The sequence below is a fragment of the Gordonia soli NBRC 108243 genome, from assembly GCF_000334455.1.
Taxonomy (GTDB): Bacteria; Actinomycetota; Actinomycetes; order Mycobacteriales; family Mycobacteriaceae; genus Gordonia; species Gordonia soli.
Map to the genome: position 1 here is coordinate 115,344 of NZ_BANX01000005.1, position 114,844 is coordinate 230,187.

Annotated in this window: 112 protein-coding genes; 60 read left to right on the forward strand and 52 right to left on the reverse strand. The window is 67.7% G+C overall.

Annotated features, from left to right (window positions below; genetic code table 11):
- The first annotated feature begins 9 nt into the window (after positions 1-9).
- The 13 genes from GS4_RS03475 to GS4_RS03535 all read left to right on the forward strand — a co-directional run bounded on the left by GS4_RS03475 (position 10) and on the right by GS4_RS03535 (position 17,622).
- Positions 10-963 (forward strand): LysR family transcriptional regulator, encoded by a 954-nt coding sequence (locus GS4_RS03475; protein ID WP_007617544.1) that lies wholly within the window; start codon positions 10-12, stop codon positions 961-963.
- A gap of 238 nt (positions 964-1,201) precedes the next feature.
- Positions 1,202-2,173 (forward strand): putative oxygenase MesX, encoded by a 972-nt coding sequence (locus tag GS4_RS03480; protein ID WP_007617545.1) that lies wholly within the window; start codon positions 1,202-1,204, stop codon positions 2,171-2,173.
- Between the two features lie 25 nt (positions 2,174-2,198).
- On the forward strand, positions 2,199-3,224 hold the full coding sequence (locus tag GS4_RS03485) for a methionine synthase (protein ID WP_007617547.1): 1,026 nt from the start codon (positions 2,199-2,201) through the stop codon (positions 3,222-3,224).
- Between the two features lie 362 nt (positions 3,225-3,586).
- Positions 3,587-4,162, forward strand: a complete 576-nt coding sequence (locus GS4_RS03490; protein WP_051989609.1) for a TetR/AcrR family transcriptional regulator — start codon at positions 3,587-3,589, stop codon at positions 4,160-4,162.
- A gap of 60 nt (positions 4,163-4,222) precedes the next feature.
- The gene (locus GS4_RS03495; protein ID WP_281169199.1) at positions 4,223-5,143 is read left to right on the forward strand and encodes an NAD(P)-dependent oxidoreductase; all 921 of its coding nucleotides are present in this window, start codon (positions 4,223-4,225) and stop codon (positions 5,141-5,143) included.
- Positions 5,144-5,147: 4 nt separating this feature from the next.
- Positions 5,148-5,897: a maleate cis-trans isomerase family protein gene (locus tag GS4_RS03500; protein WP_007617552.1), complete on the forward strand. Its 750-nt coding sequence runs from the start codon at positions 5,148-5,150 to the stop codon at positions 5,895-5,897.
- 30 nt (positions 5,898-5,927) lie between these two features.
- Positions 5,928-10,001 carry an AMP-binding protein gene (locus GS4_RS03505; protein ID WP_007617555.1) on the forward strand — a complete coding sequence of 1,358 codons (4,074 nt, stop codon included), beginning with the start codon at positions 5,928-5,930 and terminating at the stop codon, positions 9,999-10,001.
- A 37-nt stretch (positions 10,002-10,038) separates the two neighbouring features.
- Positions 10,039-11,274, forward strand: coding sequence for an MFS transporter (locus tag GS4_RS03510; protein ID WP_007617557.1), 1,236 nt, complete (start codon positions 10,039-10,041; stop codon positions 11,272-11,274).
- Complete coding sequence (locus tag GS4_RS03515) at positions 11,271-12,506, forward strand: acyl-CoA dehydrogenase family protein (RefSeq protein ID WP_007617559.1); 1,236 nt, start codon at positions 11,271-11,273, stop codon at positions 12,504-12,506. The genes GS4_RS03510 and GS4_RS03515 overlap by 4 nt, the downstream gene beginning before the upstream one ends.
- Positions 12,507-12,560: 54 nt before the next feature.
- Positions 12,561-13,955, forward strand: coding sequence for an MFS transporter (locus tag GS4_RS03520; protein WP_007617561.1), 1,395 nt, complete (start codon positions 12,561-12,563; stop codon positions 13,953-13,955).
- Complete coding sequence (locus tag GS4_RS03525; RefSeq protein ID WP_007617564.1) at positions 13,942-14,922, forward strand: amidohydrolase family protein; 981 nt, start codon at positions 13,942-13,944, stop codon at positions 14,920-14,922. The genes GS4_RS03520 and GS4_RS03525 overlap by 14 nt, the downstream gene beginning before the upstream one ends.
- Positions 14,919-16,127 carry an acyl-CoA dehydrogenase family protein gene (locus GS4_RS03530; RefSeq protein WP_007617577.1) on the forward strand — a complete coding sequence of 403 codons (1,209 nt, stop codon included), beginning with the start codon at positions 14,919-14,921 and terminating at the stop codon, positions 16,125-16,127. Before GS4_RS03525 ends, GS4_RS03530 begins: the two co-directional genes overlap by 4 nt.
- Before the next feature lie 199 nt (positions 16,128-16,326).
- On the forward strand, positions 16,327-17,622 hold the full coding sequence (locus GS4_RS03535) for an ATP-binding protein (RefSeq protein WP_007617579.1): 1,296 nt from the start codon (positions 16,327-16,329) through the stop codon (positions 17,620-17,622).
- Positions 17,623-17,643: 21 nt separating this feature from the next.
- On the opposite strand, the gene GS4_RS03540 is transcribed toward GS4_RS03535, so the two are convergent.
- Positions 17,644-18,015 carry a PLD nuclease N-terminal domain-containing protein gene (locus GS4_RS03540; protein ID WP_007617580.1) on the reverse strand — a complete coding sequence of 124 codons (372 nt, stop codon included), beginning with the start codon at positions 18,013-18,015 and terminating at the stop codon, positions 17,644-17,646.
- Between the two features lie 310 nt (positions 18,016-18,325).
- On the reverse strand, positions 18,326-18,949 hold the full coding sequence (locus tag GS4_RS03545; protein WP_007617581.1) for a TetR/AcrR family transcriptional regulator: 624 nt from the start codon (positions 18,947-18,949) through the stop codon (positions 18,326-18,328).
- Positions 18,950-19,047: 98 nt separating this feature from the next.
- Between GS4_RS03545 and GS4_RS24705 the strand changes: the two genes are divergently transcribed.
- The 3 genes from GS4_RS24705 (at position 19,048) to GS4_RS26085 (ending at position 21,550) form a co-directional block, all read left to right on the forward strand.
- Entirely contained in the window at positions 19,048-20,022 is a 975-nt protein-coding gene (locus tag GS4_RS24705) for an ABC transporter substrate-binding protein (protein WP_007617582.1), read from the forward strand.
- Positions 20,022-20,957, forward strand: a complete 936-nt coding sequence (locus GS4_RS03555) for a siderophore-interacting protein (protein ID WP_007617583.1) — start codon at positions 20,022-20,024, stop codon at positions 20,955-20,957. Before GS4_RS24705 ends, GS4_RS03555 begins: the two co-directional genes overlap by 1 nt.
- Positions 20,958-21,376: 419 nt before the next feature.
- Positions 21,377-21,550 (forward strand): LbetaH domain-containing protein, encoded by a 174-nt coding sequence (locus GS4_RS26085; RefSeq protein WP_245555551.1) that lies wholly within the window; start codon positions 21,377-21,379, stop codon positions 21,548-21,550.
- A 197-nt stretch (positions 21,551-21,747) separates the two neighbouring features.
- Here the strand turns inward: GS4_RS26085 and GS4_RS03565 are convergent, their stop codons facing one another.
- The 7 genes from GS4_RS03565 to GS4_RS03595 all read right to left on the reverse strand — a co-directional run bounded on the left by GS4_RS03565 (position 21,748) and on the right by GS4_RS03595 (position 27,910).
- A complete protein-coding gene (locus GS4_RS03565) occupies positions 21,748-22,494 on the reverse strand; it encodes an ABC transporter permease (RefSeq protein ID WP_007617586.1) in 747 nt (248 codons plus the stop codon).
- Positions 22,495-22,498: 4 nt separating this feature from the next.
- Entirely contained in the window at positions 22,499-23,242 is a 744-nt protein-coding gene (locus tag GS4_RS03570) for an ABC transporter permease (protein WP_007617588.1), read from the reverse strand.
- A complete protein-coding gene (locus GS4_RS03575; RefSeq protein ID WP_007617589.1) occupies positions 23,239-24,153 on the reverse strand; it encodes an ABC transporter ATP-binding protein in 915 nt (304 codons plus the stop codon). The genes GS4_RS03570 and GS4_RS03575 overlap by 4 nt, the downstream gene beginning before the upstream one ends.
- Before the next feature lie 115 nt (positions 24,154-24,268).
- Entirely contained in the window at positions 24,269-24,943 is a 675-nt protein-coding gene (locus tag GS4_RS03580; RefSeq protein WP_007617590.1) for a response regulator, read from the reverse strand.
- Complete coding sequence (locus GS4_RS03585; protein ID WP_007617591.1) at positions 24,940-26,262, reverse strand: sensor histidine kinase; 1,323 nt, start codon at positions 26,260-26,262, stop codon at positions 24,940-24,942. The genes GS4_RS03580 and GS4_RS03585 overlap by 4 nt, the downstream gene beginning before the upstream one ends.
- Positions 26,259-27,083, reverse strand: a complete 825-nt coding sequence (locus tag GS4_RS03590; protein WP_007617592.1) for an alpha/beta fold hydrolase — start codon at positions 27,081-27,083, stop codon at positions 26,259-26,261. The genes GS4_RS03585 and GS4_RS03590 overlap by 4 nt, the downstream gene beginning before the upstream one ends.
- A gap of 194 nt (positions 27,084-27,277) precedes the next feature.
- Complete coding sequence (locus GS4_RS03595) at positions 27,278-27,910, reverse strand: TetR/AcrR family transcriptional regulator (protein WP_007617595.1); 633 nt, start codon at positions 27,908-27,910, stop codon at positions 27,278-27,280.
- A gap of 61 nt (positions 27,911-27,971) precedes the next feature.
- Between GS4_RS03595 and GS4_RS03600 the strand changes: the two genes are divergently transcribed.
- A complete protein-coding gene (locus tag GS4_RS03600; protein ID WP_040509406.1) occupies positions 27,972-28,895 on the forward strand; it encodes an alpha/beta fold hydrolase in 924 nt (307 codons plus the stop codon).
- On the forward strand, positions 28,892-29,386 hold the full coding sequence (locus GS4_RS03605; RefSeq protein WP_007617599.1) for a hypothetical protein: 495 nt from the start codon (positions 28,892-28,894) through the stop codon (positions 29,384-29,386). The genes GS4_RS03600 and GS4_RS03605 overlap by 4 nt, the downstream gene beginning before the upstream one ends.
- A gap of 69 nt (positions 29,387-29,455) precedes the next feature.
- Here GS4_RS03605 and GS4_RS24710 read toward each other — a convergent pair whose 3' ends face one another.
- Positions 29,456-30,277 (reverse strand): TetR/AcrR family transcriptional regulator C-terminal domain-containing protein, encoded by an 822-nt coding sequence (locus GS4_RS24710; protein ID WP_169331471.1) that lies wholly within the window; start codon positions 30,275-30,277, stop codon positions 29,456-29,458.
- 97 nt (positions 30,278-30,374) lie between these two features.
- On the opposite strand from GS4_RS24710, the gene GS4_RS03615 reads away from it, so the two are divergent.
- Positions 30,375-31,244 (forward strand): hypothetical protein, encoded by an 870-nt coding sequence (locus GS4_RS03615; protein WP_169331472.1) that lies wholly within the window; start codon positions 30,375-30,377, stop codon positions 31,242-31,244.
- Between the two features lie 460 nt (positions 31,245-31,704).
- On the opposite strand, the gene GS4_RS03625 is transcribed toward GS4_RS03615, so the two are convergent.
- Positions 31,705-32,343: a helix-turn-helix domain-containing protein gene (locus tag GS4_RS03625; protein WP_040509409.1), complete on the reverse strand. Its 639-nt coding sequence runs from the start codon at positions 32,341-32,343 to the stop codon at positions 31,705-31,707.
- A gap of 113 nt (positions 32,344-32,456) precedes the next feature.
- Between GS4_RS03625 and GS4_RS03630 the strand changes: the two genes are divergently transcribed.
- The 3 genes from GS4_RS03630 to GS4_RS03640 are packed head-to-tail and all read left to right on the forward strand — an operon-like array spanning position 32,457 to position 37,029.
- A complete protein-coding gene (locus GS4_RS03630) occupies positions 32,457-34,259 on the forward strand; it encodes an ABC transporter ATP-binding protein (protein WP_007617603.1) in 1,803 nt (600 codons plus the stop codon).
- On the forward strand, positions 34,256-36,010 hold the full coding sequence (locus GS4_RS03635) for an ABC transporter ATP-binding protein (RefSeq protein WP_007617604.1): 1,755 nt from the start codon (positions 34,256-34,258) through the stop codon (positions 36,008-36,010). The genes GS4_RS03630 and GS4_RS03635 overlap by 4 nt, the downstream gene beginning before the upstream one ends.
- Positions 36,007-37,029: an ABC transporter substrate-binding protein gene (locus GS4_RS03640; RefSeq protein WP_007617605.1), complete on the forward strand. Its 1,023-nt coding sequence runs from the start codon at positions 36,007-36,009 to the stop codon at positions 37,027-37,029. The genes GS4_RS03635 and GS4_RS03640 overlap by 4 nt, the downstream gene beginning before the upstream one ends.
- Before the next feature lie 22 nt (positions 37,030-37,051).
- Here GS4_RS03640 and GS4_RS03645 read toward each other — a convergent pair whose 3' ends face one another.
- Entirely contained in the window at positions 37,052-37,891 is an 840-nt protein-coding gene (locus GS4_RS03645) for a LysR family transcriptional regulator (protein WP_157226482.1), read from the reverse strand.
- Between the two features lie 78 nt (positions 37,892-37,969).
- Here GS4_RS03645 and GS4_RS03650 point away from each other — a divergent pair, with 78 nt between their 5' ends.
- Complete coding sequence (locus GS4_RS03650) at positions 37,970-38,968, forward strand: DMT family transporter (protein WP_051989611.1); 999 nt, start codon at positions 37,970-37,972, stop codon at positions 38,966-38,968.
- Between the two features lie 30 nt (positions 38,969-38,998).
- Here GS4_RS03650 and GS4_RS03655 read toward each other — a convergent pair whose 3' ends face one another.
- The 6 genes from GS4_RS03655 to GS4_RS26375 form a co-directional block, all read right to left on the reverse strand.
- A complete protein-coding gene (locus GS4_RS03655; RefSeq protein WP_007617608.1) occupies positions 38,999-40,303 on the reverse strand; it encodes a S1C family serine protease in 1,305 nt (434 codons plus the stop codon).
- Positions 40,304-40,718: 415 nt separating this feature from the next.
- The gene (locus GS4_RS03660; RefSeq protein ID WP_007617609.1) at positions 40,719-41,540 is read right to left on the reverse strand and encodes an HNH endonuclease family protein; all 822 of its coding nucleotides are present in this window, start codon (positions 41,538-41,540) and stop codon (positions 40,719-40,721) included.
- A gap of 155 nt (positions 41,541-41,695) precedes the next feature.
- Positions 41,696-42,058: a hypothetical protein gene (locus GS4_RS03665; protein ID WP_007617610.1), complete on the reverse strand. Its 363-nt coding sequence runs from the start codon at positions 42,056-42,058 to the stop codon at positions 41,696-41,698.
- Between the two features lie 165 nt (positions 42,059-42,223).
- Complete coding sequence (locus GS4_RS03670; RefSeq protein WP_245555552.1) at positions 42,224-42,496, reverse strand: hypothetical protein; 273 nt, start codon at positions 42,494-42,496, stop codon at positions 42,224-42,226.
- A gap of 405 nt (positions 42,497-42,901) precedes the next feature.
- Entirely contained in the window at positions 42,902-44,155 is a 1,254-nt protein-coding gene (locus tag GS4_RS03675; RefSeq protein ID WP_040509413.1) for an esterase/lipase family protein, read from the reverse strand.
- Between the two features lie 24 nt (positions 44,156-44,179).
- A complete protein-coding gene (locus tag GS4_RS26375; RefSeq protein WP_369403296.1) occupies positions 44,180-45,088 on the reverse strand; it encodes a class I SAM-dependent methyltransferase in 909 nt (302 codons plus the stop codon).
- On the opposite strand from GS4_RS26375, the gene GS4_RS03685 reads away from it, so the two are divergent.
- Positions 44,978-45,406 carry a hypothetical protein gene (locus GS4_RS03685; protein ID WP_007617614.1) on the forward strand — a complete coding sequence of 143 codons (429 nt, stop codon included), beginning with the start codon at positions 44,978-44,980 and terminating at the stop codon, positions 45,404-45,406. The two genes, GS4_RS26375 and GS4_RS03685, sit on opposite strands and share 111 nt — an antisense overlap.
- A gap of 206 nt (positions 45,407-45,612) precedes the next feature.
- Entirely contained in the window at positions 45,613-46,575 is a 963-nt protein-coding gene (locus GS4_RS03690) for a TIGR03557 family F420-dependent LLM class oxidoreductase (RefSeq protein WP_040509528.1), read from the forward strand.
- 60 nt (positions 46,576-46,635) lie between these two features.
- Here GS4_RS03690 and GS4_RS03695 read toward each other — a convergent pair whose 3' ends face one another.
- From GS4_RS03695 to GS4_RS03715, 5 genes are all read right to left on the reverse strand, one after another.
- Complete coding sequence (locus tag GS4_RS03695; protein ID WP_007617620.1) at positions 46,636-47,001, reverse strand: ArsR/SmtB family transcription factor; 366 nt, start codon at positions 46,999-47,001, stop codon at positions 46,636-46,638.
- A gap of 5 nt (positions 47,002-47,006) precedes the next feature.
- Positions 47,007-48,236: an MFS transporter gene (locus tag GS4_RS03700; protein WP_007617622.1), complete on the reverse strand. Its 1,230-nt coding sequence runs from the start codon at positions 48,234-48,236 to the stop codon at positions 47,007-47,009.
- Between the two features lie 117 nt (positions 48,237-48,353).
- Complete coding sequence (locus tag GS4_RS03705; RefSeq protein WP_007617624.1) at positions 48,354-49,073, reverse strand: GNAT family N-acetyltransferase; 720 nt, start codon at positions 49,071-49,073, stop codon at positions 48,354-48,356.
- 138 nt (positions 49,074-49,211) lie between these two features.
- Positions 49,212-49,781, reverse strand: a complete 570-nt coding sequence (locus tag GS4_RS03710; protein WP_007617626.1) for a hypothetical protein — start codon at positions 49,779-49,781, stop codon at positions 49,212-49,214.
- Positions 49,782-50,306: 525 nt separating this feature from the next.
- Positions 50,307-52,076 carry an NAD(P)/FAD-dependent oxidoreductase gene (locus tag GS4_RS03715; protein ID WP_007617641.1) on the reverse strand — a complete coding sequence of 590 codons (1,770 nt, stop codon included), beginning with the start codon at positions 52,074-52,076 and terminating at the stop codon, positions 50,307-50,309.
- Between the two features lie 81 nt (positions 52,077-52,157).
- Between GS4_RS03715 and GS4_RS03720 the strand changes: the two genes are divergently transcribed.
- Complete coding sequence (locus tag GS4_RS03720) at positions 52,158-53,264, forward strand: NAD(P)/FAD-dependent oxidoreductase (protein WP_007617643.1); 1,107 nt, start codon at positions 52,158-52,160, stop codon at positions 53,262-53,264.
- Positions 53,265-53,426: 162 nt separating this feature from the next.
- Here the strand turns inward: GS4_RS03720 and GS4_RS03725 are convergent, their stop codons facing one another.
- A complete protein-coding gene (locus GS4_RS03725) occupies positions 53,427-54,788 on the reverse strand; it encodes an NAD(P)H-binding protein (RefSeq protein WP_007617645.1) in 1,362 nt (453 codons plus the stop codon).
- Between the two features lie 114 nt (positions 54,789-54,902).
- On the opposite strand from GS4_RS03725, the gene GS4_RS03730 reads away from it, so the two are divergent.
- Complete coding sequence (locus GS4_RS03730; RefSeq protein ID WP_040509418.1) at positions 54,903-55,106, forward strand: DUF2795 domain-containing protein; 204 nt, start codon at positions 54,903-54,905, stop codon at positions 55,104-55,106.
- Between the two features lie 34 nt (positions 55,107-55,140).
- Positions 55,141-55,434 carry a hypothetical protein gene (locus GS4_RS03735; RefSeq protein WP_040509533.1) on the forward strand — a complete coding sequence of 98 codons (294 nt, stop codon included), beginning with the start codon at positions 55,141-55,143 and terminating at the stop codon, positions 55,432-55,434.
- Positions 55,435-55,472: 38 nt separating this feature from the next.
- On the opposite strand, the gene GS4_RS03740 is transcribed toward GS4_RS03735, so the two are convergent.
- The 8 genes from GS4_RS03740 to GS4_RS03775 all read right to left on the reverse strand — a co-directional run bounded on the left by GS4_RS03740 (position 55,473) and on the right by GS4_RS03775 (position 62,647).
- Positions 55,473-56,549 (reverse strand): sulfate/molybdate ABC transporter ATP-binding protein, encoded by a 1,077-nt coding sequence (locus tag GS4_RS03740; RefSeq protein ID WP_007617648.1) that lies wholly within the window; start codon positions 56,547-56,549, stop codon positions 55,473-55,475.
- Entirely contained in the window at positions 56,546-57,358 is an 813-nt protein-coding gene (locus GS4_RS03745; protein ID WP_007617649.1) for an ABC transporter permease, read from the reverse strand. The genes GS4_RS03740 and GS4_RS03745 overlap by 4 nt, the downstream gene beginning before the upstream one ends.
- Entirely contained in the window at positions 57,355-58,143 is a 789-nt protein-coding gene (gene modA / locus GS4_RS03750) for a molybdate ABC transporter substrate-binding protein (RefSeq protein ID WP_007617650.1), read from the reverse strand. The genes GS4_RS03745 and modA overlap by 4 nt, the downstream gene beginning before the upstream one ends.
- Positions 58,140-58,541 (reverse strand): TOBE domain-containing protein, encoded by a 402-nt coding sequence (locus GS4_RS03755; protein WP_007617651.1) that lies wholly within the window; start codon positions 58,539-58,541, stop codon positions 58,140-58,142. The genes modA and GS4_RS03755 overlap by 4 nt, the downstream gene beginning before the upstream one ends.
- 250 nt (positions 58,542-58,791) lie before the next feature.
- Complete coding sequence (locus GS4_RS03760; protein ID WP_040509420.1) at positions 58,792-59,697, reverse strand: NAD(P)-dependent oxidoreductase; 906 nt, start codon at positions 59,695-59,697, stop codon at positions 58,792-58,794.
- 177 nt (positions 59,698-59,874) lie between these two features.
- Positions 59,875-60,891 carry an alcohol dehydrogenase catalytic domain-containing protein gene (locus GS4_RS03765; RefSeq protein WP_007617653.1) on the reverse strand — a complete coding sequence of 339 codons (1,017 nt, stop codon included), beginning with the start codon at positions 60,889-60,891 and terminating at the stop codon, positions 59,875-59,877.
- 62 nt (positions 60,892-60,953) lie between these two features.
- Positions 60,954-61,331, reverse strand: a complete 378-nt coding sequence (locus GS4_RS03770; protein ID WP_007617654.1) for a MerR family transcriptional regulator — start codon at positions 61,329-61,331, stop codon at positions 60,954-60,956.
- Between the two features lie 170 nt (positions 61,332-61,501).
- Positions 61,502-62,647, reverse strand: coding sequence for an acid phosphatase (locus tag GS4_RS03775; RefSeq protein ID WP_007617665.1), 1,146 nt, complete (start codon positions 62,645-62,647; stop codon positions 61,502-61,504).
- A 190-nt stretch (positions 62,648-62,837) separates the two neighbouring features.
- Here GS4_RS03775 and idi point away from each other — a divergent pair, with 190 nt between their 5' ends.
- The 3 genes from idi (at position 62,838) to crtI (ending at position 65,954) form a co-directional block, all read left to right on the forward strand.
- The gene (gene idi / locus GS4_RS03780) at positions 62,838-63,374 is read left to right on the forward strand and encodes an isopentenyl-diphosphate Delta-isomerase (RefSeq protein WP_007617667.1); all 537 of its coding nucleotides are present in this window, start codon (positions 62,838-62,840) and stop codon (positions 63,372-63,374) included.
- A gap of 100 nt (positions 63,375-63,474) precedes the next feature.
- Positions 63,475-64,389 (forward strand): phytoene/squalene synthase family protein, encoded by a 915-nt coding sequence (locus tag GS4_RS03785; RefSeq protein WP_007617668.1) that lies wholly within the window; start codon positions 63,475-63,477, stop codon positions 64,387-64,389.
- Complete coding sequence (gene crtI, locus GS4_RS03790; protein ID WP_007617670.1) at positions 64,386-65,954, forward strand: phytoene desaturase family protein; 1,569 nt, start codon at positions 64,386-64,388, stop codon at positions 65,952-65,954. Before GS4_RS03785 ends, crtI begins: the two co-directional genes overlap by 4 nt.
- A gap of 12 nt (positions 65,955-65,966) precedes the next feature.
- Here the strand turns inward: crtI and GS4_RS03795 are convergent, their stop codons facing one another.
- Complete coding sequence (locus GS4_RS03795) at positions 65,967-67,160, reverse strand: ROK family transcriptional regulator (RefSeq protein WP_174343991.1); 1,194 nt, start codon at positions 67,158-67,160, stop codon at positions 65,967-65,969.
- A gap of 43 nt (positions 67,161-67,203) precedes the next feature.
- Here GS4_RS03795 and GS4_RS03800 point away from each other — a divergent pair, with 43 nt between their 5' ends.
- Positions 67,204-68,388, forward strand: coding sequence for an MFS transporter (locus GS4_RS03800; protein ID WP_040509423.1), 1,185 nt, complete (start codon positions 67,204-67,206; stop codon positions 68,386-68,388).
- 85 nt (positions 68,389-68,473) lie between these two features.
- On the opposite strand, the gene GS4_RS03805 is transcribed toward GS4_RS03800, so the two are convergent.
- The 5 genes from GS4_RS03805 to GS4_RS03825 are packed head-to-tail and all read right to left on the reverse strand — an operon-like array spanning position 68,474 to position 73,822.
- Positions 68,474-69,961, reverse strand: a complete 1,488-nt coding sequence (locus GS4_RS03805) for a phytoene desaturase family protein (protein WP_007617676.1) — start codon at positions 69,959-69,961, stop codon at positions 68,474-68,476.
- Positions 69,958-71,091 carry a glycosyltransferase family 2 protein gene (locus GS4_RS03810; protein WP_007617678.1) on the reverse strand — a complete coding sequence of 378 codons (1,134 nt, stop codon included), beginning with the start codon at positions 71,089-71,091 and terminating at the stop codon, positions 69,958-69,960. The genes GS4_RS03805 and GS4_RS03810 overlap by 4 nt, the downstream gene beginning before the upstream one ends.
- Positions 71,078-71,965, reverse strand: a complete 888-nt coding sequence (locus GS4_RS03815) for a carotenoid biosynthesis protein (RefSeq protein WP_083862632.1) — start codon at positions 71,963-71,965, stop codon at positions 71,078-71,080. The genes GS4_RS03810 and GS4_RS03815 overlap by 14 nt, the downstream gene beginning before the upstream one ends.
- Positions 71,965-72,669, reverse strand: coding sequence for a hypothetical protein (locus GS4_RS03820; RefSeq protein ID WP_007617682.1), 705 nt, complete (start codon positions 72,667-72,669; stop codon positions 71,965-71,967). Before GS4_RS03820 ends, GS4_RS03815 begins: the two co-directional genes overlap by 1 nt.
- A 40-nt stretch (positions 72,670-72,709) precedes the next feature.
- Entirely contained in the window at positions 72,710-73,822 is a 1,113-nt protein-coding gene (locus GS4_RS03825; RefSeq protein WP_007617684.1) for a polyprenyl synthetase family protein, read from the reverse strand.
- A 182-nt stretch (positions 73,823-74,004) separates the two neighbouring features.
- Here GS4_RS03825 and GS4_RS26460 point away from each other — a divergent pair, with 182 nt between their 5' ends.
- The 11 genes from GS4_RS26460 (at position 74,005) to GS4_RS03880 (ending at position 86,158) form a co-directional block, all read left to right on the forward strand.
- The gene (locus tag GS4_RS26460) at positions 74,005-75,183 is read left to right on the forward strand and encodes an acetyltransferase (RefSeq protein WP_007617686.1); all 1,179 of its coding nucleotides are present in this window, start codon (positions 74,005-74,007) and stop codon (positions 75,181-75,183) included.
- Between the two features lie 164 nt (positions 75,184-75,347).
- The gene (locus GS4_RS03835) at positions 75,348-76,682 is read left to right on the forward strand and encodes an NAD(P)/FAD-dependent oxidoreductase (protein ID WP_007617688.1); all 1,335 of its coding nucleotides are present in this window, start codon (positions 75,348-75,350) and stop codon (positions 76,680-76,682) included.
- 253 nt (positions 76,683-76,935) lie between these two features.
- Positions 76,936-77,460 carry an MSMEG_0572/Sll0783 family nitrogen starvation response protein gene (locus tag GS4_RS03840; RefSeq protein ID WP_007617690.1) on the forward strand — a complete coding sequence of 175 codons (525 nt, stop codon included), beginning with the start codon at positions 76,936-76,938 and terminating at the stop codon, positions 77,458-77,460.
- A gap of 38 nt (positions 77,461-77,498) precedes the next feature.
- Positions 77,499-78,398, forward strand: a complete 900-nt coding sequence (locus tag GS4_RS03845) for a carbon-nitrogen hydrolase family protein (protein ID WP_007617692.1) — start codon at positions 77,499-77,501, stop codon at positions 78,396-78,398.
- The gene (locus tag GS4_RS03850; RefSeq protein WP_007617694.1) at positions 78,391-78,690 is read left to right on the forward strand and encodes an MSMEG_0570 family nitrogen starvation response protein; all 300 of its coding nucleotides are present in this window, start codon (positions 78,391-78,393) and stop codon (positions 78,688-78,690) included. Before GS4_RS03845 ends, GS4_RS03850 begins: the two co-directional genes overlap by 8 nt.
- A gap of 24 nt (positions 78,691-78,714) precedes the next feature.
- Positions 78,715-80,025: an MSMEG_0569 family flavin-dependent oxidoreductase gene (locus tag GS4_RS03855; RefSeq protein WP_007617696.1), complete on the forward strand. Its 1,311-nt coding sequence runs from the start codon at positions 78,715-78,717 to the stop codon at positions 80,023-80,025.
- 43 nt (positions 80,026-80,068) lie between these two features.
- Positions 80,069-81,589, forward strand: coding sequence for an AMP-binding protein (locus tag GS4_RS03860; RefSeq protein ID WP_007617698.1), 1,521 nt, complete (start codon positions 80,069-80,071; stop codon positions 81,587-81,589).
- Positions 81,590-81,601: 12 nt separating this feature from the next.
- A complete protein-coding gene (locus GS4_RS03865) occupies positions 81,602-82,657 on the forward strand; it encodes an MSMEG_0568 family radical SAM protein (RefSeq protein WP_007617700.1) in 1,056 nt (351 codons plus the stop codon).
- 6 nt (positions 82,658-82,663) lie between these two features.
- On the forward strand, positions 82,664-84,109 hold the full coding sequence (locus GS4_RS03870) for an MSMEG_0567/sll0787 family protein (protein ID WP_007617702.1): 1,446 nt from the start codon (positions 82,664-82,666) through the stop codon (positions 84,107-84,109).
- Between the two features lie 109 nt (positions 84,110-84,218).
- The gene (locus tag GS4_RS03875) at positions 84,219-85,061 is read left to right on the forward strand and encodes a carbon-nitrogen hydrolase family protein (protein ID WP_040509425.1); all 843 of its coding nucleotides are present in this window, start codon (positions 84,219-84,221) and stop codon (positions 85,059-85,061) included.
- Positions 85,058-86,158 carry an MSMEG_0565 family glycosyltransferase gene (locus GS4_RS03880; protein WP_007617706.1) on the forward strand — a complete coding sequence of 367 codons (1,101 nt, stop codon included), beginning with the start codon at positions 85,058-85,060 and terminating at the stop codon, positions 86,156-86,158. The genes GS4_RS03875 and GS4_RS03880 overlap by 4 nt, the downstream gene beginning before the upstream one ends.
- A gap of 145 nt (positions 86,159-86,303) precedes the next feature.
- On the opposite strand, the gene GS4_RS03885 is transcribed toward GS4_RS03880, so the two are convergent.
- A complete protein-coding gene (locus GS4_RS03885) occupies positions 86,304-87,146 on the reverse strand; it encodes an alpha/beta fold hydrolase (protein WP_007617708.1) in 843 nt (280 codons plus the stop codon).
- Positions 87,147-87,314: 168 nt separating this feature from the next.
- On the opposite strand from GS4_RS03885, the gene GS4_RS03890 reads away from it, so the two are divergent.
- Positions 87,315-87,884, forward strand: a complete 570-nt coding sequence (locus GS4_RS03890; protein ID WP_007617710.1) for a TetR/AcrR family transcriptional regulator — start codon at positions 87,315-87,317, stop codon at positions 87,882-87,884.
- Between the two features lie 188 nt (positions 87,885-88,072).
- Here the strand turns inward: GS4_RS03890 and GS4_RS03895 are convergent, their stop codons facing one another.
- From GS4_RS03895 to GS4_RS03905, 3 genes are all read right to left on the reverse strand, one after another.
- Complete coding sequence (locus GS4_RS03895) at positions 88,073-88,948, reverse strand: SDR family NAD(P)-dependent oxidoreductase (protein WP_007617711.1); 876 nt, start codon at positions 88,946-88,948, stop codon at positions 88,073-88,075.
- 69 nt (positions 88,949-89,017) lie between these two features.
- Entirely contained in the window at positions 89,018-90,253 is a 1,236-nt protein-coding gene (locus GS4_RS03900) for an alpha/beta hydrolase family protein (protein ID WP_007617712.1), read from the reverse strand.
- A 43-nt stretch (positions 90,254-90,296) separates the two neighbouring features.
- The gene (locus GS4_RS03905) at positions 90,297-90,911 is read right to left on the reverse strand and encodes a hypothetical protein (RefSeq protein WP_007617713.1); all 615 of its coding nucleotides are present in this window, start codon (positions 90,909-90,911) and stop codon (positions 90,297-90,299) included.
- Positions 90,912-91,195: 284 nt separating this feature from the next.
- Here GS4_RS03905 and GS4_RS03910 point away from each other — a divergent pair, with 284 nt between their 5' ends.
- Together GS4_RS03910 and GS4_RS03915 are read left to right on the forward strand one after the other, a co-directional pair.
- A complete protein-coding gene (locus tag GS4_RS03910; RefSeq protein ID WP_085947020.1) occupies positions 91,196-91,582 on the forward strand; it encodes a hypothetical protein in 387 nt (128 codons plus the stop codon).
- A gap of 77 nt (positions 91,583-91,659) precedes the next feature.
- Positions 91,660-92,490, forward strand: coding sequence for an oxygenase MpaB family protein (locus GS4_RS03915; RefSeq protein WP_007617715.1), 831 nt, complete (start codon positions 91,660-91,662; stop codon positions 92,488-92,490).
- A gap of 116 nt (positions 92,491-92,606) precedes the next feature.
- Here the strand turns inward: GS4_RS03915 and GS4_RS03920 are convergent, their stop codons facing one another.
- Positions 92,607-93,476, reverse strand: a complete 870-nt coding sequence (locus GS4_RS03920; protein ID WP_007617716.1) for a sigma-70 family RNA polymerase sigma factor — start codon at positions 93,474-93,476, stop codon at positions 92,607-92,609.
- Positions 93,477-93,581: 105 nt separating this feature from the next.
- On the opposite strand from GS4_RS03920, the gene GS4_RS03925 reads away from it, so the two are divergent.
- Complete coding sequence (locus GS4_RS03925) at positions 93,582-94,040, forward strand: carboxymuconolactone decarboxylase family protein (protein ID WP_007617718.1); 459 nt, start codon at positions 93,582-93,584, stop codon at positions 94,038-94,040.
- 97 nt (positions 94,041-94,137) lie between these two features.
- Here GS4_RS03925 and GS4_RS03930 read toward each other — a convergent pair whose 3' ends face one another.
- The 4 genes from GS4_RS03930 to GS4_RS03950 form a co-directional block, all read right to left on the reverse strand.
- A complete protein-coding gene (locus GS4_RS03930; protein WP_083862640.1) occupies positions 94,138-94,410 on the reverse strand; it encodes a hypothetical protein in 273 nt (90 codons plus the stop codon).
- Positions 94,411-95,102: 692 nt separating this feature from the next.
- Positions 95,103-97,427, reverse strand: coding sequence for a TPR repeat domain-containing protein (locus GS4_RS03940; RefSeq protein ID WP_007617723.1), 2,325 nt, complete (start codon positions 97,425-97,427; stop codon positions 95,103-95,105).
- Positions 97,424-97,744 carry a type VII secretion target gene (locus GS4_RS03945; protein ID WP_007617724.1) on the reverse strand — a complete coding sequence of 107 codons (321 nt, stop codon included), beginning with the start codon at positions 97,742-97,744 and terminating at the stop codon, positions 97,424-97,426. The genes GS4_RS03940 and GS4_RS03945 overlap by 4 nt, the downstream gene beginning before the upstream one ends.
- Before the next feature lie 230 nt (positions 97,745-97,974).
- Positions 97,975-98,760: a sulfite exporter TauE/SafE family protein gene (locus GS4_RS03950; RefSeq protein ID WP_007617725.1), complete on the reverse strand. Its 786-nt coding sequence runs from the start codon at positions 98,758-98,760 to the stop codon at positions 97,975-97,977.
- Positions 98,761-98,929: 169 nt separating this feature from the next.
- Here GS4_RS03950 and GS4_RS03955 point away from each other — a divergent pair, with 169 nt between their 5' ends.
- Both GS4_RS03955 and GS4_RS03960 read left to right on the forward strand, forming a co-directional pair.
- Complete coding sequence (locus GS4_RS03955) at positions 98,930-99,352, forward strand: CoA-binding protein (protein WP_007617726.1); 423 nt, start codon at positions 98,930-98,932, stop codon at positions 99,350-99,352.
- A 10-nt stretch (positions 99,353-99,362) separates the two neighbouring features.
- Positions 99,363-100,142: a hypothetical protein gene (locus tag GS4_RS03960; RefSeq protein WP_007617727.1), complete on the forward strand. Its 780-nt coding sequence runs from the start codon at positions 99,363-99,365 to the stop codon at positions 100,140-100,142.
- Here GS4_RS03960 and GS4_RS03965 read toward each other — a convergent pair.
- Together GS4_RS03965 and GS4_RS03970 are read right to left on the reverse strand one after the other, a co-directional pair.
- Positions 100,109-100,456: a hypothetical protein gene (locus GS4_RS03965; RefSeq protein ID WP_007617728.1), complete on the reverse strand. Its 348-nt coding sequence runs from the start codon at positions 100,454-100,456 to the stop codon at positions 100,109-100,111. The genes GS4_RS03960 and GS4_RS03965 overlap by 34 nt on opposite strands.
- Before the next feature lie 105 nt (positions 100,457-100,561).
- Positions 100,562-101,431: a LysR family transcriptional regulator gene (locus GS4_RS03970; RefSeq protein ID WP_007617730.1), complete on the reverse strand. Its 870-nt coding sequence runs from the start codon at positions 101,429-101,431 to the stop codon at positions 100,562-100,564.
- Between the two features lie 104 nt (positions 101,432-101,535).
- On the opposite strand from GS4_RS03970, the gene GS4_RS03975 reads away from it, so the two are divergent.
- The 4 genes from GS4_RS03975 to GS4_RS03990 all read left to right on the forward strand — a co-directional run bounded on the left by GS4_RS03975 (position 101,536) and on the right by GS4_RS03990 (position 105,930).
- On the forward strand, positions 101,536-101,919 hold the full coding sequence (locus tag GS4_RS03975) for a YybH family protein (protein WP_007617732.1): 384 nt from the start codon (positions 101,536-101,538) through the stop codon (positions 101,917-101,919).
- A 72-nt stretch (positions 101,920-101,991) separates the two neighbouring features.
- Complete coding sequence (locus GS4_RS03980; protein WP_007617734.1) at positions 101,992-103,005, forward strand: alpha/beta hydrolase; 1,014 nt, start codon at positions 101,992-101,994, stop codon at positions 103,003-103,005.
- 131 nt (positions 103,006-103,136) lie between these two features.
- The gene (locus GS4_RS03985; RefSeq protein ID WP_007617746.1) at positions 103,137-104,582 is read left to right on the forward strand and encodes a phosphotransferase family protein; all 1,446 of its coding nucleotides are present in this window, start codon (positions 103,137-103,139) and stop codon (positions 104,580-104,582) included.
- Positions 104,583-104,628: 46 nt separating this feature from the next.
- Positions 104,629-105,930, forward strand: a complete 1,302-nt coding sequence (locus tag GS4_RS03990) for an acyl-CoA dehydrogenase family protein (protein ID WP_007617748.1) — start codon at positions 104,629-104,631, stop codon at positions 105,928-105,930.
- Between the two features lie 14 nt (positions 105,931-105,944).
- Here GS4_RS03990 and GS4_RS03995 read toward each other — a convergent pair whose 3' ends face one another.
- Positions 105,945-106,811 carry a polysaccharide deacetylase family protein gene (locus GS4_RS03995; protein ID WP_007617749.1) on the reverse strand — a complete coding sequence of 289 codons (867 nt, stop codon included), beginning with the start codon at positions 106,809-106,811 and terminating at the stop codon, positions 105,945-105,947.
- A gap of 96 nt (positions 106,812-106,907) precedes the next feature.
- Here GS4_RS03995 and GS4_RS04000 point away from each other — a divergent pair, with 96 nt between their 5' ends.
- Positions 106,908-107,267: a MerR family transcriptional regulator gene (locus GS4_RS04000; RefSeq protein ID WP_007617750.1), complete on the forward strand. Its 360-nt coding sequence runs from the start codon at positions 106,908-106,910 to the stop codon at positions 107,265-107,267.
- Between the two features lie 27 nt (positions 107,268-107,294).
- Here the strand turns inward: GS4_RS04000 and GS4_RS04005 are convergent, their stop codons facing one another.
- Positions 107,295-108,149, reverse strand: a complete 855-nt coding sequence (locus GS4_RS04005) for a helix-turn-helix transcriptional regulator (protein ID WP_007617751.1) — start codon at positions 108,147-108,149, stop codon at positions 107,295-107,297.
- 151 nt (positions 108,150-108,300) lie between these two features.
- Here GS4_RS04005 and GS4_RS04010 point away from each other — a divergent pair, with 151 nt between their 5' ends.
- The 6 genes from GS4_RS04010 (at position 108,301) to GS4_RS04035 (ending at position 114,096) form a co-directional block, all read left to right on the forward strand.
- Positions 108,301-109,374: an aldo/keto reductase gene (locus tag GS4_RS04010; RefSeq protein WP_007617752.1), complete on the forward strand. Its 1,074-nt coding sequence runs from the start codon at positions 108,301-108,303 to the stop codon at positions 109,372-109,374.
- A gap of 65 nt (positions 109,375-109,439) precedes the next feature.
- A complete protein-coding gene (locus GS4_RS04015) occupies positions 109,440-110,462 on the forward strand; it encodes an isopenicillin N synthase family dioxygenase (RefSeq protein WP_007617753.1) in 1,023 nt (340 codons plus the stop codon).
- Between the two features lie 177 nt (positions 110,463-110,639).
- Positions 110,640-111,875, forward strand: coding sequence for an acyl-CoA dehydrogenase family protein (locus GS4_RS04020; RefSeq protein ID WP_007617754.1), 1,236 nt, complete (start codon positions 110,640-110,642; stop codon positions 111,873-111,875).
- A gap of 35 nt (positions 111,876-111,910) precedes the next feature.
- A complete protein-coding gene (locus tag GS4_RS04025; protein ID WP_007617755.1) occupies positions 111,911-112,969 on the forward strand; it encodes a hypothetical protein in 1,059 nt (352 codons plus the stop codon).
- Positions 112,970-113,065: 96 nt separating this feature from the next.
- The gene (locus tag GS4_RS04030) at positions 113,066-113,602 is read left to right on the forward strand and encodes a hypothetical protein (RefSeq protein ID WP_007617756.1); all 537 of its coding nucleotides are present in this window, start codon (positions 113,066-113,068) and stop codon (positions 113,600-113,602) included.
- A gap of 8 nt (positions 113,603-113,610) precedes the next feature.
- Entirely contained in the window at positions 113,611-114,096 is a 486-nt protein-coding gene (locus GS4_RS04035) for a hypothetical protein (protein ID WP_007617758.1), read from the forward strand.
- A gap of 64 nt (positions 114,097-114,160) precedes the next feature.
- Here the strand turns inward: GS4_RS04035 and GS4_RS04040 are convergent, their stop codons facing one another.
- Positions 114,161-114,691 carry a DUF1697 domain-containing protein gene (locus tag GS4_RS04040; RefSeq protein ID WP_007617760.1) on the reverse strand — a complete coding sequence of 177 codons (531 nt, stop codon included), beginning with the start codon at positions 114,689-114,691 and terminating at the stop codon, positions 114,161-114,163.
- Positions 114,692-114,844 lie beyond the last annotated feature (153 nt).

Genomic DNA, 114,844 nt, shown 5'->3' on the forward strand with positions numbered 1-114,844 from the left:
TCTCTTGCCATGGCACGTCACGCCGCGGGAGCGCTGCGCGGGATCACCCTGCAGCAGCTGCGCTACTTCGTGGAAGTGGCAGCGGAGGGATCGATCAGTGCTGCGGCAGACGTGCTCTACGTGGCTCAACCGACCATGTCCGCGGCGCTGAAGGATCTCGAGAGTCGGCTGGGACGTGCGCTGTTCATCCGCTCGAATCGGGGGGTGACCCTCACCGACGACGGTGCGGAGTTCCTGGGCTATGCGCGCCAGGTGGTCGAGCAGTCGGAACTTCTGGAACAGCGGTATCTCGGGCGCGGCCCTTCACGCCGGCTCTTGGCCGTATCGACCCAGCACTACTCGTTCGTCGTCGATGCCTTCGCCCGCATGGTGAAAGCCTCTGAAGCCGCTGAGTACGCGTTCAGTCTTCGCGAGACCCGAACGTGGGACATCATCGAGGACGTTCGTACGCTGCGCAGCGAAGTCGGTGTGCTCTATCGCAACGAGTTCAACGCAAGCGTGATCAACAAGCTGATCCGCGAAGCGGGGCTGGTGTTCACGCCGCTGTTCTTCGCGTCACCGCACATCTTCATCGCTCGCACGAACCCTCTCGCAGGGCAGCCGCGTGTGACGCTGAAGGACCTCGAGGACGTGCCCAAGCTCACGTTCGACCAGGGGGTGAACAACTCGTTCTACCTCGCCGAAGAGATCCTCTCGACGCGATCGTCGAAGCAAGAGATCCGCGTGAGTGATCGAGCGACCATCTTCAACCTGATGATCGGTCTCGGCGGTTACACCATCTCCACCGGCATCATCTCCGACGATCTGGATCCGTCGATCGTCGCCGTTCCGCTCGACGTGGACGAGCGCATCGAGATCGGTTGGATCGGGCACGCCTCGGTCTCGTTGACCGCCCAGGCTCAACGGTTCGTGTCGGAGATGCGCGACGTCGTCTCGGGATTTGGGGTCGATCTTCTGACATAGCCAATGCCTATGTCTAGCCATCACCAGCGGTAATTAGGCTATCGCGGTAGGTCTCCATACACTGACGGCAATGCCGCTTCCGGGCTACGAGCTCCCCGGGAGTCGCGGCGTGAGCCAACGGCTTTCGACCGTCGCGAACTTCGGATCGAAGCGCACCGCAAACGCAAACTCAGCCGGTGAATCGTGCGGAGATCGGTCGCCGATTCACTCTGCTCAGTGATTGGGGCATCAGGTCAGCATGACGAACGAATGGGTCTTCAGCATCGGCACGACGCGCTTCGACGAGGACTACACTCCGTCGAGCAACTCGCGGGGAACGACGAACTTCGCGAATCTCGCACGCGGCGAGGACCGTCAGCAGAACCTGCGCAACGCGGTGACGATGATGAACACCCGGGTCAACCAACTGCTCCACTGGGACAATCCGCGCGGTGACCGTTACGAACTCGAACTCGACATCGTCTCGGTGGATCTCCATCGTGCGTCGACTGGGGACGAAGCAGCGTTTCCGGTGATCGAGGTGCTCGACGTAGACGTTGTCGAGACCGCCACGGGCGCCCGTACGGAGGGCATCGTCGGGAACAACTTCTCCTCGTACATTCGCGACTACGACTTCAGTGTTCGGCTCCCCGGGTACCAGGCGACGGGTGTCCCCAGCGACTTCGGCGATCTGCACGGACAGGTCTTTCAGCGCTTCCTCGAATCGGATGAGTATCGGGAACGGTTCTCCCAGCCTCCGGTCATCTGCATCAGCGTCTCGACGTCGCGGACCTACACCCGGCTCACGAACCATCACCCGATCCTCGGGGCGGAGTATGCCGCGGATGCGCTGTCGCTCACCGATCAGTACTTCGGGAAGATGGGCCTCACAGTCCGGTACTTCATGCCTCCGGGTTCGGTCGCTCCGCTGGCCTTCTACCACCACGGCGACCTGCTCAACGATTATTCGTTCATCGCGCTCGCGGGGACCGTGGCGACGATGGAGACGTTCCAGAAGATCTACCGTCCAGAGATCTACAACGCGAACACGGCCGCGGCACAGGTGTACCGGCCGAGTCTCGGCTACGAGAACTACTCACTCCCGCAGGTGACCTACGACCGTGTCGAGCGCACTCAGCTTGCGACCACCCAGGGAAAGTTCACCGAGATGAGTCTCATGAAGCCGTACGGCGATGTCCTGGAGCAGTGGGCGACAAAGCAATCGGCCTGACCACACGAGACCCGAGGTACCCGAGATGAACACACTCCTCCCCGCCGCGATCGTCGGCAGCCTGCCCAAGCCCTCGTGGCTCTCGGAGCCGGAGAAGCTCTGGTCGCCGTGGAAGTTGCACGGAGATGAACTGCGGCAAGGCAAACTCGACGCCCAAACACTCGCGGCACACGATCAGAGTCGTGCGGGGCTCGACATCATCAGCGACGGTGAGCAGACGCGTCAGCACTTCGTGACCACGTTCATCGAGCACCTCGGCGGCGTCGACTTCGACCGTCGCGAGACCGTGCGAATTCGTGACCGCTACGACGCGAGTGTCCCGACCGTTGTCGGAGCGGTGAGCCGCGAGGAGTCGGTGTTCGCAGCGGATGCGAAACGTTTGCGCGCCGAGACAGATCAGCCGATCAAGTGGGCTCTCCCCGGCCCGATGACGATGATCGACACGCTCTTCGACGACCACTACCGGAGTCGCGAGCAGCTCGCGTGGGAGTTCGCGACGATTCTGAACCAAGAAGCCAGGGACCTGCAGGCGGCCGGCGTCGACATCATCCAGATCGACGAGCCCGCGTTCAACGTGTTCTTCGACGAGCTCAAGGACTGGGGAGTCGCTGCGCTCGAGCGTGCCACCGAAGGGCTGAACTGCGAGACCGCCGTTCACATCTGTTACGGCTACGGCATCAAGGCCAACACCGATTGGAAGGCGACGCTGGGCGCCGAGTGGCGCCAGTACGAACAGTCGTTCCCACTGCTGCAGCAGTCATCGATCGACATCGTGTCACTGGAGAGCCACAATTCGCGGGTCCCTGTCGAAGTGATCGAACTGCTCCGAGGCAAGAAAGTCATGCTGGGAGCGATCGACGTGGCGAGCGACACGATCGAGACGCCCGAGGAAGTGGCCACGACGCTGCGCAGCGCCCTGCCCTTCGTCGACGCGGACAAGCTCTACGCGAGTGCCAACTGTGGGATGGCCCCGCTCTCGCGGCGCGTCGCCCGAGACAAGATGGTCGCCCTTGCCGATGGCGCCGAACTCCTTCGCGCAGAGCTCACTTAGGCGCAGGACCGGCGCCCGGCCCACGTTGTGGGCACTGATCGGCGTCGCGCGAGCGGCCAGTCCTGAACCATCTGCGAACACTTCTACCGTGTGCGAACAAAGCTCTGCTCGCAGACGGTAGAACCGCGCGCAGACGACTGGAGAGCCCCGAGAGCGCCCCTGCGCGAAGAGCCTCGACGTGTCTCCCATCACATAGTCCCTCGCGGAATCGGACACACCGGACCAGTCCGGCAGCAAACGTGCTTGCGGAGCCGCCTCCCAGATTCACGATGGTTCTTTTGGTGTTCCCGGTCATCCGTCCCAGTTAGCGTCCTCGCTGTAATCGGACCGACTGGTACAGATTGGAAGCAGCCGTGCGGACAGTGAGTTTCGACCGTGACCGCGCCCTCGACATCGCGATGGGTGTGTTCTGGGAGAAGGGTTACGCCGACACGTCGGTGCACGATCTGACCGAGGCGATGGGACTGCAGAAGAGCAGCCTGTACAACACCTTCACCGGCAAGCGAGAGCTCTACCTGGCCGCGCTCCGTCGGTACCACGCGCGCTGCACCGAGGATTACGCACTGATCGAGGCCTCGATCGAGCCGCTCGCCACGGTGCGCGACTTCGTCCGATCGGTCATCGACGACGAGCTCGGCACCCAGGGGGGTCAAGGCTGCATGGTCGCCAACGCCGCACTGGAGTTCGGCGGTCGGGACGGGCAGGTCACGGCGTTGACCTCGTTCAACCTCGAGACCCTCGCCCGCACCATCCGCACCGCCCTCCGACGCGCTCAGTCGCTAGGGCACCTCGACCAGTCGGTGGACGCCGTGGCGACCGCGCGGCTCATCGTGACCCTGATCCAGGGCCTGCGGGTCGTGGCCAAGGGCATCGCACCCGACCAACGGGCCGAGTGGCTCACCTCCGCCACCGACACCTGTCTGGCCCCACTGGGCTGACCTCGACTCCCCGCGCCGTCACCGTTACCCGACGGCCAGCGGGGTCTGCATGAGGACTATCTGTACCGGTCATTCCAATTCGAACGAGAGGCACACGACATGACCACAGGCACCACCACTGCACCGACCATCGCGGTTCTGGGGACCGGGACCATCGGAGCGCCGATCGCGCGGAACCTGCGGCGGGCCGGCTTCGCTGTCACGGCATGGAACCGCACCGACAGCCGGGCGAAGGGACTGGCCGACGACGACATCCGCGTCGCAGGCACGCCGGCCGAGGCGGTTGCCGACGCTGACATCGTCCTGACCGTCCTCAAGGACGCACCTGCCGTGCTCGAGGTCCTCGACCAGGCGGGTGACGCCCTCGCCGCAGGCTCGGTGCTGATTCAGGTGAGCACCGTCGGCGTCGATGGGATCGCGCAGATCGCCGATGCCGCAACGGCGCGATCGCTGAAGCTGGTCGACGCCCCGATCCAGGGGACCAAGGGGCCGGCCGAGAACGCGCAGCTGGTCATCCTCGCCTCAGGCGCGGAGGATGTGCGCTCCACGGTCGATCCGATCTTCGACGCCATCGGCAAGACGACCATCTGGGTCTCCGATGCGGTCGGTGACGCCAGCAAGCTGAAGCTGGTGGTCAACACCCTGATCTCGGCCACCACCAACGGCATTGCCGAGTCGCTGCGCTTCGCCGAGGCGCTCGGCCTCGATCCGCAACTGTTCACGAGGGTGGTCGGTGGCGGACCGCTCGAGTCGGCCTTCGGGGCAATCAAGACCGGGGCGATCCTCGACAAGGACTTCGCGCCGAACTTCACCATCGACAACGCGGTCAAGGACGCCGAGCTGATCGCCGCTGCAGCCGCCGACGCCGACGTCTGGTTGCCGGTCACCGCTGGCGCACTCAGTCGCTACCGCGCCGCGCAGGAACAGGGCCACGGCCAGTACGACTTCGCCGCAACCTATCTCGCCGAACGGCCGGAGTGACGCGATGGCCGACAGTCAGGGATATCGCGCCAAGGTCGGGTTCCTCGTCCCGTCCACCAACACCACCGCACAACCCGAGATCGACGATCTGCGGCCGATCGGCGTCACCAACCACATCGCGCGGATGACCATCGCGAACTCGGAGATGGTCGAACGCCCGGGATTCGACCAGGTCCTCGACGACATCCGCGGGTCGGCAACTCCCGCAATCGAATCATTGATCACCGCCGACCCGGATATCGTCGCGGTCGGAGTCTCTCCAGAGGCCTTCTGGAGTGGTGTCGACGCACAATCGAAGGTGGTCTCGGCGTTCAGCGAGGACGCCGGCGGCCGACCTGTGATCACCAGCGCCGATGCCGTCGGTGCGGCCCTGGGCGCACTCGGCGACCTACGTCGGGTCGCGATCATAACCCCTTATGTGAAGTTGGGGGACAACACAGTTCGCCGATTCTTCGACGACAGTGGCTTCGACGTGGTCGGGATCGAGGGCTTGGGCGCGAGCACACCTGCCGCGATCTCCCACATCGGACCCGACCGTCTGCGCACGGCGGTCGCAGCTGTCGACTCCGCCGACGTGCAGGCGATCGTGCAGGTCGGCACGAACGTGGCGATGGCCCGCTTCGCGGCATCCGCCGAAGCGTTCCTCGGCAAGCCGGTCCTGTCCAACAATGCGGTCCTCTACTGGCATGCATTGCGCACGCTCGGCATCACCGACCGATTCCCCGGTCACGGAACCCTTTTCGAACAGCACTGACCCACTGAAGAACTGAAAGGAGTACTGATCATGCCCCCCTCACATAACGCGGTGTCGAATCTGTGCGCCCGGTTCCTCCAACGGCTCGCCGCGAACCCGCTCGCACCGGCGGTTCTCTCGACCGCCGACACCGTCTCCTTCGCAACGCTCGGTCGCGCTGCGGCCGCCGTGCAGCGTGCGCTGACCGGCGCCTCCCCGCGGACCGTCGGCCTCTACTCGCCGCCCTCGGCAGACCTCGTCGCCGCAGCGTGGGGAGCCCTCTCCAGCGGCGTCCCCTATGTGCCACTGTCGCCGACCTATCCCGACGACCGTCTGCGGTTCATGGTGTCCGATGCGGACGTCGACGTGATCCTGGCGCCGGCGGATCTCGTGCTGGACATCGAGTCGGTCGTCGTCGGCCTCGGGGTCACCGTCGTGGCGATTCCAGGCTCCGGCGTGGAGGCCGCACCCCGGAACCTCGCTTCGTCCGACGGGATCGCGTACATCCTGTACACCTCGGGATCGACCGGCACCCCGAAGGGCGTCGAGATCACGCACGCGGCCCTCGACCACCAATTGAGCTGGATCGGTCGCGAACTGGAGCTCGGACCCGGCGGGCGCATCGTGCACAAGACCCCCATCAGCTTCGATGCCGCGCAGTGGGAACTCCTGGCCAACGTGTCCGGCGCGGCGGTCGTCGCCGCCGGACCCGAGGACTACCGCGACCCGCTGTCCCTCGCCGCCACCGTGATCGGCCACCGGGTCACACATCTGCAGGTCGTCCCGACCCTGCTCCAGGCACTCTGCGAAGAGCCGGAGTTCGCGGCGTGCACGTCGGTCCGGCTCTTGGCCAGTGGTGGCGAGGCACTCCCGGGCCGGTTGGCCACCCTCGCTCGGTCCGTCCTGCCGTCGGTGCGACTGATCAACCTGTACGGGCCGACCGAGACCACCATCAACGCGGCCTTCCACGAGGTCACCGGCGCTCCCGGCGACGCGACTGTGTTGCGTCCCGCTCGCTCCGCTCCCGGCGACGCGGTCGTCGCCATCGGTACCCCGGTCGACGGGCTCGCCTTCCACCTCCTCGGCGAGGACGGGCAGCTGACCGACCGCGACTCGGGCGAACTGGCCATCGCCGGCCCGCAATTGGCGGCCGGCTATCGCCACCGACCGGAGGAGACGGACCGACGGTTCGTGGTCCGCGAGGTGGACGGGGAACGAATCCGTCTGTACCGCACCGGGGACCGGGTGCATGTCGCGGACGGGGTGTTCCACTTCCGGGGCCGGGTCGACAACCAGGTGAAGCTCCGCGGCTACCGGGTCGAGCTGGACGAGATCCGCAGCACCCTCGAAGCCCACGACTGGGTACGCCATGCGGGCGTCTTCACCACCGATCGCCCCGATGGTGCGGGACCGCAACTCTCCGCGTACGTCGAGCTGAACCCACACGAGGCATCGCTGATGGACCAGGGCGTCCACGGTGCACACCACCAGTCCAAGGCGTCGCGGGTACAGGTGCGGGCACAGATCGCCGGCCTGGGCGTGCGTGACGACCACACCGCTGCGGGCGTACGTCTGGACGTCGACACCGACCAGGAGAAGTTGCTGTACGAACTGGCGTTCTCCCGCAAGACGTACCGGACCTTCGCATCCACCACCGACGATCTCGACCGCCTCGCCGATCTGGATCGGTTGATCCATCGGCCGTACGAACTCCCGCCGCGGACATCGTCGGAGTGGACCGGCGAGACGGTGGCCTTCGTCCTGCGATCGCTGACGCAGCAACACAGTGCAGAACGCCTCCTGCCGAAGTACGCGTATGCGTCGCCGGGCGCGCTCTATGGCGTCCAGGTCTACGTGCGGGTGTCCGGCGTGGCGGGCTTCGACGACGCTGTCTACTACCTGAATCCCCGTACCGCCACGGTGCATCCCATCCATGCGCTGTCGCCACTGGACCAGCGACCCGGCGTCGAGCTCACATTGGTCGGACAGCGATCGGTCATCTCGTCGGTCTACTCGACGAATGTGGACGAGGTGCTGCGATTCGAGGCGGGGCACCTGCTGGGTCTCCTCGACACGGTCGCGCCGGCGACGGGACACATCGTCGGGGCACCGCAGCATCGCAGCGTCGACCCTGCCCTGCTCGGCGGAGAACCGGACGATCGCTTCGTGATCGGCACCTGGTCACTGCCGGCGGTCGATCAGTCGGCGATCGCGGACAGATTGGACGAGGTAGATCATGTGGTCGAACTGTTCACCGGCGCCGAGGATTCTCGCGGTGTCCACCGGCGGGTCGGTGACCGTCTGGTCCGCACCGGGCCGCCGTTGCTGCGACGCAAGGACGTCATCGCCATCAACCAGCGTGTTCATGATCAGGCGTCGTTCGGCGTCATCCTGACCTCGACGGGTAGTGCAGAGTCCTACATCGACCTGGGCCGTGCCCTGCAGCGGCTGCAGCACAACCAGATCGGTATCGGACTGATGTCGTCGGGCTACAGCTCCTTCTCCGGCAACCCACTCGCCGCAGCTCGCCGGGTGGCGGCCCTCGACGGCGCTTCGGAGACGTCGTCGGCGTATGTGGCACTGGGCGGCCCGATCACGGCCGATCAGATCGCGCACACGGGAATGGACGAGGATGCCCTGCACACCCAGGGGCCGACCGAGATCATCACCACGGACGTCGCCGGCATGCTCCCGCACTACATGCTGCCCGACGTCATCAGGATCGTCGACGAACTCCCGCGGACCCCCAATGGCAAGATCGATCTGGCGGCACTCCGGGTCGCCGAGACCGCACGCGCGGAGGCCGGGGCACCGGCCGGACCGTTCACCGCACCGGCGTCCCTGCTCGAGCACCAGCTGGCCGCCATCTGGGCGGAGATCCTCGGCCGCACAGATCCGGTCTCCACCACCGAGTCGTTCTTCGCGTTGGGCGGCAACTCGATCCACGGAGTACGACTGACCCGGGCCCTGCAGGCCAAGCTCGGCGTGGATCTGCCGGTGCAGGCGATCTTCGAGTTCGACACCATCGTCAAACAGGCGCAGGCCATCGCCGACGGCGATCCGAGCGACCTGTCGCGCGCGGTGCCGCTCGCCGGGGACGGCGACACGTCGGTCTTCGTATGGCCGGGCCTCGGCGGCTATCCGATGAACCTGCGGACCCTGGCGAATGCTGTTGCCGGCGAACGATACCGGTGGTACGGGATCCAGGCCGGCGGCCTGAATCCCGGGGAGGCCGTGGACGCCGACATCGTGTCGATGGCCCGCAGCGACATCGACCAGATCCGCCGCATCCAGCCGCACGGTCCGTATCACCTGATCGGCTACTCCTTCGGGGCGCGCGTCGCCTTCGAAACCGCGTATCAACTCGAGGCCGCCGGGGAGCGGGTCGCCCGACTGGTCCTGCTCGCACCGGGATCACCCGCACTCGAACAACATGAACCCGTCGACGGTGCAGTCGGCCCCTACCGGGACGATCGGTTCACGCGGGTCCTGTACTCGGTCTTCGCTGCCCGTACCGACGGTGCGGCAGCAGACCGGGTCGTGGCGGCGGGCGTCGACCGGGAGTCCTTCCTGGCAGCCCTTGCCACCGAGGGGACCGGGCTCGATCGCGGACTGGCCGAGCGCATCACGCGACTCGTCGAGGAGACCTACTCCTTCGAGTACTCCTTCGAGGAATTGGTCGGACGCCGACTCGACACCGACGTCACCGTGATCCGCGCCTCGGGCGACGACTATTCGTTCCTCGACGCACACGGCACCGAACTGCGCCACACGGCCGCGAGCCTGCTCGCCGATCACTATCAGATCCTGCGTGACGAGCACATCAACGCCACCGCCGTGGCGGTCACCTCTGCACTGTCCCGACCGATCATCACCGAACTACGCAAGGAGAAGACCCGCATGCCACATGTGGCCATCAAGCATTTCCCGGCCTCCTTCACCGACACCGAGCTGAACGGGTTCGTCGAGCAGCTGTCGGCGTTGGTGCGCAGCACGTTCCAGGTCGACGATTCCGCGGTGTCGGTCTCGCTCGAGGCGATCCAGCAGGAGCAGTGGGATGCCGACGTGTACCAGCCGGAGATCGTCCATCGCAAGGAGTTCCTGGTCAAGGCGCCCGGGTACTGACAACCGACCAACCAGATCACGAGAGGACCGAACGACGATGACACGCTCCGCCATCGAACGATCCGCCTTCCCGACCATCGGGCTGCTCGCCTTCACGGTGTCCGGGTTCTTGACCATCATGACCGAGAACATGCCGTCCGGGTTGCTGCCCGAGATCAGTTCGGCCCTCGGTGTCTCCGAGTCCCTGGCCGGCCAGTTGCTCACCCTCTATGCCCTCGGCTCGGTCGTCGCGGCAATCCCGATAGTCACGGCCACACGCGGGATCGCACGCCGACCGCTGCTGCTCACCACCATTGCCGCGTTGCTGGTGTTCAACTCGATCACCGCGCTGTCGGGGAACTACGCGATCACCCTGGTGGCCAGGTTCATCGCTGGTATGGCTGCCGGTGTGATCTGGGGGCTGCTCGCGGGCTACGCACGACGGCTGGTGCCACCGCATCAGCAAGGGAAGGCAATGGCGGTGGTCGGTGTCGGACAACCGATCGCGCTGTCGCTGGGTGTCCCGCTGGGCGCCTGGCTCGGCACCCTGCTCGACTGGCGCGGGGTCTTCTGGGTGATGTCCGCGGTCGCGCTGGTGCTGCTCATCTGGATCCGGTTGGCAGTGCCGAACTTCCCGGGTCAGCCGCCGGAGGAGCGCACCCCGCTGCGGAAGGTCGCGACCATCCCCGGTCTGCGTCCGATCCTCGCCGTGATCTTCGTCTGGATTCTCGCGCACAACATCCTGTACACCTACATCGCGCCCTTCACCAAGGCGGTCGGAATAGGTGAGAACAAGACCGGGCTGCTGCTGCTGATCTTCGGTGTGGCCTCGGTGGTCGGCGTCTGGTTCGTGGGTCTCAAGATCGATGCGCACCTGCGCCCGCTGACCATCCTGAGTCTCGCCGGATTCGCGGTCGCCGCACTCATCCTGGCCTTCGCCACCGACCTGCCGGCGATCGTCTACATCGGTACCGCCCTGTGGGGACTGACATTCGGTGGTGCACCGACGATCCTGCAGACCGCCACCGCCGACGTGGGTGGCAACGACGCCGACGTCGCGATCTCGTTGTTGGTCACCGTGTTCAACCTCGCGGTCGCCGGCGGTGGGCTGATCGGCGGTGTGCTCCTGACACCCATCGGCGCGGCCAACTTCCCGTGGTTGCTCCTCGGTCTCGCGGTTGTCGCACTGGGGATCGCGTGGTCGAGCACCGCCGGCTTCCGACCGGGGCGCCGAGCCGGATCCGAGGAGGAGTCGGTGGAGGAGTCCGCGGCGACGGCAGGCCAGCCGTCGTGACCGATCTGCTCGACGCCCGGGGCCGGGTGCGTTCGCTCGCACCCGGCCCCGGGGCACACGACGAGGCGATCAGGGTCGCGTCCCGGCTCGCCGCCGACTTCGCGGGTGCGGCATCGATTCGCGACCGCGAGGCCATCCACCCCGAGGCCGAACTCCGGTCGTTGTCGGCTTCGGGGCTGCTGGGGTTGACGACACCCGCAGAGTTCGGCGGTACCGATGCGGGCCTGACGACGGCCGCGGAGGTGGTCCGCATCCTTGCACGCGCAGATCCCTCTGTCGCTCAGCTGATCCTGCCGCACCTGCTGAACTGCTTCTTCCTCCGGGAGGTGGGCACCAGGGATCAGCAGGAGCGATTCCTCGGATCGGTGGCCGCGGGTGCGCGGATCGGCAATGCGACGGTCGACGCTCGAGGTCCCCGTGGTGGAACGACGGTTCTTCGTCGCGATGATTCGGGCACACTGCGGCTCGACGGGGTGAAGATCTACACCACCGGTGCGCGGTCGGCGGACCACGTCGTCGTACGAGTCACCGCCGAACCCGATCAGAAGATCGCCGTCGTGGTCCCGGGCACTGCGCCGGGGATCACCGTCAACGATGATTGGAACGCCTTCGGCCAGCGGGCCACACACAGCGGTTCCATCTCCTTCGACGATGTCGCCGTCGATGATTCGGACATCATCGAACTGGCGGATCTGTTCGGTCCGGCGAGCATCTTCGCCGGTGTCGACCACGTGGTCGACTCAGCGGTCGACGTCGGCATCGCCCAGGCGGCTGTCGACGACGCGACACGGTTCATCGGTGACCGTCCGACTCGGGCCGCTCCGGCCGCGACCGCCAGGGACACCCGCGATCCGATCCTCGTCCACGAGTTCGGTCGGCTGCTCACCAAGGTGGATGCGGCGCAGGCACTGCTGCTGCGCAACGCGCAACTCGTCGACCTCGCGTATCGGAGTGCGGAACGTACACCCGAACAGATCCGCGTCGCGAACTCTGCGGGCGATCAGTCGAAGGGATTCGCCGCCGACACGGCTGTCGAAGTGGCGTCCGGGCTGTTCGAGTTGACGGGTACCTCCAGCACCGACCTCGATCTCGGACTGGATCGGCACTGGCGCAACGCCCGAACGCATTCGGTCAACTCGTCGACCCGGTGGCTCTATCACTCGGTCGGCGCCAAGGCCCTGGCGTGGACACCGAATGCCCGCTCGCTCGCCGACGCGGAGACCGACGGCTGACGACCCGACCTGTGGCGGCCCGACGGGGGCCTCCTCGACCAGAAAGTACGTCCCATGACCGACACCCGACCGGCCGTCACCAGACGCGCCGTACCGTCCCGGCTGATCCTGCTGCTCGGCGCCCTCATGTTGGCCTACATGGTCAACTCGCTCAACAAGATCGTCTTCCCACTCGTGGTCGACGACATCCGGGTGCACTTCGATCTGACCCTGGGGCAGGCCGGACTGCAGTCCACGATCTTCGCACTCGGCGTCGGGCTGGCCGGGATTCCCGGCGGGTTCCTGCTCAGCCGATTCAAGCGGAAGACGATCATCGTCGTGGGCACGTTGACGTTCTCCGTCGCGACCGTCCTCACGGCTTTCGGCATCGGGTTCTGGAGCATGCTCGTGACCCAGACCATCGCGGGAGTCGGTGAGGCCCTGCAGGTCACGGCCTTGCTGGTGGTCGCGGCAGCAGCACTGCCCAATACGCCGTCGGCAGCGGTCGGTTCGTTGAACGTGGTGTACGGGATCAGTGCGATCATCGGCCCGGTGGTCGCGACGCAACTGCTGTCGACCTTCGGAACCTGGCGCGCGCCACTCATCGCCCTGGCGATCGTCGGGGTCCTGGCGGCGATCTTGGTGACCCTGTTGGTGCCCACGTGGCTCACCGAGCGGAACGAGGACGATGATCGGGAGGTCGCAGCCGCCGCAGTGGAGACCGAGGATGTGTCGGACGCGAACGTCCCGGACGGACTGTGGAATCACAACACCCGCGTCTTGGTCGGTGTCGGTGTCATCGCGTCGATCGTGAGTTTCGGCTACTTCGGGATGTACCCGACATTCCTCAAGGAACATCACGGCTTCAGTACGTCGACCGTCGGGATCATCGTGTCGATCGCGGGGACGGGTGCACTCCTGTCGATCCTCGGTGGCTTCCTGACCGACCGCTTCGATCCGCGTGCCGTTCTGGTCGGATCCCAGCTGGCGATGGCGGCCATCGGTGCGGCACTCTATGCCGGCCCGGGCAGCTTCGCCTGGCAGCTGGCGTGGGCCATCGCCGGCGGCGTGGTGTCGAACGGGATCATCTTCGTCAACATGTCCGCGGTGCTCCTCAAGAGCGTCACGCCCGCCAGGGCCGCGCAGGCGGCCGGACTGTTCGTCGTGTGCTGGTTCACCCCCGGCGCGATCTCCGGGTACATCTTCGGTGAGCTCGTCGACCTCACCAGCTGGAGTGGCGCGGGTCTGATCCAGCTCACCCTCGGATCCCTGGTCGCAGCTGCAGGGTTCGCGCTGCTTCGCCCCGATCGACTCCGCGTGTCGGGACCGCTCGCCAGGAAACGTGCCGCACGAGCGGTCACGCTGCCCGATGGTGCGAGTGCAGCCGGCAGCCACGAATCGACTGAGGTGCCGTCCAGTGATGAGGCCGCAGACCATCGCGACGAGGAGCCGGCCCGTGTCGTCGGCTGACCTCGAGATCATCGACATACACACGCATTTCCGGCCCGCGTGGTGGACCGGGGCCTCACTCGGCGGGCCGCAACAGCCCGGCGGCCCCGGTCCCCACCTCCCCATCGACACGTTGACGGACATCGACGGCCTGGTCGTGGAGAGCAGGCGATCAGGCATTGCCATCCGATTCCTGAGTGCTCCACCGGAACAGCTGTTCGGACCGAGTGTCATCCCCACCACCGCCTCGATCGCCCGCGTGAACGAGCATCTCGCGAAGGTCGTCGCCGACAACGGCGGCACGTTCGTCGGTCTCGGGACCGTGGATGCGTTCGCCGGTGACGACGCGGTGGCGCAGATCCGGCACGCAACAGAGGGCCTGGGGCTGCACGGCATCGTCATCGACTCGGCGCGGGGACGCCGCCACCTCGGAGCCCAGGAGACTGTCCCGACACTGGCCACAGCCGCCGAACTGGGTGTGCCGGTGTTCGTCCACCCCGTCTTCGCCGCCGACTCGGCTCCGTTCGTCGACGCGGCAGGTGTGCGGGGCAACGCATTCGGGCGGGGAGTCACCAACGGGCTCAGTCTGTTGGCGGCTCTGCACGGTGACGTCTTCGCCCGTCATCCCGGACTCGCTCTGATCTTCACGACCCTCGGCGCCGGTGCATTGTCGTTCGCCGCCAACCTTTTGGGCCGCGGCCTGTCGGGTCCGGACTCCCGCGACCCCGCGACTGCAGGAGTCTTCTTCGACACCACCGGGTTCAATGCGCCGCAACTGCGGTATCTGGCGAGCGTCGTCGGAACGGATCGCCTGCTCGCCGGCAGTGACTGGCCGATCCGACAGGGCATCAGCCGCGCGTCCGTGACCACAGCGTTCACCGACGCTGGCTTCGACACGGACGAGCAACGCGCGATCGCCGCAGGCAATGCCCGCCGACTGTTCCGCCTGAACAAGGACCACGACACCCGGAGGAACGATCCTCGATGACCATCAGCGACACCACCTCGATCCGCAGACCCCGGGTCGCCGAGACGGCGGACGACATCATCGACGCCGCCCACGCCCTACTGGGTGGGATAGGAGCGGGAGCCGCAGCCCGAGAACGCAATCGGCAGCTACCGTACGAGCAGATCAGGCAGCTCGCGGATGCCGGGGTGGGAGCGCTTCGGGTGCCGGCCGATCACGACGGACCTGGGGCGACGATCGTCAGGACCATCGAGTTCGTGATCGCGTTGTCGGCGGCGGACTCGAACGTCGCCCAGGCGATCCGTCCACACTTCGGGATGGTGGAGGGAATCATCAGCGGCACCTCACATCACGAGGCCTCGCGCTGGTACCCGCACATACTGAGCGGAGATCTGTTCGGGATAGCGCACGGCGAGGTGGGTTCCGCACATGCCGACATCCGAACCCGGTACACGGTCGACGGAAACGGGTTTCGGGTCACCGGCGAGAAGTACTACAGCACCGGCTGCCTGTTCGCCGACTGGCTGCGCATCTCGGCGAAGGGCGATGACGGTGAGACACGGTGGTTCGTGGTCCCGCGTGACCGCGAGGGTGTCGAGGTCATCGACGACTGGGACGGATCGGGGCAACGACTCACCGCCAGTGGCTCGACCCGTCTCACCGACGTGTGGGTCGATTCCGACGAGATCGTCGAGCGCAATGCTCCGACCGGCGAACGTAGTCACGTGCTGACCTTCCAGCAACTCTATTTGGCGGCGATCGAGGCCGGAATCGCCAAGAACGCGCTCGCCGACGCTGAGTGGTTCACCGTCCATCGCGCTCGTCCGATCGTCCACTCGACAGCGGACTCGGCGACATCGGATCCCTATGTCCGACACGCGGTCGGGGAGATCGCGGCACGCGCCTACGCGGCTGAGTCGAGTGTGCTCCGGGCCGCAGGCACCCTCGATGCGGCCACCGGGCCCGGTGCGACCGGAGAGCACAAGGTCGAGGCGGTTGTCGACGTCGCCAAGGCTCAGTACGTAGCGATCGAGTCCGCGCTGAAGGCGGCGGAACTCCTGTTCGATGTCGGTGGTGGCTCCATCACCGCGCGCGACCTCAACTACGACCGCCACTGGCGCAACGCGAGGACGGTCGCCAACCACAATCCACGCGCGCACAAGGCAGGCGTCATCGGCGACCATGTCCTCACCGGCGCGGAGCCGCCTGTGTCGGGGCTGTTCTGACGGCTGGCTCGATCGACCCTTCGCGGGCACGACTTCACTAGAACCGTGATGCTTCAGCAGTAATCGATCGCGACTGCTTTGTCCGTCGTGTTAGCGTGACCGGCCCCTTCGAGAACCGATGTCTTCGCGTCGGGGCCTGCGGTTCGCGGAATCGGCCGACGCGCAGACGACGACTACGACCCCGGCATCTCCGACGACCATGACTCAGATCGACCTGTCCCTCGAACCACACCAAGTACGGCGCGCTGTCCACGTGATCGGCGTGCTGCTCGGTGCTGCCACCGATGATGCGACGAGCACCGACGCATTCCTGCGCGAGCACCTCGGCGCCACCCGAGCGCATCTGGTGGCGCACCGCGTGACGTTGTCGGCGTCGACAGTGGTGTCGGCGGGCATAGTCCTGAACGAACTCGTCACCTCGTACGACGCCATCGTGGGTCCCGGAGACTACGACGAGCCGGCGGCCTGGACGAGTCATCGGGTCGGTGACCGCGACGTGTCGGTTCCCAGCGAGATGACACTGGCATTCCCGGCCGGCATCCCTGGTGTGACGTCGGTGGCTGTGGCGCTGCAGATCTCGACCGACAACGGGCCGGCGGAGAACTCGTCGCTCGCCGTGCTGACCGCTGCCGGTTCGCCCCCGCTCACCGGCCAGGGCATCGCGGCGGAGTTGCGAGAGCGCATCGAGCGTTCGAATCCGTTGCGGGGGAAAATGCTCAGGGCGTCGGTCAACTCCGGTCTGCGCCTCGCCATCGTCGACGAGCCGCTGGTACGGCGAGACGATGTCATCGTCGACGCGTCGGTATGGGCCGAGATCGACCTCTCCATCCGCGCGGTGTCCTCACGGCGTGACACGATGATCGCCGCTGGCTTCAGTACCAGTCGCGGGATCATGCTCGCCGGTCCGCCGGGGGTCGGGAAGACAGCCATCTCCCGCGCCATCGCGGGAGAGCTGCTGGGCGCGTTCACCGTCATCGTGGTGGAACCCGCGGCCGGCTCGACGTACCTGAATGCGATCTACGAGCAGACCGCGGTTCTCGGGCCGTGCGTCGTGGTGCTCGACGACGTCGACCTGTACGTGGGGCGTCGCGGGCAGAGCAACAACGACAGCCTCGCCGGCTTTCTGACCTCGCTGGACACCGCCCTGCGGCACAACGACGTCCTCACCGTCGCCACCACGAATGATCCGGGATCGCTGGATCGGGCAGCGACCCGCGCAGCACGTTTCGACTCCATCATCGAGGTGCCCGCACCGTCGGAAGGGGCCGTTGCGGCCATCCTCGGCCGAAGTCTCCACGGCATCGCTCACACCGTTGACATCGGCTCCGTCGCACGGCGTTTCCCGCCAGGGACGTCTGGCGCCGATGTTCGCGAGGCGGTCCGTCGGGCGATCCTCATGGATGTGGATGACCTCCCGATCAGCACTGACATGCTCTACGCGGTACTTGCCGAGGGAGCACACGTACCCGCGTTGCCGACGGGTGCATACCTGTGACCTGGTGAGGGTCCCGACCGGTCAGCTCGCCTCGCCCGACGTCCCGTCGGCACGGCGCTGCTGTTCGCGGGCGGTCTGACGTTGTTGCTCGGCGCGGTCGCGGAGCTGCTGGAGGAACTCGCGGTCGGCCTCCGGGTCCGCGGGGATGTAGCGGCCCGGATTGTCGTACTCCGGGAACTGCGATGCCGCACCGGCGGATTGGCGGCGAGGACGCTCGTCGGCGGTCGGTCGGCCGAAGGCTAGCCAGATCAGGGCGCCGATCAACGGGAGTACGACGACCAACATGACCCAGCCGAGCTTCGGGAGGCCGCGGATCAGGGCGTCGTCGGTGTTGATGATGTCGATGAGCGCGAGCACCAGGACCGCCAGGTAGATCAGGCCGAGGTAAGGCATGTCGTCGTTCTCCCGAGGTCACGGCACCGACTCCCGATGCCGGTCGATGGAGCGCGATCTCGGCGGCGGGGCTGGTTGCCATCGTCCGTACACGTGTACGGGTGATGGTAGCGGGAAGGGCCGGAGGCCCGGGCTCGGCCCGGCGTACCGGCCGGATCCGGGCCGCTTCGATCGATCCAGGCGTCGCAGCCCGCACGAAATCTGTACGCCAGCGGTGGACGGTTGACGATATGTCGATGGCAGGCCGCTCTCGTACAGATTTCGCACGCACTCACTCGGAATGCTGGATGGCCCGGCGATCGGGGGCAGATCAGTCCGCCGTCGGCGAGTCCTTCAGCAGGCTCGACCGCAGCGCGCTCCACGACACCCCGGTCGGTGGCGTGCCGGCCAGCGTCGAGTGCAGCGCCGGCAGGATCGAGCGGAGGATCGCACGGACCTGATCGTCGGGCACGGTGGGCGCGCCCAGGAGGTTCAGGGTCGTCGTCGATGCGAACGATGCCAAGATGAAGGCGTAGTCGCGCGCGGCGGGATCGGTGACATCGAGCCCGAGGTGCCCCGCGACCTGGTCGATCTGGAGGTCGAACACCTGGAGCGTCTCCGGGAGGTACGGGCCGTGCAGGTAGTAGCCGCTCAGGCCCGACATCTGCGCGGTCGCTCGACGGAGCTCGAGGTTCACGCCGATCAGGTAGTCCACCCAGTCGTCGCCGTGCTCGCTGCGTAGGTCGAGTCGTGCCAGCGCCCGGGTCCCGGCGCTCATGGCGATGGCCTGTCGGCTGGAGAAGTAGTTGTAGATCGTGCCGTCGCGGACGCCGAGTGCGGACGCGATGCCGGAGACGGTGAAGCCGTCCAGACCGGCGCTCTCGACGGCGTCCAGGATCGCGTCGGCGGTCACGGACCTGGGCCGTCCGCGGCGACGTTCGTCAGGCGGGGCCACGGGTCGATCCTACTGCGCCGGGCACCGAGGTTTGCTCTCGCCGACTCTCGACGCTAATTTAATGAAGCCAGCTCATAAATTAGCGAAGGGCAAGGTGGATGCGGACGCGACGTCGGCTGTTCATCATCACGGTCATCGGGGCGATTCTCGTGCTCGCGGGGTGTGCGACGGGCCGATCCGACGATCCGGGAGGACCGGGGTCGGTTCGCATCGACCACGCGCTCGGAAGCGCCCAGGTGGGTGCGAACCCCGTACGCGTGGTCACCCTGGGGGCTGCGGACACGCAGATCGCGACCGCTCTGGGAGCGCAGGTGGTCGGGGCCGTTCGCAACCCGTCCTCCCCGGACGGGAACTGGCCGGGAGTGCGGCCGGCACTGTCACCGGCCGTGACGGTCCTCGATTCGGTTCGGCCCGACGTCACCTCCATCGCTGCGCTGCATCCCGACCTGATCCTGGCCACGACGGCACAGAGCGGCTACCACGACGTCTACGACCGTCTGTCGAGGATCGCGCCGACCATCGCCTACTTCGACGCACCGTTGCGTGACCCGGGCGAGAAGCTGGTCGATCAGATCGGTCGGGCTTTGGGTAGGTCCGAACAGGCTGCGGTGCTACGGGAGCGCTCGGATCGCGCGATCGACGAGTTCACCCGCCGACACGCGGCCTCACGCGCCCAGCGAGTCGCCTTCGGTCAGTTCAGCGCCGGTACCACGTACCTGATGGCCGATCCGGAGTCGCAGGGCGCACGATTCTTCAGCCGCCTCGGTCTGCGGATACCGTCCGCGATCGCCGACATGCGGGATGCCGGCGGCGCGGGTGCCGCGCTGGACATGGTCACGGCGTCCCAGGAGGAACTCGGCGTCCTGGGATCCGCCGACGTCGGCCTGATCAGTGTGTTCGGTGGAGCGCCACGGCAGTTCACCGACATCGTCACCGTCTCGTCCACATCTCTCGCACGATCAGGTCGGCTGCACGTCATCCCCGTGGATCTCGCTGCCGTTCTGTTGCAACCCAATCCGGCCACCACCGACTACGCTCTGTCGGGTCTGCGGCCCTATCTGACCGGCAGCTGATGGCCACCGAGGTCGACCTCCGCCGACATCTGCGCCACACCCTCGACGAGCGTCGTGGTCTGGTGGTCGACTGTGCGGTCACCCTCGCGGGACTCGTCGATGGTGACGACGGTTGCCGCACCGCCCGTTTCGTCGGCGAGGGACTGCGTGTCGATGTCCCGACGCTGCCGGCCGACGCCGTCAAGATCTTCTTCCCCGCACAGCCGACGGGCGAGGCATTCCGCCCGGTGTTCGACGCCCACGGACGGGTGGACGAGGTCACGACTCCTGCCATGTTCACGCGGGCCCTGACCATCAGCTCGCGCGACCCGGTGGCCGGGACCATCGACCTCGAGCTGCGGCATCGCCACGACGGGGCGATGCGGACGTGGTTCGATCGGGCTCGCAACGGATCGGCCGTGTGGATGTTCGGCCTGCGTACCGACTTCGTCGCCGTACCGACCGCACACCGGCACGTTCTCTTCGTCGACGACTCCTCATCGGTTGCGGCGCAGAGAATCCTGAGGTCACTCCCGCGCGAGTCGACCGCCGTGGTCGTGACCGTCGGTGACGTCCGGACAGCCATCTCGGGTGCTCGTGTCGACGTGATCACCGCACCGTCGACTGCGGATGCCGTCGACTCGGCACGGCACCACGTGCCGGTCGATGACCACACGCAGTTCTGGTTGGGCGGGGAAGAGTCCGCGGTGCGGGCGATCCGGCGTGTGCTGCTCGATGAGCGCGACGTCGACCAGGACGCGCTGTTCGCCGCCCCGTACTGGTCGGCCGGACGGACCTGGGAGGCCGTGTTCGACGAGCAACTCGACCGCACGCTCGCCGCCGCGCGTCGCGGCGCCGACATCGGCGATCCGGTGGTGCTCCAGCGACTCTCCTTCGACGAGGGTCGGGCCGATGCGCGCGAGCGGCAAGGTCCGGAAGCGGACGCGAGCCTCTGACCGCGATGCTGTGAGATCGCTCGACGCCGAGTGGACTATGTCACATCTGACTGTACGAATGTACGGAGACGATTTACGATCGTCTAAGTCCGTGTGGCTCAGCGCAATGTCGGTACTCGGGGGAGGAACCGACAGCTGGTCCGCGGTTCACGCCGGGTGGTGCCGTCGTGCTCCACCCGAATTGCCGGGGGGTCGGTGATGGTCGAAACAGGTGTGGCCACGCTCGTGTCCGTTCCCGATCGCATGGGCGGTCGGGAACGGATCACGACGAGAGGAGAGCTGCGGTCTTTTCTGGCCGTCGATCTCGATTCATACGGGATCACGAAGTGACGGGCGAGATTCCGGATCACGCAGCGCCAGGTGCAGGACCAGCGGTTGCTGCGTCGCTCCGAGTACTGGACATCGGCGAGGCGAACGGCGTGGCCCCGGTGATCGGCGGTGACGTGCACATCTCACCCAATGCGGTGATCATCGGCGCGCGGATCGGCGATCGCGTCGGCATCCGCGCCGGTGCGGTCGTGACCAAGGATGTCCCAGACGACGCCGACGTGGGCGGCGTACCGGCGCGCATCCTGGGCACCCGCATCCTCTGACCCATCCTGCTCCGTCGATCGTGCGCTCGAAAACGTCGACTGTGCGCTCGAAAACGTTGATCGTGCACGCGCGCGTCGTCCGTCGGGACGGATCACGCACGGTGGACGATTCGGCGCGCACGGTCGACGATCCAGAGTGCACGATCGACGATTCGGCGCGCACGGTCGACGATCCAGAGCGCACGGTTGACGGGAGGTCAGGTGCGGACGTCGCTCCGGTCGAGCGTCGCCGACGCAACGCCGACCACCAGAGCTGTTACAGCGAAGGCGATCAGGATGATCGCCACGACGATCGTGGGCGTGACCGGACCGTGGTCGGCGAACGTCCCGGTCCCCAGTTGGGTCGCCCGGGCCGCGAGGCCGTAGGGCGAGATCATCGCGAGGTCGCCGACCGCCAGCAGGATCAGGGCGGAGGTGCCCGCACCGACAAGTGCCACGGCGATCGATCCACCGAAGGAACGGAGGACCATCGACGCGAGCGACTGGACCGCCGCCACCGGGATGGTCGCAACCGCGATCGTCGCCCCGATCATCGAATACCGCAGTGGCAGCGCGCCCGACACGTCGATGACGAGCTTCCCGGCGAGAATCACGGCAACCACCAGTACGACCTGCATCGCGACCGCGAGCACCGCGATGACCGACGTCTTGACGACGACGATCTGCCATGTGCGCGTGGGGGCGGCCATGAGCGCATTCCGGTTGCCGCCCAGATGTTCCGGCCGCCAAACCAGTGCTGCGATGATCGCGACGCCGACGGCGAGCGGGAACAGACCGTAGAACACCGTCGACCGCAGCCACAGGGTGTGCCACCCATCGGGTGACGCGTCGGCGGCGATGGTGTTGACGGTTGCCGTCCCGACCATCACGATCGGCAAGACGACGGCCACCGTCCATGCCAGCGAGCGACGCAGTTTCAGGAACTCGGCGTGGAGAATGCGCATTCGGTCAGACCTCCTGATTGTCGAGCAGAGCCGTGGCGACGACGAACCCGACCAGCGCGACGGTCGCGAACACGACGAGGGTCGGGACCGAGATCGCCAGTGCCACCGGATCGTCCCCGCGGTAATCGGCAGCGCGCAGTACGCTGTACCACCCCCATGGCGTCACGTGGGCGGCCCACCCGGGCAGGCCGCCGGCGAAGACCGCGGCGACGGTGCCGAGCAACCCCACCCCCAGCGCCACCAGTTGGTTGAGCACCAGTCTCGACACCACGATCTGCGTCGCGAGGACCGCACCGTTGACCACGATCATCGCCACCGTGAACGTCGTCCACTGCAGGAGCGGCACCGGTCGTGTGAAGCCGAGCACTGTACCGAGAGCCAGTGCGCACGCGCTCGCCGTGACGGTCGCCGCCGTCACCAGCGTCGACGCCGCTCCGAACTTGGCTCGGCACAACCGACCAGGTGGAACCCCGGCGGTGCCGGCCGCGATCCATCCGCCGCCGGTGTTCTCGATGTCGACCTGGCGGCTGGCGAGGATCGCGATCAGGAGAGGCGACACCATCGGGAATGCGAGGGACAATCGTGCCAGTACAGCGGTCCACGATGTGGCAGAGGTGATGTCGTGGGCGGCCGCGATGGTGGTGAATGCCGTGAGTCCGACGACACCGACTACCAGTGTGGCCGCGGTCGATGCGACTCCGAGGTGACGCATCTTGACGAACTCGACACCGATCGCCCGCGCGATCACAACCGACCATCCGCGGTGAGATCACGGAACACCTCATCGAGACCGCGGTGTGCGCGACGTACACCGAAGACGCCTATCCCGTCGCGAACCAGGGTGGCCACCGCGCTCGCGGTGCCGTCGTCGTCCAGGCCGGACAACGACACCTCGGATCCGTTCGACTGCGCAACCCCGGCGGCCGCGTGCGGGCCGAGGACGTCGACGGCTCGTGCCGGCGCCGAACACGAGATCACCACATCGGGTGTGGACGCGGACAGCAATTCGTCACGCGTGCCCTGGAAGATGAGCCGTCCGGCCGAGACGATGCCGAGAACCGTTGCCGTTCGCTCGACTTCGTCCAGGAGATGCGACGAGACCATGACCGTCACCCCGTGCGCCGCGAGATGGCGCAGCAGGTGTCGGATCTCGTCGATCCCCGCAGGATCGAGACCGTTGGTCGGCTCGTCCAGCACCAGCAACCGCGGTCGGCGCGCCAGTGCCATCGCGATGCCGAGACGTTGCTTCATACCGAGGGAGTAGTCGCGGACCTTCTTGTCGAGGTGCGCGCCCAGCCGTACCGTGTCGACGGCCTCGGCGATCCGCGCGTCGGTCAAGTCGAGCATCCGGCCGAGAACCCGCATGTTCTCTCGGCCGGTGAGGTGCCCGTATCCGGGTGGCGACTCGATGAGTGACCCGATGTCCGGCAACACCTCTCGCCGGGTGCCCCGGTGCATCGGACGGCCCAAGATCTCGATCTGGCCTTCGGAGGGTGTGACCAGCGACAAGAGCATCTTCATCGTCGTCGACTTCCCGGCCCCGTTCGGTCCGAGGAAGCCGTACACGCTTCCGGCGGGAACGCGGAGCGCGAGATCGTCGACGACGGTGTGGGATCCGTATCGCTTCGTCAGGTCCTCGGTGACAACGGCATACGTCATGTATCGAGCATCGCGATCCGAGCCCGCAGGGTCATCTGGCTGAGGTCATGTCCTCACGTATCACCTTCGACATACACCGGTCACGCACGTCATCGGTCACGCAGGTCCGACCGGGTCACCGTTGCTGCCCCGGCCGGACGACGCCGGATTCGTAGGCCCACACGACTGCCTGGACCCGATCTCGCACACCGAGTTTGGTGAGGATGCGACTGACGTGGACCTTCGCGGTGCCCTCGGTCACGACGAGTTGGTCGGCGATCTCGGCATTCGACGATCCCGCCGCGACCAGCGTCAGCACCTCGCGTTCGCGAGCTGTCAGACTCTCGAGCGTGGCGGTGTTCCGCGGGTCGGGAACGCCGGCCCACGCGGCGCCGGCGAAGTGGTCGAGGAGACGGCGCGTGGTACTCGGGGCCACCACAGAGTCGCCGTCGTACACGTGGGTGATCGCGGCTGCGATCTCGTCCACCGGGGTGTCCTTGAGCAAGAATCCGCCGGCTCCGGCGCGGAGGGCATCGAATGCGTACTCGTCGAGATCGAAGGTGGTGAGGATGAGGACCGCGACATCGAGGCCGAGTTCGCGAATCCGGCGGGTCGCCTCCACCCCGTTCATCCGCGGCATCTCGACGTCCATGAGCACGACGTCGACCGCAGTGGTGGCGAGCAGTTCGAGGGCGGTGACGCCGTCGTCGGCCTCACCGACCACCTCGATCTCGGGCCGCATGTCCAGCACCATCCGGAATCCGACGCGGATCAGTTCCTGATCGTCGACCAGGGCCACCCGGATCGTCACCGGTCACGCATCCGCTCGGGTGGTGTGATGGATGCGCCGACGGTGCCGGACACAGTGGGGAACTCTGAAGGGGGGAACTCTGCAGGGGTGGATTCTGCGGTGGGGAAAGCTGCGGTGGGGAAGACTGCGGTGAGCTCGTACCCGCCGACATCGCGGTCCCCGACGTACAACCGTCCACCGTGCGCGTCGACGCGCTCGCGGATTCCGATCAGGCCGAATCCTGTGCCGTCATCAGTCCGCGATCCGCGCGTGCCGGTGCCGTCGTCGGTCACCCGAATCGTCACGTCGTCGGCGCCGAATCGGACGATGACGTCCACGCGACCGACGTCCGGTCCCGCGTGCCGTCGGACATTGGTGAGTGCCTCCTGCACAACGCGATACACCGTCAAGCCGACGTCCGCTGTGGATGAACTGCTGTCACCCTCGACCTGGAGGCGGACCGGTAGTCCGGCAGACCGCTCGGTCTCGACGAGTGCCGCGAGCTGAGTGATGCGCGACGACGGCGCCACATCGTCATGGCCGCCGCGGTCATCGCGGTCATCGCGCAGGATACCGAGCATCCGACGCATCTCCACCAGTCCCGATCGTCCGGTGTCGCGGACGGACAACATCGCCTGACGAGCACGCTGTGGATCGGACTCGACGGCTGCGGCCGCGCCTTCGGACAGCACGACGACGACACCGAGTCCGTGGGAGACGACGTCGTGGATCTCCCGTGCCATCCGGGTACGTTCCTGTGCGACAGCAGCATCGGCGAGAGCTCGCTGCTCGCGTTCGGCCTGCTCGGCTCGATCGCGGAGCGCGGTGAGTCGGTCCCGGCGAAGTCGGGCCAACAGACCCCAGGTCCACACCCATCCCACCACGACCAGCACGACGCCGAGTTCGCCGATGTCGACGAAATCCTCGTCCAGATTCGGGATGACCGCGGCCAACAGCCACGCGACCGCGGCGCAGGCCACCGTCGCCGACACCACGGTCTGGCGGAGGGCGGCGACGGTGTAAACCGCTGCCAGCAGCATCACATCGGCGACGATGAGCGGTGCACCGCAGAGCAGCTGGACGATCGCGGCGACAAGCATGGTCACGGCGACACCTACGGGCCGGGTGCGTCGAGCGACGAGAGCGAAACACAGGATCGCGGACACGGCGACGAGCACCCCGAACCGGAGCGGATGCGTGGAGTGTTCCATCAGGAGCGGAAGGTTGTAGGCGAACACCGCAGCGCCGATGATGATCTCGGGCAACCAGGACGCCGGCGGTGGTCGTCGGGACAGCAGTCCGGGCGGGGCTGCCCCACGCATGGCTGCCGAGGAGTTCACCGTCCGGCGAACTCTCTGATCTCGCCGACCAGGAGATGTGGCGCAGTCACGTGAGCGAGATGCTCCTGGCGCGGCAGCACCCGCTCGGTCGCATCGGGCAGCGCGTCGCGGAGATACGCGGTCGCGGTGATGAGAAACGGCGAACTCACCTCACCGTGCACGAGGAGTGTCCGCACCGAGAGTGCGCCGAAGTCGGTCAACAGCGCTGCACTGCCGTCGATCTCGACGAGTTCGCGGGTCCAGGTCGGTGCGAGTTCGAGGATTGCTGGCCAGCCGGGTCCGGCCTCCAGAGCCTCTGCGAGCTCCGGCGGCAGACGCAGGAAGTGCTCGGCGGCGATGCGGACCGCGGCTTCCCGATCACCGCGATCGATCGCCTCGGCGTACGGCGCGAGGTTCGCTCCCGCTACCGGACCCTCGACGGGGAGTGGTGGTTCGTAGAGGACCAGGGCTGCGACATCGGTACCGCGACGGATGGTTTCGAGGGCGCAGATCGCACCGTAGGAGTGTCCGAGCAGGACCGGTGTCTGGCCGGTGTCGAGTGCCGCGCGTGCCACCACTGCGGCGATGTCGGCTGCCTCGACCCCGAGCGAGTACTCCGGCGCATCGCCCGACAGTCCGCGACCGCGGCGATCGATGATGTAGACGGAGTTGGTGGCGGCGAGCTGGGTTCCGACCGCCAGCCACTGCTCGCCGGTGGAGATGCTGCCGTGCACGATCACGACGGGACTGCCGGTCCCGATCCGGCGGAAGCCGATGGTCGTGCCGTCGGGGGCGTTGACGGAGTCGGAGACGAACTCGGACACCGTGTCTGATGCGGTCATGTGCGGCGCGTACCCCCGGCGTGCGGATGTCGGTCAGGAATCGGCCCGTTGGATCGCCAGGTCCGTGCCGACGTCGTCACCGTACACCTGTACGCACGTACGGGTGCCGCGGCTCCCATCGGAGCGGGCGGTGTGGGGCGAGCCGCTGGCACAGGGGGCGAGCGCGGCCGGGCGGGAGACGGTGGGCTGGGAGCTCACGACTTCGGCGCCTGACCTCCGGTGGCGCCGGCCAGCAGGAGTTGCAGAGCGGTCAACAGAATGGTCCGGTCTGTGCGTCGCGGCGGCGGGTCCACGAGGTACTGCATGGCGAGACCGTCGGCCAGTGCGGTGACGATGGCGCCCAGGGTGTCCGAGTCGACGGAGGCGCTGATGCCGGCCTGATCGAGCATGTGCCCGATCAGCGCCGACATGGCACCGCGGATCTGGCCGTGACGCTCAATGAATGCGGGGCGCAGGGACTCGTCGCGCATCGCTGCCGACCAGAACTCGATCAGGAGCTGGGCGTCGTCCGGGCGGTCTTGTAACAGCTGGTCGTAGTGATCCGCGGCCTTGCGGATCGCGTCGTCGGCGCCGTCGGCCGGCCTGACGGCGGTCCCATAGCCCGCCGACCACTGGAGGAACCACTCGTCGAAGACCGCGAGGAAGACCTCACGCTTACCGGGGAAGTGGTTGTACAGAGCTCCCGTCGAGACACCTGCCTCCGCGACGATGTCCTGCACCGTCGCGTCGCGATACCCCCTACGGGCGAACACTTTCGACGCCGCGGCGAGCAGGTTCTGACGGGTGCTCTGCCGTCGCTCGGACTGACTACGTCGCTCGGTGACCATCGTGTCGGAGTTTACCCAGCACTATTTACATAACGGGCATTCGGTATCTAACATGCATCGCATGACACTCACCGAACCGGCCGTCGAGGCGCGCGACGGCGTCGGAATCCGACGCGACGTGATCGTCGACGGGCATCGCATCGCGTACCTGGAAGCGGGGCAGGGCGACCGGACCGTGGTGCTCCTGCACGGTCTGGCGGCGTCGTGGGACTACTGGCACCGGACCATCCCGGCACTCGCCGAGACCCACCGCGTCATCGCCGTCGACCTCCCGGGTTTCGGCAGGTCGGAGAAGCGTTCGGCCCGCGGGCTCGACGATCTCCGGCACGTCGTCCCCGCGTTGTTCGACGCGGTCGGCGTCGACCGGTGCGATCTGATCGGACATTCGATGGGCACGCTGGTGGCGTGCGAGATCGCGGCACGTCATCCGGACCGGATCGACCGGGTCGTGCTCAGCGGTGGCCCGATCACGTCGGTCATCGACCTGTTCAACAACCCCATCCGCACGCTGTCGTCGAATCCGCGGGTCGCGACGTTTCTCATCGAAGCGGCGACCGCGGGTCTTCGGCCACCGGCTTCGGTGCGTCGCCTGATCCTCGGTCGGCGCTGGGCACGATGGCTCGCCACTCGCCCGTACGTGCCGCACCCGGCCAAGCTCGCCGACGAGGATGTGGCAGGCATCCTCGTCGGGGTGGGCGCGCCGGGGGTGTTCTCCACGCTCCGTGAGGGATTCGGATACGACTTGCGTCCCGCTCTGGCCGGCGTCGACCGGCCGATCATCGTGGTCAACGGCGAGCGCGACCTCATCTGCCCGCCCGCGGATGCGCGCGCATTCGCCGCCGACAACGACGCGGTGGAGGCGGTGCACATCATCCCCGACGTCGGGCACTGGGCGATGCTGGAGGCGCCCGACGAGTTCAACGAGATCGTGGTCGAGTTCTTGCAGCGGAGTCGGGCAGCGGAGTCGGGCAGGGGATCGTCGTGAACGAGATCCCGGCAGAGCTGCGAGGCGATCTCCGTCGGCTGATCGAGTCGGAGGAACTCGGTGAATCGTTCTTCGGTGCCGCGGCGGCGAGGTCTCAGGACGAGGCGCGTGTCAAGGCATGGGATGCGTTGCACCGCTTGGAGTTCCAGACGAATATCGGTGTCCGTCGCTTCGTCGAGACCGTCGGTGCGGGTGTCACGACCACCAATCGACTCGCCGAGACAGCAGGCACGGTCGGGGGTACCGCGATGCTCCTGCTCCCGTGGCGGGCGCAGATGACGTCGGTCCGATTGGGCACGCATCGCTACCTGCCGGCGTTCCGTCGACTGGCCGCGGGATTCGCGGGCACCGAGCACCAGGAGTTCTTCGACTACGTCGTCGCTCACGAGCTCGCGATCATCGACTTCACCGAACGCACGCTGTTCGATGAGCGATCGCCGCTCGACGCGGTACATCGACTGTTGGACCGGCCTGTCCCGCAGAATGACTGACGTCTTCGCCCGCGGTCGCTTGCGGTGCCGACGGGTGGGGGTCGTCGACGCCGCCGTCGGCACACCCGGCTAGGAACTGGCGCGCTGAGCGCTCGCGTCGCCGTCCAGAGTTGCGTGGCCCGCCGCGATGATGAGGTCGGTCATCCGCGCGAACCGTGCGTCGGCGTCGCCGACCACCAGCTCCCCCATCGCGGCCACATGTGGGGTGTCGGCGAGTCGCTTGGCGCGCTCGGCGACGTCGACCGGTTCGGTGGTGCGGTGTTGTTCGTTGATGCAGAAGCCGACGGTCGCATGCTGCGCGGTCTGGAACAGGTCGACGAGCTGATCGGGTGCGATCCCCTGCGCCGAGAACCTGGCCAGCGTCGGTTCGATCTCCCGTAGCAGTGCGTCGTCGACGATGACGGCGCTGCTCGCCGCCCTGGCCCCGTCGCGCCTGCTCAGCAGGCTGGCGCGGAGTCGGCGCATGTACTCACCGATGAGCTCGGGCCAGGGTGGGATCGCGTCACCGTCGGTGACCGTCACAGCACGGATGGGCGTTCGCCAGAGTTCGGTCGCTGTCTGTTCGAGCAGTGCGCGCTTGTTGCTCACGTACCAATACAGCGCCGGGGCTTGCACATCGAGTCGTCGGGCGACCCCGCGCAGCGATATCGCATCCAGACCGACATCGTCGAGTTCGTCGAGTGCAGCGGCGACGACCCTGGCGAGATCGAGTCCTTTGCTCCTGACCGCCTGTGCCACGCCGGAGCCCGTCGGTCGTGGCGGCGAGGCGTCCGGGGCGGGCGACGGTGCCGACGTCGAGTTGGTCGCTGTCGAGCCGATCCCCGCGGAGCCTGACGACGCCTTCGCCGGGCGCAGCCATCGGATCACGACCGCACCAGCGACTCGTGGCACGAGCCGGAGGCTCGGCGCCGGACGGTGACCGCCCTGATGCTGATCCCGGACGAGGTGACCAGCGCGGCGCTGACCAGTTACCAGCACAGCAGCGCGGTTGCGCGAAACGACGTGCTGGCCGTCGCGGGCACGGCGCATCGTCGGGCCGCGACCACGCTCCCCCCGTACCGGGCGCATCGTCGTCGCGGGCGACTACCTCGGCCTCGGCGGAGGAGATGGGCGGCACCCGTGGCTCGATGCAGGCACCGAGGCGGCCGCGACGGTGGATCTGCTGCGCGTGACGCCTGCCGTGCTGGGCCGTCTGGGAGTGCCGGTGCCCACGCAGTCCGATCTCGTCGGCTTCTCCCAGGGGGGACACACGACGATGGCGTCCGCGCGCGTGATCACCGCGGGTGCTTCGATCCCCTTCGGAATCCGCTCGATCATCGGCATCTCCGGCCCGTACGTCCTGTCCGAGGTGGACGTGCCCGCCCTGATGGACGGTAGGTCGGACCCGAACGTCCGATCGCTGGCCCTGGCCCGTCTCACGCTGTCGGCCGAACTCCGCGGCAACGATCTCGCACACATGTATGCGCCGGGCCGGCGGGATCGCGTGCACCGACTGTTCGACGGGTCGAAGACCGACGTCGAGGTCGTGAGAGCGCTCCCGCCTGACCCGCGCACGATCTTCAGCGACTGGGGATGGCGCGAACTCGGCGATGGCACTAGTGATTTCGGTCGATGGCTCGCGGATACCAGTGGAGTCTGTCAGGAGTGGGGGCGCGACGCGGACGTCACGTTGATGTACGGCCGACTCGACACCAGTGCGTTGCCGCGCAACACCCGACTGTGTGCCGAACACCTGAACGTCGAGGGCGCGCGGTTGCAGGTCATCTCACTCGGCGATGTCGACCACATCGAGTCCGGTGTGATCGGGACCGACCGGGCCGCACGCATCCTCGCCGATCGGGATCGACTGCGCCGCTGATGGAAGGCGTGTTCGATGGGTTCGACCGGCTGCGCGAGGAGTTCCGGCACGTCTTTTCACCCGAACAGCGTGAGGAACGTCGGATGGGGCGATGTTGAACGCGATGAGGGGGTCGACGATGCGCGTGCATCGACGGCGCGCTTGGCGATCCCGTCGACGGTGGGTTGGTTGTCGGTGACGCCGACCTCGCACGCCCTCGCCGACGACGTGGGGGGATTCGTCCGTGGCGTCCGGCCGTAGCGGTTCTCGTCGACGCCACACTCATCCGCGGGATTCTCCTACCGGCCCTGCTCCGACTGTCGGATTCGCGGACCTGGTAGCGCCCGCGCCCCTCGCGCGTGTCGCGGTCGCCCGGCACTGAGCGGGGACGGATGGATGTGTCGCCGTCCGGCGCGTCGGCACCCGACATCGACACAATCCGGCAGCGCGATCGCTCGTACAGATCGCGAGCGTACGAAGGTCACCGCGAAGTGACGGTTTGTCGGTATCGCCGCTGTCGGCACGCCTGCGAGCAGTACTTGCGGGGACGCCCGCGTGCGGAACGCTCGACGGGGCTGCCGCAACTTGCGCAGCTCGGCGCATCCGGTCCCGGCCCCATTTCGTCACGAACACCCGACATATCGTCACGAGTGGAGAGTCGATCGGTCTGACGCCCGGCGAACATCGCCGCGGCCACCAGGTCAGACTCGGCTATGCGACCCCGCGGGGTGTGACGCCGGAGTTCGTCGTCGAGGTGCGGGCAGTTCGTCGCCATGTCGTCGTCGGTGCAGAGCAGCAGGTGGACGAGGTAGGCCCGCGCGTTCAGGAGTTCCTCGATCGTGGCGTCGATGACCGCCGCGTGATCTCTGATCACGCTCTGCCACTGCGCATGCCGATTGCCCACGGTCACCGACGCCGTGCGTTCTAGGGGCATCGAACCGGTGACGCTGCATAGGTACGCGAGGCCGATGCGACGGAGTTCGGTGGCGTCATACACGCGCCGCCCACCTGATCGACTCGGGTCGGGCAGAACGCCCTGGCGCTCCCACCATCGCACTGTCGACGGTGCGATACCGAAGAGCGCCGCGGCATCGCCGATGGTGGCCGACTGTTGTGTCATCAGTTCATTTGACATCACGTCGACATGAAGCGAAAGGATCTCGCTCATCGAGCACAGCTTCCGAGCGGCTGCGTCGCCGACGCGCGGACGGACGGCTGGAGAAGAGGGCGTAGATGACCGCGACAGCAGAACCCGACATCGCCGAGGGGGCGATCACGCAGACCGGCGCGCCGCCGGTGGGGCTTGCCTCGGCGGGAGCGCTCGGACGCCTGTTCGCGCCGATCCGGGGCCACCTGGTGGCGTGCGCAGTGCTGTCGGCCGCGAGTGCCGCCGGCGGTCTGCTGCCCTATGTGGCGATCGCCGAGATCAGTCGAGTTCTCCTCGAGAGTGGATCGCGTGCGAGCGATGATCGCATCTGGGCGTGGGTCGGGGTCGGTGCGGCCGGGGCCGTCGCCTGGCTGCTGTTACTCGTACAGTCATCTCGCATAGGGCATTTCGCCGATGCGGAGATATTGCACTCGCTTCGGGTTCGCATTGTCCGTCATCTCGGCTCCGTACCCCTGGGGTGGTTCGCCGGTGTCGGTTCAGGACGGGTCAAACGCGCACTCACCAACGATCTGGAGGAGATGCACGAAGTCATCGCCCACGCGCTCGGGCAGCTGACGGGTGCCGTCACCGTCATGGTGGTCGGGATCGGCTACCTCGCGTTCGTCGACCTCAGGATGGCGGGTGTCGTGGTGGTGATCCTCGGCCTGACGGGACTCTTCTATCGGATCGCGATGCGCTCCATGACAACTCATGTGAACCGGCTCATCGCCGCCGAGGTGCGGATCAGCGCGGCGAGCGTCGAGTACGCCGACGGCATCGAGGTGGTCAAGACCTACGGCGCGGGTGGTCGGGTACTACGCAGGTTCGACGATGCCGTCCGGGAGTTCGCCCAGGCGTTCGCGGTGTGGACCGACGAGGTCAAGCACAGTTCGGCAGCCTCCCGACTGTTCGGTTCGGAGATGGCGATCCTGGTCGCCGTGACTGCGGTGGGACTCGCACTGCTCGACGCCGGCTCGTTGACGGTCGCCGATCTGATCGCCTTCCTGGTGGTCGCGATCGGTCTGCCGAACTCGATCCTGCCCGCCGTGAACGCTGCTCAGGGTGTGCGCAAGGGAAGGATGGGAGCAGCCAACGTCGAGCACCTGCTGGCCATCCCGGCGCTGCCTGAACCACGACATCCCGAACTGCCCCGAGGGCACGACGTCGAGTTCGACCGGGTGTCGTTCTCCTACGATCGCCGACGCGAGGTACTCACCGATGTGAGGGCGTCATGCCGCGCCGGACGGGTGACCGCGATCGTGGGGCCGTCCGGCGCCGGGAAGTCGACCCTGGCCGGCCTGCTCCCCCGATTCCACGACGTGACCGGCGGGGCCATCCGGATCGGCGGTGTCGACGTCCGGGCGATCGGTTCCGAACAGCTCCTCGGCTCGATGTCGCTGGTGTTCCAGGACGTCACCCTGGTGCGCGACACCGTGACCGAGAACATCCGGATCGGCAGGCCCGATGCCGATCTCGCCGCGGTGCGCGCGGCGGCGCGCACCGCACACGTCGACGACGTCATCCGACGCCTGCCGCAGGGCTACGACACGCGGCTCGATGCCAGTGGCGGGAGTCTCTCCGGTGGCGAGCGGCAACGACTCACGATCGCGCGAGCCATCCTCTCGGAGGCACCCATCGTGGTACTCGATGAGGCGACCTCGGCGCTGGATCCAGACAGCGAGACCGCGGTCCAGGAGGCGCTCGCGAGCCTGGCGACGGGCAAGACGGTCATCGTCATCGCCCACCGGCTGCACACGATCGTCGACGCCGATCAGATCCTGGTCCTCGACGGTGGCCGACTCGTGGAGTCCGGCCGGCATGCGGATCTCGTCGTAGCAGGTGGCCTGTACAGCCGGATGTGGGCTGCGCAGGGCGAGGCGATCGCGTGATCCGCCGCCTGTACCGTCTCTGGCCAGAACCTGCCCTGCTGGCCCGTCTGTGGTCTCTGACCGCCGCACAGGCGGTTCTGCAGGGAGGACTGCTCGGCCTGCTCGTCCCCATTCTCGACGCCGTCGTCCGTCCGCGCCCTGACCTCGACGCGGCGGCGCCCTGGCTGGTGCTGGGCCTCCTGGGGGCGCTCGTGTACGCGGTCATCAGCATCATCGCGACCCCGGTCGGGTTCCGCGCGGCAGGCGAACTGGCGGTCGGTCTGAGGTCGCAGTTGATGCGACACATCACCGCCGTGCCGCTCGGATGGTTCACCGCTGATCACAAGGCGCGTCTTGCGCGGGCGGTGACCTCTGATGTCGGCGACGCGGCTCATCTCGCCGTCACCATCGCGGGCCCGGTGGTGACGTCGGTGCTCTTGCCGGCCACGATCGTGGCGGTCGTGGCATTCGTCGACTGGCGGATGGCGTTGGCACTCTGCGTGATCGCGGTCGTCGCCGCGGTCGCCCTGCGACGCGCCGCGCACATCTCGGAACTCACCGAGGTCGAACTTGAACGGGCGTCGGCCGGAGTCGCCGGTCGCGCCATCGAACTCGGTCAGGCGCAGCCCGTGCTCCGCGCTGCCGGGCATCCGACCGGGACCCCCCACATGCACACTGCCTTGCTCGATCATCGGAACACCTATCGGTCGGGGATGCGGCGGGCGCGGCGGCCGTACTTCGCCTATACCGCGGTGATCGCCGCCGGTTTCGTGGCGGTGCTGGCCCTCACAGCTCGGCTGGTGGTCACCGGTGAGGTCGGAACGGCAACCGCTGTCGCCCTTCTGGTGTTGTCCGCCCGGTTCCTCGAACCACTGGGGAATCTGATCGAACTGATCGGGGCACTACGTGCGATGACGAACAAGGTCGCTCGCATCGAGGCGATGCTGCTGATTCCCGCACTGCCGACACCTGATCACGCGGTGGATCGGATCGACAGCGCCGAGATCGAGTTCGACTCGGTCACCTTCGCCTACCCCGGCGCCGATGACGCCGCACTGCGGGATGTCTCACTCCGTTGTGCCCCCGGGACGACGACGGCGCTGGTGGGGGCGTCGGGATCCGGCAAGACGACGATCACGCGACTGGTGGCGCGGTTCTTCGACGTCGACGACGGTGAGATCCGGATCGGCGGCATCGACGTCAGGTCGATCGACCCGGAGACCCTGATGGGAGACATCGCGATCATCTTCCAGGAGGTGTATCTCTTCGACGACACCATCGAGAACAATCTCCGCATCGCGCGACCGGAAGCCGGATGGCGTGAGCTCGAGGAGGCCGCGCGTGCTGCTCGGGTCGACGAGCTGATCGAGCGACTGCCGAACGGATGGCGAACGCGAGTCGGAGAGGGCGGGACGGCGCTCTCGGGCGGCGAGCGGCAGCGTGTTGCCATTGCCCGTGCGATCCTCAAGGAGGCGCGGATCGTCCTCGTCGACGAGGCCAGTTCCGCCCTGGACCCGCAGAACGAGGCAGCCGTCACCGACGCCATCGCTGAGCTCGGCGCCGATCCCGAACGCACCACGATCGTCATCGCGCACCGACCCGCCACGCTCCGAAGTGCAGACCGTGTGATCGCGCTCGCCGACGGTCGTGTCGCGGAAGCAGGTATGCCGGCGGACCTCATCGCTGCCGACGGTGTGTTCGCCCGCCTGATCGGACAGGCCGACGACGCACGCCGATGGCGGATCACCGACCGAACCGGAGGTCGTTCGTGAACCTCCGCAGGCACACTCGTCCACATCGCGTCGGCGGACGGTGGCAGTCGGTCGTGATGTCGATGATCGTGATCGCGACGATCGGTGCCTGCACTGCGCCCGCCGATCCATCGGATGGACGGCCGACGGCGCGGATCGACAGCGCATACGGATCGGTCGTCGTGCCCCGGACCGATCAGGGAATCTGGGCGTTGGATCCGGCGACGGCAGTCGAGCTGCTCATCCTCGGGGTCACGCCGATCGGATTCACGAGGTACGAGCAGGAATCCGATGCGGCGACCCGCGCTTACCTCGGCATCCTCGGTGATGCAGGTGTCCCGGCGGCAGACCCGGACAGTGTCCCGCTGATCGCCGCCGCCGCTCCACGGCTCATCGTGGGAACCAGAGCGCGTACCACCGACTCCCGGTACGAGCAACTGCGCAAGATCGCGCCGACGCTGGTGACCGGATCATCGACGAGCTGGGCGCGTGCACTGTCGGTTGCGGGCATCGCCACCGGCCGCGGTGACCGGTCCGAGTCGGTCACCGCTCACTTGCGCGGGCGGATCGAGGCCTTACGGCGTCGTCTCGCCGGCACACGGTTCCACGGGCAGACGGTGTCGATGATGTCGGCGTGCGGACCAGGCACCTACTGCATCTACCAAGGGGGGCGGGCAGCCGGTGAGGCACTCACCGCATTGGGCTTCTCCCGCCCGCCAGATCAGCGGGTCACCGGAACCGACTTCGGCTTCAGCACCGTCAGCGAAGAGGTGGTCGGCACTACGGTGGCTCCGATCACCTTCGTGTTGGGCGGCTCGGTGCAGTACGGCTCGCCGTCACCGCTGGAGAACCCGAGGTTCGACACCACGGGTACGCGCACGCGCGAAGTCGATTTCGGGGCGTGGTACGGCGCGCACGCGTTCGATGTCCGGTGGATCCTTGCCGATCTGGAGTCGGCGCTCTTCGATGACGGGGGTATCGCAGACGCGACGGCGGGCGTGGCGTTCTACCGCGAGCTGCGTTCCGTCGCCGGCCGCTGATCCGGTGTGCGTGCGGCTGCGCCTAGGCGAGCGCACGCAATCGGGTCGGGCCGACCATCGCGCGGAGTTCATTCACCACGGCGGCATGGGTCGCGGCGCCGACCCGATCACTGGTCGCCACCGACAGCGGCACCGTGCTGATGCTCGGCATGTCATGGAGAACGTGTAGGCCGTCCGGCGCCGGCCCGATCTCGGGCAGCGCGGTGATGCCGATGCCCGCACGGGCTGCCGTCAGCACTGCGCTGAGATGCAGGCATTCCTTGGCGATGGCGTTCTCGCGTCCGGAGAGCGATGCGAGGGCGTGGTGGCGTACCGCGCACGGCCTGCTGAAGAGAACCAGTCGATCCCGCGGGGCGGTGTCCGTGCCGTACCAGCGCACGGGGATGTCGGCGATCATGGTGCTGGTCGGGGTCGGCGGCGTCAGCATGAGGGCGATGTCGGCGCGTGCATCGTCGACGAGATCGCGGACGTGCGCACTGCGGGTGAGCCGCAACTGCACCCGACGGTCGGGCAGGCGTTGCGAGAGGATCGAGATGACAGGTGGGACCAGGAGCTCGGCCGCGTGTTCGGTTGCGGCGACCAGCAATTCGCCGGTTCGATGTGGTGTCAGCGCGTGGACCGTGTCGTCATGCTGCTGGAGCAGCTCACGTGCCCGGCCTACGAGTTCCTCACCATCGCTGGTCAAGGCGATGCCGCGACCCTCGGGCACGACCAGCCGGCATCCGAGTTCGTGCTCCAGCTTCCGGATGTGCCGGGTGATGGCAGGGGGCGAGAGGTGGAGCGCGTCGGCCGCGCCGCGCATGCTGGAGAACGCAGCGACTGCGACGAAGCTGCGGAGCGGGACGATGTCGAGCGTGGTCACCGCACCAGTATGCACCTGATCGTTGACGAAACGTGAACAGTCTTGGAGTCGGCGGCTCGGTGGGGCCAGAGTCAAATCATGCCCACCGACCGTCCGCTGCCGCTCCGCCTCGCCGTCCCGACCGTGCTGCTGTTCGCCGCCGGCTACCCCATCGGCGCCGCCACCGTCGCGGTGATGTCACCGTTCCTGGTGATACTGCTGCGTTTCGCGTTGTCGGCGATCCTGTTGTGGGGCGTCATCGCGGCGCGTCGGACTCCACTGCCGAACCGACGGCAGGTCGGTCATGCCGTGATCGCTGGTGTGCTCACCCAGGGTGTGCAGTTCCTCGGCGTGTACTGGGGTCTCGCGCATGGGATCTCGGCCGGGTTGGCTGCGCTGGTCATCGCCCTGAACCCGGTGCTGACCGCCACGCTGGTCGCGACGGTGTTGGGCCAGCGGGAGTCCCGGCGCGGGATGTTGGCGCTCGGATTGGCCACCCTCGCAGTGCTGTTGGCATGTGCGCCCAAGGTGATCGCCGATCATCGTGTCGGACCGGGGGTGATCGCGGTGATCATCGCGATGATCGGGCTGTCGGCCGGAGGTGTCTATCAGAGCCGGAAGTGCCAGGGCATCGACGTCTGGGTGCTGACCGCGATCGGGGTGACCGCCTCGACCCCGCTCGCCGGTGCTCTTGCGATGACCGCGCCGATGACCGTCACCGATGTACCTCGTGCGATCGTCCTCCTCGCGGTGATGGTGGTCGTCAGCTCCGCGGTCGGGACGACGCTCTACGCCGCATGCATCAAGCATTCTGGCCCGCGGGCATCGTCGCTCCTGTTCGCGGTGATCCCCGCGGTGACCGGCGTGATGGCCTGGGCGGTGCTCGGCGAGCGACTCACGTGGTTCACCGTCGCCGGCCTGGTGATCGGTGCCGCAGCCTGCCTCGTGCAGGCGAGGTCGATGTCGGGTCGGGTCGGGGCCGTTCGAGGCGGGTCGGGTCGAGGTGAGTCGGAACATGCGGCGCGGCCAAGGGATCGGTTGTTCGCGCGACGTCGTTTCGACAACGCGACCTCAGTCGAGGTCGCGGGGACGAGATGAGGTCGCGGAGTCATCGGTGGGTACGCGGAGTCACGGGAGCAGACCGCCGAACGGGAGCCGGGGCTGCGGTTGTTCAGGGCTGCCGCCGCCGTTGCCGGATTCGGGGACCGTCGTCTGCTGCTTGTCGACGGCGCTGCCGAGCTTCACCTGCACCGTTCGGGCCTTGTCGCCGGACCCGATCGTGACGGGTACGGTCTCGCCCGGCGAGTGGGTGAGTACCTGGGCCATCAGGTCGGCGTAGTTGCTCACCGTGGTCGACCCGATCTTGGTGATCACGTCGCCGTCGGAGATGCCCGCGGATGCCGCCGCACCGCCCGACTGCACCGAGGTCACTTGTGCGCCGGGAGTATCGCGCTGCGGGGTGAGCGACCCCGACACGCCCAGAACGGGTTTGGTCGCATGCCCGTCGGCGAGCAGCTCGTTGGCGACCCGCTTGGCAGTGTTCACCGGGATGGCGAATCCGAGTCCGTACGCCTGTGGGCCGCCGCTCGCGGCCTGTCCGGTGTCGACCGCCGAGTTCACGCCGACCACCTGGCCGTTCAGATTGACCAGCGGCCCACCGGAGTTGCCCGGATTGATGGGGGTGTCCGTCTGGAGACCGTTGTAGACGGTGACGCCACTACCGTCCTCGCCGCCTGCGGTGACGGTGCGGGACAGCGTGCTGACGATGCCCGAGGTGACCGTGTTGGAGAGAGCCTCGGGGCTGCCGACCGCGACGACCTGTTGGCCGACGCGCAGCGCCCCGGAGTCCCCGAGTGCCGCCGGTGTCAGGCCAGAAGCGTTGGCCAGCTTGATGACCGCGAGATCGTACGACGGGGATGCGCCGGTCACCGTCGCGGTGTGGGTGGCGCCGTCGCTGGTGGTGACCTGGATGGTGTTGCCCTCAGCGGCTGACACCACGTGCTGATTGGTCAGCACATAACCGTCGGCGGACAGGACGATCCCGCTCCCGGTGACGGTGCCCTGGCCGGTGTCGATCTTGATGTCGGCGGCCGACTTCGATGCGACCTGGGCTGCATACTCGACCGAGCCCGGTGTGACGTCGGCGACGTTGGTACTCGACGGCTGCGACTGGAGCACCGGCACCGAACCAGTCGAGCGGTCGAGCAGAGCACTCCCGCCCACTCCCACCGCGCCACCGATCAATCCGGCCAACACAGCGGTCGCGATGATCGGCTTCGTCAGGCTCCGACGGGATGGCGGGATCGGCTGCAGGGGAGGTGGTCCCGTCGGATGCGCCTGCCACTGCTGCTCCGCGCCGAGCGGCGCGGTCGGGTGAGGTTGATGCTGGTGGTACACGGGGCCGGTGGCGGGGTCGTGCTCACCGGGGGGCATGGAGGAGTTCACGACCCCACGGTGCCGTCGCTGTATGTGAGGAGCCCAAGGATTGTCGGAGACTTCGGCAGTGTTCTGGCCGGAAGATCTCAGATGAATCCCAGAATCGTTCCGATGGTGTCGGATTCGTGGGGATGGCCCGGATCGGCACTCCGGTGTGACCGTACCGGGTCGTCGGGCGAACCGCGAACCGTTGGTGGTCGGGGGCGGGCCGGCTGCTCACGCGACATCGTCTCGATGATGCGACCTCGGTTGAGGTCGCGGGAGCGAGATGAGGTCGCGAGTTGACCGATCGGTGGACGCCGGGGGCGCGCACGATCGATGAGTTGGAGCGCACGGTCGACGGATCAGGGCGCACGGTCGACGAGTTGGGGCGCACGGTCGACGAATCAGGACGCACGATCGATGGGGGAACCTACGCGGCGGCGCATCCGGTGAGGAGGCGGGTCATCGCCGACTTCTCGGCGGCCGTGACCCACAGACGGTAGGCGGCCTTGACCTCGATCTGGCGAGCGACGTATGTACACCGATACGCTCGATTCGGCGGCAACCAGGTGGCGGCATCGCCGTCTCGTTTGCGCGAGTTGGTGCTGCCGTCGGTCGGCTGGAGATTGCGCGGATCGTTCGCGAAGTTGCGTCGCTCGTCGGCTGACAGCTGCTGGGCACCCTTCTGCCAGGCATCCGACAATGCGACGACGTGGTCGATCTGAACTGCCTCCGAGGTCCGGGGACCGCGGACGAACGCGATCGACCGACCGGTGTACGGATCGCGCAACGTTCCCGACAGCACGACGCAGTTCCGTGTCCCGGGCTTGAGGACGATGTCGGCGAGACCGTGCAGCATGTCGTTGCGGGTGTCGCAGCCGTTGTGGCCGAACTGCACGGTCACGTCGTCGGACCATCGCTGCCCGAACTGCGCCCGGCTGTACCCCGTCTTCGGCGCGCGCCCCTTGACCGCGAACGTCGCCAACTGCGCGAGTCCGGCCTGCGCCCGCGCGGTCGCGTCCTCGGCAGTGGCATCCGGTCGCGGCGCCATGCCCGAAGTCGATGACTCCGGGGATTCCGAGCCGGGGACTGGAGCAGCCGATCCGGCCGACGATCCGGCGGACCTCGAGGTGGCGGTCGGACCGTCGGATGCCCGGAGCCCATCGACCAGCCCGAGGACGGCGAGAACCACGACGAAGCCGGCGACCAGGAAGGGCCAGCTACGGCGGCGTCGACGAGGTGCCGTGCTCATCGGCGGGTACCGGGCGGAGTAGCAGTCATCGGTGGGCAGTAGTCATCAGTGGGCAGTGGTCAGAACTCATCGTCGGGCACACCGTATAGGCGCCCACCGACGGCGGTGCTCCGGTGGGCGCTTGGCGTGAGGTGATCACGTCCATCGCCGAGCGATTACGTGGCCGGCGGCAGCCCGTGGGGTTGCGTCGACGGTGCGGGGATCACGAAGTCGACGAGGAGACCGCCGACGGTCACGCTCGGCGGACCCATCGGTGGCCCCACATACAGCGGCGTGCCCGGTGCGAGGGCGGTGGTGCTCGCAAAGGTTGCGACCCGACCGTCGGCGAATCGGACGGTCTGCACCGAGCGATAGACCGCGTCGTCGATGCTGCGAGGGGCCTCGATCCCGACGACCGGTGGTATCGGCGTCTGCGATGTGTCCCGACGGCGATTGAGGGTCACGACCAGCAGGACGACTCCTCCGATGGCAGCTGCGGCGATGACGAGGACGACGAACGCCAACAGGAGGACGGTCATGCGGATGCTCCGATCGAACTCGACTGCGGGCGCACCGGCGGTCGGTGCAGACGGCGCTCGGCAGTAGCGACGGAGAGCATCCCGTACTGCCGACGAGAACCGACGCTGACGATAGGTGATCGTCGCGGAGATGGGCGAGGAGTACAGCCGAACAGATGACGCGCGTCAGGCGGGCAGTTGGTCCGTCGGTGGGGTGTCGGGATCGGTGAGGTGTATGCGCTCGTCGCACACTCGCCGCAGCCGCTCCCAGGAGACATCGTCGAGGCCGGGCGGCGTCGGGCCGGACAACACCTGGCGCATGCGGAGGAAGTAGACGCGTTCGGGAAGGCCGAACTCGGTCCAGATGTCCTCCACGGTGCCACCGCCGAATGGCGCCCAGCGCACCGCAAACGCGATCATCGCATCGCGATGTTGGTACCACTCGAACCGTTCGTGCACACGATGAGTATCCGCCCGATCTATGTTCTGCGACACACTTTGCCCAAGTCCGTTGCGCCATCGTGATTCTCGACGGAATATCGGCCACATCCGTTGCGTCACCATGATCGACGGGTCCCACTCGGCCGCTGGTGGCCCGGCTCCCGGAGAACTGTCACGTGAGCGGTCCGTGGTCGGGAGTGTGCACAGTCCGACTCGCTCGGGTGTCTGGAATCCGACGCCCGCCGGGTGAGCGGTGAGCGCGAGAACGTCCGGCTCGACGGCCACCCGGACTCGGTACGAAAGAAGCCCCGACCGAAAGTGCCGGGTCGGGGGTCTGGCACTTTCAGTCGGAGCTATCCAGTACTTCGTCGCTGGCGACGCGGGTGTTACACACTTCTCGAAAATCTTCGAGAGACTTGTCGGTCAGGCCGAACGGCCGGGCGGCAGCGCTCGCCGCGGTGCGATGTTCGACCGCAGCCAGCCGTACAGATTGTCGTCGTTGAGCAGGGTGAAGTGGTGGGCTCCGCCGATGTGGACACCGTCGTCGAGCCGGAACCCGACGTGCCGTCGCGAGTTCGATCCACGACCGCTCGGCGTCAGGACCAGACCGTCGCCGATGAACCGTCCGAGAGGATGATCAGGGTCTTTCGAGAGGCTCGCGGTCACATACAGGTGTCGTGCGCCGGCGAGTAGCGGCAGGTCGGTCACCGGCGGACGCTGCCACCGGTCGCGATCGAGAAAGCCCTGGTCATCAGATGTCAGCGATCCATGGAACAGGTCGCGCACGCCGGCGCTCCGTCGGCGGAGCAGCGTACTGATCGGACGCGTCACGGGTGAGGTGTCCAGGATCGTCGATGCCGCGTGGACCCCACGCGCGAGTGGTGCGCCCAGGTGCGGGGTTCCCAGGCACGCGGTCTCCGTCACCAGGCCGGTCCAGGCATCGCCCCGTTGTGTGCCGGCGTGGCAGGCGGCACGGATGACCAGACCGCCCATCGAGTGACCGACGAGCGTCACCCGGGCGACGGGCGTGGGCCAGAGTAGGGTCAGACCGTTGAGGAGGTCGGCGAGTTGCCGCCCGTTCTCGCTGATGTGCAGGCCGGTGTTGTAGCGGATGTAGACCGGACTGGCGCCGATGTCGGCGCGTAGGCGCTCGCCGTAGGTCGGATTGCCACCCAGCGACCAGGCGTGCTCGGTCTCCATCAGTCCGTGCAGGAACACCACCAGGTGGTCACCCGCATCGGGGAACGCCCGTGCCAGCGACCGGGTGGTGATCGCGACCGGACCGCCCTTGGCCCGTACCGACATGTCGGCGGCCAGCGACGACTCCGACTCGGTGAGGGCATCGCCGATGAGGCCGTTCAGGATGCCCAATACCGTCGCTCCGCGGGTGGTCCGCGACGGGGCGGTGGCCCGGCTCGCCGGCAGTTGATCGGACACCGATCGCGCGATGTCGAGCAGTGCGGCGACGGACAGATAGGTCGATTCGCTGACGGCGTCGTGGACCATCCGCGGAGACGTCATCTGGCGGCCGAACACGGCGCCCAACGCGCCGAAGACGCTGTTGGCGACCGATCGATGCATCGCGCCGATGCCTGCGGTGGCTGCCCCGAGCTCGTCGAGTGCGAGCCTGGTCAATGCCCTGACCTCGTCCGATTCGCGAGTGACTGTCGTGGCCATGCGCCTGAGTGTACATGTGTGCACTCAATCTGTCGGGGTGCTGCCGATCACGTCGGATGTGGTCCCAGGTGTGCGTACAACCGGGTCTGGTTGAAGTGGAGCGTGGCCGGTGCGCCCACGGTCTGCTGGTAGCGGTCGACCACGTCGTGCACGAAGACGTCGATCAGGTCGGCCGGTACGTGTTGGATCCACGCGACGGCACCGACCGCGAACCACCGCTCGAGGTCGGCGGCGGAGTCGAAGGCCCACTCGAGATCGTCGGACTCGATGCGACCGACGGCCAGTCCTGCGAAGGTCGAGGACCCAGTGCAATGCGTTGAAGGAGACCGCGATGTCGAAGTCGCGATCGAACGGCAGGTCGAGTACGTCGTCGACATGGAACTGCACGCGGAGTCCGCCGGGTGTGAGGCGCTTGAGGGCGGTGTCGATCATCAGGTGCGAGGCGTCGACGCCGACGACGGATCCGGACGGGAGGCGGTCGGCCAGCAGCATCGTGACGAATCCGTCGCCGCACCCGACGTCGAGGAGGCGCTCGTCAACGCGTAGGTCGATGTTCGCGATCGACGTCTCGGCGACGATCCGCTGCAGTCCGCTCACGTCGACATAGCGATCCCCGTCCCATTTGACCTTCGCTCGTCTCCTCATGGTCTTCTCGCTTCCGCCATTGTGCGCCGACTTCTCGCTTCCGGCAGGGTCTTCGGCGCACGCGGAGGAGATGGTTCGAACCGATCGGCCCGGCGTGCGGCCGACGCCACGTTTGGGATCGTCGGCGAGCGGGCATCGTATGAGCGCGGCCCGATGGCCCCGTGTGAAGGAGACGTGATGACCGAGCGAGCCGAGGACCTGCCGGGCGAGACCGTCGATGCAGTCGGAAAGGTCTCGGAGGCACTGGAATACGTGGAACGCGCTCGCGGGCACCTGTACAGCTTCCATCAACTCATCGGGCATGCCGACCTCGTGCTGGGCGAGGCGGTGGACGCGCTCCGCGACGCCGGGCACGGCGGGATCGCCGACCGACTGCAGACAGAGATGGTCGGCCGCAATGTCATCGACGGCCGGTGGACATTTCAGGTGGTCGAGGAGTTCGACGACACCTATCACGAACCGTTCCGGCAGGCCGAAGCCGATGTGCGCAACCAGCTGACCCGCGGTTTCCGCCATGTGCACGAGGCGCGCATGAAGGAGGGCCGCCGCACGAAGGGGCATCCGCGCCACACCGAAGATCCGCCCCCGGCGCCGGGAACGGAGTGAGCGGGCCGAAAGACTACGGCGCCGGGAACGGAGTGAGCGGGCCGAGAGATTACGGCGCCGGGAACGGAGTGAGCGGGCCGGTCAACACTTCGGCGCCGGGAACGTAGTGAGCGGGCCGGTTGAAGCTGGGCGCCGGGAACGGAGTGAGCGGGCCCAAAGACTGCGGCGCCGGGACGTGCGAACAGATTGTGAGGCGAGAGATGACCATCCGAGTCGGATACAAGCTGATGGCCGAGGTGCACGACCCGAAGGAGATCGTGCGTCAGGCGGTCCGAGCCGAGGAGGTCGGCTTCGACTTCGTCGAGATCAGCGACCACTATCACCCGTGGCTCTACAGTCACGGCCACTCGGGGTTCGCGTGGTCGATGTTGGCCGCGATCGCCGCTCGTACCGAACGCATCGAGTTGGCGACCGGCGTGACGTGCCCGTTCCTGCGGTACCACCCGACGATCATTGCGCAGGCGGCTGCGACCACGGCGGTGCTCTCCGACGGTCGGTTCACGCTGGGACTGGGCTCCGGCGAGAGCCTGAACGAGCACATCGTAGGACGTGGATGGCCGTCGGTCGCGGTGCGGCACGAGATGTTGCGTGAGTCCATCGAGGCCATCACGTTGCTGTGGGAGCCCGGATATCACAGCTATCGCGGTGCACACATCACCGTCGACGACGCCCGGGTCTTCGACCTGCCCGACGAACCGATCCGCATCGTGCTCGCCGCAGGTGGCACCAATGCCGCGACGCTCGCGGGCGAGCTGACCGACGGTCTGTTCGCCACCGAGCCCGATGCCGATCTGGTCACCGCGTTTCGCGCGGCGGGCGGCGGCGACGGCCCGCACTACGCGGAGGTGCCGCTCTCGTACTCGCCGGATGTCGATGCCGCGGTGCGCAGCGCGCATGCGAAGTTCCGGTTCGGGATCACCGGATGGAAGGTGCAGGCCGAGTTGCCGAATCCGATCAACTTCGAAGCTGCCACGGCAACCGTTCGGGAGTCCGACGTCGCCGATGCGATGCCGTGTGGATCCGATCGGGACGCGATCCTCGAGAACGCACGCGGCTTCGCCGATGCCGGGTTCGACAATCTGACGTTGCTGAACGCCGGTCCCGACCCCGACGAGTTCCTCGATGTGGCAGCCGACGGTCTCGTCGATGCGGTGCGCGGACTCGCCTGACCGGATTCGGTAGTACGGAACGACTCTCAGGACCGTTTCGTACTACCGAATCGACGGGGGTCAGGCGTGCGGCGGTTCGCCGGTGACGAAGTGGTCGGCGTGGTTGAGGCCTTCGCGGACGAGCCGGGTGAGATGGCCGTCGCGGATGCGGTAGATGACCCGACGCCCGTCCTTGCGGGTGTCGACGAGCCCGGTGAATCGCAGCTTCGCGAGATGCTGACTGACCGCCGTTCGCGACGCCCCGCAGGACTCGGTGAGTGCGCTGACATCCGCTTCGCCCTCGCTGAGCAGCCAGAGGATGTGCAGACGGGTGGGGTCGGCGAGCATCTGGAAGGTCCGGGTCGCGGCATCGAGTCGCTGGGCGTCGGGCGACGCCGGGTGCGACAGGCTGGGCGTGCCGGAGGGGTCGTCGGAGATCCCGGCCATCCTCATCACCCTCCTACGCCGACCTCGTGTCGGTCGATGGCCCGGACCGGCCACAGTCGGACCGCTGCCGACGCAGCGAGTGTAGCGAGCGCGGCCAGGATCAGTGCTGCGATGACCTGTCCGACCGCCGCGCCCACCCATCCCGCGATCGGATAGGTCAGCAGGAACCAGGCGTGCGAGAGGGAGAAGCGCGCGGTGAAGATCGATGCTCGGTCGGCGTCGGTGGATTCGTCGCGCAGCACCCGCGCCGAGGGCGTGAGCATCGCCGACGTCGCGGCGCCGAGGACGATCCAGCTCGCCGACAGCCAGATCCAGCCGACCACCGGTCCTGGGGTGACGGCCGACAACGGCGCGATCGAGGCCAGGGTGACCGGCACGACGGCGCCTCCGGTCAGCATCACGCGGCGGTCGGTGCGGTGGCGCAGTAGCCGGGGCATCGCCAGTGCGACGGTCATCGAGCCGACGCCGAACGCGGCCAGGGCGATCGCGACGCCGACCTCGGCAGCCCCCAGGATGCCGCGGGTGTAGACGACCGTGTCGACCAGGACGAGCGCGGTTGCGGCGGCGACCACCAGGTCGAGTGCGAGCACCCCGCGCAATGCCGGCCGTCGGGTCATCGTCGTGATGCCACCGGTCATCCGGGACCTCAGCGGCGTGGTCGTCGAGCGTCGGGGCAAACCGGAGGACAGGACCAGGATCGCCGATGCGACGAACCCGAGCGCGGTTCCCACGAAGAGGTGGTCGTAGGAGATCACCAGCAGCAGTGCGCCGGCGACCAGCGGACTGACCAGCGATTCGGTGTCGTAGGCGAGTCGGGAGAGGGAGAGTCCCCGCGTGTAGTCCTCGTCGTCGGCCAGGACTGTCGGGATCACCGATTGGAATGTCGGCGTGAAGGTGGCCGATGCCGCCTGCAACACGAAGACGAGTACGTAGATGTGCCAGGTCTGACCGACAAAGGGCAGCAGCAGCGCGATCGCTGCGCGGATGCCGTCGGCCGAGACCATGACGGTGGTCCGCGACAGGCGGGCCGTGACTGCGGTGACCACCGGGGCAACCGTCACGTAGGCGATCATCTTGATCGCCAATGCGGTGCCGAGGACCGCGCCCGCCGATCCGCCGGCCAGGTCGTAGGCGAGCAGCCCGAGGGCGACGGTGAGTAGACCCGTCCCGACGAGCGCGATGACCTGTGCGACGAACAACCGCCGGAAGGTGCGGTTCGCGAGCACTGTCCACACGGCAACACCCCTCTCGTTCCGAGAGGAGCCTATGTGTGCGCATCTGCGCACGCAATAGGGGAATCGGCGACTGCGACTGCGACTGCCTGCGGCCCAACGACCGGCCGCCTCGATCGATCAGGGCAGGTCGTGGCTTCGACGGTCGGGACGCGTCAGGGCGTAGAGCACGTGGTCGGCACGTTCCCCTCCCGCGTCGGTGTAGTTGCGCATCGTGCCTTCGCGGACGAATCCGGTCCGGTCGGCGAGGTGCTGCGCGGCGGCGTTGTCGACGTGGATCGGCGCCGTGATGCGCTGGAGGTCGAGGGTGTCGAAGGCGAAATCGATGACCAGGCTGATGGCGGCGAAGGCGATTCGGTCGCCGACGTACCGCCGCGAGATCCAGATCCCGACCTCGGTGGTGCCGTTGTCGCCGTCGATCCACTCCAGGTTGCACTGTCCGGCGAACTCGCCGTCGACCTCGATGACCGACGGGAAAGCAGCGCCGTTCCGGGTTCGCCGACGCCAGTCGACGCACTCGTCGATCCACGCGCGGGTCGAGTGTCGGTCACGCCACGGCCATCGTGACGACGGCCAGTACGGCTCGAGGACGTCACGGCTGTACAGCCGTTCCCGGCGCCACGCGTCGGCATCGGCGATCATCGGGCGTCGCAGTCGGACCACACGCCCGGACGGCGTCCTGGTCTCCGGCGTCGCGAGAACGGTGTCGGGGGAGGAGCCGAGTACGTCGTCCAGGGCGCCGACCACGCGGCGTTTGGCGCGGCTCAGATAGCTGCGTGCGACCGGTGGCAACTGCCGCCAACTGACGCCGGGGATCGGTACGGACAGTGAAGAAGTCATTGATGCCTCGCGAGGTCGGAGTGGTGCCGGGCGCGATGGTGTGCGTGCACCGATCGCGGCATCCGGCTGTGGTGTGCTTCGTTCGCGTGCCCACCTCGGAAGGGAGGCGCCGTCGGGCGAGGTTTGGGCGCAACCGGGTCAGACGGGAAGGGCGACCGGCGAGCCCGGTGGACTGCGACCCGGTGAGGTGGCCACGCACATCGCTCCGACCAGTCGTCGTGTCGCGAGCGGGTGACGGCCTGAGGTACGTCCCCGAGCGGCGTCGGCGGGGATGCTCGCGAGCGCGCGACGCAACCGACTGACAGTCGGGGATGCGATTGCGAGGCACATCGACTGTGCGCCCGTCACGGCTGCGACCACGGTCGTGGTGACGGCGATGTGCAGGCCGGTGACGGTCGACACGGGGCCCGCGGCGCCGAGGGCCGGTAGCAGTTCCAGCGACGCGTAAAGGGCCGGTTGCGCGACCATCGCGCCGCTGACCACAGAGAACAATCCGTTGTGGGCACCGGCGAACAAGAATCGGAGCACGGCGAGCGCAGCGGCGGCGAGTGCGAGCACGGCGATGTGCGAAGGATGGGCGTCTGCGACGAGAGCTGCACCGATGGCGACGACGGCTGTGCCGAGCGCGGCCGACGTGGCGGCAGCGCGTCCCAGCGGCGACGACCCGCCGACAGGGCCTGACGGCGACGCCGCCCGGCCGGCTGTCACCGTTGGTCCTCGGGCCGTGAACCGCACCCCCACAGCTGCTCGCCGGGGAGGGCGCACCTCCCCGGAGGCCCGCCTCCCCACGAAGCCCATGGGCCGAGCCTAACCGCCGAACCTGAGTGTGCCGGTCGTCCGACGAGCCCCGAGATCTACCGTCCCGCAGGCAGATCGACCTTCAGAGCGCGACCGATGACCTTTCTGAGACGCGGCTGACCTGCAGATATAGGAGACGTAGGGTGGGATTCGCTGTGTCGGTGCGACCTGGGCCGACGGATGCTTTCGCCCTGCTAACCATCTGCGATATATGTCACACAGCAAGTGACCAATCCGCTTTCGCGAATCGGTGCGAATACACGCGCGAGGTGGGGAGCGACGGTGCCTCGATGCCGGGGAGGACGTCGCGCGACATCGTCGCTTCCCGTCTCCCCGATCGGGCGTGCCCATCGGTCAGGTCCGTCCCTTCCCGGACAGCCCGGTCCGGTGCCGCCCGCTCGCGCTGTCATCCTGCCCTGAGTCACCCTGCCCGGGTCACCCTGTGGAGGCGTCCACCCGCTCGGTGCGCAATGTCTCCAGCCATCGATGGACGAACGGGACCACACTCGATCCCTCACCACTGGCGGCTGCCACACGCTTCATCGATCCCGCGCGTATGTCTCCGGCGGCGAAGATCCCGGGCACGCTGGTGGCCAGATCGGGCGGCGGCAGATCGTCTAGCCACCGCCCCTTCGGCACGTCCCGTCCGGTGAAGACGAAACCGTTGTGGTCGCGCTCGACCTCACCGGGCAGCCACTCACAGTTCGGTGCCGCACCCAACAGCAGGAACAGGCCACCGGCCGGTCGGCGCTCCTCCGCGCCGGTGTTGCGGTCGCGCAGGGTCAGCCACTCGAGTTGGGCTTCGCCGCCGCCGTCGACCACCTCGCACGACGGACGCACCGTGATGCGAGGGTTGAAAGCGATCTCGCCGATCAGGTACTGCGACATGGTCTCGGTGAGGTCGGCGCGCCGGATCACGATGGTCACCGACCGCGCGAACCGCGCCAGGTGGATCGCCGCCTGGCCCGCCGAGTTGCCGCCACCGACGACGACGACGTCGCGCCCCTCCATCTCGCGGGCCGCGGCCATCGCCGCGCCGTAGTGCACGCCGACTCCGACGAGCGATTCGAGCCCGGGGACGCCCAGACGTCGGTACGCGACCCCGGTGGAGATCACCACCGACCGCGCCAGCACCGTTCCGCCGTCGGTGATGATCCGATGCGCACCGCCGTCGATCCCCGCCTCCAACCGCTCCACCGGCCAGCCGGTGTAGAACCGTGCACCGAACCGCATCGCCTGGGTGCGGGCCCGCTGCGAGAGCCGCATCCCGGAGATCCCGCGCGGGAACCCCAGGTAGTTGCGGATCATCGAACTGGTGCCGGCTTGGCCGCCGATGGCCTCGGACTCGATGACGACCGTCGACAAGCCCTCGGATGCGCCGTACACGGCCGCGGCGAGACCGGCCGGACCCGCACCGATGACCGCGAGGTCGACGATCGAGTCCTCCTCGACGTCGTCGGGGCGGCCGTACAGCAGGATCGCGATGTCGTGCACCGAGTCGGGTGAACAGACCGTGCCGTCGACTGAACCCTTGAACGAGTGCACCAACGGGAAGCGGAGCGCTTCACCGAAGAGCTCGGCCGCCGCCCGACCCTCGGAGCTGTCGGGTGGGTATGTGCGGTTCGGCATCCCCATCCGATCGAGGAAGTCGCGCAACGCCATCGTCAGCGGGGTGAGGTTCGGGCTGATGATGCGCACGGTGTCGACCTCGGGTACCGGTACCGTGGCGCCCCAATCCGACAGCAACTCGGTGACCGCCTGGTGGAACTCCTCGTCGCGCACGCCTCGCGGCATCAACAGGTACGTGTCGAACTTGCCCTTCTGCAGGGCGGGACGGAGAGCGTCACTGTGCTCGCCGAACCGGCCCCAGTGGATGGCGACGATCCGTCGGGCGGTCGGCACGATGGTGCGGAACGTCGTGATGGCCTCGAGGACGTTCATGTCGGGTAGTTCGGAGTCGGCGACGATCAGCGCCACCGGGTGGTTCTCACTGCGCAACCTGCCGAGCAGCGCGATCGCCTCGATGGCGGACCGCGCGCAGGTCACCTGGTATTCGTGCTGGTAACGGGCGAAATCGACGAGTAGTGCATCCGCGTGCTCTCCGGAGACGAGCACGATCGCCGGGACGGCCCTGGTGGTCGGGGCCGGCGCGACTGCTTCGATGTCATGGCTTGGCACCTGACCATTGTCCCCGTCCGGGGACATCCCTGCCACGCGGTTTCGCCGACGTCGAACCGCTGGTCGGACGGCAGCCGGCGACCATCACCGGGCGGTAGCGTCGGAGGGATGGCGACGACGTCGGACGTGGCGGTGATCGGGGCCGGCATCGTCGGTCTGTCCACCGCCCATCATCTTCTGCAGGCCGGGTTCTCGGTGACCGTCTACGAGTCCGGCACTCCCGGGGGCGGGCAGTCCGCGGGGCAATCGCGGATCTTCCGGCACGCGCACGACGACCCGCGGATGGTCGGGTTCGCGGTCGAGTCCCGGCGTCGATGGGCGGAGCTCGAGGACCGATTCGGTCGACAGCTGATCTCCCGTGACGGCGCGCTGGCACTGGGCGATGCCGTCGCCCGACGGCTGGCCGTGATGCGGGAGCATCCCGAGATCGAGGCCGAAGAGATCGGCGGTGACGAGTTGGCCACGCGGCTACCGGTCCTCGCCGACTTCGACGGTCCGGCGATGCTCGACCGGACGGCGGGCTCGATCGCGACGCGGACCGCGATCGAGTTGCTCGCGAGCGAGGTCGGGGCGCGACTCGTCTCCGACACCGTGCTCGGTGTGCGCCAGACCGAGAGTGGCGGGGTGGAGGTGCTCGCGGGCACCCATCGAGGCGGCCATGGAGCCGTCATCGTGTGCGCAGGACGCGGAACCGCACCGCTCGCATATGGCGCCGGGCTCGCGCCACCGATCGAGGTCCGTGCACACGTCCGCGCCTCATTCCGACCGCGCGATGACGTCGGATCGTTGGCGACCCTGCAGGACGGGAGCGGCGCCTTCGGCGAGGCCGGGGTCTACGCCGCCGCGTACCCCGATCGTTCGCGTTACGGAGTCGGCCTGGCCGAGGCCGTCGCCGCGCGCGACGACGGTGCCGTCCTCGAGCCCGACGGTCTCGCCGAGCACGTGAGCCGTGTCCGTCGATACGTCGAGCGTGCGCTACCCGGTCTCGACCCCGAGCCGACGGATCTCGTGCACTGCTGGGTGACGAGACTGCCCTGGGGCGACGACGGTGTGGCCGTCTGGCGGACCGGGGATCGCTGGTTTCTCGCCGGCCACAACCTGTTCAAACACGGACCCGCGCTCGGTGCGCTGCTCGCCCGCGGGCTCGCCGACGATTCGGTCCCCGAGATCCTGCGGCCGGAGACGCGGTTCGGGAGCGATGTCGACCACCTGTAGTCGATGCAACTCGGGTGGCCGGGGTGGCCGTTGTCGGAGGTTTCCGGATTTCTGGCACGTGAGCGGGGCGCGGTCGGGTGTGTGCACACTTCGGGCCGCTCAGGTGTCAGGAATCCGACAACGCCGAGCTGCGACGAGCCGCCGACCCCGACCCCGACGTGCTCACCGGAACGGATCGGCGATCGGTATCCCCAGGGCGCGCAACGGGGTTCCCAACTTCCAGTAGAGCAGGCCGACGAGCCCTCGCGGCGCGAACACCGTCGTCGTGGTGACCACCACGTGGTCTTGGGTCCCTGCGCCGCCGGCTGACCCGCCCGGCGACCCGGCGTCGCGGAGCGCGTACTCGATGAAAGCTCTACCCGGAGCGCGGGAGTCGAGCCGCACCCGTAATCGGGATGGCGGCTCCGACAACACCACCCGGGCGCCGCCGGGCGTCGAGTGGGACAAGGACTCGAACACCGACTCGGCCGTCCCGGGCACTGCCGAACGCAGCGTCGAGACCTCCACCTCCTCGCCCGCCCAGGGTGGATCGGTCGGAAGAGGTTCGGACGCAGGGACATCGGCCGATGCGTGCTGCCAGCCCGATTCGGTGTCGCCGCGTTCGACGCGGTCCAGGGTCGCGGCCAGCGCAGCGCGGTACGTGCTCAGACCGCCGGTCGGTGGGGCGATCACGTCGTCGATGTCGTGTTCCCGACAGATGGCGTCGCACTCGAGTGACTCGATGAGCGGCCGGGCGATGCTGCCGCGGATGGGGGTGACCAGCCGCACCCACCGGCTCGCGACGGTCGGCGTCAGCACCGGGATCACGATCATCCGCCGCGGCGGCAACCCGGCGATCTCCGCGTAGATCTGCATCATGTCGCCGTACTCGAGGACGTCGGGTCCGCCGATGTCCCAGGTGCGAGATGTCGGTACCGGGGCGGTCGCCGACTCCACGAGATAGTGGAGCGCATCGGCCACCGCGATCGGTTGGATCTTGTTGTGCACCCACCGTGGGGTCGTCATCGCGGGCAGACGCTCGGTGAGATGCCGGATCAGCTCGAACGACGCCGACCCCGACCCGATCAGGGTGCCCGCCTGCAAGGCGACGGTCTCTATCCCGCTGTCGATGAGGATCTCGCCGACCTCGGCGCGCGATGCGAGGTGCTCGGACAGGTCGACGCCCGGGGGATGCAGCCCACCGAGGTAGACGATGCGCTGCACGCCGCGCTCCCGGGCCGCGGCGACGACGTTCTCCGCCGACCGTCGTTCCTCCTCGGCGAAGTCGGACGAGGTGCTCATCGAGTGCACCAGGTGGTAGACGACGTCGATGTCGGTGAAGGCCTCGAGTAGTGAGTCGCGGTCCGACAGGTCGCCGCGGACCACCTGCGCCCGGTCGTCGGTGGTCCACGGTGCATCCGTCAGCTTCGACGGCGTGCGCGCCAATGCGCGGACCGAATGGCCGCGAGCGAGCAGTCGCGGAGCCAACCGGCCGCCGACATACCCGGTCGCGCCGGTAACCAGACATCGTCGTGTGTCGCCCACCCCTTCACCCTACGCATCCGAAAGTGCCGTCACGGTGGGGTTTTGGAGCAACCACAGTCGGGTACCCGCCGCATCGAACTCGTGCACGGACGCCGCGAGGGCGGAGGGGAACCAATGATGTTCGAGCAAGACAGAACCGACCGCGCTCGACTGCTGCGGCGCTGGACACCGTCGGTTATCCGGCCGACAAAAGAAGATCTGCCGGCCGAGGCCGAGCGCAACGGCGCCGATCCCGCGACCGTGACGGCCATCCGGCACACCCCGCTCGAGTTCTACTCGAACTTCGCCGAGGTGTCGGCGGCCGTCGACCACATGTGATGGGCGACGTCGGACCGCCGGTACCGTGGTCGGCATGGCAGTGGATGTGACGGTTCCCGTGGTGGCAGCAGGATTGGTCGGTGGATTCGCGGCGGCCCGCTACAGCGGCCGACGCGAGCTCGGCGGCATCGTGCTCGCCGCCGCAGGTGGGTGGAGCACCCGACAGTGGGCCTCGACCCGTGGCCCGGCCGTCGCCGGTGGTCTCCTGGCCACCTACCTCGGCGCATTCGGTCTGTCGCATCCGCTGGCGAAGAAGGTCGGCGCGTGGCCGGCGGTGGGCATCGTCACCGCCGTCACGGCCGCGACGACGGCCGCCCTCACCCGCTGAGTCCGTCCCACTGCGCTGCGCCGGCAGGGTCTCCCCGATCAGTGGACCCGCACCGCGCTCGCCTTGACCGCCAGGTGGACATGGTCGCCGACGGACAGGCCGAGGTCGGTGAAGCTCCCTCGGGTGATCTCGGCTCCGACGATGTGCTGACCCACGGTCGCCCGCAGTAGGAGTCGGCCGCCGTGCGGTATCACCTGGGTGATGGTGGCCGCGTGGATGTTCCGGAAGCTGGAATCGGTCGGCGGTGTCGTGAACACGGCCACCGCCTCGGGGCTGAACACCGCGGTGGCATCGTCTCCGGCCGACAGATCCGGCGACGCGTCCCCCACGAAGCCCGTCGCGTCGGATGCGGTGAGAACAGTCCCGTCCCAGGTGCCGGCAACGATGTTCAGGCCGGCGAGACCTGCGGTGAAGACGTTCGACGGGCGGCTCAGCACTCGTTCGACGGAGCCACTGTCCACCACCTGACCGGAGTCGAGAACCATCGCCTCGTCGGCCAGGCTCACGATGTCGACCACGTCGTGGGTCACGATCGCGGTGATGCGGGATCGGTCGGACAACAGCTCGCGGAGAAGCGTGCGGAGCCGTCCGGCGACGTCGACGTCGAGCGCTCGAAACGGTTCGTCCAGCAACAGGATTCGCGGCTCCGCGGCGAGTGCGCGGGCGATCGCGACACGTTGCGCCTGACCGCCCGACAGTTGGTGGGGGCGTCGATCGGCGAGGTCGGCGACTTCGGTGGCGGTGAGCCATCGGTCGACCCGTCGGCGCACCTCGGCGCGCGGAAGATGTTGCGACGACGGCGCAAAGGCGACATTGGCCGCCACCGACAGGTGCGGGAAGAGTCGGGCATCCTGGGAGAGCAGTGCGACACCCCGACGATGCGTGGGCACGAGAGTGTGCCCGTCGCTGAGGATCTCGCCGTCGACGCTGATCCGCGCCGTGCGCGCCGCGAGAAGTCCGGCGACCACCTTGAGCAGGGTCGTCTTGCCCGCACCGTTGGGACCGATGATCGCGGTGGTGCTCCCGGAGGCGAAGGTATGGGCGAGATGGAGGCGTGGCACGGTGTTCTCGACCTCCACCGACAGTCCGCCCGGCGCGGTGTCTGCCGCGGTCACAGCGCACCCTGACCGGTTCGGCTGCTGCGGCGCGTGTGAACGGCGACCACCACGATCAGCGACACCGCCACCAGCACCAGCGACAGTGGGATGGCGGCTTGGGGATCGTCGATCTCGGCAACGTAGATCGCGAGTGGCGCGGTCTGGGTGATGCCCGGCGCATTGCCCGCGAAGGTGACGGTGGCGCCGAATTCGCCCATCGCCCTGGCGAAGGACAGGACCACGCCCGCCAGGAGGGAGGGAACGATCAGGGGCAGCGTCACCCGCCACAGGGTCCGGGATGGTCCGGCGCCGAGAGTCGCCGCGACCTCCTCGTACCGTGTACCGGCCACGCGCAGCGAACCTTCGACGCTGATCACCAGGAACGGGAGTGCGACGAAGGTCTGTGCGAGGATCACGGCTGTCGTGGTGAACGCGATGTCGACGCCGGCCGTGCGCAGGTGTTCTCCCACGAGGCCGAGACGTCCGAACGTGTACAGCAGGGCGATGCCGCCGACGACCGGGGGCAGGACCAAGGGCAACAGGACCAGCGAACGGAGCACGCGCGTGAGCACCCCGTCGTGTCGAGCGAACGTCACCGCCATCGGTACCCCCAACACGATGCACAGCAGTGTGCTGACCGCGGCGGTCTGCAGCGACAGGACGAGGGCCTGTCGCGACGCCTCGGAGGTGACCTGCTCGACGAAGGTGTCCCATGGTGTCCGCAGGATCAGTCCGACCGGGGGCAGGACGATGAGCGCGACCCCGAGTGCGGCGGGCAGGTAGAGCCAGACCGGTACGCGACCGGTCCCGAAGAGTCTGCGGATCAAGGCTTCCCGAAGCCGGCGTCGGCCAGGATCTGTTGTCCGGCCGGACCGAGCACGGCATCGACGAACTGCTTGGCCACAGCCTCGTCGGCCCCGCCGCGCACGGTGGCGATGGGGTACTTGTTCACCACTGCGGCAAACGCCGGGTCCACCACGGTGGTGACCTTGTCGCCGGCCCCCTTGGCATCGGTGACGTAGACGAGTCCGGCATCGGCCTGCCCGGAGGTCACCTTGGTGAGGACCGCGGTCACCGACTGCTCCTCCGATGCGGCGCGGATGGTGGTCCCGGTGTTCTTCTCCACCTGGTCGGTGGCGTTGCCGCAGGGCTGTGCCGACTGGCAGACGACGGTGGTGACATCCGCCTTGTTCAGGTCGGCGACCGACCGGATGCCCTTCGGGTTACCGGGCGCGGTGACGATGACCAGTGTGTTGGTGGCGAAGATCTTCGGGTCGACGGCTCGGTCACCGAGCTTGGTCATGTTCTTCTCGTCGGCACTCGCGAAGACGGATGCCGGGGCGCCCTGCTTGATCTGGTTGACCAGCGTCGACGATCCGTCGAAGGAGAGCTTGACCGTCACGCCGGGGTTGTCCCGCTCGAAGGCGTCGGCGATCGCGGTGAACGTCTTCTTCAGTGATGCGGCCGCGGAGACGTTGAGATCCGTCGATGTCGGGACGCCACCGGACGTCGGGGACGGGCTGGAGGACGACCCCGACGACTGGTCGGAGCTCGAGCACCCGGCCAGCACGAGGAGGGCGGTGGCCGCGCCGGCGGCGAGGATCTTCTTCACAGGTCGTCTCGCTTCGTCTCGACGATCACGGTGGTGGACTTCACCACCGCGGTGGCCACCGAACCCGGCGCGAGCCGGAGTTCGCGGGCCGAATCCGCACTCATCAGCGACGTGACCTCGAACGGTCCGCACTGCATCCGCACCTGGGCCATGACCCCGTCGACGGTGACGTCGGTGACGAGGCCGGCGAATCGATTACGCGCCGATCGCAGCACGCCGTCATCGTCGGGTGGGGCGACCGCGCGTTCGCGGGCCAGGGCGGCCAGCTGTGCGCCGTCGACCGTCGATGCGCCGGCGTCGCTGGACGCCGCCAGTCGACCGGAGGAGATCCAGCGTCGAACGGTGTCGTCGCTGACGCCGAGCAGGTCGGCAGCATCGCGGATGCGGATCGCGGTCATGGCCGCGTCCTCCCGAGTTCGCCGCATCTGAGCATCTGCTGAGCGTACTCCTCCGCAGATGCGGCGGCAGTAGTCCGATCCTCAGCCCGTCGATCGTGCGCTCGGATTCGTTGACCGTGCGCTGTCGGCGGGGCATCGCGCACCCGGCTGGGTACGAGATCTGTACGGGCGCCGGTCGCGGACGACGATATGTCGTCGGCCGCGTGCTGGGGTACAGACTTCGTCCTGCCGAGCGTGCCCGACGATCCGCTCAGGCGGGCACGCCTTCTGGTTGCGGGTCCCGGATGCCCTCGATGATCGCGGTCCAGTTGGCGGACCCGTGGCCGTCGGCGATCGCGCGCGCATAGTGCCGTGCCACCGCCGCGGGGTAGCCGGTGTCGATGCCGGCCGCCTCGCTCGCCTGCACGATGTGGTCGGCGGTCGCGCCCATCATGGTCGCGGTGCTCAGATGTCCGGGATGGAGGTCGGCGTCGATGAGCGCCCCGACCTCCTCCGGACCGCCGTCGCCCACCATCGCCGGGATCGCACCGACGAACGGCAATGCGTCGACGAGGAAGTCCCGTGCCGAGATCCCCGCCGAGCCGACCAGCGCGGTAGCGTGCATCAGACTCGACAACGTGCCCAGGAAGATGTCCAGGTGTGCTTGGTACATCAATTGCGCCAGACCGGGATCGGAGCCGAGGTAGCGCGCCCTGCCGAGTACCTCGAGGACGTCGCGGATGGCTTCGAATGTCTCTCCCGGACCGCTGAAGTAGATGTAGGCGAGATCCGTGCCGACCATCGGAGCGGGGACCATGACCCCGCCGGTCACGAAGTTCGCGCCGTGATCGGTCGCCCATCGGGCCGCCTCGCGGGTCCGCTCGGGACTGTCCGAGCTCAGGTTGACCAGCGTCTTTCCCGCGAGTCCGGCGGTCGCGTCGCCCAGGATGTCGTACATGGCCTGGTAGTCGGTGAGGCTGAGGATGATCACGTCGCCTGCGGCGACGGCCTCCGCGGGGGTGTCCGCGAGGGTCGCGCCGGCGGCGACCACCTGGTCGGCCCTGGCCGCGGTGCGGTTCCACACCGTCACCGACCGTCCGTCGGACAGCAGTGCTGATGTCATCGCCTGCCCCATGGGGCCGAGTCCGATGAGCGTGATCGTCTGTGATGCGGTCATTGTCTTCTCCGGTAGCGAGTGGTGTGCCGTCGGGAAGAATGCTTCCGCGTCGGTGGCGCCGGCGGAAGAACGCACTATTTCGTCAGGTACCCACTTTACGGTCAGGTGGGTAGGTGCCGACTGCGCGTACCGGCGTTCAGCCAGTGCCGCACAACCGTTCTCGGACAACAGCCAGTCCTACTTGCCCGTGTACCACGGGTCCAGCGCGTGCTTGCCGCTCGTGGCTCCTGCCTCGAGACGTGCCAGGACCTCGGGACCGGCCGTCAGCGGATGCACCTCGGGAGTGCCCGGTGGGTACACGCCCGCGCCGATGAGGGTGGTGAGTTCGGACATCACGGTCGCGAACTTGGTGGGGCGATGGTGGGCAAACGACCCGATGTGCAACCCCGACACCGAGATCGGGTGGGTGAACACCAGGTCGTCGACGGTGACCGAGGCGGGGCCGGATGCTGATCCGAAGACGACGATGCGTCCTCGATAGGGCGTGGTCACCGACAAGCTGGCCGAGAGGGTGGCCCGACCGACCGATTCCAGCACCACGTCCACGGAGTCGGCGTGTCGGCGGATCTCGGCGGCGAGATCCGCACTGCGTGAATCGATCAACGCGAACACATTCCCGGGGACGCGGTCGTGCTTGTCGGGAGATGCACTGGCGATGACCCGCGCGCCGAGGTGGGCGGCGAGACGGACCGCTGCGCTACCGACTCCACCGGCGGCGGCGTGGATCAGGACCACGTCACCGGGCGAGACGTCGGCGATGCGGAGTGCCGCCAGTGCTGTACCCCAGTTGAGGACCATGCCCAGAGACTGGGCCGACGACCAACCGCTCGGCACCCGGGTGGACTGACTCGCCGGCAGAGTGGCGTACTGCACGAAAGCCCCGACACCGGTACCCATCACGCGGTCACCGACGTGGACGTCCGTCACGTCGGTTCCGAGGGCGACGACCGTTCCGGCTGCTTCGAATCCGGCGACGTAGGGAGGTGTCGGACCGCCACCGTAGGCCCCGCGGGTCTGCATGGTGTCGGCGAAGTTCACTCCGGCTGCCTCGACTCGCACCAGGACCTCGCCGACGCCGGGGCGGGGCGTCGGGACTTCTGCGAGCCGCATGTCGGTCGGGCCGTCTGTCGACGACTGGACGAGTGCCGTCATGATCGTGGGAAGCGGGTCGGTGCGCTGCATTTCGTCGGACATAGGCGTGACGCTACGAACCTGCCACCGGTGTCAGGTCAAGTGTTGCTCGCGACGCTCTGCTGTCAGCGCGCTGGCTCGATGATCGGGCCCGGCGGTGTGAGCAGCTCACGCAGGGCGTCCCGACGCAGTGTGAGTTCGTCGATGCTCCGCGTCAGCGCTCCGACGTGGTCTTCGATCTCACGTCGGAGGTCCGGTTCGGTCGGGTCCAGGATCGCGTCACGAATCGGGCGCGTCCCTTTGTCGGAGAGTCGGCGGATCAGGCGGATGGGCAACCCGTGGCCGAGGAGCCCACGGATGACGACCACATCGTCGATGGTGGTGCGGCAGTAGTCGCGATGACCGTTGGCGCATCGGCCGGGAGTTATCAGCCCTTCGGCTTCGTAGTGCCGCAGTGACCGAACGCTGGAGCCGGTCATCCGTGCGGCGTCACCGATCTGCATGGTCGGGTCAACAGCCGTGCGACCGGGACTCTTCCCGGTAGGCCATCCGTGGCACCGAGCGCGGCGCCAGCGGCAGGCCGAGTCGATAATCGACGCGGCCTCGCTGTGACACCGCGGCTGTGACACCGAAGCTGTGACACTGCACGGCCACGAGTCGGTGCCGACCCGACCTACGGTCTCGCGGCGTATGCGGCGGCGAGGTCGATCCGCACCCATCCGCCGTTCGGGCCCGCGAGATCGAGCGGGTATCCGGACCGGATCGCGGTGCGCCGGAGGATGTCCAGGCGCTGGGCGTCGGTGAGTCGCGGGAAGCGACTACGGAGCAGCGCAGCAGCCGACGGTGGGATCGAGTTCTTCAGGCCCGGTCGCAGGACATCGAAGCCGTAGGTGAGGTCGGTGCGGTGCGAGGTCACCGCCTGCTGCGTGGTCAGGTACTGCCGATCCCGGGAGATGAACGTCGACAACGGTTCTCCGACAGCGGCGGTCAGTTGACTACGGAGCTGCACACCGGCGGCGTCGATGAGGCGCGCGAATGCCGGGTCGTTCAGGCGTGCGGCGATGATGTCCTGCGCCATGATCCGACCACCCATCACATCGAGTGGGTAGTGGACCCCGAGCACGATCCGGCTGCGGCCGATGTCGCCGGCGCGGGCGATGATCTGCGGCCCGAGCTCGGGCAGCCAGTACGCCAGCAGCGCGGCCTTCCAGTAGCCCATGTTGGTGTGGCCCGACGGGTACGACCCGCTGTTCACCAGTTCCGCGTACAGGTGTCCGCCCGGACGGTCGGAGCGCGTGATGGACCGCGGTGCGACGACGAACGGACGGGGATTGTCGTAGATCTCCTTCTCGATCAACGTCGTGCCGAGCGGGAGGCCGGCACGGGCGGTGTCTCCGGCGGCGAGCGCCGAGACCTTCGGCATCTTGCCCGATGCGAGCAGTCCACGGAAGGCGGCGCCGAGCCGATCGCCCAGTGCCGACGACAGCGAGACCAGTCGGTCGTCGTAGTTGATGGCGATGGCGTCGGCGCGCTGCGCGGGGGTCGCCGACGCGTTGATCTGCTGCACCGTCCGCAGGTTCTTCGCGATGACGCCGGGGTGGTTGCGGCGGAGGTCGTCGAACCCGTCGAGCACCGGGACGTAGGTGCCGGTCGGTGGCACGTCGGAGGCGTAGGGCCCGACCAGTTCGGCAGCTGTGAAGCCGGCCGGTGCGGTCGCCGTCGGGGCGGCGGACGCAGGTGCCGCGGACACGAGCGCCGCGACCGTGAGGAGGATGGTCAGGACGGAGGCTGTCGCGGAGCGCACCCGCAGAGTCGTCACGGGAGGAACTCTTCCGTGCCGGGCCGGGCTGCGCAAGATGTCCGTTTCGAGACCGACGCCGAGCGGGTACGGGCTGGATGAACGGCAGATGACGATTGCTGCTGGAATCGGTGCGGGCCATCTGATCGGACCGTCGGGGACGAACACCCGTCGACGACTGTCGAGAGCCGGACACGAGAGAACGAGGACGATGAGCGACGACCTGGTGGTGCTCGCCGACGCCGATGGGCGTCCGTGTGGGACCGCGGACCGGTTGACGGTGCACACCACCGACACCCCGCTGCACTTCGCGTTCTCATGTCACGTCGTCGAGCAGGGACGGATCCTGATGACGCGCCGCGCGCTCGGCAAGCGGACCTGGCCGGGCGTGTGGACCAACTCGTACTGCGGTCATCCACGCCCGGGTGAAGCGGTCGAGGACGCCGTCCGTCGATACGCCCGCCGAGAGCTCGGGTTCGACGTGGCGGACCTGCGGTGCGTGCTGCTCGACTTCCGCTATCGGGCCGTCGATGCATCGGGCGTTGTCGAGAACGAGATCTGCCCGGTGTTCGTCGCGCGCCCCGTCGGTGATCCCGTGCCCGATCCCGAAGAGGTGGCCGAGCACGTGTGGGCCGACGTCGAGGATGTGTGGAAGATGGTGGAACGCACGCCATGGGCGGTGAGTCCGTGGTTCAGCGACCAGGTGGCATCGATGCCGGGACCCGATCCCTATCGCGCCGATGGCTGAACCCATCCACTCGGCTGCGATGCGTCGAACCGTGGAGGACGGGCAATCCTGTGCGGGGTCACCACGAGCAGCGACGGTATCGAGGACGAGGAGTCGACGGATGGTCAACACATCGGGCCGCCTCGACAGCCTGCGACCGTACTTGCGCTACGACGCGGTCGCCGATGCCAGTGCGGCCTTGGTCATCAACTCCTACTCGTCGTCCTTCGGGCTCGCGACGCGACTGCTCGGTCACTCGGTGCGGGTCGACGTCCACAACATCTACGCACTCGTCCGGGTGGCCGACGAGGTGGTGGACGCTCCGCGACCCGGCCACGACGTCGCCGAACGACGGCGTGAACTCGACCTCCTCGAGGAGGAGACGTACCGAGCGCTCCGCACCGGAGCCAGTGCGAATCTCGTCGTGCACGCATTCGCCCGGACCGCGCGGCGAACCCTGATCGGCGAGGAACTCATCACGCCGTTCTTCGCCTCGATGCGCATGGATCTCGACCGCGCACAGCACGACGCCGACAGCCTGGCCGCGTACATCTACGGATCCGCCGAGGTCGTCGGTCTGATGTGCCTGCGGGCCTTCCTCGCCGCCGAACCCGCGCGCGAGTTCCGATACACCGAGCTGTCCGCCGGCGCTCGACATCTGGGCGCTGCGTTCCAGAAGATCAACTTCCTGCGCGATGTCGGGGACGACTCGGAGGGCCTCGGCCGCGACTATCTCGTCGGTCGACGTGTCGACGATCCCGCCGAGATCACCTGGCAGCACTGGATCGCCGACATCGACGACGATCTCGCTGCGGCCGCCGCGATGATCCCATCGCTCCCTCGTCGGAGTCGGGTCGCGGTGTGTGCGGCCCACGACCTGTTCGCCGAGCTCACCGATCGGTTGCGCGCATCCACCCCGTCACGGGCGCGCGCCTTCCGGGTCCGGGTACCCACGCCGATGAAGCTCCGGATCGTGGCGGCAGCGGCACGCCGGCGCGGACGGCCGATACGTCGCGGTGCGGAGGGACAGCGATGAGCCGCGATCGGGTGGTGGTGATCGGTGGTGGAGTGGCCGGGCTGGCGACTGCCGCATTGCTGGCCGCCGATGGCCACGATGTCGAACTCGTCGAGAAGAACGCCGAACTCGGCGGACGCGCCGGATCCTGGGAGCGCGACGGCTTCCGATTCGACACCGGACCGTCGTGGTGGCTGATGCCCGAGGTCTTCGACCACTTCTTCGCGATGCTCGGAACCTCGACGACCGAACAGGTCGATCTCGTCCGCCTCGAGCCCGGCTATCGGGTGTTCTACGGTCCGGACGAGTCGCCCATCGACATCGAGAGCGACGAGACGCGGAGCCGAGCCGTGTTCGACGGTGTCGAGCCGGGAGCCGGTGACGCACTGGGTCGCTACCTCGAGTCGGGCCGTCTCGCCTATGACATCGCGGTGGATCGCTTCCTCTACACCAACTTCGACTCCCCGCGGGCGTTCCTGAACCCGGACGTCCTCCGCCATGCCCCCACTCTCGCGAAGCTGCTGGCCCGTTCGCTGCAGTCCTTTGTCGCCGAACGTTTCACCGACCGCCGACTGCGTCAGATCCTCGGCTATCCCGCGGTGTTCCTCGGGTCGTCACCGGATCGGACGCCGGCCATGTACCACCTGATGAGTTCGCTGGACCTCGCCGAGGGGGTCCGCTACCCCGACGGTGGTTTCACCACCTTCGTCGACGCACTGGTACGGGTCGCACGCGCGAAAGGTGTTCGTATTCGTACGGATACGACCGCGACCGCGATAGTCACCCGACGCCGGCGCGGCATCCGACGTCGTTCGGCGATCGCGGGTGTACGAATCCGGTCCGGCGACGGGACCGAGCGCAGCCTGCCGGCCGACGTGGTGGTCGGCGCCGCCGACCTGCATCACATCGAGACCAGACTCCTACCGATACGTGAACAGACCTTTCCCCAGCGCTTCTGGGATCGTGCGACGTCCGGCCCGGGAGCGGTGCTGGTACTCCTCGGTGTCCGCGGCACCCTGCCGCAACTGGCGCACCACTCGCTGTTCTTCACCGAGGACTGGACCACCAATTTCGACGCCATCTTCGAACATCCCACACGTGTGCCCGTTCCCGCCTCGCTGTACGTCTGCCGGCCCTCGGCGACCGACTCGTCGGTGGCCCCGGCTGGACACGAAAACCTCTTCGTACTCGTACCGATGCCGGCGGACCCACGTATCGGACGCGGAGGTGTCGACGGGGCGGGGGATGCAGCGGTCGAACAGATCGCCGATCGCGCGATCGAGATGGTCGCGGAGTGGGCGGGCATCGAGGATCTCGGCGAGCGGATCATGGTGCGCCGCACCATCGGTCCCGACGACTTCGTGACAGACGTGAACTCGTGGTCGGGTGGTGCGCTCGGACCCGCACACACCCTGCGACAGAGCGCGTTTCTCCGGGCGGGTAACCGCTCTCGAAAGGTCGACGGATTGTTCTATGCCGGGTCGAGCACCCGCCCGGGTATCGGACTGCCGATGTGCCTGATCAGTGCGGAGCTGATCAGCAAGCGGCTCAAGGGGGATCGGTCGGCAGGTCCGACGCCGGTCTGAGTCCCCACCTGCTCAGCGGTCCAGCCATCCGGCGAGTCCGTCGATGGTCGTGACCAGGTCGATACCGTTCAGCGCGGCACCGCGCAGCGGCCCGTCCTCGCCCAGCGTTCCGTCCATGATCGGCGGTGGCGCCGCCTTGCGGAACGACATGAGGCCGGATTCGTATGCAGCGAGGAATCGTTCGGGCTCGGCGGCGCGCAGCGGGGCGGCCAGTCCGCCGAGGGTGACCACCTCGGGATCGTGCATGTTCACCAGCCCGGCGATGCCCCGACCGAGGGATGCGGCGACGTCGGCGAGGGCCGACTGCGTGGCGGGGTTCCGGTCCGACTGAGCGAGAACCCGGTATGCGTAGCTACGTGGATCGTCGGGGTCGGGGTCACCGAGGCGGGCGGCGAGGGTTCGGCCGTCGACGGTGAGGTCCCAGCATCCGTATGCGCCGCAGGGACATCGGCGGGTCAGATCGCCGAACGGCATGTGTCCGTACTCGCCTGCGCTGCCGCGAGCCCCTCGAGCGGGGACGCCGTCGACGATCAGTGCGCCGCCGATACCGACCGTGATGATCAGATGCAGCACCGGCGACACGCCCGTCGCGGTCCCGATCCGGGCCTCGGCCAGACCCGCCAGGGTGGCGTCGTTGTCGACGAGCAGCGGGAGGTCGATGCCGGGAGGCAGGTCGGCGGTGAGGGCCGACAGGTCGACGTCCATCCAACCGCGCCTTGTGAACTGCACTAGCCGCTGGTCGCTGACGGTGCCGGCAACCGACACCGAGATCGCACGCACACGGTCGGGAGAGGATCCGTGCACCGCGGCGATCGCACCCGCCATGGCGGCGAGTACCTCCTGCGGGTCGGAGCCCAGCCGTGGGGTGTCGACGTGGACCGTGGGATCGCCGTCGAGAGCCGCGGTGGCGACGCGCCATCCGGTGGGGCTCAGTTCGACGGCGATCACCAGCGGGCCGTCCGGGTGAGGGCGGAGCACGGTGGTCGGGCGACCGCGGCCACGCGCCGGGGCCGGGGTCTCGTCCAGCAATTCATCGCGTCGCATGCGCTTCATCAGACCCGTGGCGGCACCACTGCCCATGCCCAGTTCCTGGGCGGCCTCCGCACGGGTGATCTCGGGACGGGTGCGGACGAGATCGATCAGCCGCGCGGCACTGTGCAGACCTGCCGTGGCAGGCCCCTGGGTCGGGACGGACACGAGCGCCATCATCCCATTTGAATAAACTCTTCGTCTGAGTATATTGGCCCGTATGGCTGTCACCACCTCTGTTGCACCGAGCGCGTCCGGCGTTCGCGGCACGATGCCCGCGCTCCTCGCGCTGGGCCTCGCGTCGTTTCTCGCGGTGACGACCGAGATGCTCCCGGTCGGTCTGTTGCCGGCGCTGGGGGAGGCGTTCGGGACGAGTGAGTCGCGGACGGGTGCGTTGGTCACCGTCTACGCGGCGATGGTCGCGATCTTCTCCGTCCCGCTGACCGTGGCGACGCGGCGGGTGGCCCGCAAGCCGCTGATCGTGACCACGGTCTCGGCGTACCTGGTGAGCAACGTGATGATCGCGCTCGCGCCGACGTTTGCCGTGGTCGCCGGCGGTCGCGTTGTCGGTGGGCTCGCGCACGCCCTCTTCTTCTCCGTCTGCATCGGTTACGTGCCGAAGGTCGTCGAGTCGGGCTCGGTCGGCCGTGGCCTCGCGATCGTCGCCGGCGGATCGACTGCCGGGTTCGTCCTGGGAGTCCCGTTGTCGACGACGTTGGGGTCATTGATCGGATGGCGTGGCGCCTTCCTGACGCTGGCCGTGGTGGCCGCAGCCGTGGTGGTCCTGGTGGCAAGGCACCTGCCCGCGGTCGCCGGTGCCATCGGTGTCCGGCCCGCGCGGGCGCCGGGAACGCGGGGTGACCTCGCGACCGTGGTCACGGCCAACATGTTGACCTTCGTCGGGCAGTACACGCTGTACACCTACGTCAGCGTGATCCTGGTGACCGCAGGCGCAGCCCAGGGGTGGATAGGTCCGCTGCTCCTGGTCTGCGGTGTCTGTGGGCTGTTCGGGCTGCTGCTCACCGGTCGATCGATCGACCGTCGGCAGCGCACGGTGGTGCTGACGGTGATCGCGCTCCTGGTCGCGGCGATGGTCGGCGTCGGTATGTCGATGCCATGGCTCGCCGTGGTCGTGGTCGCGGTCGCCGTGTGGTGCGGCGTCTTCGGCGGTGTGCCGGCGATGTTCCAGACCGCGGCCGTCCGCACGATGGCCGATGCCCCCGAGATCGCCGGCGCGTGGATCAACTCGACGGCCAACATCGGCATCGCGGTCGGCGCCCTCATCGGCGGTGGGGTGCTCTCGACATCGGCCGGCCTCCCCGCTGTCGCGGGGGTCGGTGCGGCGCTCGCCGCGACCGGATTCGTCGTCGTGCTGGTCGGGACCCGGGCCTTCCCCCGTGCCTGACCGACTCTGCGAGCCTCCGTCTGCGAGCGAGACCGGATCGCATCGGGGAGTCGTGTGTGCGGGTGACACCCGCCTACGGCCGGATTCAGGCCGGACCGATCAATCCGCTGGTGATGCGCGCCGACAACAGTACCAGCGGCAGACCGCCGCCCGGATGCGCCGATCCGCCGACCAGGAAGAGTCCCGGGACCGGAGATGCATTGCGGGGCCGCAGGAATGCTGCCTGCGCCCCATTGGACGACGATCCGTAGATCGAACCACCAGGGGTGAGGGTGCGTCGCTGGAGGTCGGCGGGCGAGATGATCTCGCGGAATCGGATCGAACCTCGCACATCGGCTCCGCGGTCGGCCATCAGATCCACCAGGTGGTCGGCGTACGACGGCACCAATCCCGGCTCATCCCAGTCCATTCCGCGGCCCGGCGCGTGCGGCGGTGCGTTCACCAGTACGAACCACGCGGCAGATCTCGGCGTCGGCACGACGGTCGGGTCGTCTGGTGCGCAGATGTACACGGTGGGTCGCTCGACCGGGCGTGGCGGACCGCGCAACCCGAAGACGGCGTCGAACTCGGCGTCGTAGTCCTCGGCGAACAGCACCTGATGGTGTGGCAGTCGGGGCGCGTCGTCGACGGCCAGCATCATCGCGAACCCCGACAGCGAGGGAGTGCTGCGCTCGATCCGACGACGTACACGTCGGGCGATCCGACCATCGACGAGATGGCTGTACACCTGGCGCGCATCGGCATTCGCGACGACGACGTCTGCCGAGATCTCGTCGCCTCCGGCGAGCGTGACGCCGCGGACCGCCCCGGAGCGCGTGGTGCTGATCCCATCGACTGCGACCCCGAGTTCCACTTGACCGCCGAGGTCGACGAACCGGTCGCGGAGTGCCGCCGCGATCTCCCACAGTCCCCCGTGCACGTACCAGGAACCCCAGGCCTGCTCGGTCCACGGGACGGAAGCGAGGGCCGCGGGGGCCCGTCGCGGGTCGGAGCCGGTATAGGTCGCATAGCGGTCGAGCAGTTGTCGCAACCGTGGATCGTGCAGGTACCGGTTGCCGATCGCGCGCAGACTCGACCACGGAGCGATCGTGGTCACCTGAGACGGCGTGCGCAGACCCCGGACCATCGTGCGCAGCCCCATCGGTGATTCCAGGAACGGTTCGTGCGTCACGTCCCAGATCGACTGTGCACGTTCGAGGAACGCCATCCACTGCGCACCCGTCCCGACACCGAGTGCGGCGTCGACGGCGCCGGGGACGTCGACGAGGTCGCCGGGCATGTCGAGTTCGACACCGTCGGGGAAGCGGTAGTGCGCGGCGGTGCGAAGTCGTACCAGGGACAGGGCATCGTGCACGGACGCACCCGTTGATGCGAAGGTCTCCTCGAGGATGTGGGGCATCGTCACCAGGGACGGTCCGGTATCGAATCGGAAGCCCTCCCGGTCGATCACACCGAGCTTGCCGCCGACCTCGTCTGCCTGTTCCAGGATCAGGACGTCGTGTCCTGAGGCCTGCAGTCGCATCGCCGCGGCGAGCCCGCCGACGCCTGCACCGATGACCACGATCCGGCTCATCCGGTCACCTCCACCGGTCGGCCCTTCCATCGGAGGGTGCCACGGCGTCGCGCGACGATCGAATCCGCCGTCAGGGCCGCGAATGCGACGATCGACGCCGGGTGCGCTGCGACGTCGGGCCAGATCCGACCGCCGGTCCGGCGTGCGGCGACCGTCCTCGACAACACACCTGCCAGGTAGCCCACGAAGCCGACGCGCGAGCCGGTCAGCATCGCCGCGAACGGGACGACATAGGCGAGCAGCAGCACGGTCACCACCGCGCACGTGTCCCCGGTCGACCCGAATGCCGACCACAGCGACTTGCGGTAGCCGGCGCGGACCTCTGCCCAACCCTCGTACATGCGGCAGGTGGCGAGGTGGCTGCCGTCGACGACCACCCCTCGCCCACCGACACGCTTCACGGCCCGTAGCAGTGCGATGTCCTCGAGCACCTCCGCACTCACCGCCGCGTGGCCACCGCTGCGTCGGTAGACCCCGGCGTCGATGACGAGGAACTGGCCGTTCGCGGCGGAGAGCGACGGTCGCGGCGAACGCTCGGCGAGCAGCAACGGCAGCGTGCTCAGCCACGACCACTGCAGCAGCGGTTGTACCAACCGTTCGCCGACGCCGACGGTCTCCTGACGCGGGTACGGACTCACGAGTGAGAGGTCGAGTGCTCGGAGAGACGCGACCGAGGCGACGAACGCCGTCGGTTCCAGGCGCACATCGGCGTCGACGAAGATCAGTGTGCCGTCGTGAAAAGCGGCGCGCGACAACTGATGACACGCCCACGACTTACCCAGCCACCCCGCGGGCGGACTGGTGCCGCTGATCACCGAGACACGCGGGTCGGCATGGGCGACACGATCGAGCACCGCGCGGGTGCCGTCCTGGGAGTCGTCGTCCAGCAGGACGATCCGGACCTCACCCGGCCAACGGTCCGCGGCCGCGGTGATACCTGCCAGACACCCAGCGGCATGGGTCAACTCGTCACGCATCGGCACCAGTACCGACAGCGGCTCCGGTGCCGGCGGCGCGTCAGGATCGGGTCGCCTCAGACGGATCGCGTTGTCGACGGTCAGTCCGAGCGACACGATCGCGAGGGCGGACCCGAGGCCGACCACGCGATGCCGGAGATCAGCGACGTGCATCGGCGACCTGTCGGACCAGCACCACCACCAGCGGAATCGCGATCGCCCCCATCAGTATTCCGCCGGTGAGGGCGACCGGAGGGCGGCCGAAGAACGCGAGGTGCGCGAGCACCGACGAGAAGTACGTCCACAGGTAGATCGCGATCGGCAGGCAATCACCCCCGGTACGGGATTCGGTGGTCGCCGCTCGGGCCCCACCGATCACCCGATCCAGAATCGCCATCATCACGAACGACACGACCAGCCACCCGGCGAAGTTGGTGAGCGGGATGCCGGACACGCCCGGCAGCGACGGCGTCGGATACCGCCACTCCCAGTTGCCTTGATCCACCATCTGCGGATCGAGGAAGACATCCCAGGCCGTCAGCGCGCACGCGCCGACAATGGAGGTCGTGAGGCGACCATGGGAGCCGGCCAGGCGGCGCGCGACCACGAGTGCGGGCCACGCCATCATGATCCAGGCCATCGAGACCAGCACGGGTACGCCAAGGATCGTGAGACCGAGGCCGTCCGTGTAGTCGTATGTGCCGAAGGGGAAGCCCGTGCGGATGCCGACCGCCTCCGCGACGAGGCCGCCTCCGCCGACCACGACGACCACGGCCGAGGCCGACAGGTATCCCCGTGTCACGATCACATGGGTCAGCGTGGCGGCCGTCAGCAGCGACACGCTGGCCACGGTCAGTGCGAGATTGCCGCCGCCGGTCAGCGGGAACGCGATCTGCACCCCGACGGTGGCGAGGAACAACGTCCACGCGAGTGTGATCCCGGTCCGACCCCACCGATCTCGCCGTGGTGGGCGGCGATCGACGGCGGGGAGCGGGCCGGTGTGGGCCCCGAATCCGCGGGAGACGGGATGGAGATCATGGCCCCGCATCACGCCGGCCGCCCTCGATACGTCCCTTCGACGCCGGTGACCGCCAGCCGGGTGAACATCTCCTCGGCGTACCACCGTCGCTGAGTCGTGTCCCGGATCGCGCCTCGGTGAGCCGTTGTGCGATAAGCGAAGTCGGCCAAGGCATCCGCCGAGTCCCAGACCGAGAAGGTGCCCTGCACACCGATCGGGAACTCGCCGACACCCAGCGCCAGTCGGACCCCGTCTGCATGCCCCAGAGCAGCAGCCACCGGCGGTACGGCGCGCCAGAAGGACAGCATCCGTGTCGGTCGTAGACGAGCCCTGGTCAGCGCGGCCACCGGCCCGGGCCAGGAGGTCGCGGACCCATGAGAGTCCACATCCGTGAAGGGATCCACACCCGACCACGTGCCGCGAGAGCGAATAGGGCGCATGGAGATCCGGAGTTCCTCGCTGCTGGCCGATCGCCACTGCCGCACGGCGTGGGCGTCTTTGCCCGCGCGGGCCGCGGCGTCGTCCTCCCACACGGTGAGAGCGGCCCAGTGTCGAGCGTCGGCGCCGGCGAGCGTGAAGCTGTCGCCCGATGCGGTACCGAGCAGTTTCGCGAAGCGGACGCCGGGTGTCCGTGCCAGTGCGCGTCGGCCGGTCGCCATCCGACCGAGGGCGGTGGCGACACGATCCACGCCCCAGACTCGCAACTCCACGACCGGCCCGGCTGTGCTCGTCACGACGAACCGTCCCGTCGTCGGTCCGGACGGCTCTCGTGGATCACGAGCGACGACGCACACATCGGTGGATCAGTTCTGCGAGGCACTGGCGGGTGTGCGTGTCGACGTCGAGCTCGTCGACCATCGACAATGCATCACCTGTCAGCGTGTCGATGCGATCCTCGACCGCCTCGACCGCCCCGGTGTCGCGCAGCACCTCGCGAACGGATTCGACGTCGGCAGACGTCACCACCGAGTTCCCGAGATGTCGGGACAGCACGCGTCGTTGGGCGAAACCCGCACGCTCCTCGGCAACCGCGATCAGCAGCGTGCGTTTGCCCTCGCGGATGTCGTCGACGGCGGGCTTGCCCGTCACGTGTTCGTCCCCGAACACGCCGAGGACGTCATCGCGGAGCTGGAATGCCTCGCCGGCCGCCAGTCCGATCTCGTCGTACCGGGCGAGCAGTTCCGGGTGTGCGCCACCGAGGGCTCCGCCGAGGCCCAGCGGACGGCTGACGGTGTATCGCGCGCTCTTGTAGCGCAGGACGCGATGCGTGCGGTCGCGCGATGTGGCTGCCTCGGTCTGACTCAGCATGTCCAGGAACTGGCCGCCGTAGGCCTCGTCGCGCATCGCCGACCACATCGAACGCACGGCGCGGCGTCCGTCGATGTCGAGTGTGTCCGCCGCTGCGGTCGCGAGATCGTCCGACCACGACAGGCACATGTCGCCGACCAGCACGGCCACCGCCGAACCGTGCCCGTCGGCACTCCCGCGGCGGCGACTGCGGACGTGTTCGTCGGCGAACCGGCGATGCACCGTCGGTTGTCCACGACGGAGATCGCTGTTGTCCATCAGGTCGTCGTGTACGAGGGCCGCGAGGTGGAAGAGTTCGATCGCGGCCGCCATCTCGACCGCACCGGGGACGACCTCGCCTCTGGCCGAGCCGTGTGCCCCGGCCAGACAGAACGCCGCGCGCAATCTCTTGCCGCCGCGAACCATCTCCGTGACGGCGTCGGAGACCTGCTGGAGCTCGTCACTGACGCCGGTCAGCTTCGTGGCGTGGTGGCCGACCTGCGCGGTCAACATCTCCTCGACCAACGCGAGCTCGTCGGAGGGGCCGGCTCCGGTACAACTCCGCGGTGAGGCGTGACGTACGTCGTCTGTCGGCGACATGCGTGACCTCCGTGTGTGGGCAGAACGAATCCAGGGTGGCTGTGTCGTATGCGCTGTACCCGGTTTTCGGTGCCGCCATTCGGATCGGATGGGTGTCGGCGCGATGCCTTTCCGCTCGCGGATCTCACGGCCACGATCACCGATGCCGAGAACCCACTTGCGAACCCGAGGAGAATGACCGGGTGACCCAGGACGACCAGAGCCGCCGACCCGGCGCCGACATCCCCGACCGTCGCGGGCGGACCGGACTCGACCGGATCGGACGCGACCTCGACCGCAATCCCGACGTCGTCGTGCGTGATGTCGAGGTGCGGTCCGATGGATGGCATGTCCTGCGTGCCAACACCTTCGACTATCGTCGGCGTGACGGCCGGTGGGAGACCCAGATGCGGGAGACCTACGACCGTGGGAACGGTGCCGCGATCCTCCTGTTCGACCGCGCCCGCCGGACGGTGCTGTTGACCCGACAGTTCCGCTTCCCGGCGTACGTCAACGATCACCCCGACGGTCTCCTCGTCGAGGTGGCTGCCGGGCTGCTCGACGGCGACGACCCGGTGTCGGCCATCCGCCGCGAGGCGCAGGAGGAGACCGGCGTCCGCGTCGGAACGGTGACTCACCTGTTCGACCTCTTCATGAGCCCGGGGTCGGTCACCGAGCGTGTCCACTTCTTCGCAGCCGAGTACTCGCCGTCCGATCGCGTCGACGACGGTGGTGGACTCGACGACGAGGGCGAGGACATCGAGGTGCTCGAGATGGACGTCGACGATGCGGTCGCAGGCATCGCCGACGGCCGGATCCGGGACGCGAAGACGGTGATCCTGCTGCAGTGGGTGGCCGCGCACGTCTTCGCACCGACAGCGGGACCTGCGTCGTCGGGGCGTCCGGAGATCGAGCGCCCAGACATCCATCTCCGCCCTGCCGACCCGACCGAACACGATCGCCTCGTCGAGATCTGGCGCAGCGCAGTCACCGCGACGCACGACTTCCTGACGCCGGCCGACATCGACCACTACGCCGAACGGATCGCCGGCGAGTACCTCGGCGCGGTCGCGCTCACCGTCGCCGAGGTCGACGGGCGGGCCGTCGGCTTCGCGGGACTCGCGGATGGCACGCTCGAGATGCTGTTCGTCGACGACGACCATCGTGGAACAGGTGTCGGGTCCGCTCTTCTCGCCGACGCGCTGCGTCGCCATCCCGACCTCGCGGTGGACGTCAACGAGCAGAATCCGGCCGCGGTCGCGTTCTATCTGCGGCACGGGTTCACCGTCGCCGGTCGATCGGCGACCGATCCGGACGGCCGGCCGTTCCCGTTGCTGCACCTGGTCGCCGGTCGTCAGCAAGAGGTGAACGCCCTCGGGTGAGGAGCTGATCCGATCGTCCATCGGGGGGTGTCGCGAGTGTGAACCGTCCGTTGGTCGGGTAGCCGTCTGCGACAATGCGTGATGTGGTGAGCGGCGACGATGTGGTTGGCAGCGACCCGGCAGACGGTGGTGCCGCGGGTCGGGGTGTCGGGAGTCGGGGCGCGGTGCGGCGGGGTGCCGTCGGGCGAGGTTCCGGCCGACCCCGGGTCCTGATCGTCGGCGGTGGATTCGGTGGACTACATGCCGCCCGTCGACTCGCCCACGCCGATGCGTCGGTGACCGTCCTCGACCGGGGGACGAGCCATCTCTTCCAACCGCTGCTCTACCAGTGCGCGACCGGTCTCCTGTCCCAGGGCGCGATCTCCAGTCCGATCCGTCACCTGCTGCGTCGACAGCGCAACGCCGAGGTGGCGCTCGGCGAGGCCTCGGGGGTCGATGCCGCGGCGCGTACGGTCACGGTCAGCCGATTCGACGGGTCGACCTATGACATCGGCTACGACTACCTGGTCGTCGCAGCGGGGATGCGGACGTCGTATCACGGCAACGACGACTTCGCGCGGTTCGCGCCGGGGATGAAGACCCTGGACGACGCACTCGCCATCCGTCGCAAGGTGATCGCGGCCTTCGAGATGGCCGAGTCGCTACCAGATGCCGAGCAGCGGCGCCCGTGGCTGACATTCGCCGTCGCCGGCGGCGGCCCGACCGGCGTCGAGATCGCCGGCCAGATCCGGGAGTTGGCGACGCTGGCACTGGAGAACGAGTTCCGGAGCATCGACACCGCAGAGGCCAGGGTCCTGTTGCTGCACGGCGGCGATCGGGTGCTGCCCTCGTTCGGCGCACGGCTGTCGAAGCACGCGCAGTCCACGCTCGACGACCTCGGCGTCGAGACGCACCTGGGTGTCCACGTCACCGATGTCACGGCCGACGACGTGGAGGTGACGCCGAAGGCGGAGCCACGTACTCCGGTGCGGTACCCGACCAAGACCACGCTCTGGACCACCGGGGTCGAGGCGGTGCCGTTCGCGAAGGCCCTGGCATCGACGCTCGGGGTCGAACAGGATCGATCCGGACGTATCCCGGTGCAGCCCGATCTGTCGGTGGCCGGGCACCCGAACGTCTTCGTCGTCGGGGACATGAGTGCGCTCGACGACCTACCGGGCGTCGCCGAGGTCGCCATGCAAGGTGGTCGTCACGCGGGTGCGGTCATCGCGGAGACCCTGTCCGGCAAGGGACGTCGTCCGTTCAAGTATCGCGACCTCGGCAACGCCGCGTACATCGCGCGGCGGCACGCGATCGTGGAGAGCGGCCGTCTCAACCTGCACGGGTTCATCGGGTGGTTGGCGTGGGGCGTCATCCACATCGCCTTCCTCGCCGGGATCCGCAACCGGATGGGCACGATCCTCACCTGGGCCGCCACCCTGCTCACCGACTCCCGGCGTGAGCGGGCCATCACCTACGGCGATCCGGAGACCGCGCGCCGGCCCTACCCCGACCGCTGACGCACCGAATCCGTAGCGCGAACCGGCGGTATCCGCGTGTTCGCGCTACGAAAATGCCGGGGGCGAGCCATGTTACGCGGATCGGCCGCTCAATTATTCCACCGGTAACCACTGCGTAATAGATCAGGGCTGAACTGTATCTCGTAGCCACCAGGCTACTCACCACGGAGCGTCGCTGCTCCGTTCCCTTCGGGCAACGAGGCCTGATCCGTATCCGCCGGGTCGTCCTCGGCGTCGTCACCTGGGAGTTTTCGTGTCCTCTTTCGACCAGACCATCACCGACAACATCGCCGCATCGGTGGCCGAGATCCCGCACCCCTCGCTGCCGAAGGGCTCGAACATCTACGGCGGCACCAAGATCTTCCCCGACTACCAGGCCGAGGACGGCGAGACCTACTTCACCCTGGTCCACGGCATCGCGCATGAGTCGTCGGTGTCATTCGTCGCGGTCCTGCAGGCCACACGTGCGCTGCGCAAGGGTTTCGAGTCGGCCATCTACTTCTACGGTCCGGGTGCGATCAATGCCCTTGCGACACGCGGGTTCCCGACCACCGGCGACTCCGGCTTCCCGGGTGAACAGAATATCAACAACGCCCTCGAGACGTTCATCGCGGAGGGCGGGACGGTCTTCGCCTGCCGTTTCGGACTCGCGTTGCACGGCGGTCGCGAAGAGGACCTGATCGCCGGCGTCATCCCTGCACATCCGCTCGACGTGCAAGACGCCATCATCCATTACGCCCGCAAGGGCGCGATCATCAACTCGACCTACATGGTCTGAGTCGGATCGCCGAATCGACTCTCGATCAGGGAATCCAGATGACAACCATTGCAGCCGTCGCGGCCAACTTCACCCGCGACCTCGAGCAGAACTACGCGACCATCGCCGATTACGCCGAGCGGGCACGCGCCCGCGGCGTCGAGTTCCTGGTCTTCCCGGAAGCGGCCATCGGCGGCTATCTCTCCTCGCTGGGAAACCACGGAGACACCGTCAAGAACACCAACCGATCACTGCCACCGGCCATCTCGTTGGACGGACCCGAGATCGCGCGGGTCCAGTCGATCATCGGCGACCTGGTGATCGCGATCGGCTTCTGTGAGCTCGCCGAGGACGGTGTCACGCGGTACAACGCCGCGGCAGTCCTGGACGGTGACCGCATCTACGGCAGCTATCGCAAGGTGCATCAGCCACTGGGCGAGAACATGTCGTACTCGTCGGGAACCGATTACAGGGTGTTCGACACCCCGGTGGGACGTGTCGGTCTCCAGATCTGTTACGACAAGGCCTTTCCGGAGGCGGCACGCGTGATGGCACTCGACGGCGCGGAGATCATCGCGAGTCTCTCGGCGTGGCCGGCCGCGCGCACCGCCACCGCCGAGAACCTGCAGGAGGACCGGTGGACCTACCGGTTCAACCTGTTCGACATGGCACGAGCTCTGGACAACCAGGTGTTCTGGATCGCAGCCAACCAGGCAGGCACCTTCGGGTCGTTGCGGTACGTCGGCAACGCCAAGATCGTCGATCCCGGTGGCAACGTGCTGGATTCGACCCTGCTCGACAGTGGGATGGCCGTGGCGGACGTCGACATCAGCGGAACCTTCACCGCGATGCGCGGTGGGATGTTCCATCTCCGCGACCGCCGCCCCGACGCATACGGTCCACTCACCGATCTCGATCCGACCGGATCCGCGAACTGGCGGGACCTTGCCAGTGCCTGAGATGACCTTTGCCGTGCGATGGCCGGACGGCACCACCCAGCAGTGCTACTCGCCGAGTCTGGTGATGCACGACCACCTGGCCGTCGGCGCCACCTACACGGTCTCCGACTTCCGTGAACGGTCCACCACCGCGCTCACGGAGGCAGCCGAGCGGGTGCGCGCGAAGTTCGGTTTCGCATGCACCTCGGCGGCCGCCACCGCCGCGGAGATCATCGCGACGGCAGATCGCCATCCGGACACCGCGTCGGTCGAGATCCTCTCGATGACGCCACCACTACCTCGACGACCCTGAACGACCAGACCACCTGGAGATCCCATGAGCACGACAGATCGTGCCTCGACCAACACCCACCATCCCGTCGTCGTGATCGGCGCCGGCCAGGCCGGCCTGTCGGTCAGCTGGTACCTCGGACGCGCAGGCGTCGACCACCTGGTCGTCGAGGCGGCGACCCCGGTCCATGCCTGGACCGACAAGCGTTGGGACAACTTCACACTCGTGACCCCCAACTGGCACTGCCGCCTGCCGGGGTACTCCTACGACGGCCCTGAGCCCGACGGCTTCATGACCCGCGACGAGGTGGTCGCATGGTTGGACGGTTGGTTGACCACCTTCACCCCGCCGGTCCGCACCCACACCACGGTCACCCGACTCGCCCGCGTCGAATCGGGTGGCTTCGAACTCACCCTCGTCGGCGGTGTCGACGGGAACCGGACCGAGCCGGAGACGATCACCTGCGATCAGGTCGTGGTGGCCACTGGCGGATATCCGCTCCCGGTCGTGCCGTCGTTCGCGCCGGCCATCGATTCCTCTGTCGTACAGATCCACTCGGAGGAGTACTTCAACCCGGAGCAGCTTCCCGAGGGCGCCGTACTCGTCGTCGGGTCCGGTCAGTCGGGTGCGCAGATCGCCGAGGACCTGCATCTCGCGGGGCGACGGGTTCACCTGGCCATCGGTAACGCACCGCGGGTCGCGCGGACCTACCGCGGCCGTGACTGCATGACCTGGTTGGCCGACATGGGGCTCTACGACACCCCGACCCGAGAGTATCCCGGAGGCAAGGCCGCCCAGGAGAAGACGAATCACTATGTGACCGGCCGCGACGGCGGTCGGGACGTCGATCTGCGTCAGTTCGCCAGGGAGGGTATGCGGCTCTACGGCACGCTGACCGACGGCAAGGACTCGATGCTCGGTTTCGCGCCGACCCTCACCGCCGCCCTCGACAAGGCCGACTCCGTCTACAACTCGATCTGCGCCGACATCGATCGTCACATCCGCGACAACGGGATCGACGCCCCACCGCCGACGCGATACGAGGCGGTCTGGGCACCCGAAGCAGACCCGATCGAACTCGATCTGCAGGCCGCAGGGGTCGCGTCCATCGTCTGGGCCATCGGGTATCGGCCCGACTACCGCTGGATCGAGGCCAGCGCATTCGATGGCGGCGGCCGTCCGATGCAGACGCGCGGAGTCACCGAGGTGCCTGGACTGTCCTTCGTCGGTCTCCCGTGGATGCACACCTGGGGGTCCGGCCGGTTCCTCGGCATCGACCGGGACGCGCGGCACATCGCGGAACATGTGGCCGCAGCCGTGGGGCGTCCGCGGCTGATGGTCGCCACCGGCACCTGACCCGACCCCCGACCCCCTGATTCCGACCGCAGTAGGAGGAGCGATGGCCGTGATGTCGATCGCACAGGCGATCACCGAGCGGGCCCGCCGGTGCCCTGACGACGTCGTGGTGACCGCCGGCCTCACAGAGGTGACCGCTGCGCAACTGGACTCGCGCAGCAATCGTCTCGCCCGGGCGATGGTCGACGCCGGGGTGTGCCACGACGACACCGTCGCGGTGGCGATGGGCAACGGCATCCCCTTCGTCGTCACCTGCGCGGCGATCTGGAAGGCCGGGGCCACGCCGCTGCTCCTCGACCCAGATCTGCCGACGGGAGAGCGCGCCGAACTGGAACGACTCGGGAGTCCCGCGCTGGCCGTCGGGATGGAACCCGTCACCGGAATCACCTGGATGGACACCGAGTCCGCTGTGACGCAACGGTTCTCGGATGCACCGTTGTCCGACCGCCCGGCGTCGTGCTGGAAGGCGCCGACATCGTCGGGCAGTACCGGACGTCCGAAGATCGTCCGGGCGTCGGCCCCCGCGATGGTCGACCCGGAACAGCCGGTCGCGGTGTTCCTGCCGAACGACGCGGTCCAACTGGTGACCGCGCCGCTGTGGCACTCGGCGGCGTTCACCTACGCGTTCCGGGGGCTGACGGCCGGACACCGGCTGGTCGTCGAGCCTCGTTTCGACGAGCATCGGTTCGGAGCCCTCGTCGCCGAACACGGCATAACCTGGACGTTGCTCTCGCCCAGTACGATCCGACGACTCCTGCGCCTGGGTCCCGACCGGCCGGATCCCGCCGAGATGGCCGTCCTGGAGACGATCCTGCACATCGGCGCACGATGTCCGGCTGCCGACAAGCGTGCACTGATCGACTGGCTCGGACCAGAGCGTGTCGTGGAGGTCTACGCCGGCACGGAGTCCAACGGGCTGACGATGATCACCGGCGCCGAGTGGCTCGCCCACCCGGGCAGCGTCGGCCGACCCATCGGCGGCACCGAGATCAGCATCCGTGACGATGCCGGGCACGAGCTCGGCCCGGGCCGAGCCGGTCTGGTGTGGATGCGGCGGGGTGGTATGGCGACCTACGACTACCGCGGCGCCGCGTCACGACGCACTGCCGACGGGTGGGACACTCTGGGCGACGTCGGCACGGTCGACGCCGACGGATATCTGACGATCCTGGATCGCGCGGGCGATGTCATCGAATGTGGTTCCGGTGTGGTCTATCCCGCCGACGTCGAGCAGGTCGTCGAATCTCATCCGCTGGTGCGCGATGCCGTCGTGACCGGCCGGTGTGACGAGGGATCGTCGACCGCCCCCCATCCGGAGATCACGGTGGTGGTCGACGTCGGCGATGCGGATGTCGATCCCGACGAGATCCTGCGGTACGCCGCGGGGCGACTGGAACACCGCGCTCGGCCGACATCGATCACCATCGCGCGCCGACCTCTGCGCAACGGTGCGGGGAAGACACGGCGCAGCGCATACCGGCCCACGGGCCGTCCCCGCCCCACGAGCAGATCCGAGGTGACGATCCACGATGCCGTGCACCGCCACCCCGCACCTTCCGAGTGAACGGAGCTCCTCATGACTGTTTCCACGCGAGTCGATCTCGCCCTGCTCGGCATCCGCGGTACACCGCCGGTCCATCGCACGGGCGGGGCCGGGCCCACCGATGACGGCCACGTGCTGATCGACGGGCTGCCCGCGGCCATCCCGCGGAACCCGGACAGTCCCTTCGTCTTCGACGGTGACCGCGTCCTCTACGACGGCGCCGACGTCGGGGTCGAGGTCCGCGGCATCGGGCGCCCGCGCTTCTACGATCTGACCACCGCAGACGGCGTCGGGTACGAGAAGATCGCGCGGTTGCACGGCCGCGACGTGTTGGCCACCACGGTCGTGCAGACGTGCGTCCGGTACGGCGAGGACCAACGGTGCCGCTTCTGTTCGATCGAGGAGTCGTTGCGGGCCGGCTCCACGGTCGCGGTCAAGAAGCCTGATCAGTTGGCCGAGGTCGCCCGTGCGGCGGTCGATCTCGACGGAGTCCGGCAGATGGTGATGACCACCGGGACATCCAACGGACGCGACCGCGGCGCACGACACCTGGCGCGGTGCGTCCGGGCCGTGAAGGCCGCGGTCCCCGAACTGCCGATCCAGGTGCAGTGTGAGCCGCCGGCCGACCTCTCGGTGATCCAGGAGTTGCGTGACGCCGGTGCCGATGCGATCGGTATCCACGTCGAGTCGCTCGACGACGGGGTGCGCCGACGCTGGATGCCGGGCAAGGCGACCGTATCGCTCGACGAGTACCGTTCGGCCTGGGCCGAGGCCGTCCGGGTGTTCGGCCGCAATCAGGTGTCGACGTATCTGCTGGTGGGTCTCGGCGAGGACGCCGACGAGATGATCACCGGGGCACGCGAACTCGCCGACATGGGGGTCTATCCCTTCATCGTGCCGTTCCGTCCCCACGCCGGGACGCTGGCCGTGGACGTCGATCGCGCATCCGCTCCCGACGCCGCGGTGGTCGAGAAGGTCACACGCGAGGTGGCGTCACACCTCCGACTCGTCGGGATGGCGGGCACCGAGCAGCGGGCCGGGTGCGCCGCCTGCGGTGCGTGCAGCATGCTGCAGACCGCAGGAGCGTGAGCGACCGTGTTGGACGGTTCACGCAACCCCGCACCGGTAGTCACGCCGACGCTGCTCGCCGACGATCTCTCCATCCTGGCGGGGGTGCGCCGGGAGCCGATGACGCCCTACCTGATCCGCGTGGCGGAGAGTTGCCGCGAGATCGCCGCGTACCACCGGCTGCGTCATGCCGAGTTCGTCGAGCGGCAGCAATTGTTCGTCGACACCGACTGTGACGACGTCGATCTCGACGAACGCTGCGTCGTCCTGGTCGCGGTGTCGGCGGACGGTGACGTCCTCGGCGGCGTTCGGCTCGCCCCGGTGCTCGACGTCGACCTGGGGTGGTGGACCGGGAGTCGACTCGTGGTCGGTCGGACCGGTGCGACGAGGGGGGTCGGCGCCGCACTGATCAGATCTGCCTGCGCGCACGCGGAGGGGCGCGGAGTCCTCCGATTCGAGGCGTCGGTCCAGAGCCGCCATCGGGCGCTGTTCCGGTCGGTCGGCTGGGAGGACCGGGGGACGGCCCCGTCGGTCGGTGGATGCGATCACCGACTCATGCGGTGGCCGATCGACGCGGTGCAGCGTGTCACCGACGGCACCAAGGCGATGCTCGCGCAGGTGTTGTCGGCGTTCACGGATCAGCCCGGCGGGCTCGGTGAGGCCGGCTTCCGTGGCGACGACGGCGTGCCTGTGCCGGGTACCGACGTGATCGCCGCATGCGACGCGATCCTGCCGTCGATGGTCGAGCGTGATCCCGAGTGGGCCGGTTGGTGCTCGGTCCTGGTCAACATCAACGATCTGTCGGCGATGGGCGCCACACCGGTCGGACTCCTCGATGCCGTCGGCGCCCCGACACGGTCACACCTCACCCGGATCGTGCGCGGGATCGCCGCAGCCGCAGACGCGTGGGCGACGCCCGTGCTCGGTGGTCACACGCAGGTCGGGGTACCGTCCGCGTTGTCGGTGACGGCGCTGGGACGGACCGAGCGTCCCGTACGCGCGGGTGCCGGTCGGCCAGGCGACCCCCTCTCGCTTCTCGCCGATCTCGGCGGCGGTTGGCGTCCCGGACACCACGGCCGCCAGTGGGACAGCACCAGTACGCGCAGCGCCGACGATCTGCGTCGGATGACCGGGTTGGTGGCCGAGCTCCGTCCGGCCGCCGCGAAGGATGTCAGCATGGCCGGGATCGCCGGCACCGCAGGGATGTTGGCCGAAGCGTCCGGTACCGGCGTCGAACTGGACATCGCGGCGGTGCCGCGTCCGTCGGCAGCCACGATGAGGGACTGGCTCACCTGCTTCCCGGGCTTCGCGATGCTGGTCGCGGATCGCGCGCCGATGATTCCGGATCGCGCGCCGGTGTCGGCGGCGGCCTGCGGGGTGTTGACGTCTGCTCCGGGGGTACGCCTGCGCTGGCCCGACGGCGAGACCACGGTGGCGGTGCGGTCGACGGTCACCGGTCTGGGCGCGGCGTGACGGGTATCCCCGGATGCAGAGGACGGCGTCGGGCGCCCGCGCGTCCGCTGTCGGTCGGCCGCGCACCCGACTCGCGCACAGTAGAGTCCGCTGACATGGCTGTGGTGACATGAGAACGGTGACCATGGGCGCCCTGGCAGGTCACTTCGGGCGCGACGTCGACCGCGGTGTGGCCAAGGCGGTCGGCATCATCGAGTCGGCCGCCCGCGACGGCGTCGACCTGCTGGTGTTCCCGGATGCGACGATCGGCGGCTACCTCGGTGATCTCCGCGCGCCGGACCTCGACGAGCTGCCACCCGCACTCGACCCCGAAGGCCCGGAGCTGTCGGTGATCTCGCAGGCGGCTGGTGACATGACAGTCTGTATCGGCTACACCGAGGCCGCCGGCGGACTGCGGTACAACGCGGCGGCGTGTGTCACCGGCGACGGCGTACTCGGACACCACCGGAAGGTGCATCAACCGGCAGGCGAGTCACTGGCGTATGCAGCGGGAGACGCGTTCGCCCCCTTCGACACCCCGGTCGGCCGGATGGGCATGCTCATCGACTACGACAAGACGTTCCCGGAGTCGGCGCGTGCGCTGGCCACCGGTGGCGCCCGCATCGTGGCAGCACTGTCGGCATGGCCGGCGAGCGTCACCGACCGGGCCGCCCGCCTCCCCGCCGACCGGCAGTCCCGACTGTTCGATCTGTACGACTGCGCGCGTGCTGCCGAGAACCAGATCTTCGTGGTGTCGTCCAACCAGACCGGCGTCATGGGCTCGTTGCGGTTCTTGGGGCAGGCCAAGGTCGTCGGGCCGGGCGGCGAGATCCTGGCGACCACGCGGTCGAAGGGCGGTATGGCGACGGTGTCGGCCGATGTCGAGAGTGAGATCGGCCGTGCTCGAAGGGTTCTCGATCATCTGGCCGAACTCCGGCCGGACGCCTATCACAGCGGGCAGGTCCAGCAGTGAACCCGCGGATCGCGCTGGCGACCTACTCGACGCGTCCACGCGGCGGCGTCGTCCACACGCTCAATCTGGCCGAAGCGCTTGCTGCCCAGGGGGCCCAGGTCTCGGTGTGGTCGTTGGCGCGCGGCGGCGATCAGGGCTTCTTCCGTCCGGTCGACCCATCTGTCGGTGTAGAACTGATCCCGTTCGCCGATGTCCCCGACGAGTCGGTCACCGATCGGATCGTCCGCTCCATCGAGACGATGCGGACGGGCTTCCGGGCCGACGAGTACGACATCGTGCACGCGCAGGACTGCATCAGTGCCAACGCGGTGGGGACGTGTATCCGCACCATCCACCACCTCGATCAGTTCACCACCCCGGTGCTGGTCGAGTGTCACGAGAAGGCCGTCGTCGCACCGTATGCGCGGATCTGTGTGTCGGAGGCCGTGGCGGGAGAGGTGCGTGACGGCTGGGACCTCCATCCGGCCGTGATACCGAACGGTGTTGCTGCGCATCGGTTCCAGTCCGCAGCGGACGACGCCCCGGAATCAGTCGCCGCGCGTCGGCGATGGCGGGACCGACTCGGACGGTATGTCCTGGCGGTCGGCGGCATCGAGCCCAGGAAGGGCAGCATCGACCTCCTCGAGGCACATGCGTTGCTGCGGCGGCATCATCCCGATCTCGCGTTGGTGTTCGCCGGTGGAGAGACGCTGTTCGACTATCGCGGCTATCGGGCCGAATTCGAGAGTCGGCGAGACGCTCTCGGTACCGAGCCGATCGTGCTGGGTGCGGTCCCCGAGCCGGATCTCCCGTCGCTGGTGGCGGCTGCGGACGTGTTCGCCTTCCCGTCGACGAAGGAGGGCTTCGGGCTCGCCGCGATGGAGGCGCTGGCCGCGCGGCGACCGGTGGTCGCCCGAGACCTGCCCATCCTGCACGAGGTCTTCGGTGAGTCGGTGACCTATGCGGCGGATGTCGGCGAACTCGCGGATCGGCTGGGCGAGGCCCTGCAGCCCGACCCCGATCGAGCGCGGCGCGGAGCAGAACTGGCCGCTTCGCTGACGTGGTCCTCCGCGGCCGCAGCGCATCTGGACTTCTACGAGCGGCATCCGCGTCCCTGATCGAGCGGTGTGGACTCGACGGTGTAGATGGGACCGCCCCGCCCTCCCGGATCGCGGGAGGACGGGGGCGGGTCAGCAGGCGCTCGTCGACCGTGCGCTCGGGTGCGTCGATCGTGCGCTCGAATCCGTCGACCGTGCGCCGGGACTACTTCTTGACGAAGCCGAGCAGGGCCTTGTTGACCTCTTCGGCGTGGGTCCAGAGCAGACCGTGCGGGGCGCCTTCGATCTCGACGTACTCGGCCTCGGGGAAGGCCTCGTGGAACGGGCGGCCCGTCGCGTCGATCGGGAGGATGTTGTCGGCGGTGCCGTGCAGGATGAGCGCAGGCTTGCCCGACTCACGGACCTTGGCGACGTCGGCGCGGAAGTCCTCGATCCAGGTCGGGACCACGGCGTAGGCGGCGACCGGCGCGCTGGTGACCGACAGGTTCCAGTTCGCGTCGACGACCTCCTGCGAGATGCGTGTGCCGAGGTTCTCGTCGAGGTTGTAGAAGTCCTTGTAGAACGCGGTGTACCAGGCGTAGCGGTCTTCATAGGCGTTCTTGTGGATGCCGTCGAAGACCTCCTGGGGCACGCCGGTCGGGTTGTCGTCGGCCTTGACCAGGAACGGCTCGAGGGACGCGAGGAACGCCAGCTTCGCGATGCGGTCGGCGCCGTAGCGGCCGACGTAGCGCGCGAGTTCGCCGGTGCCCATGGAGAATCCGACGAGGATGACGTCGCGTAGGTCGAGGGTGTCGAGGACGGTGTTCAGGTCTGCGGCGAAGGTGTCGTAGTCGTACCCGGTGCCGACCTTGCTGGAGGCGCCGAAGCCACGGCGGTCGTAGGTGATGACGCGGTAGCCGGCGTCGAGCAGTTCGCGCGCCTGCAGTTCCCAGCTGTGCCCGTTGAGCGGATATCCGTGGATGAGGACGACCGGCTGACCGGCGCCGTGGTCCTCGTAGTACAGCTCGATGTCGGTCGAGTTCTCCTTGCCGACGGTGATGTAGCCCATGGGTCCTCCTGTGGATCGGTACTGCGCCTCGGTGATTCGGTTGTCATCGGCGTCGGTCGTCGGTGACAGGTCGGTGTCCTCGACGATCGGGGTGTGAGGAGAACGATCGTTCTCCGCCGATGCTGTTACTGTAGAGAACGATCGTTCTCGCCGCAAGGGATGATGGTTATGGACTCCGAAACAGCTCGTGAACAGGTGGTCGATGCAGCGGACCGGCTGTTCTACACCCATGGCGTCAAGTCGGTCGGCATGGACCGGGTGCGTGACTCGGCCGGTGTCTCGCTGAAGCGGATCTACTCGATGTTCCCGTCCAAGGAGAGCCTCGTGCTGGCGGTGCTCGGTAAGCGGACCCGCCAATGGGACGACGGCATCGCCGCGGCGACGGCGGGGGTGACCGGTCCGAGGGCCAAACTGCTGGCCATCTTCGACTTCCTGTTGACCTGGTTCTCCGAGGACGAGTTCCGAGGCTGCGCGTTCATCAACGTGTTCGGCGAACTCGCCGCGGAGTCGCCGGCCATCGCGACTGCCGTGCGCGACCAGAAAGCGTCATTTCAGCAGTATGTGGAGACGCTGGTCGGCGAGTTGGGCGGCGACTCCGCTCTGGCGGCGCAGTTGTCGATCCTGGCCGAGGGGGCTCAGACCACCGCGGCGATCTCCGGCCGGACCCGCGCCGCCCGTGATGCCCGCGCCGCGGCCGAGGTGCTGATCGATCAGGCGCTGGGGTCAGCCCGGATTTGATTCCGGACTCGGTTCGGATGCGTGCGCCGAGTCATGTGCCGCCCGTTCGGGTACAAAATCTGTACGTGGGAGCGGGGCCGTCGACGATATGTCGATAGCGCGGCTCTGGCGGACAGATTCTGTCTGTGTTCGGGGGTGGAAGCGCAGGCATGGGCGGGCCGCCCGAACACGGACGACGGCCAGCTCACTTACAGCGGCCAGGAGGTCCCGGTGAGCTTCTCGGCCTCGCTCCACAATCGGCCGGCCACCGCGTAGTCGGTGGCGACGCGGGCGCGACCGGCCAGTGCGGGGAGACCGCGCAGGCCGCGGATCCCGTCGACCCCGACATAGCTCCCCGGTGGGATGGGTTCGGTCAGGCAATAGAGGGTCGGCGCGGCACCCGCGTCGAGATCGTTGGCGAGCAGGTTGGCCGCACCTTGTGCGACCCGGTGGATCACGCCCAGCCCCGGCTTGTTCGAGATGTTGGACGCCGCCCAGCCGGGGTCGGTGAGCATCGACGTCACCGACGATCCCGACTCCCGGAGCCGACGGTCCAACTCGAGACCCCAGAGCATCACTGCCAGTTTCGAACGGCCATAGGCACGTGCCGGATTCCATCGGGAACGCTCGAAGTCGAGATCGGCGGGGTCGATGCTTGCCGAGCGGTGGGCCTCCGATCCGACGGTCACGATCTGTCGGCGGATCCGGGGGAGCAGCAGGTTGGTGAAGGCGAACGGGCCGAGGAAGTTGGTGCCGATGCCCAGCTCGAATCCGTCGGGGGTGCGACGTCGCTGATGCGGGAACATCCCGGCGTTGTTGATGAGGACGTCGACCGGACCGTCGATCTCTGCGGCGGCGGCTCGCACCGACGACTGGTCGGCGAGGTCGAGGTGGACCACCTGACAGGTGCCGCCGAACTCGCGCGCTCGCTGCGCACCGAGTTCGACGTCCCGCACGGCGAGGACCACGTCGGCACCTGCGTCGGCGAGGGATCGGGCCGTCGCCAGGCCGATCCCGTTGGTGGCGCCGGTGACCACCACGCGGGCGCCGGCCAGATCGGACAGGGACGTCGACGTCGAGACCATGGATGCCACGCTACCCAGCACCTCGATGGCCGGGGAGCCATCGAGGTGCCGGGAATCGGTCGGGACCGGTCAGGCGAGCATCTCGTCGAGCCAGTCGAACATGCGCTGCTCGGTGAGTCCCCGACCCATCGGCTGGCAGTGCCACGACGCGCCCTCGGCGGCGGTGAACTCGACGACCTCGGTCTTGTCGCCCGACAGGCTCGCCAACTTGTCGGCCTGGCCCGGCCAGAACTGCTCCTGTTCGGGCGACGTGATCAGGATCGGCGTCCCGATCAACGCGGCGATCTCCGGCGTGATCCGGTACTGCTCGACCGCCTTGTACGTCTCGTAGAAGCCGCTGGTGCCGTAGGGACGTGAACGCCAATCCCACTGCTGCTTGGTGTCTTTGCTCATCTTCATGCCGATGGCCATGTTGCGGTCGAACTTCTCTTGTTCGCCTGCTTCCAACTCGGCTCGCAACGACTTGGGCAGGTGTTCCAGCCACGATGACGACACATCCACCACACCGGGGTCGGCGACGGCCGCAGCATAGCGGTGCTCGTAGGCCAAGGATCGGGGAACCCAGTAGCCGGCCTGCGAGATCCCGTACAGGGCAAGCCGATCGGGGTCGACGCCCTCCTGTTGGAGTACCACGGCTGTGACGGGCGTCTGTACCGCCTCCCAGTCGGGACGGAACGGGACATCGTGGTCGAACAGCATCGACTGCTGGCCGGGGCCGTCGTAGAGCACGACGTTGTATCCACGGAGGAGGGCACCGCGAGCCGCGGAACTCCATTGATCGGACACGCAGCCGTCGCTGCCGTTGATCACCACCAACGTCGGTCGTAGGGCGCCTGCGGTCGCGTGCTCGGGCGCCAGGAACCATCCCGGCAGGGTGGTGTCCTCGTAGGGGATGGTGAGGCGGTGGGCCCGGAACGGCCCGTTGTCGACGAACTTCTCCCAGGCGTCCCGGTGCTCGTGGAAGACCGGCAGGCGTTGCTCGTCCGACTCGAGTCCATCGACTGCGTCAACGGCTTGCGAGAGATAGGTTGCTGCGCGGAGATATGCCCACGCCGCGCTGATCCGGTGGCCGGCAGCCGAGCTGGCATCGGCCTCGCTGCGGATGCGGCGGCCCAGGGTGAGCCAGGTGTCGAACCACTCCTGTCCGTGCCCGTCCTTGAGGTTCGCGATGGTGGTGAAGATCTCGCCGGCATCGGCGGCACCGGAGTTGCACAGTCCCAGAAGGATTCGGACGGAGAAGTCTCGACCCTCGTCGGGATAGAAGCCGGTCGTGTAAGCGGTGTGGGGAGCGTGGGGGAGATGCATGGCTTTCCTCGGGAGTGGTACTGGATGGATCGGGCGCGTGGCGTCAGGCTTGTGCGGCGGGAGTCGTGGAGGCGGGGGTGTCCGCCTCGGCGATGGCCTGGGTGCGCTTGACCGCGAAGAAGATCAGGGCGATCGGGATCACCCAGTTCAGCAGGATCGAGCCCGGATGTCCGCCGTCGACACCGGCATTGGCGGCGAGAACTCCGGAGATGACGTGACAGACGGCCATGGCGAACACGGCGCCCGCCCACAGCAGGCTGATGGAGCGGTTCTTCGCGCGGAACACCGGACTCCCCCAGTACCGCTGGTCCACCGTCTCGCGGGCGTACTGCTCGGTGAAGGGGATGGTGAAGGCGGACACGAACATCACCGCGGCCAGGATGAAGGTGCTCGCCCCGCGTCCGTAGTCGGCGAGGTGGGCGTCGATGCTGCTGCCCCCGACGAAGCCGATCACCGCTATGACACCGAAGGTGACCACGCCGGCGGCGTCGATGATCTTGAGCGACTGACCCTTGGCCATCCCGTAGACGGCGAGTCCGGCCGACGCGGCGCAGGCGATCACGGCGGCCCAGCCGACGTGTCCGGTGCCGGTGTGGCCGGCGACGAAGGAGAAGAGGATCCAGGGGATCAGTCCGATGATCATGTCCTTGGCGTTCATGGGATGTCCTTTGAGAGGGGAGGAGCGGTGCGTTCTGCTGTCCCCGACTCTGCTCCGATGCGCTCTGCAGGACATCCGTCGGATGACGCAGATTCTCGTGCCAGTTGTCCCAGACACCCATGCGGTCGTGACCTGCGGTTCCGCCGGGCGATGCGCGATCCCGATGACCTCGGAGGTAGTGGTGGACACGACCTGGACGCGCGACAGTGGGGTCACCGATCGGTGATGATCGGCCGACCCGCGAGGAGGCCCCCATGTCGCCTGTATCACTGTCGCCTGCATCGATGTCGACTGCTTCGGCCTCGACCGCATCCGCTCGACGTCCACCCGCTTCGATGGCGCCGACGGCCTCCAGTCCTCGCTGGTTGACGGTGGTCATGCGCGCCGACCGCGCATTGTCGTCATGGTTCATCGGAGCGGGGCTCTTCTTTGCTCCGCTGCTGTTGATCCTGCATCCATGGCCGGCCGCGGTGGTCGTCGCATGGACGGTCATCTCGATCTCAGGTCTCTGGCTCGGTCTGCTCGGTGTGTTCATGGCTGCCGGTCTGGCGCAGGTGCTGCGATCCGGAGAGGAGATCTCCGACGAGTACTGGTCGATGCTGCTCGACTACCGCAGACAGCCGTCCGCGGCGAAGTCCCGCGCGGCCGGGTCGAGCAGCGCTACGGTGTGACCACACATGTAGTCAGTTGCGGTCCCGGGTGGCGCGGCAGACCTGTTGCGCTCTCGCCGGACCGTCGAGGAGTCGCCATGCGGACACCGTCGCGGACCGCGGACCTTCCGACGCTCTTCGGCGCACTGAACAACACCGCGAACATCATCATGCAGTTGTCGATGCCGGGTGTCGGGTACGGAGTGCAGGAGAGTCGCGTCGACTCGGGTAACGCCTTCGTCCATCCGATCAAGCGGGCGCGGACGACCGGAGCGTATCTGGCCGTGGCGATCATGGGTACAGATGCGGATCGTGCTGTGCTGCACCGCGAGATCGCACAGGTTCATGCGCGGGTGCACTCGACCCCGCAGAGCCCCGTCAGATACAGCGGCAACGACTCCCGACTGCAACTGTGGGTGGCCGCCTGCCTGTACCGATATTTCGTCGACCAGTTCGAACTCGTCTACGGACCGCTGACTCGGCAGCAGTCCGAACAGATCTACGCCGATGCCGCGGTCCTCGGCACCACGCTCAACGTCCGACCGGACCAGTGGCCCGCCGACCTCGATGCCTTCGAACGGTATTGGTCCGAGACCGTGCCGACATTGCGAATCGATCCGCCGGTTCGCGATCACCTCCGGTCGATCGCGACGCTGGACTTCTTGACACGACCCCTCGGCATGCCCGGGCGAGTCCTGAAGGCAGTGCTGGGACGGCCGTATCTGTTCATGACGATCGCCACGTTGCCACCCGAGTTCCGCGAGCTGATGGGATTCGACTGGACCGCCGCGGACGAGAGGACGTTTCGACGAGTCGCCACGGTCGTGTCCGCTGCCGATCGGCTGATGCCGCATCTTGCCCGGCTCGAACTGTGGACCTTTCTGATCGCGGTCCGGGCGCGTACCCGGTTGGGGATGTCGGTGCTCTGACCGCGGCTGTTCCTCGGACCGCGCCCGTTCGTTCCTCCGCCCCGAACTCTTTCTTCCGCCGGCTGCATACGGCGGAAGAAGAAGTTCGGGGCGGAAGAACGCGCACGCGGTCGGGGTCAGTCGAGTACCGCGGTCAGATCCAGTGCGGCAATGCGTTCGGCGTCGGCGATGATGTCCATCGCCGTGACGCGACCGCCTGTGACACTGAACGTCGCGATCGACGACACCGCGTCGCCGGTGAACGCCAGCACGCCGATCCGGTCGTCGATGCGCACCATGAGGGTGCGTTCGACAAGGCGCTGGAACTGTGCCGCGCGGCGTCCGACCTTCGCTGCGCCGACCACCGGACGAAGCAGCCCGTCGGTCCGCAGCACGATGTCGGGGTCGAGGACCTGCATGAGTTGCTCGAGGTCGCCGCCGCGGGCCGCCGAGATGAACGCCTCGACCACGCGCCGTTGCTCCCCCAGTTCGATGCCGCGGGTCGGTGACGAATCCTGGACGCGGGTGCGGGCCCGACTCGCCAGCTTGCGGGTCGCCGCCGACGACTTGCCGACGATCGCCGCGATCTCGTCGAACGGCAGCGCGAAGAGGTCGTGCAGGACGAAGGCGAGGCGCTCGTCGGGGCCGAGCGACTCCAGAACCACCAGCAAGGCGACGCTGACGGAGTCGGCCAGTAAGGCTTGTGGCTCCGGGTCCACGGATTCCTGCAGCGGCAGGATGACCGGCTCCGGTCGTTCGTCGACATCCAGTGAGTCGGTCGGGTGGGCCCGTCGGCTGCGCAGGATGTTGAGGCAGATACGAGACGTGATGGTGGTCAGCCATCCTGCGACGTTGTCGACATCTGCGGACCCCGACGCGGAGGCTCGCAACCACGTCTCCTGGACGGCGTCCTCGGCGTCGGCATGCGAGCCCAGCATGCGGAACGCCACGGAGCGTAGGTGGTCGCGCTGGGCCTCGAACTCGCTGGTGAGGTTGTCGTCGGTCATCGGTCTCATCCTTCCGGTCACATTCCGTCGGCACGGGGTGTCAGGGATATGAACCGCCAGAACCGGTCGATGTGACCGCATCGATCCGCACCCCAGGAGGAAACCATGACCGCTCGGATGACCAACCCCGCCACGATCCTGCCCGGAATGGTCAAGGCCGTGCCGCATTTGCTCGGCGCAGTCGAGACCGCCGGCATCCCGGTGGTGCTGCGCGAGTTGATCGGGTTGCGCATCAGCCAGATCAACGGATGCGCCGCCTGCGTCTACGCACACGCCGCCAACCTGCGGGCCGAGGACGAGTCGACCGATCGTCTCGACACCCTGCCCGTCTGGCGTGAATCGCCGTTCTTCACCGACGCGGAACGCGCCGCACTGGCGTTGGCGGAGTCGGCGACCCGCCTCGCCGACAGCCCGACCGACGCGGTCTTGGATGCGGTCTGGGACGAGGCGGCCGACCACTTCGACGAGAAGGAACTCGCCGGCCTGATCGTTCTGATCGGCACGATGAACTTCTTCAACCGCCTCAACGTCACCATCAAGGAGCCGGCCGGCGTCACCTGGTGACGCCGAGTGGTTCTGACCGCAGTGCCAGCGCGAGGCCACGACGATAATTGTCGTGGCCTTCCGCTGGCACCGCGTCGGTGACGATGCTTCGGTTGGCTCAGGCGCCCCCGCGCACCTCCCACTCCATGTCGGACCGGACCTGGTCGGCCAGCCGTCGGCTGACGTCGTCCGGCAGGTGTACCCACGAGTTCTGTTGTTGCCAGCGGTAGTAGGCGTCTTCGACCCTCGACCGGTACTCGTTCGGATCTATTCGCGGCGTCTGCTCCTGGAGTTCAGGGAACTGCGCGCGGATCTCATCCGGCGTAGTTCCCTCGGGTGCGCGAAGGGCGGCGATGATGTGCGGGGGAAGTCCCTCGAGTTCACTCGACATGGCGACGTCCATCCTTTCCGGTTGTCACGCAGCCGAGTTCGGCCAGCCCGGACTCGGCGGCAGGAGCTCGGTCGTGAGGGGCTGTGTGATGGGTGGGTTGTCGCAGCGTCTGCTGTTGTGGATATTCGGCAGCATGTTGTCGACGCCTTTCCAGTCGCCGAACACATCGGTAATCGGCTGGGTGAGATGACCCCGCAGACTTGACGGCGGGGCTGTCCCACTACGCCGGTATGTGAAGAACAGCAGGGCCTTCGTCCAGTCTGCGTGCGCCGGAACATCGGCGCACACTGCGACTGATCCGAAGTCCGGGCTCGTCGCCGTCTGGCCTGGCGCCGCGGGATACGGAACGGCGTAGAAGTAGGCCACGTGCGGCGCATAGACTCGCGTAAAGGGATTGAACTCGTAGTCGACTATGGTCCCGATTGCTCGCCGGTATCCCGGGGCCGTCGAATTCAAGCCCGCCATTATTGCTTGATAGTAGGACTCAGCGATCGCCCGCACGAATGTGCCGTCACTCGAAGTGAGGTCCAAGCTGGGTGTCGCCAGCCAACGGATCGGAAAATCACCCGCTGTCGGCATCGAAGCAGAGGTTGGTGGCCGGGGTCCGTCAGACTCGACTGTGGTGCCGCAAGCGACGGAGCAGAGTGTGGAGGCGACAATAGCCACAAGTGCGATCTTTTTGAACGTTGGCATCACGGAACTGGAGCATTTCGGGGGTTCATTGGAATGCCTCCGATGGGAGGCTTTCCAGCGCCGATGTCAAATGCGGTGTCCCATCCCTCCAACTCTCCGTTCGAGAGTTTCACCATCATGTTCTGCAGTGCGCTCAACTGCAGGGGGTTCTTCTGCAGGAATTCCCAGGTCAACTGATCGCCGTTGAACCATTGAGGGTTCTGCTCGGCGATGGCGGGATTCTGATGGGCGTAACCCAGGAACTGGCTGATCTGGAGAATTTCGCGATCGTTGAGGGTTGCCACTCCGATTCCCTTCAACCCTTCGGTGCTGGAATTACTTGCGGTGTCTTGGTCAGGAGCAGGACCAAGCAGCGCCGCGGCGAGCTGTGGTGGAATTGCCGCGGCCGCGTAGGAGCCCACGAGCGGTATCGTTCCGATTCCTGCCACTGCCTGAGAAAAGGCCCCCATCTTGTTTTCATAATCCGCGACCGAGTCCTGATAGGCGGATTTTTTCAGGAACTTGAGTTCGTCGGCGTAACCAGTCTCCATTGCGTGATGAATCAAGCCTGCGGCGCGGCCGATCGACGGATTGTCGGGATTCATCCCGTACTGATACGCGAGATGGTTTTGCCACTGCGAACCAGCGTGGTTGAAGATTGCTGCCGCGTGTGGATCTGAATCCATCGCTTGGAACAAATTATGGAGTTCTCCGGCGGTGAGCGAATCGGCGCCCAGTGTAGGTATTCCCGGTCCGACCGCCCCGCTGAAGCCGCCGAGGTAAGGCGACAACGCCGTCGACAGCGTCTGAGCCAGATGGGGGCTTTTGACGCCGACTTCCTGGCCTATCGAAACATTGGAGCCATCGCCGAAGTAGTGCGCAAGTGCATTGGCGGACGCGTGAGCCTGTCCGGCGAGGAAGTGATTCGGTGACAGGGCGTCGTCGCGCGTCCACGAGAACAAGTCGTCGATGCTCTGCTTCTCGGTCCCCCATGCGTGGCCCATGATCCCGTCGATATGGGTGTCGGCGACATACCTTCCGCCGTCGCTGCAGGTGACGTTCATGTTCGTACCGGTGAGGAAGTCGTGGACAGCGATTTTGTCGGCGCCGGCCACTCCGAAGACCTTGCCCAGGATCGTATTGGCGTTGCCCCCTTTGGCGCCGAGCACCTCGGAGCTGTCGCTGATGCGGGCGCCCGGCTCAGCTGTCTGGGCTGCGATCTCGGATGCCTGCTTGAGAAGTCCCCGGTTGACATCGCTTCCGACGCGATAGTCGTGATCGCTCTTGTCGAGCAATCCACTCAAGGCAGTGAGCTCGTCGATCCGCTTCACCGCTACGCCGTGTTCCGGACGCCCTGGAACTCCCGGTGCGACAACGACCATGCGATCGAAGCGCCTGCCTACGAGGTTCTCTGTGAGCAGGCTGCGCACCGAGGTCGGCAAAGTGTGCATCCCACCTCGGTCCCCGGCGGCAGTCGTCATCCCAGGCATCCCCATGATCTGGAACCCGTTGGCCAGTGAAGTCTTGACCGCTTCGCTCTGATCGCCCACGCCCATCTTCGCGATCTCGGTGACATCGCTGGTTCCCAAGTCGTTCATCAGCGTGCGTAGGAAGTCGTACTCGCCCTGAGACATCGTGGCGGGCTTGCCGTGCTGGAGTGCTGTCAGCTGATCCTGGTTGAGACTGGTGGCGACCCGGAGCGAGGTCAACTCGTCGGGTGTGAGTCTGCGACCCTCACGCAGCGCTGCGGCCACCCGGTGTCCGACACCTGCGCCGACGCCCGCGCTCACGGGTGCATTGAGATGTAGCGCGGCACTCGCGGCGCGGACGGCGGCGGCACACTTGTCGTCTGCGGTGCCGAACTCGCGGGCCAGCCGGGTCATCGCCACCGTGGCGTTGGTGGCGTGTTGCGCCCGGGCGGCTTTGAGGTCGGCGAGCCGCTTCTCTTTCACCGGGTCGCCGGCGGCGAAGAAGTCGGCAAGCCCGTAGTTGTACCCGTCCTTCACCTTCCAGTCGTCGCTGACCGTGTAACTGTCGGCTTCGTAACCGGCCGTTCGCTCCTTCAGTCGACCTGAGATGTGCGACATCGAGGTGTGTCCACTACTGATCGCCGCGCTCAGCTTGGTGAACGCCGACGAAACCCTGCCGAATTGCGTGTACTCACGGTCCGCTCGCGAATCGGCAGACTTCCGAGCTCCTCCCGACCAATCCAACTCGGTGATCGTGGTTCGCAGGTTGGCCGCGTTGTCGTGCACGAACGAGGCGTACGACGTCGCCTTTGTCTGGGCACCTGTCATCCCGGACAAATTCAGCGAATCGATGATCGTCCGGGTGGGGATCGTCACGAGGACCCGCCCTTGGGAGGTTGGTTCAAATCGCCGAGACCCTTCAGTCGCTGCGCCGCCCCCACGTCGGAGTCCTTGTACTCGGTCGCGGAGGTGGTCAGGATCGACTGCCACTCTTCCAGTCGTGCGCGGACGACACCCACGGCAGAATCTGCTGCTTGCCTCGATACGCGCAGCGCGGAGGCCGTCGCCAAGGTGGACAGTCCGACCGACGCCGAGGTGAATGCCGACCCGTCGGTCTTCGCGTTGTACGGCCCGGAGGGTTCCAGCTTCTTGGCCGCGCCTCGCAGCTCGCCCGGATCAACTCGTGTCGTCATCTGACCCCGTCATTCGTGCCGCCGTTCTGCAGCCGCCACGCAGGGATCGTAACGGCTCATCCAGATGGTCAGACGGCCAGAAGAGAGCGCTGGTTCCATTGCGCCCGTAATATCCGGATCGCCCGGCGATGCAGTCGGACGACGGTCGCCACCGCAGCGTCAGCGCGAGGCCAGGACGATAATTGTCGCGGCCTCCCGCTGGCACCGCGGCCAGAACCGCGGCACCCGGCTCAGGTCGTCAGCAGTCGCCAGAGGCCGATGATGCCGACGACCACGATGACCGCTCGGAGGGCGTTGGGCGACAGGCGCCGACCGAACCGGGCCCCGATGAGTCCGCCGACCAGCGAGCTGATCGCGATGAGACCGGCTGCGGCCCAGCTGATCCGATCGAAGGCGACCGCGGTGTAGGTGACCGCGGCGACGACGTTGACGATGAGGGCCAGCAGGTTCTTGGCCGCGTTCATGCGCTGGAGGTCGTCGGCGACGATGACTCCCATCGCACCCATCAGCAGGATGCCCTGTGCCGCAGTGAAGTACCCGCCGTAGATGCCGACCGCGAACGTCGCGCTGACGAGGGTGATCATCCGGGGTCGGTTCAGGATCGGGGAACCGTCGGTGTCGTGGCCGCCGATGCGGCGTGCTGTCCACCGGTTGAGCGCGGGTTGGACGACCACCAGGATCAATGCGAGGACGAGGAGGATCGGCACGATCGTCTCGAACGCGGATTCCGGCAGTTTCAGGAGCAGATAGCAGCCCACCAGTGCGCCGAAGAAGGAGGCCGGGATCTGCCAACGGAGTCGATCCCATTGACCGCGCAACTCGCGGCGGTATCCCCAGGTGCCGGAGACGCCGCCGGCGACGAGGCCGATCGCGTTGGACATCGTCGCTGTGACCGGCGGATACCCGAACGCCACCAGTGTCGGGAAGGTGATCAGGGTGCCGCTGCCGACCAGCGTGTTGATGGCACCGGCGCCGAGTCCGGCGGCCAGGATGGCCAGGATTTCGTGGATCGGCATGCGATCACGGTGTCACGCCGCCGGAACCGCCGTTCACCGGGTCGGCACAGTGGCGGAGACGGACAGGAGCCGTTCCTGCGAAACGCGCCGGCACGACCGACATGCCGGACACCGTGGCCGCGGCGGACGCGGCGCGGTACAGCGCGGGAGGACGACCTAGACTCGGGGCATGGCCACCACCGACGAGGTCGTCGAACAGATCCTGAACACCTACGACACCATCACGGTCGTCGGCGCGAGTGCGAACCCGAGCAAGGCCGCGCACGATGTTCCGGCGTTCATGCAGGAGCGTGGCTGGCGGATCATCCCGGTGAACCCGCACTCCGACGAGATCGTCGGTGAGAAGGTCCACCGCACACTCGCCGACGTTCCGGAACAGGTCGGACTCGTCGACGTCTTCCGACCGTCGGCCGACACCCCGGAGATCGCGCGGCAGGCGGTCGCCGCCGGTGCCACGGCACTGTGGCTGCAGCTCGGGATCGCCAGCGACGAAGCGCGGGCGATCGCCGAGGAAGCCGGGCTGCTGTACGTGGAGGACCGCTGCCTGATCATCGAGCAGCGGCGCACCGGCATCGTCGTCACCGGTCGCTGAGTCGAACCCGGTGGACAGCGTCCTGGCCCGGGCCCTGATCGAGGACCCGACCGAGGACGGTCGCCTCCCGCTGTTCCTGCTGTTCCTGGCGTTCCTCGCGACGTTTTTGATCACCCGGACCATCACGCGGCTCATCCGCGCGGGCAAGGGGCCGTTCCGGGACCGGGTGGCCGGGGGTGTCCACATCCACCACGCCATCCCGGGCATCGTCCTCACGATCGCCGGCGCGTTCACCTCGGTCGCGGTCGACGGATCCTCGCCGGGGGCCGAGATCGCGGCCGTGCTGATCGGCATCGGCGCATCACTCGTGCTGGACGAGTTCGCGCTGCTGTTGCGGCTGCAGGACGTCTACTGGGAGCGCGAAGGCCAGTTGTCGGTGCAGGTCGTGTCGCTGACCATCGCCGGTCTGGGGCTGATGGCGATCGGCATCGACCCGCTGTCGGATCACACGCTCTCGGTCGGCCATCTGGTCATCGCGATCAATCTGCCGTTCCACGTCGCCGGCGTCCTGATGTGCGTCGCGAAGGGCAAGTACTCGACTGCGTCGGTCGGGGCATTCATCCCGCCGGTGGCCTGGATCGGCGCAATCCGGTTGGCGCGTCCGCATTCGGCATGGGCCAAGCGGCACTACTCGTCGGAGAAGCGGGAGCGTGCCGCAGATCGGGCACACCGATTCGACGATCGCTACGGCCGCTGGGGCCTGAACATCGAGGACCTCGTCGCAGGTAAACCGACGGCGTCCCCGGCTGTGTCAGGTCAGGAGCCCAGCGACCCGAAGGGTGCCGCGTAGGGGTTGCTGTACGGCGACGAGAACGGGCTCGCGAACGGGCTGCCCGGTGTGGTCGACGGCGGACAGAACGGCGGCGTCACCGAGACCGTCGACTTCGGCGGCACGATCGTGACCGTCGGGTAGGAGCTACCGTCGGGGCACACGTAGAAACTGGTTCCCCGTCCAGTCGTGTCCCCGTCGTTGATGCACACGGTTCCGGTGCAGGTCACCTTCGCGGCTGCGGCAGCAGGACCGGCGGTCCCGACCAGCCCGGCGAGGCCGCCGAAGGTGGCGCCCGTGGCGATCACGGCCGCGCAGATGCGTCGCTTGTTCATGAGTACTACCTCGTCCCCCCAGCGGGGCGGACTCCCCGGCCCCCCGTGACAGATCACTGTGCCACCCATCCTTGTCAATGGCAACCATCGATCTGCGATGACGAATCAGGCTGCGACCTGGAACGCAGCGGTCGTGAAGTCGAGGAACGCAGTGACCGCGGCCCAGGCGGGGCGTCGCCACACGAACCCGAGGACGGCGGGGGCGTCGGCTCCGACGATCGGTCGGGAGGCGACGATGTCGCCGCGATCGTCGGCGATGGACCGGGACAGGATCCCGATTCCCAGTCCGCTACGGGCCATCTCGGCGACGGCGTCCGGAGACGAGGCCTCGAGCGCAACCGGTAGTCCCAGGGTCCGATCGAAGGCGCCGCGGATACCTGCGCCGGGTGGGAGGCAGATCAGTGGTTGTCCCCGCAGGTCGTCGGAGGTCAGCGATGACTTGCCGAGGAAGGGGTGGTCGCGGGGCAGCACGGCGACGATGTCTTCGCGGATGATCGCGCGATGGTCGAGACCGGACGGCAGGTCGCTGGACCACCCGGCGAGTGCGACATCGAGTCGTCCGGCGGTCACCAGTTCGATCAGGGTGGGCGAAGCGTCTTCGATCAATGTCAGTGCGACGCCGGGGTGCGTGTCGCGGAACCGGCCGAGCGCGGTGAACAGCGGCGGCAGCGTGCAGCCGTCGACCATCCCGATGCTCAGCGATCCGGCCGCGAGATCGGCGACGTCGGCGACGGCGCGGGTCACCGACTCTGCCGCGGTCAGGGTGTCCCGGGCTGACGGTAGGGCGGCCTCTCCCGCGGTCGTCAGTCGTACCTGACGTCCGGCGCGATGGAACAGCGCTGTGCCGAGCTCGCGCTCGAGGGCGCGGATCTGTGCACTGATGTTGGGCTGGGTGGTGTGGGTCCGCTGAGCTGCGGCGGTGAACCCGCCCTCGACCGCCACCGCGACGAAGTACTCGAGTTGCCTCAGTTCCATAACTGACAACTATACAAAGCATCACTTCAATCAGTTGTACTTCTGGACTCTCGGCGCCGATCCTGGAATCAGCAGAGCAACAGACACAGAAGAGGAGTTCGACGATGACCGATCAGAAGCGCCCCGACATCGAGACCGCTCGGCGTCCCGAAGACATCACCCGACTGTTCGTGCAGTTCTCCAACGAGGGCGACGCCGATGCCGTGGCCTTGCTCTACCACGAGGACGCCGTGATGGCGTATCCCCCGGGTCAGGTCACCGAGGGCCGCGCGGCGATCCGCGAACTGTGGTCGAAGGTGCTGGCCAACCGTCCGACGTTCACTCCGGAAGAGCCCCTTCCGACATTGGTGTTCGGAGACGGACTCGCGCTCACATCCACCCCTCCGCGTGACGGCGCAGGTGCCCGCGCGCAGGTCGTCCAGCGTCAGGCGGACGGTTCCTGGGTGCGGATCATCGATCAGCCGGAGTTCGTGTCCACCGGAGCGTGACGAGAGTGCGGGTGGACGGGTCGGTTCCGACCTCGGGACGTCGACGACACTCGAGCGGTAGTGTCACCGAGCATGGCGCGCGTGTCGTTGACGTCCGCCGTTGCTCGGGGGGTCTTCCTGCTGATCGCGCTCGTGGTGCCGCTGCTCGTCGCACCGGCCGGTGCGGTGGCCCGTCCCGGCGACGCCGGCTCGTACCTCAAGTCCATGAAGCGGACCAGTGGTGACCTGTGGACGATGACGGTCCACTCCGCCGCGATGGGCCAGGACATCCCCTTGCAGGTCCTTCGGCCGTCGGCCAACCGGGCGGGGGCGCCGACCCTCTACCTGCTCAATGGCGCGGGCGGCGGCGAGGACAAGGCCAACTGGCTGCGCCAGACCGATGCGCTGCGCTTCTTCGGTGACAAGTTCGTCAACGTGGTCATCCCGCAGAAGGGCATCGGGAGCTACTACACCGATTGGATCAGCCGCGATCCGGCCATCGGTCGGCCGATGTGGCAGACCTTCCTGACGCGTGAACTCCCACCGATCCTCGATCGTGCGCTGAACACCAACGGCCGCAGGGCTATCGCGGGACTGTCGATGTCGGCCACCTCGGTCCTGCAACTCGCGATCTCGTCGCCCGGGTTGTATCGATCGGTCGCCTCGTACAGCGGATGCGCGCGGACGAGCACCCCGGAGGGCCAGGCCGCCGTCCGCGGGATCGTGTTCTCGGCCTCGCAGGCCAACGCCGACAACATGTGGGGCCCGGTTGCGTCGCCTGTCTGGACTCATCGCGATCCGTATCTGAACGCCGAGAAACTCAGGGGGACCACCCTCTACCTGTCCAGTGGGAGCGGGCTGGCGGGACGCTACGACACCGTGGACAGTCAGGCGCCCGGTGCGCCGCCGCTGATCGATCAGGTGACCGTCGGTGGTGCGATCGAGGCGGCGACCCGATCCTGCACCGTGAACCTCGCAGAGAAGTTGCGCGCCTTGCGAATCCCCGCGACAGTGCATCTCCCGACAACCGGCACCCACTCGTGGGGCTACTGGCAGGACGAGTTGCACCGATCCTGGCCGACCGTCGCGAGGGGTCTGCGGTCCTGACCGCGACAGCCTGCCCCACGGACTGCTCCCATCCCCGCGCGTTCACGCGCACCTGCAAAACGCGACAGCGCTGACGCATCTCGTGTTAGCGTCACTCTCGTCGCGGCGGTGCTACTCGAGGGGTTGGCTGAATGGTCGAGGGACCGTCGGGCGTCGGAGTGTCCCGAGCTACCGATCCCGACGTGGTCGCCGCACGTATCGCGACGCGGCTGAATCTTCTCGAGGACCGGGACTGGGAGGCCGCCTCGGCGCGGGTTCTTCCGGCCGGTGCCAGCCGCACCACCTACGCCGTCGATCTCGCGGACCCCAACGGCGAGAAGCGGTCGGTCATCGTCCGTGCGGTGCCTGCTGCCGAGCCCGGTGCCGCGGGATTGGCAGCCGAAGCGCGAGTGTTGTCGGCCGCGATGGCCGCGGGCGTACCCGTACCCGCTGTCCTCGACGTCGCCGACAGTGCTGACGGTGCTGACGGGCACGATCGTGCCGACTTCCTCGGGTTCCCGTACGTGGTGATGGACTTCGTCGATGGGGAGTCGATACCGCGGAAGATCCTGCGCGACGACACATTCACGTCCGCCCGCGCGGCGTTCGTGACACAGGTCGGCGACATCCTCGCGCGTATCCACACCATCGACGACGACGCGGTGGGTGAGGTCCCGGTCGTCGACGACCCGGTCGACGCACTCGGCCGGTTGTTCCCCCGTGAGTACGCGGAGATGCCCGCGGGTCTGGTGCTGGCCACCGAGTGGCTACGCGCGCATCGCCCGGAGTCCGCTCACAGAACGGTGGTGCACGGTGACTTCCGGTTGGGGAACCTGCTGGTCACGGCCGACGGCGTCTCGGCCGTACTCGACTGGGAGCTGGTCCATCTCGGCGATCCGGTCGAGGATCTCGGTTGGCTCTGCGCCAAGGCCTGGCGGTTCGGTGCGGATCGAGCGGTTGCGGGGATGGGGGATCGCGACGACCTGCTCGACGCCTACGCGCGGGCTGCCGGATGGCGGCCGAGTATCGACACGCTGCGGTGGTGGGAGTTGTACGCGACTGTCCGGTGGGGGCTGATCTGCGGTTTTCAGGCCAACCGACATATCGACGGTGCGGAATCGTCGATGGAGTTGGCCGCCGTCGGGAGACGTAGTGCCGAACAGGAATTCGACGCATTGCTCGCGCTCGGAATCGTCGACCCCGAGCACGTTCCCGATCCGCTGACCGCGCCGTCGACGGCCGACGAGCGACCCCACGGACCACCGTCGCGCGGCGATCTCCTCGCTGCGGTGCGCGGGTTCCTGACCGGCGAGTTGTCCTCGGAGGCGTTGTCGGGCTCCGCCCGATTCCACACGAGGGTCGCCGCCAACGTCATCGACATCGTGCACAGGCAACTGCTCCTCGGCGACCGCCAAACTCGCGAGAGTGCGCTGCGATGGCGAGAACTCGGCGTCGAACCGGACGCCGACATCGTCGGTGCGTTGCGTGACGGGGCCCTCGATGCCACGGATCCGGCGGTTCGCGGTGCCGTCGCCGCTGACGTACGCGACCGCTTGGTGGTGGTCAACCCCCGACACTTCTCGATGCCGAATCCCTGACCAGACAGCACCTCCCGACCATCCATCGCTCGAGATCGAGGACTACGTGGACTTCGCACTTCCGACCGAGTTGACCGACTACCTGGCCGAACTCGACGCCTTCATCGAGGCCGAGATCGTCCCGCTGGAGCAGATCGACGACAACATCCGGTTCTTCGACCATCGCCGCGAGGACGCCCGCACCGACTGGGAGCGCGGTGGCCTGCCGACGCGGGAGTGGGAGGAACTGCTGGGCGAGGCGAGGCGTCGGGCCGACGCCGCCGGCCACTTCCGGTATCCGTTCCCGGCCGAGTTCGGTGGTCGGGACGGCTCCAACCTCGGGATGGCGGTCATCCGTGAGCACCTGGCGTCCAAAGGTCTCGGGTTGCACTGCGATCTGCAGAACGAACACGCCATCGTCGGCAACAACATCGGGCTGCTGCTGATGCTGGCCTACGGCTCCGAAGAGCAGAAGTCGGAGTGGGTGGACGGGCTCGCGGACGGGACGAAGTTCTTCGCCTTCGGGATCACCGAGCCCGAGCACGGCTCCGACGCCACCCACATGGAGACCGTCGCAGTCCGTGACGGCTCGGACTGGGTGATCACGGGCGAGAAGACATGGAACACGGGAATCCATGTCGCGCATCGGGACATCGTCTTCGCCCGGACGAGTGGGGAGGCCGGCCAGGCGGAGGGGATCACCGCGTTCCTGGTCGATCCCCGGGCCGAGGGGTTCACGGTGGAGGAGTACCTGTGGACCTTCAACATGCCCACCGATCACGCCCACATCACCCTGCGCGACGTCCGGGTACCCGACTCCGCAGTGTTCGGGGCGGAGGGCGAGGGGCTGCAGGTGGTCCAGCACTTCTTCAACGAGAACCGTATCCGGCAGGCCGCGTCGAGCCTCGGGGCGGCGCAGTACTGCGTCGACCGGGCGGTCGAATTCGCCAACGAGCGAGCACCTTTCGGCAAGAAGTTGTCGACGAATCAGGCCATCCAGTTCCCGCTCGTCGATCTGCACACACGCTGCGCGATGGTCCGGGCCCTCATCCGCGAGACGGCGTGGAAGATGGACACCTACGGTCCCTTCGCCGCATCGCAGGAGGTGTCGATGTGCAATTACCAGGCGAACCGACTCTGCTGCGATGCCGCCGACACCGCGATGCAGGTGTTCGGCGGCCGGGGCTATTCCCGGCACGAGCCATTCGAGCACATCTACCGACACCACCGCCGCTACCGGATCACCGAGGGTGCCGACGAGATCCAGCAGCGTCGGATCGCCGGCTATCTGTTCGGCTTCATGAAGTCGGGTGCTCCGAAGGGTGTGCGTCCCAGCGGCCCCCCGCCCGCGCCGGCCCCGCGCGCGTAGGACGCGAACGGTAGTCAGAGCTGCGCGCGGTACGCATCGACGATCTCGTCCGTCGTCGTCAGCCAGGCGTCGGGCTGGGCGGCGAGGTAGGCGAGTGCCTGATCCAGGTATTTGTGCCGGAACGGCTGCCCGATCACGAAGGGATGCAGGGCGATCGGCAACACCCGACCGCTCGTCGCGGAGTCTGCGAGCAGCTGTTCGTAGCTGTCGACGACCATCTGCAGGAAGTCCGGCCCGGTGAGGCCCTTGCAGAAGAGCAGGAGGTCGTTGAGTTCCACCGAGTACGGCACGCTGAACATGTCGGGAACCGTCAGTGGGAACGGCTGGTCATCGTGCGTCCAGTCGAGAACGTAGGAGTAGCCGAGCTCGGCGAGCAACTCCGGCGTGCGATGTGTCTCGGTCAGGCCGGGTCCCATCCATCCGCGGGGTGATCGCCCGGTGGCGGTTCGGATGGTCTCGGTGATCTCGGCGAGCACCCGACGCTCCTCGTCGATCGACAGGCCGGTGTGGAGCTCGGAGTTGGTGCGCCCGTGTGCGAGCCACGTCCAGTCGCGGTCGACGCCGGCCGCGATGATCTGCGGGTAGGCGTCGACGACGGAGGAGTTGAGCAGGACGCTCGGCCGGACGCCATGCCGGTCGAGGCTCTCGATGGTGCGCCAGATCCCGACCCGCGAGCCGTAGTCGCGCCACCCGTGGTTCAGCGCGTCGGGTGTCAGCTCTGCGGTGCCGGGCCAGATGCTCGTCGACGGCCGGTCGAAGACGAAGTGCTCCACGTTCAGGCCGATGTGGACGGCGACCTTCTTGCCGTCGGGCCAGACGATCGGATCGCGGTCGACGATGGGGCTGTAGTCGTAGGGCGGTGCAGGTGTCTGGTTCGTCATGGCGCAGACCGTAGGACCTGACACGGGTGTCAGGGTCAAGTGCGATCCCGACGCCAGGCCCGGGCGCGAGGGGCGTGGACTGCGTATAACGGGAGCATGCGTATCGGTGAGCTGGCACGACGGACGGGCGTGAGTGAGCGGTCACTGCGCTATTACGAGCAGCGCGGTCTGTTGGCGGCCGACCGGACGCCCGGTGGACAGCGGGAGTACACCGAGGCCGCGGTGGACCGCGTCATCCACATCCAGGAGCTCTACGCCGCAGGCCTCGGCAGTCGGGCCATCTCGTCGCTGCTGCCGTGCATGCGCGACTCCGACGGCGGTCCCTCGGATTCTGCGACGCCCAGGTTGATCGAGAGTCTCGCCGCCGAACGGGCCCGCATCGACGACACGATCCGCGACCTGCGGAACTCGCGGGCCGTACTCGACGACGTCATCGACGCCGCCTCCCAGGGCTGAGCCCGACGACCCGCTCGCGTGCCTCCGTCAGAGCGCACGCAGGTGACGAGGGCGAGTGCGGGACAGTTCGTCGAGGGCGGTCTGCGATCGATCGTCGGCGGCCCGGTAGACGATCAACCGGAGGTCGGGGTCGTCGAGCGGGTTGAGCACGTCGAAGGACACGGTCACCGGACCGACGACGGGATGCAGCATCGGTTTGTCACCCCGGGCGCGTACCGAGACCTCACGGGACCGCCAGTAGCCGGCGAATTCGACACTGCCGCTCTCGAGTTCGTCGATGAGTCGTGCGAGTTCCCGATCGTCGGCGTGGTCGGCCCAGGCTGCCCGGAGGTCGAGGACCGCGCCCCGGACCACCTCGTCGCGATCTTGGTAGAAGTCACGGAAGCGATCGTCGAGGAAGCATCGGCGGAGCACGTTGAGACGTCCGTCGGACTGCTCGTCGAGATCGAGCAACAGCGCCGACATGATCCCGTTCCAGGCCAGGATGTCGAGCCGGTGGTTCACGATCATCGCGGGCAGGGGATCGAGATCGGTGACGAGTCGGGCTAGCCCCTCCGGGACAGACGGTCGAGTGGTCGCGGCTGGGACGCGGTGCCCGGCGAGGGTGAACAGGTAGGTGCGTTGATCGTCGTCGAGCCGTAGAGCCGCGGCCAGCGCCTCTGTCACCTGCACCGACGGCCTGACATCGCGTGCCTGCTCGAGTCTCGTCAGATAGTCGACGCTGACGCCCGCGAGCGTCGCGACCTCCTCGCGACGCAGTCCTGGCGTGCGTGACGGACCGACCCGCTCGGGCAGGCCGACCTGCGCCGGACGCAACGCCTCACGTCGCCCGCGCAGCAGCGCAGCCAACTCCTGACGCGCGATCGGGGACAGGGTGCTCACCTGGACAGGCTAACGAGGATCCGGCGGATCAGCCTGGTACGGCGATTCCCAGGACGATCTCGGCCTACCAGTGCGCGGTGGACACGGGCACCGTCGGTCATGGCCGATGGACATCGTCGGCGACCCACCACCGATTGCGAGGAGTGCGAAGATGGCCAGCTTGACCGACTACCGACTGTTGGGACGCTCGGGCCTGCGGGTGTCGCCGCTGTCGTTGGGGGCCATGACATTCGGGGATGTCTGGGGATGGGGTGCCGACAAGCAGACCTCCCGCCGGATCTTCGACGCCTACCTCGATGCGGGTGGTAACACCGTCGACACCGCGAATGCGTACACCGACGGTCAGTCCGAGCAGTACCTCGGTGAGTTCGTCCAGGGGCGACGGGAATCCGTCGTGATCGCGACCAAGTACACGGGTAGTCGCGATCCGTCGAACCCCAACGCCGGCGGGAACGGACGCAAGAGCCTCGTGGCGTCGGTCGAGGCCAGCCTGCGCAACCTCGGCACCGACTACATCGACCTGCTGTACGTCCATGCCTGGGACGGGCTGACGCCCGGGGAGGAGATCATCGCGGCGCTCACCGACCTCGTGCGCAGCGGCAAGGTCCTCTACGTCGGGATCTCAGATGCGCCGGCATGGCAGGTCGCGCGACTGCAGACGATCTCGGAGCTGCGCGGATGGGCGCCGTTGGTGGCCCTGCAGGTGGAGTACAGCCTGATCGAACGGACCGTCGAGCGTGACCTCATCCCGATGGCCGCCGAACTCGGGCTCGGCGTCGTGCCGTGGTCGCCGCTCGGCGGCGGGGTGCTGACCGGCAAGTACACCGCAGCCGACCTGGAGGTGGCCGCGACCGCTGCTCTCGGTGGGACGCGGCGCGAGCATGCCGCGGCATCGGGCTCGCTGAACGAACGCGGACTCGCGATCGCCGACTCCGTCGGGAAGATCGCTGCCGAACTGGGCGTCCGTCCGGCGCAGGTGGCTCTCGCCTGGACGCTGCAGAACCCGGCGGTGGTGAGCCCGTTGATCGGTGCGCGGACGCCAGAGCAGTTGAGCGAGAACCTGGCGGCGCTGACCGTGGAGTTCGACGACGACCACCTTCGTCGGCTCGATGAGATCAGCGCGATCGCAGCGGGATTCCCGCATGACTTCTTGTCCAAGCCGATGCCCCGCGGATTCATCCACGGCACCACCGTCACCCGCCCGCGTCCGACGATCCGATGGTGACCTGACCGCCACCCATCTGCCACGTGAGCGTCTAACCCTGGCCGACCGCGCCGCCGACGCCGACAATGGTGGGCATGTCCGCCGACGTCCCGACGCAACTGCCGGTCATCGATCTCGCGGTCGCGGAGACCGACCCGGTGGGATTCCGCGAGCAACTCTTGGCGGCGACGCACGAGATCGGCTTCTTCTACCTGGTCGGCCACGGCATCCCCGCCGATCGGATCGCCGAACAGGTGGCGCTGGTCCGTCGGTTCTTCGCGCTCCCGGCCGAGGCAAAGGACGAGATCAGTCAGCTGAAGAGCCCACAGTTCCGGGGCTATTCGCGGCTCGGTGGCGAGCTCACCAACGGCCGGGTGGACTGGCGCGAGCAGATCGACATCGGCCCGGAACGCCCGATCATCGAGGGTGCGGAAGGCTACTGGCGTCTGCAGGGCCCGAACCTGTGGCCGTCGGCGCTCCCCGAACTGCGCCCCGCCTTCGAGGAGTGGAACTCGACGTTGTCGCAGGTCGGGGTGCGGCTGTTGCGTCACTGGGCCATCGCGCTGGGCGCTGACGAGCACGTCTTCGACGAGGCGTTCGCGGATCGTCCGGCCACGCTGACCAAGGTCGTCCGCTACCCGGGCAGCGACGAGACGACCCAGGGCGTCGGCGCGCACAAGGACTCGGGCGTGCTCACCCTCCTGCTCGTCGAGCCGGGCAGCGAAGGGCTGCAGGTCGAGGTCGCTCCCGGGGAGTGGCTCGACGCCCCACCGCTCGACGGAGCGTTCATCGTCAACATCGGCGAGTTGCTCGAGGTGGCCACCGGGGGATACCTCCGTGCCACCCGGCATCGGGTCCTGGCACCTCGCCCCGGCACCGACCGGGTGTCGGTGCCCTACTTCCTCAACCCGTCGTTGGATGCGCACATCCCGATCCTCACGCTGCCGCCGGAGCTCGCCGAGCGGTCCCGCGGCGTCGAGGCCGATCCCGACAACCCGATCTTCACCACCTACGGCGAGAACGCCTGGAAGTCGCGGACCCGCGCACACCCCGACGTCGCGGAACTCCATCACGGCATCGTGCCGGCCGGACCGGCGTCGGCGTACTGACCGCGATGCAGGCGCGGGCATCCGCGATACGCGGACCCGGCCCGCTTGCAGCCAGCGTGATCGGAAACCTTTGTGGAGCGAGTCGATCGCAGCAGACTGACGACGAACCCTGTTCGTTCCCAGCATGATTGGACGGGACGAACGGGTGCACCCTGTCGCTCGTCGAGGAGATCTGTGATGACCGCATTGTCCGCGCCCGTCGGCGTACCCCTGATCACGTCGGCGGCAGACGCCCTCCGCGTCGCCGACGAGGTGGCGGCCGAGATCCGGCGGACGTCGGTGGAGCGGGAGCTCACCGGCACACTGCCGATCGAGGAATTGCAGCTGGTGTCCCGGTCCGGGCTGCTCGGGATCGGTGTCCCGGCCGTCGTCGGTGGGCCCGACCTCGCACGCAGCGTCATCGTGGAGGTGATCCGTCGACTGGCTCGCGCCGACTCCGCAGTCGCGCAATTGTTGTTGGCGCACTTCGTCTTGAGCGAAGGCATCTCCGGTCTCGGTGACGCTGAACCCGCCGCGACGATCTACCGCGACATCCTCGCCGGCGCGCAGCTGGGCAACGCGACCGTCGAACGCGGCACCAAGCGCTCGGTCGACCGGACCACCACCGTCCGTGCGACGGACTCCGGGTGGGTGCTCGACGGGACGAAGTACTATGCGACCGGCACCCTCGGCGCGTCCTGGATCGCGGTCGCGGCGACTGTCGCCGACTCCGATCCGGTCAGTACCGCAACAGTTTTCGTGCGACCTACCGACCCGGGCGTGACCTTGCAACTGGACAAGTGGTCGTCCTTCGGGCAGCGCGGTACCGCCAGCGGGCAGGTCGTCTTCGCCGAGGTCCCGGTCGAGGATGTGTACGTGCTCGACGAAGGACCGGCGGTCGACCCGGCGACCGCCGACCCGGCGATACTCGGTGCATACGATCAGGCCATCCACGCCGCCGTGGACATCGGCATCGCACGAGCCGCCCTGGAGGACGGCGCCGAGTTCATCCGCACGCGGAGTCGCCCGTGGTTCGAGGCGGGTGTCGAAAGTGCCGATCAGGAACCGCATGTGGTGCGGCGGATCGGTGAGCTGACCGCGCGCCTGTACGCGTTGGAAGCCCTCCTTGCCCGCGGTACCGATCTGATCGACGTCGCGCGTGCCGAAGACGAGTTGACCCGCGACAGTGCGGCCGCTGCGTCCCTGCAAGTCGCCGCCGCGAAGTCGCTCGCACAGGAGCTCGCGGTCGAGATCGCCTCCGGCATCTTCGAACTCACCGGCGCATCGGCAACCGACACACAGTTCGCGCTCGATCGGCACTGGCGCAACGTCCGCGTCCACTCGCTCCACGATCCGGCGCGCTGGAAGTACGTCCACCTCGGCAACCACACGCTGCACGGCACCCGACCACCGCGCCTGGGCGTCCTGCTCTGAGTTGCGTCACCCACAGTGAACCGAGGAGAACAGCGATGACCGGCTTCTATCTGACCGGGAGCATCAACGTCCCGACCGTCGACGACGCCTTCACCCTCGTCGGTGAACGCTTGCAGCCCGGTGTGACCCGGGTGCCGGACGGCGAGACCGGGGATCGCGCCAATTGGGTTCTGACGCAGGCAGATCACTTCCTGGCCAACGACACCCTCGACGTGGTCGACGGCAAGGCTCGCGTAAAGCCCGGCACCGCCGTCGGATTCGACGAGATCGACTACCACTCGGTCGCCGTCGAGTCGTACGTGTCGTTCCGTGCAGCGCGCGACGACGGTCGGTTGGCGCCCGACACCCGTTTCCTGGTCTCCATCCCCACCCCGTTCAACGCGGTGAACTCCTTCGTCGAACTCGACTCGCAGGTCGAGGTGGCCCTCGCCTACGAGGAGGCGCTGCGGCCGAGCGTCGAGCGGCTGCAGGAACAGATCCCGCCGACGGATCTCGCCGTGCAGTGGGATCTGCCCACCGAGCTGGCGACTGTGGAGGGATGGTTCCCCAATCCCTACAGCGGTGTCGAGGCGATCCTCACCGCGACAGCCCGACTCGGCGACTGGGTCCACGACGACGCCGAACTGACCTTCCATCTCTGCTACGGCGACTCCAAGTTCGGGGCCTCGCCGTTCATGGGTGATCCGCCCGACGCCGCGGCCGCTGCCCGCGGTGGGCGCCACATCCTGCCGCGCGATGCGTCGGCAATCGTCACCGTCGCCAACGGATTGTCGCGACACGTCGGCCGCCGGATCGACGCGTTCCAGGCCGCCACCGTGGCGGCCTGGAATCGACGCGCACACTGGCAGCCGCTGGCCGGTCTCGCGATCGAGGCCGACACCGAGTTCTTCCTCGGACTGGTCCACGCCGACGACGGCGCGGCCGGCGCTCGCCACCGGATCGCGCTCGCGACGCAATTCCTCCCGGAGTTCGGACTGTCGACGGAATGCGGCCTGGGCAGGCACTCCGATGACCAGCTGGCCGACGTTCTCACCGCGTGGTCCGAGCTCACGGCCGCGGATCTCTTCGCCGCGTCCTCGGCGCGGGTCGGCTGACCGGACCGGCGGACTCGCACATCCCGTCCGGTCACGTAGCCGATCGGTGCTAGTTTCAACAGACGTCGTCGTCCATCCCACGCTGGGAGGGGAGATATGGCATCGCGCAGGCTAGCATCCATCGCGGGTGCGATCGGGATCGTCGCCGCAACGGCATTCGGCACCGCAGCACCGGCATCGGCACAGGTCACCATCGATCGCGGTCAGGTCGGTCGCGTGGTGCTGGGCACCCAAGCCGATTGTCGGGTGGCACCTAACGGGCTCACCGCCCGCGGTGGTCCTTTCGTCGTCAGCGCGCCCCCGCGTACCGCTGCGATGAACGTCCGCAGTCGGGTCGTCAAGATCGTCAACCGCAAGCCGGTCGCGATCCCCGGGAGCACCTGGTCGGCCTGGAAGCGTGTGACCCCTGCGTCACCCGCGACCTACAGCGGCGGCTACGTGTGGACGGGCAACGTCCGGGCGACGCTCGAGGTCGGTCACCTGGTCGAGTTCTGGGGTGTCCGAGGCGGACTCCGTGGCGCGGCGCTGGCTGCGTACGACCGCTACCTGACGACCACGAGCGGCGCACCCGATTTCGGCTCACTCGGCCCGTGGCTGCCCAGCCAGCGCTACTGCCAGATCCCGCGGCGGTGATCGGGTAGATGATCGCCGTCATCGTCATCGTGGTCACCATCGTCGTCGCCGTGTTCGTGCTCGGTGGCGCCGCCTGGTTCGCCTATGACTCGGACAAGCGCGTCAAGACGTTTGCGCGGTCGACCGAACTGGTCCCCGGCAAAGAGGGGCGTGCGCCCGCCGAGTGGACCACCGCGTCGTCTCGGGAGGCGTTGCTGCACCGGCGGATCCGATATGCGATCGCCGACGTCCACGGCAACCCCGCCATCGAGCACTTTCCAGACGTCCTGACCGCACGAGACGACCTCGACGACGCCGTGTTCGCCATCGACGACCGTCTGATCGCGGCGAGTGAGCTGCCGGACGAGGGCAAGACGGCCGCATTGGACGGCATCGAGGCCGCCGTCGAGGTGCTGGAGGCGCTTCCGACCAAGTTGTGGGAAGCGCCGACCGAGCAGCAGCAGTCGGACCTCGGCGCGACGGCCGGCTCGCTGCGCAAAGCCGCCGCTGCCTGACCCGACCACGCCGGGGGCCGCTACCAGCGGCCGTGAGGAAACGCGCGACCGCCGCAGCCGCTGATCAGGTCTGGTCGGCCAGGTCGATGAGTTTGCGCACGGTCAACAGATTGCGGCCGGTCCCGGTCACGCCGAGCCCCTTCGCGATGATGGGTGCCGACAACTTCGACTCACCGACTCCGCGGTCGTAGCGGATGTGCAGATCCCGTCCGATGACCTTCAACTGCTCCCCGCCGAACGAGCGCGCCTCGAACTCCGCCGCCTTGGTCTCGTCGGGCGCGCCGGTCAGTGCATAGACGTAGGAGAACTTGGGCTCGGTGACCTCGAAGGGATGCGCGTCCAATGCATCCGCGTACTCGTCGCGGCTGCGGCTGATGACCTCGCGGAAGTAGCCGAAGCGGCTCTCGATGGCTTTCTCGAGTTCTCGATCGAAGACGTCCGGGGCCTCCGGGGGCGTGCAGAGCAGGTTGCCCGACGCGATGTAGGTGGACACGTCGGTCGCGCCGAGTTCTGTTGCGATCGAGCGGAGGTCGGCCATCGGCAGTTTGGCGCCACCGACGTTGACTGCTCGGATCAGGACTATGCGCGTCGACATCGGGTCATTGTCGCACCGTGTCGATCATCCAGAACCCGACTCCGCCGACACTCGTGTGAATGCGACGGCCGAGACCGGGTCGGGAACGTCCAGATCAGGAGGAGCGAGCCGCAGGAACGCTCAGATGACGGTCGGTCGCGGTGCCGGATCGGG

Excerpts from the sequence above, each read along its gene's own strand:
- GS4_RS03955 (WP_007617726.1), top strand. The coding sequence starts at position 98,930 with ATGGCCACCACCGACGAGGTCGTCGAACAGATCCTGAACACCTACGAC.
- GS4_RS03875 (WP_040509425.1), top strand. The coding sequence starts at position 84,219 with ATGAGAACGGTGACCATGGGCGCCCTGGCAGGTCACTTCGGGCGCGAC.
- GS4_RS03510 (WP_007617557.1), top strand. The coding sequence starts at position 10,039 with ATGACACGCTCCGCCATCGAACGATCCGCCTTCCCGACCATCGGGCTG.
- GS4_RS03895 (WP_007617711.1), bottom strand. The coding sequence starts at position 88,948 with ATGGTCTCGACGTCGACGTCCCTGTCCGATCTGGCCGGCGCCCGCGTG.
- GS4_RS04040 (WP_007617760.1), bottom strand. The coding sequence starts at position 114,691 with ATGTCGACGCGCATAGTCCTGATCCGAGCAGTCAACGTCGGTGGCGCC.
- GS4_RS03855 (WP_007617696.1), top strand. The coding sequence starts at position 78,715 with ATGAGCACGACAGATCGTGCCTCGACCAACACCCACCATCCCGTCGTC.
- GS4_RS03975 (WP_007617732.1), top strand. The coding sequence starts at position 101,536 with ATGACCGATCAGAAGCGCCCCGACATCGAGACCGCTCGGCGTCCCGAA.
- GS4_RS03945 (WP_007617724.1), bottom strand. The coding sequence starts at position 97,744 with ATGACGACACGAGTTGATCCGGGCGAGCTGCGAGGCGCGGCCAAGAAG.
- GS4_RS03885 (WP_007617708.1), bottom strand. The coding sequence starts at position 87,146 with ATGGGCTACATCACCGTCGGCAAGGAGAACTCGACCGACATCGAGCTG.
- GS4_RS03535 (WP_007617579.1), top strand. The coding sequence starts at position 16,327 with ATGACTCAGATCGACCTGTCCCTCGAACCACACCAAGTACGGCGCGCT.
- GS4_RS03950 (WP_007617725.1), bottom strand. The coding sequence starts at position 98,760 with ATGCCGATCCACGAAATCCTGGCCATCCTGGCCGCCGGACTCGGCGCC.
- GS4_RS04025 (WP_007617755.1), top strand. The coding sequence starts at position 111,911 with ATGACCGGCTTCTATCTGACCGGGAGCATCAACGTCCCGACCGTCGAC.
- GS4_RS03625 (WP_040509409.1), bottom strand. The coding sequence starts at position 32,343 with ATGACACAACAGTCGGCCACCATCGGCGATGCCGCGGCGCTCTTCGGT.
- GS4_RS03735 (WP_040509533.1), top strand. The coding sequence starts at position 55,141 with ATGGCAGTGGATGTGACGGTTCCCGTGGTGGCAGCAGGATTGGTCGGT.
- GS4_RS03925 (WP_007617718.1), top strand. The coding sequence starts at position 93,582 with ATGACCGCTCGGATGACCAACCCCGCCACGATCCTGCCCGGAATGGTC.
- GS4_RS03865 (WP_007617700.1), top strand. The coding sequence starts at position 81,602 with ATGACTGTTTCCACGCGAGTCGATCTCGCCCTGCTCGGCATCCGCGGT.
- GS4_RS03575 (WP_007617589.1), bottom strand. The coding sequence starts at position 24,153 with ATGACGTATGCCGTTGTCACCGAGGACCTGACGAAGCGATACGGATCC.
- GS4_RS04010 (WP_007617752.1), top strand. The coding sequence starts at position 108,301 with ATGGCCAGCTTGACCGACTACCGACTGTTGGGACGCTCGGGCCTGCGG.
- GS4_RS03695 (WP_007617620.1), bottom strand. The coding sequence starts at position 47,001 with ATGGCCGGGATCTCCGACGACCCCTCCGGCACGCCCAGCCTGTCGCAC.
- GS4_RS03505 (WP_007617555.1), top strand. The coding sequence starts at position 5,928 with ATGCCCCCCTCACATAACGCGGTGTCGAATCTGTGCGCCCGGTTCCTC.
- GS4_RS03650 (WP_051989611.1), top strand. The coding sequence starts at position 37,970 with ATGCCCACCGACCGTCCGCTGCCGCTCCGCCTCGCCGTCCCGACCGTG.
- GS4_RS26375 (WP_369403296.1), bottom strand. The coding sequence starts at position 45,088 with ATGGAAGCTGTACAGGTGCCCGCGAGCGCGTTCCACGTATTCCAGTGC.
- GS4_RS04035 (WP_007617758.1), top strand. The coding sequence starts at position 113,611 with ATGATCGCCGTCATCGTCATCGTGGTCACCATCGTCGTCGCCGTGTTC.
- crtI (WP_007617670.1), top strand. The coding sequence starts at position 64,386 with ATGAGCCGCGATCGGGTGGTGGTGATCGGTGGTGGAGTGGCCGGGCTG.
- GS4_RS04030 (WP_007617756.1), top strand. The coding sequence starts at position 113,066 with ATGGCATCGCGCAGGCTAGCATCCATCGCGGGTGCGATCGGGATCGTC.
- GS4_RS03795 (WP_174343991.1), bottom strand. The coding sequence starts at position 67,160 with ATGGCGCTCGTGTCCGTCCCGACCCAGGGGCCTGCCACGGCAGGTCTG.
- GS4_RS03910 (WP_085947020.1), top strand. The coding sequence starts at position 91,196 with ATGTCGACTGCTTCGGCCTCGACCGCATCCGCTCGACGTCCACCCGCT.
- GS4_RS03520 (WP_007617561.1), top strand. The coding sequence starts at position 12,561 with ATGACCGACACCCGACCGGCCGTCACCAGACGCGCCGTACCGTCCCGG.
- GS4_RS03655 (WP_007617608.1), bottom strand. The coding sequence starts at position 40,303 with ATGCCCCCCGGTGAGCACGACCCCGCCACCGGCCCCGTGTACCACCAG.
- GS4_RS03600 (WP_040509406.1), top strand. The coding sequence starts at position 27,972 with ATGACACTCACCGAACCGGCCGTCGAGGCGCGCGACGGCGTCGGAATC.
- GS4_RS04000 (WP_007617750.1), top strand. The coding sequence starts at position 106,908 with ATGCGTATCGGTGAGCTGGCACGACGGACGGGCGTGAGTGAGCGGTCA.
- GS4_RS03540 (WP_007617580.1), bottom strand. The coding sequence starts at position 18,015 with ATGCCTTACCTCGGCCTGATCTACCTGGCGGTCCTGGTGCTCGCGCTC.
- GS4_RS03595 (WP_007617595.1), bottom strand. The coding sequence starts at position 27,910 with ATGGTCACCGAGCGACGTAGTCAGTCCGAGCGACGGCAGAGCACCCGT.
- GS4_RS03810 (WP_007617678.1), bottom strand. The coding sequence starts at position 71,091 with ATGCACGTCGCTGATCTCCGGCATCGCGTGGTCGGCCTCGGGTCCGCC.
- GS4_RS03755 (WP_007617651.1), bottom strand. The coding sequence starts at position 58,541 with ATGACCGCGATCCGCATCCGCGATGCTGCCGACCTGCTCGGCGTCAGC.
- GS4_RS03590 (WP_007617592.1), bottom strand. The coding sequence starts at position 27,083 with ATGACCGCATCAGACACGGTGTCCGAGTTCGTCTCCGACTCCGTCAAC.
- GS4_RS03565 (WP_007617586.1), bottom strand. The coding sequence starts at position 22,494 with ATGCGCATTCTCCACGCCGAGTTCCTGAAACTGCGTCGCTCGCTGGCA.
- GS4_RS03475 (WP_007617544.1), top strand. The coding sequence starts at position 10 with ATGGCACGTCACGCCGCGGGAGCGCTGCGCGGGATCACCCTGCAGCAG.
- GS4_RS04015 (WP_007617753.1), top strand. The coding sequence starts at position 109,440 with ATGGTGGGCATGTCCGCCGACGTCCCGACGCAACTGCCGGTCATCGAT.
- GS4_RS03480 (WP_007617545.1), top strand. The coding sequence starts at position 1,202 with ATGACGAACGAATGGGTCTTCAGCATCGGCACGACGCGCTTCGACGAG.
- GS4_RS03900 (WP_007617712.1), bottom strand. The coding sequence starts at position 90,253 with ATGCATCTCCCCCACGCTCCCCACACCGCTTACACGACCGGCTTCTAT.
- GS4_RS03845 (WP_007617692.1), top strand. The coding sequence starts at position 77,499 with ATGACAACCATTGCAGCCGTCGCGGCCAACTTCACCCGCGACCTCGAG.
- GS4_RS03800 (WP_040509423.1), top strand. The coding sequence starts at position 67,204 with ATGGCTGTCACCACCTCTGTTGCACCGAGCGCGTCCGGCGTTCGCGGC.
- GS4_RS03980 (WP_007617734.1), top strand. The coding sequence starts at position 101,992 with ATGGCGCGCGTGTCGTTGACGTCCGCCGTTGCTCGGGGGGTCTTCCTG.
- GS4_RS24705 (WP_007617582.1), top strand. The coding sequence starts at position 19,048 with ATGCGGACGCGACGTCGGCTGTTCATCATCACGGTCATCGGGGCGATT.
- GS4_RS03705 (WP_007617624.1), bottom strand. The coding sequence starts at position 49,073 with ATGACTTCTTCACTGTCCGTACCGATCCCCGGCGTCAGTTGGCGGCAG.
- GS4_RS03995 (WP_007617749.1), bottom strand. The coding sequence starts at position 106,811 with ATGACGAACCAGACACCTGCACCGCCCTACGACTACAGCCCCATCGTC.
- GS4_RS03965 (WP_007617728.1), bottom strand. The coding sequence starts at position 100,456 with ATGAACAAGCGACGCATCTGCGCGGCCGTGATCGCCACGGGCGCCACC.
- GS4_RS03890 (WP_007617710.1), top strand. The coding sequence starts at position 87,315 with ATGGACTCCGAAACAGCTCGTGAACAGGTGGTCGATGCAGCGGACCGG.
- GS4_RS03930 (WP_083862640.1), bottom strand. The coding sequence starts at position 94,410 with ATGTCGAGTGAACTCGAGGGACTTCCCCCGCACATCATCGCCGCCCTT.
- GS4_RS03500 (WP_007617552.1), top strand. The coding sequence starts at position 5,148 with ATGGCCGACAGTCAGGGATATCGCGCCAAGGTCGGGTTCCTCGTCCCG.
- GS4_RS03485 (WP_007617547.1), top strand. The coding sequence starts at position 2,199 with ATGAACACACTCCTCCCCGCCGCGATCGTCGGCAGCCTGCCCAAGCCC.
- GS4_RS03630 (WP_007617603.1), top strand. The coding sequence starts at position 32,457 with ATGACCGCGACAGCAGAACCCGACATCGCCGAGGGGGCGATCACGCAG.
- GS4_RS03985 (WP_007617746.1), top strand. The coding sequence starts at position 103,137 with ATGGTCGAGGGACCGTCGGGCGTCGGAGTGTCCCGAGCTACCGATCCC.
- GS4_RS03665 (WP_007617610.1), bottom strand. The coding sequence starts at position 42,058 with ATGACCGTCCTCCTGTTGGCGTTCGTCGTCCTCGTCATCGCCGCAGCT.
- GS4_RS03805 (WP_007617676.1), bottom strand. The coding sequence starts at position 69,961 with ATGAGCCGGATCGTGGTCATCGGTGCAGGCGTCGGCGGGCTCGCCGCG.
- GS4_RS03970 (WP_007617730.1), bottom strand. The coding sequence starts at position 101,431 with ATGGAACTGAGGCAACTCGAGTACTTCGTCGCGGTGGCGGTCGAGGGC.
- GS4_RS03685 (WP_007617614.1), top strand. The coding sequence starts at position 44,978 with ATGACCGAGCGAGCCGAGGACCTGCCGGGCGAGACCGTCGATGCAGTC.
- GS4_RS03860 (WP_007617698.1), top strand. The coding sequence starts at position 80,069 with ATGGCCGTGATGTCGATCGCACAGGCGATCACCGAGCGGGCCCGCCGG.
- GS4_RS03905 (WP_007617713.1), bottom strand. The coding sequence starts at position 90,911 with ATGAACGCCAAGGACATGATCATCGGACTGATCCCCTGGATCCTCTTC.
- GS4_RS03785 (WP_007617668.1), top strand. The coding sequence starts at position 63,475 with ATGGTCAACACATCGGGCCGCCTCGACAGCCTGCGACCGTACTTGCGC.
- GS4_RS03825 (WP_007617684.1), bottom strand. The coding sequence starts at position 73,822 with ATGTCGCCGACAGACGACGTACGTCACGCCTCACCGCGGAGTTGTACC.
- GS4_RS03760 (WP_040509420.1), bottom strand. The coding sequence starts at position 59,697 with ATGACCGCATCACAGACGATCACGCTCATCGGACTCGGCCCCATGGGG.
- idi (WP_007617667.1), top strand. The coding sequence starts at position 62,838 with ATGAGCGACGACCTGGTGGTGCTCGCCGACGCCGATGGGCGTCCGTGT.
- GS4_RS03815 (WP_083862632.1), bottom strand. The coding sequence starts at position 71,965 with ATGCGGGGCCATGATCTCCATCCCGTCTCCCGCGGATTCGGGGCCCAC.
- GS4_RS03765 (WP_007617653.1), bottom strand. The coding sequence starts at position 60,891 with ATGTCCGACGAAATGCAGCGCACCGACCCGCTTCCCACGATCATGACG.
- GS4_RS03715 (WP_007617641.1), bottom strand. The coding sequence starts at position 52,076 with ATGTCCCCGGACGGGGACAATGGTCAGGTGCCAAGCCATGACATCGAA.
- GS4_RS03660 (WP_007617609.1), bottom strand. The coding sequence starts at position 41,540 with ATGAGCACGGCACCTCGTCGACGCCGCCGTAGCTGGCCCTTCCTGGTC.
- GS4_RS03720 (WP_007617643.1), top strand. The coding sequence starts at position 52,158 with ATGGCGACGACGTCGGACGTGGCGGTGATCGGGGCCGGCATCGTCGGT.
- GS4_RS03675 (WP_040509413.1), bottom strand. The coding sequence starts at position 44,155 with ATGGCCACGACAGTCACTCGCGAATCGGACGAGGTCAGGGCATTGACC.
- GS4_RS04020 (WP_007617754.1), top strand. The coding sequence starts at position 110,640 with ATGACCGCATTGTCCGCGCCCGTCGGCGTACCCCTGATCACGTCGGCG.
- GS4_RS03915 (WP_007617715.1), top strand. The coding sequence starts at position 91,660 with ATGCGGACACCGTCGCGGACCGCGGACCTTCCGACGCTCTTCGGCGCA.
- GS4_RS03530 (WP_007617577.1), top strand. The coding sequence starts at position 14,919 with ATGACCATCAGCGACACCACCTCGATCCGCAGACCCCGGGTCGCCGAG.
- GS4_RS03920 (WP_007617716.1), bottom strand. The coding sequence starts at position 93,476 with ATGACCGACGACAACCTCACCAGCGAGTTCGAGGCCCAGCGCGACCAC.
- GS4_RS03555 (WP_007617583.1), top strand. The coding sequence starts at position 20,022 with ATGGCCACCGAGGTCGACCTCCGCCGACATCTGCGCCACACCCTCGAC.
- GS4_RS03770 (WP_007617654.1), bottom strand. The coding sequence starts at position 61,331 with ATGCAGATCGGTGACGCCGCACGGATGACCGGCTCCAGCGTTCGGTCA.
- GS4_RS03730 (WP_040509418.1), top strand. The coding sequence starts at position 54,903 with ATGATGTTCGAGCAAGACAGAACCGACCGCGCTCGACTGCTGCGGCGC.